This window comes from Deinococcus soli (ex Cha et al. 2016) (assembly GCF_001007995.1).
Taxonomy (GTDB): Bacteria; Deinococcota; Deinococci; order Deinococcales; family Deinococcaceae; genus Deinococcus; species Deinococcus soli.
Genome location: NZ_CP011389.1, coordinates 449,121 through 563,025 on the forward strand (window position 1 = coordinate 449,121; position 113,905 = coordinate 563,025).

Genomic DNA, 113,905 nt, shown 5'->3' on the forward strand with positions numbered 1-113,905 from the left:
GTGCTCAGCCTACCCGCTTGACCGCGAGGGCGAGGCCGTTCCCGCCGCCCATGCAGAGGGTGGCGACGCCGGTCTCCTTGTTCTGCTGCTTCAGGGCGTGCAGGAGGGTCACGAGGATGCGCGCGCCGCTGGCGCCGATGGGGTGGCCGAGCGCGACCGCGCCGCCGTTCACGTTCACGCGGGCGGGGTCCAGGCCGAGTTCGCGGGCGACGGCGAGGCTCTGGACGCTGAAGGCCTCGTTGAGTTCCCACAGGTCCACGTCGCCCGCCTGCCAGCCGAGTTTGCTCAGGAGTTTCTGCGTGGCGGGGACGGGCGTCATCATGACCCATTCGGGCGCGAGGCCGCCCGTGGCGTAGTCGATGATCTCCGCCAGGGGGGTGAGGCCGTGCGCCTGGGCGAAGTCGGCGCTGACAACCATCAGGCTGGCGGCGCCATCGTTCAGGCCGGGGGCGTTCCCGGCGGTGACGCTGCCGTCTTTCTTGAAGGCAGGCTTGAGTCGGCCCAGGGTCTCCTCGCTGGTGTCGGCGCGGGGGCCTTCGTCGGTGTCCACGATGGTGTCGCCCTTGCGGCCCCGGACGGTGACCGGGACGATCTCGTCGGTGAAGCGGCCGTCCTGCTGCGCGGCGATGGCGCGGCGGTGGCTCTGCGTGGCGTAGGCGTCCTGCTCCTCGCGCGTGATTGCGTACTTCTCGGCGACGCGTTCACCGGTCAGGCCCATGCCCTCGTCGTTGATGGAGCACCACAGGCCGTCGTGGGTGTTCGCGTCGAGGACCTGCGCGTGGCCCAGGCGGTAGCCCTTGCGCGCGCCGGGCAGCAGGTGCGGGGCGTTGCTCATGCTCTCCATGCCCCCGGCGAGGACGGCGTGCTGGTCCCCGGCGCGGATGCTCTGCGCGGCGAGGATCACGGCTTTCAGGCCGCTGCCGCACACCTTGTTGATGGTCAGCGCGCCGACCTCGTTGGTCAGTCCGGCTTTCAGGGCGGCCTGCCGGGCGGGGTTCTGCCCGCTGCCCGCCTGCACGACCTGACCCATGACAACTTCCTCGATCAGGGCGGCGTCCAGGCCGCTGCGGCGCAGGGTTTCGCGCAGGGTGGTGGCGCCCAGGTCGACGGCGCTGACGCTCTCGAGGCTGCCGAGGAATTTCCCGGTGGGCGTGCGGCTGGCCGCGACGATCACTGCTCTTTGCATGCGCGCAGCATAGCGCGCCCTGCCTAACGGGCGTTAGGTTGGCGTCCACCACACCCGGCCCGCGAAGCCGCCCCGCGCGTCCGCCTTCGCGCGGCGCAGCGCCTCCAGGTCCTCCGGGGTCAGGTCGTGCAGGGTGGCCAGGGCACGCAGGACCTCCAGCACGTCCGCCAGTTCCTCGGGCTCGCCGGAGTCGAGGTACTCCGCGACCTCCTCTTCCAGCTTGACGCGCAGCGCGGCGCGGTACTCCGCCTCCGACAGCGTGCGGGCCTGCCCGCCGAAGAGATCAGGGATGCGGTCACGCACGAGTTTGCCCATGCCACGCAGGGTAGCAGCGCCGCGTGCGCGTCACAGACGCCTGCGGAGCTGCGTGGTAGCGTGACAGCATGTTTGAGTCCCTGGGCAACAAGTTGCAGGACATCCTGGACCGGGTGGGTAAGGAACGCCAGCTGACCGAGGCGCAGGTCAAGGCCGCGATGCGCGAGATCCGCATGGCGCTGCTGGAAGCCGACGTGAACTTCGGCGTCGCGAAGGACTTCGTGGCGAAGGTCAGCGAGAAGGCCGTCGGGCAGTCCGTGGAGGGCAGCCTGACCGCCGGGCAGACAGTCGTGAAACTCGTGCATGACGAACTGATCGAGACGCTGGGCGGCAAGACCATCCAGCCGGAACTGAGGTCCGAGGGCAACGTCTGGTTCATGGTCGGCCTCCAGGGGGCCGGGAAGACGACCAGCACCGGCAAGCTCGCCGCGCACTACAAGAGCAAGGGCCGCCGCGTGCTGCTCGTCGCCGCCGACACGCAGCGCCCCGCCGCGCGCGACCAGCTCGAAGTCCTCGCCAAACAGGTGGGCGTGCCGGTCCTGAAGGTCGCGGACGGTGAGAGCCCCGCCGAGACGAAACGCCGCGTGGACGAGCACCTGAAAACTGACTTCCGCGACCTTGTGATCGTGGACACCGCCGGTCGCCTCCAGATCGACGAGGCGCTGATGGACCAGCTGGCCGACCTCCAGGCCACCATGCAGCCCACCGAGAGCCTGCTCGTCGTGGACGCCATGACCGGCCAGGAGGCGCTGAACGTCGCGCAGACCTTCGACCAGCGCGTGAACGTCACCGGCCTGATCATCACGAAGATGGACGGCGACGCGCGCGGCGGCGCGGCCCTCAGCGCGCGCAGCGTGACCGGCAAACCCATCTACTTCGCGGGCACCAGCGAGAAGATCGCCGGACTGGACGCCTTCCACCCCGACCGGGTCGCGGGGCGCATCCTCGGCATGGGCGACGTGCTCGGCCTGATCGAACGCGCCCAGCAGGCCGACCTGAAAGCCATGGAAGTCAAGAAACCCGGCGACTTCGACCTGGAGGACCTGCTGCTGCAACTGCGGCAGATCCGCAAGATGGGCCCCCTGGGCGACCTGCTCAAGCTCATCCCCGGCATGAGCCGCGCGCTGCCCGAAGGCTTCAACATCGACGAGGCGCAGCTGCAGCGCATCGACGCCATGATCAGCTCCATGACCGTCAAGGAACGCCGCAACCCGAAGATCATCGACGGGCGCCGCCGCAAACGCATCGCGGCGGGCAGCGGGCACAGCGTGCAGGACATCAACAAACTCCTGAAGATGCACGAGCAGATGAAGGACATGATGAAGATGCTCCAGCGCATGAGCGGCCCCGGCGGCAAGGGCATGAAACCACCCCGCATGCCCAACGTCCCCCCCAGCCTCAAACGCTGAATCCCCACCCGCCAGCACCCGCCCCCACGCATCCGCCGGGGCGGGTGTTGACACATCCGCACGCGCCCCATATACTCACTGCCGCTGAGAACGCGCTCACACGGCACGCAGCGAGACAAGCCCACCTGGGTCGTTAGCTCAATCGGTAGAGCAGCTGACTTTTAATCAGCGGGTTGTAGGTTCAAGTCCTACACGACCCACCAGGAAAACCCCCGTCCCAGACGGGGGTTCTTGCTTTGGTGTCAGCGCCTGCGCGCCATGAGGCGCATGATCGGGCACAGGATGTGAAGGGCGATACCGAGGCGCGAGAGCGTCACAGAGAGCCCTTCCACAGCAGACCGTCCACTTACAGCGGAACGACATCCGCAGCGAGGAACCCGCGTCAGGGCGTGGATCGGCGCGGTACCACAAGGGCGGCCAGCAGGAGTATGAAGCCGTCCGCGGCGAGCTGCGCGGGGAGGACGTGGCTGTACGTGATGAGAATATCGCTGCTCTGGGCGGTGCCGGGTGGTGGGGTCCTGGGGTCTCCCCTACAGTGTGGCGTCGGTGTTCAGGGCGGCCTGGAGTCGCCGGGTGTACTCGTCGGCGCCGATCTCGTAGACGCCGAGGGTCTGGAGGTGCGGGTTCTGGATCTGCGCGTCGAGGAGGGTGAACCCCCGGGCGTGCAGGTGCCCGGCGAGGCCGATGAGGGCGGCCTTGCTGCCGTTGGTGACGCGGTGGAATTTGCTCTCGGCGATGAACGCGCCGCCGAGGGCGAGGCCGAGGACGCCGCCCGCGAGTTCCCCGCCTTTGTAAGCCTCAAAGGAGTGCGCGAGGCCCGTGTCGTGCAGGTGGCCGTAGATGGCGGTGAGGTCGTCGCTGATCCACTCGCCGTCGCGGGGCGGGCTGCCGGGAAGCTGACCGCGGCACCCGGCGAGGACGGCGTCGAAGTTGGTATCCACGCGGTACGTGAAGTGCCGCAGGTCGCGCCGGAGGCGGCGGGCGACGTGCAGGCCGCCTTCCTCGGTCAGGGGCACGATGGCGCGCTCCTCGACGCTGTAGAACTGCACGCCGTCGCCGTTGTCCATCAGGAACGCGCCCTGGGCGTAGGCGCGGGCAACCTGCCGGGTCAGGGGGTCGGGGTGGGTCAGCCAGGGCTGGGCGGCGGGCACCTCAGCGGGGGTACAGCACGGCCTGCGTGCAGCGGAACAGGGCCATGAGTTTGCCGTCCGGCGCGCGGACCTCGGCGTCCCAGACCTGGGTGGTGCGTCCGGCGTGGACGCTCCGGGCCTCGCAGGTGACGGTGCCGTCGCGGGCGGTGCCGAGGTGGTTGCTCTTGAGTTCGATGGTGGTGAAGCCCTGTGCGCCGTCGGGGAGGAGCATGCGGGTGCCGTAGCCGCAGGTGGTATCAGCGAGTGCGACAACGCTCGCAGCGTGCAGGAAGCCGTTCGGGGCGAGCAGTTCGGGCCGAACGGTCAACTCGCTGCGCAGCAGGCCCCGCTCGGCGTGCGTGAAGCGGATACCGATGAGTCCGGGCAGGTGGCCCGCGCCGAAGGCGGTCAGGTCGTCCGGGCTGGGGACGGGATGGGCGGTGGTGGTCATGCGGCCCAGCGTACCCTGCCCGCCCGCGCGAATTGGGGGGAGGCTTCCGCGCGGTTTAGCCCGCGTCGCCTAGAATGGGAGGGTGCGTCTGGATTCGCTGTCCACCCTGAATTACCGGAATCTCGCCCCGTGTACCTTGCTGTTCCCGGCGGGCGTGACCGGGGTCTTCGGGGAGAACGGGGCGGGCAAGACGAACCTGCTGGAGGCGGCGTTCCTGGCGCTGACCGGCCTGACGGACGTGACGCGCCTGGAGCAGCTGGTGCAGCAGGGCGAGACGGAAGCGTACGTGCGGGCGGATCTGGAGAGCAGCGGCAGCCTGAGTGTGCAGGAGGTGGGCCTGGGGCGCGGGCGGCGGCAGCTGAAGGTGGACGGCGTGCGGGTGCGCACGGGGGACCTGCCGCGCGGGAGTGCGGTGTGGATCCGCCCGGAGGACAGCGAGCTGGTGTTCGGGTCGCCGTCGGGTCGGCGGGCGTTCCTGGATTCGCTGCTGTCGCGCCTGAGTGCGCGCTACGCGGAGGTGCTGTCGCGGTATGAGCGGACGGTGTCGCAGCGCAACGCGGCGCTACGCGGCGGTGAGGAGTGGGCGATGCACGTCTGGGACGAGTCGCTGGTGCGCCTGGGGACCGAGATCATGACCACGCGCCGCCGGGCCCTGGTGCGCCTGAACGAGCTGGCGGGCGAGGCGAACGCCGCGCTGGGCAGCCGAAAGCCCCTGACGCTGAGCCTCGCGGAGTCCACCACGCCCGAAGCGTACGCGCAGGATCTCGCGTCGCGCCGCGCGGAGGAACTCGCGCGGGGCAGCACCGCGACCGGCCCGCACCGCGACGATCTGGTGCTGACGCTGGGCGACTTCCCGGCCAGCGAGTACGCCAGCCGCGGCGAGGGCCGCACGGTGGCGCTGGCGCTGCGCCGCGCGGAACTGGAACTCCTGGCGGAGCGGTTCGGCGAGCGGCCCGTGCTGCTGATCGACGATTTCTCGGCGGAACTCGACCCGGGGCGGCGGGCGTTCCTGCTGGACCTGGCAGCCAGCGTCCCGCAGGCGATCGTGACCGGCACCGAGCGTGCGCCCGGCGCGGCGCTGACCCTGCGCGCGCACGGGGGCCGGTTCACGCCCGAGGTCACCGCTGAACCCCTGCCCGGGGAACCGCTGGCCGAGGAGGTGCGTGCGTGACGCGGCGGGGGCGGCGCATGAGCGGCCCGCTGCGGCTGGGGGACCTGATGGGCGCCACGCTGGGCAGCGCGAAACTCACGGGCGGCATCCAGCGGGCGCGGGCGATCCTGCTGTGGCCGCAGGCGGTCGGGCCGGAGATCGCGCGGATCACGCGGCCCCGCACGCAGCAGGGCGGCACGCTGTTCGTGGAGGTCCGCGACAGCGCCACCGCGCATCACCTCAGCATGCAGCGGCATCACTTCCTGAAGGCCCTGAATGCCCTGCTGCCCGACGCGCCCCTGACCGAACTGCGCTTCGGGGTGGGCACCGTGCGCGAACCGACCGCGCCGGTGGCGGTGGCCCCGCTGCCCGCCCCGGACCGCGCGCGGGCACGGGAACTCGTGCAGGACGTTCCGGACGACCTGAAGGGTGCTGCGCTGCGCGCCGCCGAGGCCATCACCCGCGCGCGCAAGTGGCGCGAGGAACAGGGCTTCCGGCCCTGCCCGGTCTGCGGCGAGGCCAGCCGCGAGCAGCCCTGCCGCGCCTGCACGCTGACGCTGGCGGACCCGAACGTGCGCCGCGCCGCCAGGGCACTCATGCGTCACCCCGAGCGGCTGGAGGGCCTGCGTGACACGCTGGGGAACAGCGGCGTGCAGGCCGCGCGGTTCCTGGCGCTGCGGCAGCTGGAAGAACAGCTCGAGCTGCTGGCGCTGGAGTGCGTCCGCAGTGGCGAGGGCGGCGGGTACCAGGGATTCCTGGCCGAGCAGGCGGCGCTGTACCTGACGCTGCTTCTCAGCCGTCCCCGTGCCGCCCTGAAACGCAGTGACCGCGCGTACCTGCCCGAGCGGGTGCGGCACGTCCTGAACGCCAGCGGCTGACCCGTCCCGCCCGGCGGAATGCTGGCACAGGTGCCTGTGCATCCTGCGCACAGCCCACTATCCTGAAGGGCATGACCGACGCCCCGGCCGGCACCCACAGCCCCTCCCCCGTTCAGCCCGGCGGTTCGGCCGGTTCCCACCGCGGGGCTGCGCCGCAGCAGGTGCGGGTGGCAATCCTGACCGTCAGTGACACCCGCACGCCCGAGACGGACACCAGCGGGCAGTTCCTGCGCGCCGAGATCGAGGCGCACGGGCACGAGGTGGTCGCGTACCGCGTCGTGAAGGACGACGCCGTGCAGATCCGCTCGGCCCTCGTGGCGTTCACGCGCGAGGCGACCGTCGTGCTCTCCAGCGGCGGCACCGGCATCACGGGCCGCGACGTGACCGTGCCGGTCGTGGAGAGCCTGATCACCAAACCCATCCCTGGCTTCGGCGAGCTGTTCCGGATGCTCAGCTACCAGCAGGTGGGCGGCGCAGCCATGCTGTCGCGCGCCGTGGCCGGACTGGTACGCGGCGCGGTGGTGTTCGCCATGCCGGGCAGCCTGAACGCCGTGCAGACCGCCTGGAACGGCATCCTAAAGGATGAACTGGGCCACCTCGCGTTCGAGGTGGAACGCCACGGGCAGCCGGGCGTCCTGGCGCCACCGCCCATCACCGGTCCGGACACCCCCGCCCCACCCCCGATGCCCGGTGCGGGGGGCGGCGTGGCCGCCGGACTGGGCCGCCACAAGAAAGGCGGGGGCCTGTGACCCCGGGGCGCACGTGGACAGCCTGAGCCTGCCGCTGGCCGTCACGCTGGCTGTCCTCGCGGCGTACTGGCTGGGCCGCGTCATCCGCGCCGCCCGGTCCCGCCTCGCGCCGCGCGTGACGTACTGGGCCGCGCCCGGCCTGGGCGCGCTGCTGCTGGCGCCGATGCTGGACGTCCCCGCCCTGTTCGGGGTGGGCGCGGGCCTGATGCTCCTCGCCGAGTACTGGCCGCTGGCGTTCGTACCGACCCGCACCCGCCCCGCGCCCGCGTGGCCGCTGGTCATCACCATCCTGGGCGCGGGCCTGGGCATGAACGTCCTGCAGGGCCGCACCGACCCCTGGATCACGGCGATCAGCGCCGCGCTGCTGCTGGCGGGCCTCGCGGGCCTGCTGGCCGCCGCCGCGTTCCGCCCCTGGCCGGTCACGCCGGCCCTGACCTTCGCCGCACGCTGGAAGACCGCCACCACGCCCGACTGGCCGGACCTGACCGTCACCCTCAGCGACCAGGGCGCGCACCTGCGCAACGTGTCCGGGCGCGCCCTGCGCATGGCCGGCTGGTCCCCCGCCGGACTGAACGCGTGGTACCCCGTCCGCACCCCCGCCGGAGAGGCCCTGCAGGAACTCGCCGCCGGGCAGGAGGCGCTGCTGCCCGTTCACGGACACGATCACGGCGTGCGCGTCTGGTACGCCCCCGCGCGCGGCGAGACCACGCACCTGTTCCGCGCCGACTGGACGCCCACCGCCCACGCCGAGGACCGCGTCCTGAACTGAAGGCGAAGCCAGGGGTCACGCTGCGCGCCGCCTGCGCTGCCCGCCAGGCGGCGTTCCAGCGGACCGGTCAGTCCCCTCGGACGCCCCGAATCGTCACCTCATGATTTGCCCTGCGGCCCCTCCGCGTGGCAGGATGACGGGTCACGCGCTCAGCGCGACCGGGCCAGGTCGGCCCACCGGGCACGCCCCGCCTCTCAAGCCTCACCTCAAGACACGGCCCCCGCCCCCACCTGTGCGGCGTGCAGGCCGACAGGATCACCCATGACCCAGCACACCCGCGCGCCCCGCCGCGCCAGCACCGCACCCTCCGCCGCCAGCACCGCCCCCGCCCCCACCGTGCGCGAGTGGCAGACCCTCCTGGGCGACCGCACGCCCACCCCCGTGCAGGCGCAGGCGATCCCCGCCCTGCTGGACGGCCGGGACGTCATCACGACCGCCCGCACCGGCAGCGGCAAGACCCTGGCGTTCCTGATCCCGGCCGCCGCGCGCGGCATCGGCATGCGCCAGACGCGCGGCATGCAGCCCGAGGCCCTGGTCATCACGCCCACCCGCGAACTCGCCGTGCAGATCCGCGACGTCGCCACGGAACTCGGCATGACCGCCGGGCGCATCACGGGCGGGATCACCCCCGGCCAGACGACCCGCGAGGCGACCGGCAAGGGCCTGATCACCGGCACGCCCGGCCGCCTGAAGGACCTGATCGGGCGCGGCGAACTGCGCCTGAACAACCTCCGCTACGTTGTGCTGGACGAAGCCGACGAACTGCTCTCGCTGGGTTTCCTGCGCGACGTGGGCGACATCCTGCGCCACGCCCGCGACCAGCAGCCCCAGGGCCGCAGCCTGCAGATCGCCATGGCTTCAGCGACGTTCCCCGCCGAGATCCGCGACGTCGCCCAGCGCTTCATGCACGACCCCGCCCGCATCGACGTGGCCCCCACCCCCGGCGCGGACGCCACCGGCGACATCCTGGGCGGCGTCAGCACCGCCACGCACCTGCTGCAGCACACCACCAAGGACGCCCTCCTGACCGACGCGGCCCGCCACACCCGCGCTGCCCTGACGGAACCCGGCGGGTGCGTCGTGCTGTTCAGCCGCACCAAACACCTCGTCAAGCGCCGCGCCCAGCACCTCGGCGACCTGCTGCCCGGCGAGCAGGTCAGCCCCCTCGAGGGCAACATGGACCAGAAGAAGCGGGAGCGCACCATGCAGGCCCTGCGCGACGGGCAGTCCCGCATCCTGGTCGCCACTGACATCGCCGGACGCGGCATTGACCTGCCGGAAGTGCGCCTCGTGATTCACCTGGACGTCGCCGCCACCGCCGAGGACCACGTCCACCGCTCGGGCCGCACGGCCCGCGCCGGACGCGACGGCACCAACCTGATCCTCCTCGCGCCCGAACAGCGCGCCCTGTGGCAGGGCATCCGCCGCAAACTCCCCGCCGCGCTGCAACCCCCCGCCACGCCCGAGGAACGCCAGATCGACCCCGAAGTGCAGGAAAAACGCGGCCAGGGACGCGGCCAGGGCCAGAACCAGGGCCGCGCCAGTCAGCCCGGACGCGGCGGCCAGCAGCCCCGCAGCGCCCAGGGCAGCAGCCAGGGGCAGCGTCAGGGCGCCCCCCGCCAGGGCCAGCAGACCAGCGGCCGCAGCGAAGGACGCACCCAGCGCACCGATACCCGCCCCCAGTCGCGCCAGGACACCCCCGGCACCGGCGCCGGCCGCGTCGGCCCCCAACGCCCCAAACGCCGCCGCTAAGCAGGTGACCCAGTACATCGCCCCAGTCCTCCCGGACTGGGGGGTTTTCTTTGCTGAGCAAGTGAAACAATCTCAGCAATCAGGTTCCCTCACATCGAAATGAGGATGAGGATCGGATGGCGCAGCGGATGACACTGGCGTTGCGGGACGTGATGTTGGCCTCAGGGTGGAACTCGCAACCGCCTTACGGCTGTGACATACGGATCTTCGAAGGAGATCGCCGATCATGTCCATTGGAGCGGTGTTCTTGATTGGCGTGACGGACCCCTGTTATCCGCAGCGGAATGGGATCGGCAGCGGGCCGCAACAGCACACGCCCTGCACCCGCCCTCCTGTTGCCTGCGCCCCGAGTAGATGACCGTACGCTTGCCGACAGGTCTGGAACCGCGCCGCTATCTCCGCACGGCCACCCACCAGCCCCTGCTCGCTGACCAGTCGCCGCACCGCAGCCGAACAGGACTCTCCACCAAACAACGCGGCGTGTGCGCAGTGAAAACCTTTGAGGGGCGACAGCCAACGCTGGTACACATCAATTGAGCCCAGAGCCAAGGTGTTCAGCGTGTTCATGCCTGAGGGTACGGTGGCCCCCTGACATTCACCCTTCAACTTCATGAAGCCATTGAAGACCAGTCTGAACGGCACCACCCGCCAAGTCTAGCTCCTTGAACTCGTTGGACGCTGCGTTATGGATTCGTCAGAATGACGTGTTGGGTCGGTGCAGGAACATGCACATCAGGAGTTCCAGATGCCCCTGTTTGCGGCTCCATTACAGATGCCGGCGGACCAGGTGCGCGACGCGCAGACGGATGGAACGCGACGTCGTGGTCCGCGCAGGGCGCATCTGGGCCTCCAGCAATCCAGCACGGGCACCGGTAAGGCGTTCGAGCAGTCACGGGTGGAGCCAGTCCGCACCCGGCTGTCATATCGGTGGAGTACCCTGTCCTGTGTCTGGACGCCACACCACCCAGGAAGCGCACCGCCTCCTCACCGAGTACGACGCTCAACTCCGCGAAGCGGCCGAACTGACCGGCGCCACCACCGTCACCCGCGACGGTCCCCTCTGGCGCGGCACGTACGGCGACCGCGGCTTCGTCACCTGCCGAGACCTCGGTCACCTCACCGGCCCCGCCCTTGACGAGCTCATCACGCGAACCATCACGTACTACGCCACCCAGCCGGCCATCGCGTCCTTCGAATGGAAGACGCGCGGTCACGACCTTCCCGCTGACCTCCCCGACCGCCTCGCCCAGCACGGCCTGCACGCCGAGGAGCCGGAGACCGTCATGCTGGGCGAAGCGAGCCTCCTCGCCGCGCCCGTGCCCCTGCCACAGGGGGTGAGCCTGCGGCGCATCGACTCCCAACCCGACCCGATGCCCGACCTGATCCGCGCGGCCGCCGCGCAGGAACGCGCGTTCGGCGTGCCCTTCTCCCCTGCTCACCTCGCGCGTCGCCTGCAGGCCAAGCGAGACCTCATGGAGATCTGGGTGGCTGAAGCGGAAGGCGAGATCATCTGCACCGGCCGCCTGGAGCTCATCCCTGGCACCGCATTCGCGGGCATCTGGGGGGGCGGGACTGTCCCCGAGTGGCGCGGACAGGGCATCTACCGGGCGCTGGTCGCGCAGCGGGCCCGGTCTGCCCTGGCGCGGGGCGCGCGGTACCTGCACAGCGACTCCACCGAGTTCTCCCGCCCGATCCTGCAACGTAGCGGCCTGCTGCCCATCACGACCACCACCCCGTACATCTGGACCCGCAGGTAGAGAGCCGGCACGCACCAGGTCTCTCATTGGTCTCCATCGTGTTCTCTGGGCTCACACATGGTATATGGCCCGTGTTTCACTGACTCTCTGTCACACCACATCCACGTCAATAGCCCCACGCGAGCAATTCCTCAGGCATCGGGGCGCGCTCGTCCATCAGCACCACCCGCCCCCCTTCCACCCGCGCGTGCACGCACAGCTCATTGCCCGGCTCGATGCCCCACAACTCGAACGTCAGGTCCGGCCACAGGGCCGCCACCGTGTCCAGCCATGGCACCGGCGCCGACCGGGCCGACGAGGACATCACCGTCAACACGCCCGGCTCAGCCACGTCCTCCGCGTCCCGACTGGACCACAGTGCATCGTCTGCCACGCCACCCTATCCAGCGGCACGCCCGGCACTGGCTTCACGCCGCAGTGACTACCCGGCTGTCTCGGTCCTCAACAGCCTCACTGTCTGGGTGCTCACCCCCGCCCAGAAACAGGCAGTCGTCGAAGTCGCCCGCGCCTATCTGCGTGGCTGCAACGTTCAGACCACCCCGGCGCGCCTCGCCCGGCTGGACACCCTCGACCGCGGGGAGGAGGGCGGCTGGGACGAGAAGACCCTGGGGCGTCACGGTCAGCGAGGCATCCTTCTTCCGGCACTCACCATGTTTCTGCTGAGCCGCATATGAAAGCGCATGGCCGACGTCGAAGACCGGCGAAGGGCAACAGGCACGAAGGTGTCGCGCGCGATGAATCGGTTGGGATTGGTTGCTGCTGTAGGGGTGGGGACTGGTAAATCCTGGGGAATTCGGGGGAACCCGGAATGTTCAACCTCATTTTCGCCGGTGTGGCGCTGGGGTTGTTCTTCGTGGGTGCCTTTCTACCCCCTCCCTACACGCGGCCCTCGCGGGTGCCGGACTTCCTGCTGTCGCCCTGCCGCGTGGCTGCTGATAGGTTTCACACGTATGGGCGCCGCCGTGCTCTGGCAGGCGTACCGGTTAAAACTCGGCACCCGAGGGACCACGTGAGGCGGTCTCACCGGGCGGAGGCGGTGTGCCAGATTGCAGCCATGATTGTCGCACCGCGGCGCTGATATTGCGTGCGCCTGAATGGACGGAGTGGCTGCAGATGGGGCTCATGGCGGCGCTGTGTTGGATATTGGCCGAGTCGACGCGCCCGAAACCCGCCGGGGGGGTAGGGCCTGCGACGCTTGATGACCTGGACGTGCTCTTCAAGGCGCAGAAAGGCGCGCACTCCTACGTGCGCGCCCTGAACCTTCCCCCCGCTTGATCGCGTGTGGGGGTGGATTGAAAATTACCCAGCCTGGCCGAACTGCATTCTGAACACGAACTTGGTGACGTCCGCTTTCAGGGTGTCGATCATGTCGTTGAACATGGTGGTGGCTTCGAATTTGTATTCGGTGAACGGGTCGCGCTGGCCGTAGCCGCGCAGGCCGATGCCCTGGCGCAGGACATCCATGCCGTGCAGGTGCTCTTTCCAGAGCTGGTCGACGACCTGCAGGACGACGTAGCGCGAGAGGCTGTTCATCATGGTGGGGCTGAGTTCTTCCTTGCGGGCGTCGAAGGCGTCGGCGACGGCGGCCAGGAGGGTGTCCTGCGCTTCGGCGGGGGACTTGCTACGCAGGCTCTCGAAGTCGAACTCTTCGAGCTGCGGGACGGCGTCGGTGATGGCGGCGCGCAGGCCGTCAATGTCCCAGCTCTCATGGTTCTGGTCGATGGGCAGGTGCGTGGCGAGCTGGTGGTCGACGAAGTCGGCGATCATGCCCTCGGTGCTTTCTTCAACGTCCGCGTCTGGCCCGAGGAGCACCTCGCGGCGCTGGGCGTAGACGGTATCGCGTTGTTTGCTCATGACGTTGTCGAATTCGAGGAGCTGCTTGCGGGTGCTGAAGTTGCGGTCCTCGACGCGCGCCTGGGCTTTTTCGATGGCGCCGGTGACCATCTTGGCTTCGATGGGCTGGGTGTCGTCCATGCCGAGGCGGTCCATCATGGCGACGACGCGGTCGTTGGCGAAGAGGCGCATCAGGTCGTCCTCGAAGGACACGTAGAAGCGGCTTGAGCCGGGGTCACCCTGGCGTCCGGCACGGCCGCGCAGCTGGTTGTCGATGCGGCGGCTCTCGTGGCGTTCGGTGCCGATGATGTGCAGCCCGCCGAGGTCCTTGACGCGCTGGCGGTCGGCGAGGGTGTCCGCCTGGAGTTGAATGGCCTGACCGATGAAGTCCTCGTTCATGCCGGGGATCTGCATGCCGATCTGCATGGCGTCAGGGTCCTGGCGGCTGATGGCCTTGATGAAGTTCTCGACTTCCGGCGTGTAGCGGCTGAGGCCGAGCTGCTGCTCGATGGCCTCACCGAGGATGAATTCGGCGTTCCCGCCGAGCATGATGTCGGTGCCGCGGCCGGCCATGTTGGTGGCGATGGTGACGGTGCCCGAGCGGCCGGCCTGCGCGACGATGCTGGCTTCCTGCGCCTCGAATTTGGCGTTCAGGACGCTGTGCTGGATACCGGCCTGCGTGAGGAGGTCGCTGAGCTGTTCGCTGGTGACGATGCTGGCGGTGCCGATGAGGACGGGGCGGCCGGTGGCGTGCATCTCCTTGACTTCCTGCACGACGGCGTTGTACTTGCCCATCTTGGTGCGGTACACGAGGTCCTCGGCGTCCTTGCGCTGCACGCCGCGGTTGGTGGGGATCACGAGGACGTCACTGCCGTAGATGTCGAGGAATTCCTTCTCCTCGGTCTTGGCGGTGCCGGTCATGCCCGCGAATTTGTTGTACAGGCGGAAGAAGTTCTGGTAGGTGATCGTGGCGAGCGTCTGGTTCTCGTTCTCGATCTTCACGCCTTCCTTGGCTTCGATGGCCTGGTGGAGGCCCTCGCCGTAGCGGCGGCCCGGCATGCTGCGCCCGGTGAACTCGTCGATGATGATGACCTCACCCTCGGCGTTGACGATGTAGTCCTTCTCGCGGTGGTACAGTTCGCGCGCGCGAATCGCCTGGGTGATCATGTGCGCCTTGTCCATGTTGTCCGGGCTGTACAGGTCGCTCAGGGACAGCAGGCGTTCGATCTTGCTGATGCCGCCCTCGGTGATGTGCACCTGTTTGCCCTTCTCGTCGATGGTGTAGTCGCCGGTGGGTTCGGCGCGCACGCCGGGCTCTGCGGGCTCGCCCTTCTGGAGGCGGCGGATGAGTTTGGCGTACACGTAGTAGAGGTCGGTGGCCTTCTCGGCGGCGCCGCTGATGATCAGGGGCGTGCGGGCCTCGTCAATGAGGATCGAGTCAACCTCGTCCACGATGGCGAAGTTCAGGGGGTGTTCGGCACGCAGGGCGAGGGCCTCGCGGCTCTGGGCCATGTTGTCACGCAGGTAGTCGAAGCCCAGTTCGCTGTTGGTGACGTAGGTGATGTCGCAGGCGTACGCGGCCTGCTTCTGGTGGGGTTGCATCTCGCGGCTGGCGAGGCCGACGGTCAGACCCAGCGTGCGGTACAGCAGGCTCATCTCCTCCATGCCGACCCGCGCGAGGTAGTCGTTCACGGTGACGAGGTGGCAGCCGCGGCCCTCGAGGGCGTTCAGCGCGAGGGCCAGGGTGGCGACGAGGGTTTTGCCCTCACCGGTGCGCATCTCGGCGATGCGGCCCTTGTGCAGGGCGTACCCGCCGATGAGCTGCACGTCGTAGTGGCGTTTGCCTATAGAGCGGCGGCCAGCCTCGCGGATCAGGGCGAAGGCGGGCACGACGACGTCGTCGAGGGTCTCGCCGCCTTCGGTGACGCGGCGGCGCAGTTCCATGAAGGCGGCGGCGAGGTCTTCGACCTTCTGGGTCTCTTCTTCCAGCGCGTTCACGGGCTGCACGATCGTCTTGATGATCTGCGCAACGTCGCGCTGGTTGTTATCGAACATTTTGTTCAGGACACGGAACATGACAAGCGAGTATAACGCGCGGGCCGGGCGCGGCGCGGCGTGATTTCAGTGAGGGGCGCATAAGCAACTTGAGCGGTTTTCGCTCAGGGAGCATGAACGTCCGCTCCACGCGCGGTGAAGGCCGCGCGGACGGCCCTCATCAGCGGCCCGTATCCTGCGCGCATGAACCTGAAAGTCCTGCCCGTCCTGCTCGCCCTGCCGCTGCTGGGTGCCTGCGCGCCTGTCGCCTCCCTGCTTGCCAACGCCGAGGCGGACGGGCCCGCCCCGCGCCGCGCCGGGCCGCTGGTGGTCGGGCAGACCTGGACGGTCAGCGGCCCGGTGGACGGCCGGACCGTGACCCAGTCCGTGAACATCACCGATCTGGTGGATGTCGCCGACGGCACGGCCAGCGTGAACGGCCGCGATCAGGCCGACGCGTTCGGCGCGGGCCGCGCGGGCTTCACGGTCGCCACGTACGACGGCAGCCGCCGCACCCTGCGCTTCGACTGGATCGCGGAGAACGGCGCGACGTACTCCTGCCGGATCGGCACCCTGCTGTCCCAGCCGTACCAGGGTGAACTGACCCTGAAGACCGGGGGGCGCACCGCGACCGGGACGTGCTCGGCCGTCAGCAACTGAGCGTCACAGGGAGAGGGGGCGACCGCGTACCCAGCCGGTCGCCCCATCCACTGTCGGGTCACCAGCAGTAGCGGTCGTCCCAGGCCTCCCCCCGGCGGATGAAGGGCGCGCGGGTGCCCAGCACGCGGTGCCCGCCCTTCACGGCGGCGCGCACGATCACACGCGGGTCCAGCCCCGGGTGAAGGCGCTGGGCGAAGGCGACGTCCTCGCGCACGTCGAGGCTCCCCCCGCTGGCGACGGAATCGGTGCCCAGCGCGACCTCCACCCCGGCGGCTGCGAAGGCCGCCCAGGGGAACACGCCGCAGTCCAGGTGGTGGTTGCTGCGCGGGCAGGTCACCACGGCACTCCCGGCGCGGGCGACCCGCGCGATGTCGTCCGGGGTGACGTTCACCATGTGGATCAGGGTGGGTTTCGCAGTCAAGACGCCCAGTTCGTCCAGGTAGCGCACGGGGGTCAGGTCCGCTTCCGGCGTGCGCCCGATGACCTCCGCGAAGGTGTCCGGGTAGAAGGGCGCCAGTCGGTTCTCCCAGATCGGTCCGCCGCCGCGCGTGTACAGGTCGTGCTCGGCGGGATGCTCGGCCACGTGGATCTGGAGGGGGATGCCCTCCCCGGCGGCGTAGTCGCACAGCAGCCGCATCAGGCGGTGGCTGACGGTGTGCGGTGTGTGCGGTGACAGCCCCACGCGCGGCCCGCCGGGACGCTCCACCGCCCGCCAGCCCTCGATCCGTTCGCGCACGGTCCGGAAGATCTCGTCGGCCTTCTCGGGGAAGGTACCCAGCACCTCGTAGTACAGGACGCCGCTCAGGTCCTCGCGGGGCAGCAGGGTGTCCATGACGTCCGGGGCATGCATGTACACGATGTCGCCCACGCCGCCCGCACCCAGCCCGGCCAGGGTGTCCGCGCCGTGCCGGGCGGCCTCGGCACTGCGTTTCTCGCGCTGGGGCACGACCACCTCGGGAATCCAGCGGAAGTATGGCAGGGCCGTGAACTCATACGTGCTCATATCCAGGTGCGTATGGGCGTTCACGGGCGGCGGCGCGATCACCGCCCCGGCGCGTTCCTCGCGCGCGTGGGGGTACGCGGCGCGCAGCGCGTCCGGGTGCCCGGTCGCCGCGACCGTCCCACCCACCACGACCACCCCGCCGGGACTCTGCGCGCCACCCATGCCGGTGTACAGCACGTCGCAGGTGAGCAGGCGGGGCGTGTGCGGGTCGCTGTGGGTCATGCGCGCCATGCTACGCCGCGCGTGCGGGACAGACGGACCGCGCCGCGCGTGCAGGACACGGCGGCGCGGCACGGGTTGACCCAGATTCAGTGGACGGCGATGTCCTGGCCCTGCTGGTCGCGGGCGAGTTTCGCCCAGTCGATGCGGCGGCGCCGCCATTCGAAGATCAGGACCTTCACGACTTCTTCCGCGCCGCGCGCGAGGAACACACCCCAGACGCCCAGCGGGGAGTAGAGGCCCAGCCCGATGGCGAGCGGCAGGCCGACCACGAACGCGCCGATGACGTCGCCGATGATCACGCCCTTACCGTCGGCCGCGCCGGGGAGGACGCCGCCGCCGATGATCATGTTCCGGACCTTGAAGATCTGGAAGAAGGCGCTGATCAGGATGCCGATCAGGGCGATGTGGTGCACGTCGCTGCCGACGCGGGGGAACAGCGCGGGGACGATGAGGGCACTGAGGGCGTACAGCGCGCCGAAGCCCAGGCCGGTGACGAGTCCGGCGCGGCTGATGCGCCCCAGCCACAGCTGCGCGGCGGCGGCGTCCCCGGCGCCCAGGGAACGGCCGATGAAGACGGTGGCGGCGCTCATCAGGCCGAACGAACCCACGATGAAGATGCCTTCGAGCGTCCCGACGATTTGGCTGGCGGCCAGCGCGGCGGTGCCGACGCGGGCGAACACGGCGGCGTACAGGAACCCGCCGAGGCTCCAGGCGAACTCGGTAAACGCGATGGGGGCGCTGATGGTCAGCAGCGGCGCGGCGATGGACCGCCAGGCGTCCCGGGCGGGCAGGGTGAGCGCGGCGAGGTGCCGCGGGCCGTAGATCTGGTACGCGAGCAGCGCGGTCTTCAGGATGTTCGCGAACACCAGCGCCCAGGCGGCGCCGACCACCCCGAGCTGCGGGAGGGGGCCGACGCCGAACACGAGGCCGTACGCGAGGAGGCTCTCGACGATCACGGTAATGACGGTGGCGACCAGGGGGGTGCGGGCGTGCCCGAGGGAGCGCAGGGCGCCGCTGAGGATCCAGGCGAGGCTGCCGGGGATCAGGGCGAGCATGCTGACCTGCATGTAGGGGGTGGCGGTGCGGGTGACGGCGTCCTCGCCACCCGCGAGGCTCAGGAGTGGTCCGGCGAGCAGCACGACCGGGATGGTCAGGAGGGCCGCGGCGAGCACGCTGGTGACGACGCTGACGGTCAGGGTCTGGTTCACGCCGGGCCGGTCGGCGGCGCCGTGGCGGCGGGCGACGAGGATGCTGGTGCCGCTGCCCAGGGCGCCCAGCGTGACGAAGAACAGGAAGCCCAGGCTGCCGCTCAGGCCCACGGCCGCGACGGCGACCGCGCCGAGCGTGCCGACGATGATCTGGTTGATGAAGGTCAGGACGAGCTGGATGACCATCTCCAGGCTGACGGGGACGGCGATGCCGGCGATCTCGCGCGCCGGACTCTTGATCGATTCAGTTGGGGGTGGGGTGGGGGCCGCGACGGCAGACATGCCCCCACCCTACACGGCGCGGGGCAGCGGAGCATCCGCCAGGTGGCGCAGTCCGGACAGCCCTGCCCCTTCTTTTCATTTGTGAACCAATCTGCGATTTTTCTTGACATTTATCAATCATGGCAGGCAGAATGCCGGTCAAGAGGCAGCACCCATGACCCAGGACCCCAGCGTGACCACCGACCACCCCGCCCCTCTGATCCCCGCGACCTCGTGGGCGATCATCGACTCCACCCTGCGGGAGGGCGAACAGTTCGCGCGCGGGAACTTCAAACAGGGAGACAAGATCGAGATCGCCCGGGCGCTGGACGCCTTCGGCGCAGAATTCATCGAGGTCACCACCCCGATGGTCAGCGCGCAGACGCATGCGGACATCCGCCGCCTGACCGGTCTGGGCCTGAAGGCCAAGTTCCTCACGCACGTGCGCTGCCACATGGACGACGTGCAGCGCGCCGTGGACACCGGCGTGGACGGTCTGGACCTGCTGTTCGGCACCAGTTCGTTCCTGCGGGAATTCAGCCACGGCAAGAACATCGGGCAGATCATCGACAGCGCCCAGCAGGTCATCAGCTGGATCAAGACCAACCACCCGGACCTCCAGATCCGCTTCAGCGCCGAGGACACCTTCCGCAGCGAGGAAGCCGACCTGATGGCCGTGTACAAGGCCGTATCCGACCTGGGCGTGCACCGCGTCGGACTGGCCGACACCGTCGGCGTCGCCACGCCCCGGCAGGTGTACACGCTGGTCCGCGAGGTGCGCAAGGTCATCCACGCGGAGTGCGGCATCGAATTCCACGGGCACAACGACACGGGCTGCGCCGTCAGCAACGCCTACGAGGCGGTCGAGGCGGGCGCCACCCACATCGACACGACCATCCTGGGCATCGGGGAACGCAACGGCATCACGCCGCTGGGGGGCTTCCTGGCCCGCATGTTCACCTTCGACCCGCAGGGCCTGATCGACAAGTACAACCTCGACCTGCTGCCCGAACTGGACCGCATGATCGCCCGCATGGTGGATCTGCCGATTCCCTGGAACAATTACCTGACCGGCGAATTCGCGTACAACCACAAGGCCGGGATGCACCTGAAGGCCATCTACCTGAACCCCGGCGCGTACGAGGCCATCCCCCCCGGCGTGTTCGGCGTGGGCCGCCGCATCCAGGCGGCGAGCAAGGTCACGGGCAAGCACGCCATCGCGTACAAGGCCCGCGAGATGGGCCTGCACTACGGCGAGGACGCCCTGCGGCGCGTCACGGATCACATCAAGGCGCTGGCCGAGCAGGACGAACTGGACGACGCCCACCTGGAACAGGTGCTGCGCGAGTGGGTCAGCGCGTAAGGAGGCCCTGAGCGGTCAGGTCATCTGCCCGCCCCGGCAGGGCGGCCTATCGTGACCGGTATGCCGCTGATCGTGCCGACCGTCCGGAACCTGGAGCGCCTGCGGGCGCGCTGGCAGACACGGGCGACGAACGCCGTGACGTCCGGCGACCTCATTCACGAGGTCGTGGAGGTCGGCCAGGGCGAGGGTGTCTTCCGGCGCGCGGCGGCGGCCCTGGGCCGCTGGGACACGCACCGGTCGTGGTGGCTGCGTGTGTATCCGGCAGATGAGCCGCCCACGCCGGGGCAGACGGTCGTGATTCAGGTGCAGGCGGGCCGCTTCAGTCCGCTGGCCCTGGCATTCTGCGACCGCGTGACGGACGTGATCGACGAGCCGCGCCGCCAGGGCTTCACGTACGCCACGCTGCCCGGCCACCCCGAGCGGGGCGCGGAGGCGTTCCTGATCGAGTGGGATGCCGACGACCGCGTGACGTTCACCGTGCGGGCGGTCAGCCAGCCGGGGTGGTCCCTGCTGCGGCTGGTGCGTCCGGCGCTGGCGTGGCTCCAGGGGCGGGCAACCCGTCAATACCTGCGGGCCATCGCGCGGGCGGCGGTCGCGCAGAATGCCTGAATGACCACGACCGACCCCCTGGCCGCTCCCCTCCTCTTCCGCGCCCTGTCCGATGGTGGGTCGGGCGGCAAGCGCGTGGCGGTCTTTACTAAAGCCGGTGACGAGCAGGCGCGAGCCGCCGCGTCTGGCGCGCCCCTGAGCGTGTTCGTGCAGACCGCCGACCCGACCGGGCTGAGGCTGCGGGTGTTCACGCCCACGCGCGAGAAGGGCAGCAGCGACAGCGCCGCCATCGCCGCGCTGAGTGCCCTGCACGCGCGGGCGGGCCTGCTGGACATCGTGGAGGTCACGCAGGGCGACCCCAATGCGGGGGGCGCTGACGCGGGTGGCGAGATCCAGAGCGCGCAGCTGTGCGGCGGCGAGTGGGTGCTGCGCCAGGGCCTCACCACGGCGCGGGAGGTGCAGGCGGACCTGTCCCCCATTGGTCTGGCGGGGCGGGGCGCGTGGGTGGGCAGCACGGGTCGCCCAAATCTGGTCGTGGAGGTGCCGACTCTGGCCACGCTGGAGGCCTTCATGCCGGACGACGCGGCGATCAGTGAAGTGAACCGCATGACCGACACGACCGGGCTGGTGCTGTATACCCCGGGCGGCCCCGGGCGGGTGGACGTGAGCTTCCGCGCCTTCGGGCCCCTGAAGGGCTTTTCCGAGGACGCCGCGAGCAGCAACATGCTCGCCTGCCTGATCGGCGTGCTGGGCCTGCGCGGGCAGCTGCCGGAGGGCGCGAACCTGCTGCGGGCCGCGCAGCGCCGCCCCGGGCAGCCCGCCCGCCTGACCGCGCAGTTCGCGCCGCTGCGGGATGGGGTGGAGGTCTGGGTGGGTGGCCTCGCCGCGCCGGACCCGGACGCCCCGAACTGATTCGGATTCCGTCTGTTTCGTCAACAGATCGGAACACCACCGATCTGCCCACTCCACGCCCGGAACCCATCCTTATCCGGCTCGCTCTGCTGCGCAGCTCTGCGAGTCCGCTCGGACTGAATGGTTCCGGCACACCATTCAGTCGGAGGCCGTACGCGCCCCGGCCCGCAGCAGCTCACGGAGCGGCAGGGGGCGGACCTTTAGACTGCTCCCATGGAGCTGTTACTCGACCTTCACCCCGACGCCTACCCCCTGGAGGGCTTCCGGCGCCGCCAGCTGCTCGACTGGGTCTACGGGCAGGGCGCCGGGACCTTCGACGCCATGACGAACCTCCCCGCCGCCACCCGGCAGGAGCTGGAGCACACGTATCTTCTCAACCCGTTCAGGCTGATCGAGACGGTGCGCAGCGCCGACGGCAGCGTGAAGTACCTGTTCACTCTGCAGGACGGCCGCCAGATGGAAGCGGTGTACATGCCGTACTTGGACCGCAAGACCATCTGCGTGTCCACCATGGTGGGCTGCCCGGCCCGCTGCGCGTTCTGCGCCACGGGCGCGATGGGCTTCGGCCGGAACCTGACGCCCGGCGAGATCGTCGGGCAGGTGCTGGCCGTCGCGGGCGGCGAGGACATCGCCCCGCGCGAGATCCGTAACCTGGTGTTCATGGGCATGGGCGAAGCCATGCTGAACTACGACAACACCATGCTCGCCGCGCGCATCCTGCTGCACCCCGACGCGCTGGGCATGAGCAAACGCCGCGTGACGCTGTCCACCGTCGGGATCGCCAAGGGCATCCGGCGACTGGCGGCCGAGGACGACCTGGGCATCAAACTGGCGATCAGCCTGCACGCCCCGGACGAGGAGACCCGCAAGCGCATCATCCCGACCGGGCAGGTGAACTCCATCGAGGAGATCATGAGTGCCGCCCGCGAGTACCAGGACGTCACGGGACGGCGCATCACCATGGAGTACACGATGCTGCGCGGCATCAACGACCACCTCTGGCAGGCCGAGCTGCTGGCCGAACTACTGCGCGGCCTGGTCAGCCACGTGAACCTGATCCCCATGAACCCCTGGCCCGGCTCGGACTTCGAGAGCAGCACCGAGGAGCAGATCCAGGCGTTCTACGACCTGCTGGAGGCGCGTGGCGTGGACGTCAGCGTGCGCCGCTCGCGCGGGCGGGACGCGGGCGCCGCGTGCGGTCAGCTGGCCCTGAAACGCCCAAATGCGCACAGCGGCGGCGCGGCCTGAACAGGTAGCATGCACGCAGTCAGATGAGTAAGGGTTAGGAGAGAGGTTAATGCTACGCTACAGGCGTTTCCGAACATTCAGGAGGCCCACAAGGTGACACATACACGTTCCGTTCTGCTGGCACTCACCCTGGCCCTCGCGAGTCAGGGCGCGGCGCAGACCATGCTCGAGACCGCCACCACCATCGGTGTGCAGAACACCCTGCAGTCCATCGGCACGCCCAGCCTCCCCAACGTGACCGTCCCGAAGACCAGCGCTGGCACCACCACGACCGCCCCGAGCGCCGCGCCCGCCCCGGTCGTCACGCCCCTGACGGCCGACCAGCAGGCCCTGCTGGCCCAGGGCCGCGCCGCATACCAGGCCGGGAATCTCGCTGAGGCCCGGCGCCTGTACGAGCAGCTCGTCACGCAGAACTACACCAACCCCGCCCCGCACTTCGGGCTGGCCCTGACCCTGTTCGCGCAGAACGACGACCGGGGCGCGGCGTTCGAACTCCAGCAGTTCATGGCGCTCGCCCCGGACCGTTTCGAGGGTCCCTATAACCTCGGGGTGATCGCCAGCCGCGCCGGACGCCGCGACGACGCCCTGAAACTGTACGAGCAGGCCGCCGCGCTCATGAAGGACCAGGCGGGGCCCGCCGCGCAGCGCCAGGTCCTTGAGGCCCTCGCCGCCGAGCAGACCCGCAAGGCGGACTTCACGGCCCTGAGCGCCACCCTGGCCGCCATTGCCGTGATCGACCCGCAGGATCAGGACGTCCAGTACCGCCTCGCGCAGGCCCGCACCCTCAGCGGGCAGGGCGCCGCGGCGCTGCCCGGCGTGTACGCGCTGCTGCAGGCGGCTCCCGAGCGCGTGGACGCCGCGCTGCTCCTGGCAGACATCTACGTCGCGCAGGGCCTCCCAGAACGCGCGCTGCGCGAACTCGACGCCGCCGCGCCCCGCGTGAAGACCGGCGCCGACCGCGCCGCGCTGCTGCTGCGCAAGGCCAGCGTCCTCACGCAGACCGGCGACACCCGCGCCGCTGTGTTCGCCGCGCAGGCCGCCACCCGCGAGGACCCGAAGAACGCCGCCGCGTTCGCCCGTGAAGGTGAATTGCGCGCCGCCCGTAACGATCGTCCCGGCGCACTCACCGCGTACCTGAACGCCGTGAAGCTCGACCCGCAGAGCGCCGCGTACCGCGCCGCGCTCGCCGGGGTGCGGCTCACCCTGAACCAGGACGCCCAGGCGCAGGCCGACGCCGCCCGCGCCCTGACCCTGCGCCCCGACGACACTACGCTCGCCCGAGCGCTGTTCGTGCAGGGCGTCGCCGCCTACCGCCAGGGCCAGTACGCGCAGGCCCGCGCGGCCCTGAGCTCCAGCCAGACCCGCGCGCCGAGCGCCGACACCGCCCTGTGGCTGGGCCTGAGCGCCTACGCCGCGAAGGACTACGCCGCCGCCGCGACTGCCCTGGCCGAGAGCGTCAAACTGGACCCCACCCCCACTGCCCGCCTGAACCTGGGCAGCGCCCTGCTCGCCACCGCCCGCTACGCAGAAGCGGAAGCGGTCCTGCGCGGCCTGGTCAGCGAGACCCCGAAGAACGCCGAAGCGTGGTATTTGCTGGGCCTCGCGCAGCGCGCACAGACCCGTGAAAGCGACGCCCGCACTTCCCTGAAGACGGCCGCCGCGCTGGGCAGCGCCCGCGCCCAGGAGGCCCTGAAGTGAGCCGCGCCGCCGGACCCCGCCGCTGGCCCGACCTGATGATCGGCGCGCTGGTCCTGCTGCTGCTGGGCGGCTTCGGCACGCTGCTCCTGCGTCCCCAGCCGGGCGCACAGGGCAGCGTCCCCGCCACGGAGACCAGCCCGGCCCCCACCACCGACAGTGCCATACCCGGCGCGCCCGGCAGCGACAGCGCGGGCAATGAAGGTGCGGTGGGCACCGAGTCCATCACCCCACCAGCCACGACCACCCCCGGCGCGCTGCCCACCACGGACAGCGCCGCCGGAAACACCCCCGACGACGCCAGCACCTCCGAGGCCACCACCGCTGAGACCAGCACGGTCGAGGCGCCGGTCATCGCCGCGGCCCCCATCGGCACCCCGGACCCCGCCCTGACCGGCGCGGCCCCGGCCCCGGCCACCAGCGCCGATCCGGACGCGGACCCCAGCACGGGTGAAGCCGCAGACGCGGCACCTACCGACGCTGCGCCTGCGGCGCGAACCGGCGGCGCCGTCCCCACCAGCGAGCAACGCACCCCGCTGCGCAGCGACTACCGCATCACCCTGGGCACCTTCAGCAGCGGCGCCGCCGCCCAGCAGGCCGCGCAGGGCGTCAGTGCCCTCGGGTACACCGTGTACCCCATCGACGTCGCCGCCGGGGTCGTCGCGCAGGTAGGTCCTTTCGCCGACGAGACCACCGCCCGCGAGGCTCTGGCCGACGTGCAGCGCGCCTACCCCGGCGCGGTCCTCTACCCCCCCAGAAACCGCAGCCTCAGTGCGCCCACGACCAGCGAGGCGCCCACCCCCACCACTGCACCGCCCGCTGAACCCACCCCCGCCCCCACCAGCGATGAGACGAGCAACACCGGCCCCACCTACCTGCAGGTCGGCGCGTTCGACCGTCTGGAAAGCGCACAGAACCTCGTGCAGCAACTGCGCGACCTGGGCTACAACCCCACCGTGAACGCCCCCAGCGGCAAGAAAGTCACCGTGCTCGTCGGCCCCTACACCGGCGATCCCCTCACACGCACCGAGACCCGCCTCAGAGAGAACGGCCTCGACAGCTTCCGGGTCCGCTGAACGTGGCCGAAATCCCCACCGCCGCCATCAGCCGACTCGTCACGTACCTGCGCATCCTCGAACAGCTCGAACTGCAGGACGTCAGCCGCACCAGCAGCACCGACCTCGCCGAACGCGCCGGCGTCACCGCCTTCCAGGTTCGCAAGGACCTCGCGTACTTCGGCCGCTTCGGCACGCGCGGCATGGGCTACACCGTCCCCATCCTCAAACGCGAACTGGTGCGCGTCCTGGGCCTGAACCGCACCTGGAACGTCGTGATCGTCGGCGTGGGCCGCCTCGGACAGGCCATCGCCAACTACCCCGGCGCCAGCGACTACCAGTTCCAGTACGTGGGTCTGTTCGACGTGAACCCCGACCTGATCGGGACCCAGGTCCGTGGCCTGCGCGTCCAGCACCTCGACACCCTGCGCGACTTCACCCAGACGCAGACCGTCGACATGGGCTTCCTGGCCGTCCCACCCGACCGCGCCCAGGACGCCGCACAATCGCTTGCAGACGCCAGCGTGAAAGGTATCCTGAACTTCGCCCCCACCGTCATTCAACCCCGCACCATCGAACGACCGGGCCACACCGACCTCAGCGACGAGTGGCGCGGCGTGATCGTGGAAAACGTCGACTTCCTCGCCGGCATGAAACGCCTCGCCTTCTACATCCTCAACCCCCACCTCAAAGACGCCCCCACCCCGGAGGACCCCGCATGAAGAGAACCACGCTGATCGCCCTGACCATCCTGCTCGCCTCCTGCGGGAAGCAGGGAATCAACGTAGGCCAGGGCTTCGAGATGACGCCCTCATTCGACGACGCTGCCGTCGCCGCGAACGTCGTGAACGTGTACGCCAAGAACGCCGACGGTACCCGCGGCGCCTACCTGTACAGCGACGTCAAGACCTACGCGGTCACCGAGGGCAAACTGAACGTTCTCGTGCGCGCAGGCAGCCTCGGCATGACCGTCAAGCAGATCAACGTGAAGTACACCGACTCCTCCGGCAATCCCTTCGGTGACGCGTCTGGCACCTTCAACATCTCGGCCGCGTTCGACATTCCGGGCGGGTACGTGTGCAAGAGCGGCGCGGAGGCCTGCGACTTCGTCGACAAAACACCGCAGAACGTCGCGTTCAGCAAAACCACGGACCAGTACAACCTCAGTGAACAGATCGCCGTGGCCGCAGCCGCAACCTGCGTCGACGACGAACCTGCCTGCAGCGAGGTCCGCATGAACATGACCCTGTCCGGCACGGACACGCTGGGCCAGGCCCGCAGCATCAACATTCCCCAGGCGCAGATCCGCGTGTACATCGCCAGCGTCACCGACGAGGTCCAGTAACCATGAAATCCACCACCCGTAACCCCCTGCTGCTGATCCTGACCGGCACGCTGGTCGCCTGCGGCGGCAACTCCAATCCCACGCCGGCCAACACGCCACCCACCGTCAGCGTGAAGTCCGACGGGCGCGCCATCACCACCAGCACCTACCTGCGCAGCGGCGGCACGGTTCAGGTGGCCGTATCCGACCCGGACGTGGGCGGCAGCATCACCAAAGTCACTTACACCATCGACGGGGGCGCCGCCACCACCCTGACCCCCGCGGCCAGCATCACCCTGCCCATCGGGAACCTCACTGGTGGACAGCACGAACTCGCCCTGAGCGCCACCGACAATCAGAACGCCACGACCAGCATCAAGGTGCCCTTCCTGATTGACGCGGCAGCGCCCATCATCACCCAGCTGAACCTGAACGGTCAGGCGGCGGCCGCGACCACCACCTACACCATCGGCGACGCCGTCCTGCTGGACGTCACCGCCCGCGACACCCGCGGCGACGCGGCCGGCACCACCGGGCCCATCACCGCGCTCCGCGTCTACGAGAACGGCACCCTGGTGAAATCCGGCAGTGGCGCCACCCTGAACGTGGACCTGAGCAAGGCCACCAGCGGCCAGGCGCGCGCCGCAGGCACCAGTGTCATCACGGTCGAGGCGGAAGACAGTGTCGGCTTCGTCACCACCCGCACCCTGACCCTGACGTTCAACGCCGCCACCGACAACGGCGGCGTCGTGGCCCCCACCTTCACTTGGCTGAGCCCCGCCAGCGACTTCGTCAAGGGCGGCGGCACCGTCGTCCTGCGCGCCACCGCCACCCGTAACGGCCAGGACCTGAGCAGCCAGATCGTCTACACCGCCACCTGCGGCAGCATTACCGGCGACACGTGGACCCTGGGCACCAACTGCGCCGACGGCAGCAAGCAGAGCGTCACCGCAACGGTCACCGACGGCGGCCGCAGCTTCAGCAGTCCCGCCAAGATCGTCACGGTGGACGCCAGCGACCCCACCGTTCAGATCACCAGCCCCCAGCAGGGCCAGACTTTCACGCAGAACCCCATCAAGATCAGCGTGACCGGCACCGACGCCGTCAGCGGACTGGACCGAATCCTGGTCGAGGCCAGCAAGGACGGCGTCACGTACACCCAGATCGGCGTCGTGACCGCCGCAAGCGGCGACGTCGTCTGGGCGCCCATGAACGGCACGTACACCATCCGGGCCACGGCGACCGACAAGACCGGCCGCACCAACAGCACCACCGTCAGCGGCGTCCGTGTCAACCTGACCAGCAGCGACACCACACCCCCCAGCGTCACCCTGGCGCCCATCCCCGCCACGCCGCAGCGCGCCACCATCACCGTCACCGCCACCGCCAGCGACAGCGACAGCGGCGTCGCCAAGGTCGACCTGTACGACGGCGGCACCCTCATCACCTCCAACGCCACCGGCATCAACGGGAAGTACACGTTCAGCGTCGATACCACCAAACTCAGCGACGGCGCACACACCCTCCGGGCCGTCGCCTTCGACAACGCCGGTCAGAGTGCAGAAACCACCGCCACCCTGACCGTCGACAACGCCGCGCCGGTCGTCAACTGGATCAGCCCCGCCGACGGCGCCGTCACCCGCGGCACCGTCACCCTGAACGCCACGAGCAACGAGGGGACCGTCACCTACACCGTGGACGGGACCACCATCACCGGCAACACCGTCACCTTCCAGACGGACGGCACGCACACCATCACCGCGACCGCTCAGGACGCTGCCGGCAACCGCACCTCCAGCACCATCAAGGTCACCAGCGACGCCACCGCACCCACCGCACAGATCACCAGCCCCACCAGCGGCAGCACCCTGACCAGCAACCCTGTCACGATCAGCGCAGCAGGCAATGACAGCGGCAGCGGCGTGAGCAGCCTGGAAGTCTTCGCGAACGGCACCAGCATCGGCACGATCAGCGGCGCCAGCGGAACGGTCACCTGGACGCCCACCAGCGGCACCTACGACCTGACCGTCATCGCCACCGACAAGGCCGGGAACAAGGGCGTCGCGAGTGCCCCCGTGAACGTCACGGTCAAACTCGCCACCGCGGATACCACCGCCCCGGCCTTCGTGGGCACCGCCACCGTGCAGCCCGCCCCCACCGCCACCTTCTCGCGCGGCGTGATCACCCTCGACGGCTTCGTGAAAGACCCGGAGAGCGGCATCAGCCAAGTGGCGCTGTTCAACGGTGGCGTCCGCCTGAACGCGACGCCCAGCCTGAGCCTTCAGCCGGACGGCAGCACCCGCTACGCCCTCACGCTGGACAGCAAGACGCTCGCGGACGGCACCTACACCCTGACCATCCAGGCCACCAACGGCGTCGGTCTCGTCAGCAACCAGGACGTCAGCGTCAAGATCGACAACACGGCGCCCACCCTGAACTGGAACGCCCCCACCACCGTCGGCAGCGCCGGGACCATCACCCTGAACGCCACCACGGAAACCGGCGCGACCATCACCTACGCTGCCAGCTGCGGCACCGTCACCGGCACCACCTGGACGTACGGCGACTGCCAGGACGGCACCGCGGCCACCCTGACCGCCACCGCCACCGACGCTGCCGGGAACACCACCAGCCAGACCCGCACCATCACCGTTGACCGCACCGCCCCGACCGTGCAGATCACCAGCCCCACCCAGGGCCAGAAAGTCACGCAGAACCCCATCACGATCACGGTCAGTGGCACCGACAACATCGCGGTCGAACGCATTGACGTCCTCAGCGGCACCACCCGCATCGGCACCGTCACCGGCGCGCAGGGCAGCGTCACCTGGGCGGCACCCAACGGCAACCAGACCCTCACCGCCCGCGCATACGACCGCGCCGGAAACGTCACCGAAACCCAGATCAGCTTCACGGTCGCTCTGACCACCAGCGACACCACCGCGCCCACTGGCGCAGTGACGACGCCCACCGGCGACCTCCGCGGGCAGACCACCGTCAGCGTCACCGCCAGCGACACAGACAGCGGCGTCGCCACGGTCAGCATGTACGTCGACGGCCTGCTCAGCAGCACCCAGACGACTGGCATCGCCGGAACGTACACCTTCCCGGTCGACACCACCAAGCTCAGCGAAGGCCAGCACGCCATCACGGCCGTCATTACCGACAACGCCGGGAATACCTTCGCTACCCCCAGCGTCACCGCCCGCGTGAACAACGCCGCGCCGACCGTCACCATCACCAACCCGCAGAACGCTGCCCTTCTGGGCGGCGCCAGCGACGCCGCAGTGAAAGCCATCGCGAGCGACCCCACGCCGGGCGACACCATCACCCTGGAATACAGCGTCGACAGCGGCGCCTTCAGCACGAGCGTGCCCACCCTCCCCAAACAGGACGGCACCCACACCGTCACCGTGCGCGCCGTGGACGCAGCTGGCAACAGCAGCACCGCCACCACCACCTACACGTACGACGGCACCGCCCCGACCGTGCAGATCACCAGCCCCACCCAGGGTCAGCTGTTCACCAGCGCCCCGGTCACCATCAGCGTCATCGGTCAGGACAGCGGTACCGGCGTCGCCAGCATCAAGGTCTACGCGAACGACGGCAGTGGCGAAGAACTGATCGGCACGCTCGGCGGGAACGGCAGCGTCACGTGGTACCCCCGCAAAACGGACGGCACCCCCTACACCATCAGAGCGGTGGCCAATGACCGGGCGGGGAATCCCAGCACCGACACGACCAGCCCCGGCGCAACCGTCACCGGCGTCAAAGTCAAGACGGCCAGCACCATCACCGTCACGGGCGGACCCACGTTCACGCTCCCGAGCGCTGACCCCAAGGGCAGCCTGCACACCGCCAACGGCCGCACTTACGTCCGCGGTCCCCTGGTCGTCAATGCCACCGCCACCACGGACGCCACCATGACCCAGGCCGACATCCAGGCCGACGGGCAGACCCTGCAGACGACCACGACCAGCCCCGCCAACCCCACCTTTAACTTCGACTTCGACACTCTGAACGAAGGTCTGCGCGACGTCGCCGTGCGCTTCACCGACTCCCTGGGCACGGTCGCCGCCACGAAAACCACCGTGTTCGTCGACAAGACCGCTCCCATCATCACGTGGAACACCCCGCTGAACGGCAGCCTCACGAACACACCCGTCACGCTGAACGCCACAGCGACCGACAGCGCATCCGGCACGAACGGCACCGTGACCTTCACAGAAAACGGCCAACCGGTCACGAACCCCGTCTCGGCAGACGGACAGCACACCGTCACCGCCACCGCCGTCGACAACGTCGGCAATGTCGGCACCCGCACCGTGACCTTTACGATTGACGCCACAGGCCCGGATGTCGTTCCGGCCCTCCCAGACAGCCCCACGAATCCTCAGGAATTCACGACGGCGCCCGTGACGCTGACTGCTACAGCCACGGACGCCCTCAGCGGCGTGACCAGCATCGAGGTGCTCGTCGCCCCGCAGGGTCAGCCTCTGACCACCCTGGGACGCCAGAGCGGAAGCAACTACAGTGCGGTCTACACGCCTGCGCAGGCGGGTCTGTACGACGTGAAATACATCGCGCGTGACGCTGCGGGGAACTCGGTGACGACCAACCGTCTGTTCAGGTACTCCGTGTCCACACCACCGGTCGAGAAGGCCCCTGCTCCCGTGCTGGAAGTCGTGGGGAGCGGTCCATACTCCGGGAATATGAGCGTGAACGTCTCCGGGAACTTCGACACGGCCAGCCAGGTCGATCGCATGATCCTGCAGGTCACGGATTCCAAGGGCGTGATCGACAACAGCACGTATGTCACCTCGCAGGCGCGAGCCACCTTCAGCGTCGACACCACCCGTTTCGCCAATGGGCCACTGACCCTTCAGGTGATTGCCTACACGAAGTCCGGCCTGCCAGGCAAGAGTGCCGAGACCACCGTTCAGGTGCAGAACCTGACCAGCCCTGACTTCAAGGTGTCGTCCCCCAGCGATGGTGCGGTCGTCACCACGCCCAGCGTGCCGGTGCAGATCACACTGACCAAACGCAGCGCGGATTACACGATCACGCAGCCCATTCAGGTGGACCTGCTGGACTACCGCGGTGTGCGTGTTGCCGGCGCCACCCTGAACCCCAGCGATCCAGCCACCTGCTCAGGTAACACGGAGTCGCTGACCTGCAACACCTCCTTCGACGTGGCGGCACTCCCAGCCGATACCTACCTGATCCGCGCGCGCACCACCGTGCAGGTTGACCCTGCTGGCGCGAACATCACGCGCCCGCTGGAGACCAGCAGTCGGTTCACGCACAACACCACAAGCGTGCTGCCACCGGCTTCCACCATCCGCTTCCCCGCCATCACAGATCTGCAGAAACCTGGACAGCTTGACAGCTCCTCTGGGCTGCTGGTCAGCGTGAGCGACAACACAGGTGTCGCCGTCGTCGAGGCGCGGGTGGTGGGACCGTTCGATGCCACGAGACCCCTCACCCTCAACGGAACGACGCAGTGCGACGCCAGCGTGCTCGTACCTGGCCGCTCGCCAGTCGACGTTCTCATGCTGAACTACGGGTACAATCCCGCAATCGTGAGTGGTGACGTCGTGCTCAACAACCTTGACATTGACGGTTCTGCTTACGTGCCCGACAACAACGTCAATGAGCGGTATGACCTCCGCGTGACCGTTCAGGACACGGAAGGTAACCGAAACATTCAGTGTATTCCCGTCACGATCAACCGAGCAGCGATCCGTGCGGCCCGCCCTGCCTATGCCACCGCGACGGTAACCACACCGACTCCCCCCAGCACCGTGACTGGTGAACTGAACTACACCACTGGAACCTGGTCTCTGTCGGGGATGACCAACCGGAGTCGCGCCGCTGCTGTGCTGTACATGAATGGTGTTCAGAAGAGTGTCAGCTTTACCAACGACGTGACCGGCAGTGTTTCTTCCACGGTTTCCTTCGGCGAACCCGGTACCTATCAGGTGGTCTGGCTGGTCGAGGACATGACGACAGGAGTCGTGACCTCCGTGGCAGGCAGCACTGTTTCGGTAGTTCGCAACCCTTAAGAGTTAAACGTTGCGGCGCCCTCCAGATGGAGGGCGCCGCTCTGTGCAGTCACCAGCCGTTGGGGTCGTGGTCGGGTTCTTCTGCGAGGAGCCAGAGGCTGCGGTTCTGTTCGCTGGCGTTCTGCTGGGCGTCGAGGAGAACCTGTTCGAGCTCGCGGGCGAGGTGGGGGTGGCGTTTTTTGAAGTGGGTGTAGTCGCAGAGGATGAGGGCGTGGCGGGGGCTGAGTTGTTCGGGGTCGGTGAGGATATCGTAGAGGGCGTCCCAGTTGCGGCCGAAGGTGTCGCGCAGGGCGAGGCCTTTGAGGAAGGCGAGCATGAGGGTGTCCTTGTCGTGGACGGTACCGAAGTCGATTTCACGGACGGCGATCTGGTAGCCGGCGGCGATGATGCGCGGTTCGTGTGGGGCGGTCTGGAGGCCGCTGGGGGGGGCGTTGAAGACCTGGATCATTGGATACTCCTGAAGGTGCGGTAGTGGTCGTGGGTGTAGTAGCAGTCGTCGGTGCGGGTGTCGGGTTGGCCGCCGCAGACGATGCGGCGGGCGCCGCGGTCGGTCTCCCCGGGGGTGGGGACGGTGTATTCGCGGTAGTAGCCGCTGGGGCGCGTGGGGAGGCGGCGTTCGCGGTTGCCGAAGGTGGTGCCGTCCTTGGCGTAGCGGAAGGGGCCGCCCTGAGCGATCTGCCGCATGACCTGTTGCCCTTCGCGGGGCAGGCCGCTGATGGGGATGGCGCGGCCTGTGATCTGTGGCTGGGTCGTGGTGGTCTGGCGCTGGGTGGCCGTACCGCTACTCGTGGTGGCGCGGGTGGTGACCTGGGTGCGGTCGTCCCGGGCGACACCACCGTCACTCGGGGCGGTGCAGGCGGCGAGGATCAGGGGGATGAGCAGGAGCAGGGCGGGGCGGGCGGGCTTCACCCAGTCAGTGTAGGCTGCGCTGCCTGAGCCACCCCAGCAGGTCTCCTTGCAGGTGGGTTAATCCCTTGTACGTGATCTGTTCGGGTGTCATGGATTCGATGGCGGCGGCGAGGGCCCGGGCGTGGGTGGGGGTCTGCACGGCTTCCCGCAGGGGGTGGATGAGGGGGCGGATGGTGAACAGTGCGCCGTGCGCGCCGGGGAAGCCGGTGAGGGTCTGGCGTTCCACGCGCAGGACGGCGCGGTCCGGGTCGAAGCGGGTGTGCGCGGCGCGGTCCTCGTCGGGTGGCGCGGCGGGGTGGTGGTCTAGGCGTCCTGTCATGCTGAGGCCCCACGCGAAGCGGATGAACGGCCCGCGTGTCACGGCGGCCTCCACGAGACGCGGTGCAGTGGCGTTCATGGGTGCGCTGCCCGCGACGGGCTGGTGGACGGCGTGGAAGTCGCGGCCCAGCTTGTCGCGCGGGTCCCAGTGCTGCGGCAGCAGGACGTGCGTGGCCGCCAGCCAGTCCGCGCCGGTGCGGGGGTCGCGGGCGATCAGCGCGAGGTCTTCCTGTGCGTTCAGGCCTAGGAAGTCCAGGGCGTGCAGGGGCTGCACCCCGGCGATCAGCGTGGCGTGTGGGGCAGGGAAGTGCCTGAGGTCGCGCACGCCGTTCCAGCGGGGGTCGAGGGTGGCCTGCCAGCCCAGCAGGTCGTTGCGCAGGGTCGCGCCGTCCCAGGTGATCGCCCCGCCACTGTCGCGGGCGAGGGTCGCGGCGATGTGCGTCAGGGCCACCTCGCGCAGGTCCGGGGTCAGGGCGGCCTCGCCCATGTACTCGTGCGGGGCGCGGGCGTGCGCGGCGACCTTGCCCGCGACGAACGCGGGGTACGCGTCGTCCAGCGTGAAGGTGTGCTCCTCGGGGCGGGGGTCGTCCAGCCAGGGAACGGGCTGCTGGCCCATGCGGTACAGACCGGCAGAGACGGTGTACGTCCCGTTCAGGAACGGGCGGTAGAGGGTGGGTGGGGCCACGCCCCGCATTCTGGCAGGACAGCAGTGGGGGCGGCCGGTCACGTGGATCAGGCCGCCCCCGGTGTCAGAGTGTCAGGCGAGGTTGCCGTTGGTCATGACACCCGTGGCGAGCAGCACGAGGATCAGCACGCCGACAATGACGCGGTAGATCGCGAAGGGTTTGAAGTTGTTGGTGGACACGAACTTCAGCAGCCACCCGATGGCGAGGTACGCGGTGACGAAACTGACGCCCGCGCCGATCAGGACGTTCAGCAGGCCGATCTCCCCGAAGATCAGTTCGCGTTCCTGGATGAGGTTCAGCAGGGCTGCGCCGCCCAGCGTGGGCACGCCCAGGTAGAAGCTGAATTTCGTGGCGGTGGCGCGGTCCAGACCCAGGATCATGCCGCCCAGGATGGAACTCGCGGAGCGGGAGAAGCCGGGCCACAGCAGCGCGAGACACTGCAGGGCGCCGATCATCAGGGAGCGGCGCACGCCGATCTTCTCGATGGCGTCCACGTTCGGCGTGACGCGGCGGCTCTCGATCAGCCACATCAGGATGCCGCCCACGATCAGCGCCCAGGCGACCACGCTGGGCCGGAACAGGGTGGCCTTGATCGCGTCGCCGAACAGCAGGCCCAAGATGACGGCGGGGACGCACGCGACAAGCACGCCCAGCCACAGCGTCCGCTGCTGCGGGTCGGTGTTCACGTGCCGGATCTTCAGGAAGTCCCGCCAGTAGTACACGAGCACACTCAGGATCGCGCCGCCCTGGATGACGACCTCGAACGCGTCCTTGACTTCCTTGGTCCAGGGCACGCCCATCAGGTTGCCGGTGAGGATCAGGTGCCCGGTGGAGCTGATCGGCAGGAACTCTGTGATCCCCTCGACGATCCCGTAAACGATGGCGTAGAACCAGTCCATAAGGGCCAAGTGTAAGCCCTGTCACGGGGGATCGTGCGTCCTCCATTCGGTGCAGACTGGGCTCATGGGTCTGGACGGGTACGTGATGCGGTGGAATCTGACACCGGACGGCGCGGCGATCCACACGCGTAGCAGCGACCTGATGCCTGTGCGCTGGCAGGGCCGGGCGGCGATGCTGAAGGTGGCCCGCAGCGCGGAGGAGGTGCGGGGCCACGACCTGATGGTGTGGCTGCACGGGCAGGGCGCAGCCCGTGTGTTCAAACGTGAGGGGGCGGCGCTGCTGCTGGAACGCCTGGAGCCGACGCCGGCTCTGGCGGACTGGGCGCTGGCTGGGCAGGATGACGGGGCGACGCGGGTGCTCTGCGGCGCGGCGGCGGGTGTGCATGTGGCGCGCGGGCGGCCCTGGCCGGGGCTGCCGGGTCTCCCCCGCTGGTTCCGGTCGCTGGAGGCCACGCAGGGTCAGGGGGAAGGGTTCACACTGGCCTGGGCCACCGCGCAGCGCCTGCTGAGCGAGCCGCGGGACGTGCGCCCGCTGCACGGGGACCTGCATCACGGGAACGTCCTGCACAGCCCGGAGCGGGGCTGGCTGGTCATTGACCCGAAGGGGTTGATCGGGGAGCGGACCTTCGATTTCGCGAACATGCTGTGCAACCCGGCGCCGGACCACGCGCTGAGGCCGGGGCGGCTCGAACGCCAGTCCGCCCTGATTGCGCGGGAGGCGGGGCTGGACCGCACGCGGCTGCTGGCGTGGGTGGGGGCGTACGCGGGCCTCTCGGCGGCGTGGCATCTGGAGGACGGTCAGGAGGAACAGGCGTGGCAGTCGCTGGCGATCTCGGCGCTGGCCCACAGCCTCCTCTGAGCGGGCTGCCCGCCCCGTTCCTCTGACCTCCGCTCTCCCCTTCCCGTACGCGCCCCCGATCGCGTATAATTTTCGTTTGGGTGCCCCCGTGATCCTGCCCTGCGCGCTCGAGCGTCGCGCTGCGGCCTGGCCCCACCACATGCGGAAGGAAGTTCTTCCTGACGCGGGGCTGGCACGAGGACGGCAAACTTTTCCCGAACACAACGCTCAGGAGTCACCATGTCGTACATCAGCATGAAGCAGCTGCTGGAAGCCGGAGTTCACTTCGGTCACGAAACCAAGCGCTGGAACCCCCGCTTCAAGCGCTTCATCTTCGCCGAGCGCAACGGCATCTTCATCATCGACCTGCAGAAGACCCTCAAGCAGGTCGACCGCAGCTTCGACTTCATCAAGGAACTCTCCGAGCGCGGCGGCGTCATCCTGTTCGTCGGCACGAAGAAGCAGGCCCAGGAGATCGTGGAGCTCGAGGCGCGCCGCACCGGCATGCCCTTCGTCACCAGCCGCTGGCTGGGCGGCATGCTCACGAACTTCAAGACCATGCGCACCCGCATTGACCGCCTGAACGAACTCGACGACCTGTTCGAGTCCGAGCGCGTCAACGACCGCACCAAGGCCGAGCGCATCAAGCTGGCCGCCGAGCGCGAGCGCCTCCAGCGCTTCGTGGGTGGCATCCGCAAGATGACCCGCCTGCCCGACGCGATCTTCGTGGTGGACCCCACCAAGGAAGTCATCGCCGTGCAGGAAGCGAACAAGCTCGGGATTCCCGTGATCGCCCTGGCCGACACCGACAGTGACCCCGATGTCATCGACTACATCGTGCCCGGCAACGACGACGCGATCCGCAGCATCCAGCTGATCACCCACCGCATCGGTGACCTGCTGGTCGAGGCGCGCGGCGGCGGCGAGGACGTCGGCGCGGCCGAAGCCGAGCAGACCGAAGCCACCGAACAGGCCGAAGCCTAAGCACGGGACACGGGGGGGACGCGTCCCGGCGCAGGCCGATCAAGGGCGCGCCCCCCTTTTCCCGCGCAGCGCAGCTCCGAACCCGACTCCGAAGCCCGAGATGCGGGCTTCACGCCCACAGGAGGCAACACCATGCTGGAATCGATCAAGAAACTCCGCGAACTGACCGGCGCGGGCATGATGGACGTCAAGAAGGCTCTCGCCGACGCCGACAACAACGAAGAGAAGGCCATCGCCCTGCTGCGCGAGCGCGGCATCGCCAAGGCCGTCAAGAAGGGCGACCGCGAAGCCAAGGAAGGCATCGTGCGCTTCGCCGTGGACGGCAACCGCGCCGCCATCGTCGAAGTGAACAGCGAGACCGACTTCGTCGCCCGCAACAGCGACTTCCAGGCCGTCGTCGAGAAGCTCGCGCAGGCCGCGCTGGCCGCCAAGACCAGCGACCTCGACACCTTCAAGGCGTACACTGTGGACGGCGAGACCGTCGCCGACCTGGTCGCCGCGACCGCCGGCAAGATCGGTGAGAACATCGTCCTGAACAAGGTCGCGTACCTCGAGGGCAGCACCGTCGCCGGGTACGTGCACAGCAACGGCAAGATCGGCGTGCTCGTGGACGTCGAGGGTGGCAGCGAAGCCCAGGCCAAGGACGTGGCCCTGCACGTCGCCGCCGAGCGCCCCCAGTTCCTCACCCGTGACGAAGTGGACTCCAGCGACATCGAAAAAGAGCGCGAGATCCTCACGAACAAGGCGCTGAACGAAGGCAAGCCCCAGCAGATCGTCGAGAAGATCGTCGAAGGCCAGATCGGCAAGTTCTACTCCGAGAAGGTCCTGCCCGAGCAGGCGTTCGTGAAGGACAACAGCCTGACCGTGGCCAAGTACCTGGGCGGCGCGACCGTGAAGCGCTTCGTCCGCTTCGAGATCGGCGCTTAACGTTCCTCACAGGCCCCCCGCTGCGGGGGCCTTCGCGCGGCGGCCCCCGCGTCACAGCTGGCCGTACCCGTCAGGGGCACCCGGCAGCCGCCCCGCGCGGTTGCCGGTTTCTCCTGCCCCTTCCCGCCCCCCCATTCGTAGAGGTGAAACATGTTCAAGCGTGTCCTGTTGAAATTATCTGGTGAGTTCCTGGCTGGCGAGTCGGGCTTCGGGATCAGCCCCGAAACGACGGCCGCGCTGGCCCGGCGCATCACGGACGCGCTGGACGGCACCGACATCGAACTGTCGATCGTGATCGGCGGCGGGAACCTGTGGCGTGGGGCGCGCAACGGGCAGGGCATGGACCCGGCCACCGCCGACTACATCGGCATGCTGGGCACCGTGATGAACGCCATGGCCCTCCAGGACGCCATGGAGAGCGCCGGGCGGCCCACCCGCGTCATGAGCGCCATCCAGATGGCGGCCGTGGCCGAGCCGTACATCCGCCGCCGCGCGATCCGCCACCTGGAAAAGGGCCGCGTCGTGATCTTCGGCGGCGGAAACGGCGCGCCGTTCTTCACGACCGACACGACAAGCACCCTGCGCGCCCTGGAAGTCGGGGCGGACGTCGTGCTGATGGCGAAGAACAAGGTGGACGGCGTGTACGACAGCGACCCCCGCAAAAACCCGGACGCGAAGTTCATCGCGCAGGCCACGCACCTCCAGGTCGTCGAGCAGCGCCTGGAGGTCATGGACGCCACCGCCCTGACGCTGTGCATGGACAAGGGCCTGCCCATCGTGGTGTTCGACCTGTTCCAGGAGGGCAACCTGCCGCGCCTGTTCCGGGGCGAGCGGGTAGGCACGCTCATCCAGAGCTGAGACTGACTTCGATGGAACGGCTGATTTCAGCTGTTCCATCCGAGCGGATGCGAGCAGAAGCAAAACGGGTTCCGGGCGTGGAGTTGGCCACCCGGTGCAGTTCCGGGTGGCCAAAGGAACAGACGGAATCCGTACGACCCCTGACGAGCGCACCGGCGTCCTGATCGCTTAGACTGGCGACACTTTCCTGCAAGGAGACTCACCCATGGCTGACATGAAAACCATCCAGGCCGACACCCGCGAGAAGATGGGCAAGGCCATCGAATCGCTGGAAAATAACCTCTCGGTGCTGCGCACGGGCCGCGCCAACCCCGGCATCCTGAAGAAGATCGTCGTGGACTACTACGGGAGCACCATGCCGATCGATCAGGTGGCGAGCATCACCACGCCCGACGCCCGCACGCTGGTCATCACCCCCTGGGACCGGGGCGCGCTGAACCCGATCGAGAAGGCCATCCGCGACAGCGACCTGGGCCTGAACCCGAACAACAAGGGCGACACGATCTTCATCAGCCTGCCCATGCTGACCGAGGAGCGGCGCAAGGACCTCGTGAAGAACGCCAAGAGCTACTCGGAGGACGCCCGCATCGCCGTGCGCAACATCCGCAAGCACGCGCTGGACGAGGTCAAGAAGGTCGAGGGCATCGGCGACGACGAGATCAAGCGCGGCGAGGCCGACGTGCAGAAGATCACCGACGAGTTCATCGCCAAGGTGGATCAGACCTTCCAGAAGAAGGAGCAGGAAATCCTCGGGTGAGGCCCCCCGCCTCCCCTGCCCGTGACCGCCGGTCTCCCCGGCGGCATTTTCCTATGGCCCGTTCCCTGGAGGCCGCGTGGAGTCGCTGAGCAGCCGCGTCCTGACGAGCGTGGTGGGCTTCGCGCTCCTGAGCGTGATCGTGTGGATCGGCTGGTGGGCCATGCTGCCCGCGCTGATCGTCGTGGCGATCATGGGGCTGTACGAGTACATCCGCATGCTGGACCGCAACGACATCGACGTGCGCCGCGTGAGCCTCGCGGTGTTCGCGGCGGCGCTGATGATCGCCAGCCTGCCGCTGTGGCCGCAGGCGCCGTGGCCGGGTGGATCGTGGCGCGAGGCGGTCCTGACGGTCGCGCTGGGGTACCTGCTGGTCGTGGAGGTCATCCGGCCCGGCGAGCGGCCCCTGGAGCGCATCGTGTACTCGATGTTCGGGCTGCTGTACATCCCGTGGCTGCTGGGGTACTTCCTGATGCTGCGCTACAGCCCGGACGCCGGGGACGGCCTGCTGTACTTCGCGTTGCCGCTGATGGCGACGTTCGCGGCGGACATCGGCGGGTACTTCGTGGGGTACTTCTTCGGGAAGCGCAAGCTGGCCCCGGAGGTCAGTCCCGGCAAGACCGTCGAGGGGGCCGTGGGCGGCCTGGCGTTCAGTTTCCTGATGGTGCTGGCGCTGACGACGTTCACGCATGTGTGGACGCCGTTCGAGGCGCTGCTGTACTCGATCCTGGTCGCCAGTGCCAGTCAGCTGGGCGACCTGTCCGAGAGCCTGATCAAACGGGCCCTGAAGACGAAGGACAGCGGCAGCAGCCTGCCGGGGCACGGCGGGTTCCTGGACCGCATGGACAGCCTGCTGTTCGCGGTGCCCGCCACGTACCTGTTCCTGCACATCAGCGTGTTCACCCGCTGAGCGGACGCTGGGATGCAGGACGCGGGGCGCGGTGGATCTGCGTTGTCCACCCTCCGCTTCCTGCCTGAACCGCGCCAATCGTGCGCGGTCCCGCCCCTTCCGTCCCCCGCGTCCACTAGCATGCGGGGGATGAGTCTTTCCGAGGGTGCAGGGCGCGGGATCGCGGTGCTGGGCAGTACCGGCAGCATCGGCACGCAGACGCTGGACGTGGCGCGGGAGCGCGGCTGGCGGGTGACGGCGCTGGCGGCCGGGCGCAACGTGGAGTTGCTGGCCGCGCAGGTGCGGGAGTTCCGGCCTGAACTGGTCAGCGTGGACGCGGGCGTGCTGGCACAGGCGCGCGGGGCGCTGCCGGGCGTGCGCGTGATCGCCGACCCGGCCGAGGTGGCCGCCACGCCGACCGGGGTGGTCGTGAACGCCATGAGCGGCCTGATTGGCCTGTCCCCCACCCGCGCGGCGCTGGAGGCCGGGCAGGCCGTGGCGCTGGCGACCAAGGAGGCGATGGTCACGGCCGCGCACCTGATGTGGGAGGCGGCCTCGCTGGGCGGCGGGCGCGTGGTGCCGGTGGATTCCGAGCACACTGGGGTGTTCCAGTGCCTGACGGGCGAGGACATGGCCGACGTGGCCGAGGTGATCCTCACCGCGTCCGGCGGCCCGTTCCGCGAAGGCCCGGCTGACCTGAGCGGCGTGACGCCCGCGGAGGCCCTGCGGCACCCGTCGTGGAGCATGGGCCCGAAGGTCACGATCGACAGCGCCACGCTGATGAACAAGGGGCTGGAGGTCATGGAGTGCGCCAGCCTGTACGGCCTGCCGCTGTCGCAGGTGGGCGTGGTGGTGCACCCGCAGAGCCTGATCCACGCGGCGGTGCGTTTCCGCGACGGGAGCCTGAAGGCGCAGTTCGGCCCGACCGACATGCGCCTGCCCATCGCGTACGCCGTGGACGCCGCCCCGACCGGCATGACGCGCCCCGGGGACGTGCGCGGCGCGCGGCGCGGGCGCGAGGTGGGCACGCACCTGGGCTGGCCGATGCGCGGCACCTGGGAGTTCCGCGAGCCGGACCTGGACCGCTTCCCGTGCCTGGGCCTGGCGTACCGTGCCGGGGAGGCCGGGGGCCTGCTGTCGGTCGCGCTGAACGCCGCCGACGAGGTGGCGGTGGACGCCTTCCTGGCCGGGCAGATCGGTTTCACGGACATCCCACGCCTGCTGGAACGGGTGCTGGACGATACGCCCGCCGGGACCCTGACCTGGGACACGCTGGCCGAGACGGACGCCTGGGCCCGCACCCGCGCGCAGGAACTCGCCGCCAATGGGGGAAGGGCATGAATGTCGTGCAGGGCATCGCGGCGGCCCTGACACCCCTGGGCCTGCTGTGGACAGTGCTGATCATCGGCGTGGCGACGTTCCTGCACGAACTGGCGCACTACGCGCTGGCGCGGCGGCAGGGCGTGGCCGTGCACTCGTTCAGCGTCGGCATGGGCCCGGTGCTGCTGCGGCGGCAGTGGCGCGGCACCGAGTGGCGCCTGAGCCTGCTGCCCATCGGCGGGTACGTGGAGATCGACGGCATGGCCCCCGAGGAGGACGGGCAGGGCAGCTACCGCCAGCCCACGCGCGGCTTCGCGGCGCTGCCGGTGTGGGGCAAGGTGGCGATCCTGCTGGCCGGGCCGCTCACGAACCTGCTGCTGGCGATCGGCCTGATGACCGTGTCGTTCAGTTCGCAGGGGGTGGCGGTGCCGGACCGCGCCCGCATCGAGGAGGTCGTGCCGGGCAGCCGCGCGCAGACGCTGGACCTGCGCGTGGGGGACGTCATCACCGCCATCGACGGGCAGGACATCCCGGAGACGGCGCAGGTCGGTGGCCGGACGGTGGCCGGGTGGGAAGGCGTGCGCGACGTCCTCACGAAGGCCGGGCCGCACACCTTCACTGTTCAGCGCGATGGGCAGTCCCGCGACGTGCGCTTTGACTGGTCACCTACCGTCGGCGGCCAGAAACAGCTGCTCGGTATCCGCTACGCGCCGGACGTGCAGCCCGTCAGTGTCGGCGCGGCGTTCGTGCGCGCGTGGCAGGTGACCGGTGAGGCCGTCCCGCAGGTCATCAGGTCCTTCGCCGGGCTGTTCCAGCGGTTCTTCACCCTGGACCTCAGCCGCGACGAGAACGTCAGTGGGCCCATCGGCACCGCCGAGATCGTCTCCCGCGCCGCCGCCGTCAGCCCCTGGGCCCTGGTGCAGGTCGCGATCCTGCTGAACCTCTCGCTGGCGTTCTTCAACCTGATTCCCATTCCCGGCCTGGACGGCGGGCGCATCGTGCTGGCGCTGGTGGGCGCGCTGCGCGGCCGCCCCCTGACCTTCCAGCAGGAACAGGCGATCAACTTCGCGGGCTTCGCGTTCGTGATGCTCCTGATGGCCTTCGTGGTCGTCCGGGACGTCAGCCGCTTCTTCTGAGTCAGCCGACAGAGGGGCCACCGGGATGTCCTCCGGTCGCCCCTTTTCCGCAGTTCTCGGGTGAGGGCAGTCTTCAGGGGGCGACACGCCGCTCGATGCGGTCGCCGAGGCCGGTCAGGACCTCGTATTCGATGGTGTCTCCCCAGGCGGCAACGTCGGTGACGGTCAGATCGTGGTCGTTCCAGATGGTGACGGGGTCGCCCACCTGCACGGGTAGACCGGTCACGTCCACCATGAGCTGATCCATGCAGATGCGGCCCAGGACGGGGCGGCGCTGGCCCGCGATGAGAACCTGGGCGCGGCCGGTGGCGTTTCTGGGGTACCCGTCGGCGTAGCCGATGCCGACGGTCGCGATCCTGGTGTCCTGCTGGGCGCGCCACAGGCCGTTGTAGCTGACGGTTTCGCCCGCGTGGGCGGTGTGCAGATGCGTCACCTGCGCGGTGAGGGTCATGACCGGGCGCAGGGGGAGCACGTCGCGCAGGTGCGTGGGGGCGAAGCCGTAGGAGGCGAGGCCGGGCCGGGCGAGGCGCATGCCGGGCAGCGCCCCGAAGGACAGGATGCCGCCGCCGTTGGCCGCGTGGGCCAGTAGGGGCTGCGGCGTGGCGGGCAGGGCGTTCAGCACGGTCTGGAAGAGGCGCAGCTGTTCGTGCGCGAAGCTCAGGTCGGGTTCGTCGGCGGTGGCGAAGTGGGTGTACGCGCCTTCCAGCTGGCCGCGTTCCGCGAGGCGGGTACCGACCCGGACGGCCTCCTCGGGGCGGGCGCCCAGGCGGTTCATGCCGGTGTCCACCTTCAGGTGCGCGCGGGCGTGGGCGGGCAGGGCGTCGGCCTCGGCGAGTGAGGCGACGGGCAACCGGACGCCCAGGTCGGCCAGGAGGGGCACCTCCGTGGGGGTGGGTGGGGTGAGGAGCAGCACGGGCCGCCCGGTGTCCAGCGCGGCGACCTGCGCGGCGACCTGCGCGGCCTCGCGGGGCGTGGCGACCGCGAGGCCCCACACATCCGGGTGGCGGGCGGCCAGGGTGACCACCTCGCGCAGCCCGTGCCCGTAGGCGTTGGCTTTCACGGGCAGCAGCAGCGGCACGCCGGCGCGGCGGGACAGGTGCGTGAGGTTGCCGTGCAGGGCAGATTCCGAGAGGTGGGCGTGGGCGCGGGCGGCGAGGGTCATCGCCCGCGATGCTACCCCCGGGGGGCGTCCGGTGGGGCTCAGGTGTCCAGCCGGGACGGGCCTGTATCCTCTTTCTCAGCGATGCTCAGCTTACCGATGACTGTCCGTGCCGTTCCCATCCGCCTCGCTGTCCTGAGTGGCCTGCTGCTGCTTGCCGCGCCCGCTGCCGCGCAGACCGGTGGCACCCTGCCGCTCGTGTCGGTGGGGGACAAGTGGCCGCAGGCGCAGGAAACCTACGTGATCCGCGTGTCCGCGCAGGACGCCGGGAAACCCCTGGGACTGGAGGTCTACTCCCCCACCTTCAACCTTGCGGACTACGTGGATGGCCGCCGCGCGGAGGGCTACTTCGGGGATGAGCTGTACGCGAAGAACGAGCCGTTCGAGACGACCTTCACCCTGACCGGCCCGGGCGGGACGGTGCTGGAGCGGCGCTTCAGCCTGAACCGTGAGCACACCTGGGACAGCCTGTTCAGCGGCGGCCTGGGCGCCGGGACGTACACCCTGAAGGTGACCAGCAAGGGCAACGGGAAGAATTCGTTCGCGCTGCGCGTGGCCGATCCCTTCCGGCTGGAGACGAGCGATTTCAGCGTGAACGCCCGCTCAACCGATTCGGAGGCGCTGCTGGCCGCGCGAGTGAACGTCACCGCCGACTGGGTGGGCAGGACCCTGGGCCTGCTGAACTACGACGTGGACGGCCCGCAGGAGGCCGAGATCTGGGCGGTGCAGCCCGGCGGGGCGCGCGTGAACCTCACGCCCAGCGAGAACGGCCGCACGGCCACCGACGCGTTCCGCATCACGCCCGAACTGGTGGGCGAGTGGCAGCTGTACATCCGGGTGCTGAAGACCACCAAGCAGTACAGCAACGCGATCCGCTTCTCATTCCGCCTGAACGATCAGCCCATCACGGGCAGCGTGGGGGGCTTCGTGGTGCCGGGCGGCGCCAAGATCGCCAACCAGCTGCTGGTGGACGTCGTGGATCCGCAGGGCCGCCCGATTCCCGGCGCGTCGTACGCGCTGGTCGGGGACGCGGTGGTGCGGCCGGTGCTGCCCGGCGGGTACGTGCCGGTCAGCAGCACCCTGATCCAGGGCACGGGCAACATCGTCTCCCCCACCGAGGTCCGCTACCAGCCGGGCTTCACGAAGATCCGCTTCGTGGCCCGCCCGCCACAGGGGCAACTTCAGGTGGAGGCCGTGGCGCTGTACGCCGGGCAGCGCCTCCCCCTGACGGGCGTGCCGTTCCAGGTGGGCGGGCAGACGCTGAGCGCGCCCGTGACGGTGCCGCTCGCACCGGGCGACTACCCGGTCACGCCGACCAGCCTGCCGGGCAGCACGGTCACGCCGCCCCCCGCGGGCCGCGTGACGGACAGCGGTACCGAGCGCGTGACCATCGAGTACCGCGTGCTGACGGACGTGGCGCTCGTGACCTCGCCGGACATCCTGAACGTCTGCGACGTGACGCAACTGACCGCCCTGGCCCGCACGGACTTCCCGTACCGCCTGCCCGGGAAGCTCAGCCTGAACCTGCCGACCGGCTGGACGACCGACTACCCGCTGAACGTCAGTGGGGACTTCAGCCAGGGGCAGCCGCTGCGGCTGAAGGTGCCGGTGCGGGTGTGCCGCAGCGACACCGCCGAGGCGGTGCTGGACCCGGTGGACCTGCGCACGACCGGGCTGGCGCGGGTACGCAACCCGGGCGGCGCGAACGTGACCCGCAACGTGCAGGGCGGCGCGCGCGCCAGCCTGAACAAGAGCGTGGAGGCCGCCCCGCAGGGCCAGGGGTACGTGGTGACGCTGGTGTTCACGGTGGACAGCACGCTGGAGAACGTGCGGCTGATCGATCCCCTCCCGGCGGCCGGATCGCAGCCAGCCGTGCGCGGCCCGCTGCAGGTGCAGGGGCCCAGCCTCGCGAACCTGAATCCCCGTCTGGAGGGCGACGCGATCGTGCTCACGCGGGTGATTCCCGGCACGTATACGCTGTCGTACACGCTCCTCACGGATCAGCCTGCCGACCGCGTGGTGACGGCCCCGGACCTGAGCTGGTAAGCGCCCGTAGCGCGGCGGGGTGAACGGCCCGTGAGTCAGGTGTTCACCCTTCCCGGGGGCTTCTCAGGTACACTCCTCTCATGAAGCGTTTCGCGCTGTGCCTGCCGCTGCTGCTGGCGGCCTGTGGGTTCTCACCGGCGGTGCCGCCGTCGGTGGGGGACCTGCTGAGTGCGCCCACGGCCCTGAACGTGGGCGGGCAGGTCGTGACGCTGGAGTCCGCTTCGGCCAGCGGCGCCGGCGGGTTCGGGGTGAAGGTGCGCCTGAATTCCCGCGACGCGCTGCCCGCGCTGCGGCTGGACGGGGTGTTCGTGGTGAGCGGCACCGACCTGTGGAAGTCCCCGCTGCGCGCGGCGGGCGCACAGGGCAGCGCGTTCGGCCGGTCCGGCGCGGGCGTGCAGCCCGGCGAGACGGTGCAGATCGTGGTGCGCCTGCGGGACGCGCAGGGCCGCCCCTTGTGGCTGCGTGACGGCGAGACCCGCGTGGGCACGGCCCCCTGATCAGGACAGAGAAGCGCGGCCCGGTCATCACGTCCGGGCCGCGCTTCCTTGTGTGATCAGCCGGGCGTGACCACCCCGTCACGCACGCTGAGGTGATGGTCGGCCTGCGCGGCGATGTCGCGGTCGTGGGTGATCAGCACGACCGTGCGGCCCGCGTCGGCCGCGCCGCGCAGCAGCGCCAGGATGCGCTCGCCGGTGCGGGTGTCGAGGTTCCCGGTGGGTTCGTCGGCCAGCAACACGCCCGGATTCCCGGCCAGCGCGCGGGCGATGGCGACGCGCTGCGCTTCCCCACCGGACAGCTGGCTGGGCAGGTGGTCGGCGCGGCGCTCCAGGCCCACCAGGGCCAACAGCTCGCGGGCGCGCGCCTGCCGGTCGCGGGGGGACAGGCCCGCCAGCGTCAGGGGGAACTCGACGTTCTCCTGCGCGCTGAGGATGCTCACGAGGTTGTGGTTCTGGAACACGAAGCCGTAGTGCCGCAGCCGCAGGTCGGCGCGGCTGGTTTCACTCAGGGCGGTGAGGTCGGTGTCGCCGACCTGCACGTGGCCGGTGGTGGGCGTATCGAAGCCCGCCAGGAGGTTCAGCAGGGTGCTCTTGCCGCTGCCCGAGGGGCCGACGACGGCGGTCAGGCCGGGCGGGAAGGCGTGCGTGAAGGGCGCGAGGGCCTGCACCTGCCCGTCCCCGCTGGGGTACACGCGCGACAGGTTGTGAACGCTCAGGGTGGGCGTGGTGGCGCCTGTGGTCGCAGAGGCGGGCTGTGTGGCGGTCATGTCAGACCCTCCCGAGGGCGTCGGTGATGCTCAGGCGACTGGCGTTGCGGGCAGGAAGCAGGCCCGAGAGCAGCCCCAGCAGGAAGCTGATGCCCAGCGCGAGCAGCGTCAGGCGGGGCGTGAGGGCCGCCGCGTCGATCCCGGCGAGCTGCTGCGTGTACAGGTTCACGACCACGATGCCCACGAGGCCCAGCAGGACGCCGCCCACGCCGCCCACCAGCGACAGCAGCAGGGACTCGGTCAGGACGAGCGCGCGCACGAACGCGGGCCGCGCCCCGATAGCGCGCAGCGTGGCGAACTCGCGGGTGCGTTCGAAGACGCCCATCATGACGGTATTCGCGACCGCCAGTCCACCCACGATGAGCGCGATCAGGGAGATCCCGAAGCGCACGGCGTCGCTGATGCGCAGCGCCCGCTCGATGAACCCCAGGAAGTCCGACTGCGTGGCGGCCTCCAGGTTCAGGCGGTCACTGATGCTCGTGGCGACCGCGCGGGCCTGCCGGGGGTCGTTCAGTTTCACGGCGACCAGCGACACGCGGCCCTCGGCGCCCTCGCTGCGCTGCAGGGGCGTCAGCGGCATGAAGATGAAGTTGTCCACCAGCCCGGACTGCGGGGCCAGCACGCCGACGACCTTCACGCTGGCGCGCCGGTTGAGGTTCAGGGTGCTGCCCAGGCCCAGCCGCAGGTTCTGCGCGGCCTTGGCGCCCACGACGGCCGCGCCGGTCTGTTCGTCGGCGGGCAGCAGCAGGCGGCCCTGGGCGAGTGCCGTGTTCGGGAAGACCGCGCCGATCCCGCCGCTGGCGGGCAGGCCGTACAGCACGACGCTCTGGGTGGGGTCCAGGCCGCCCCGCACGGCCATCACGACCGGCGTGACCGTCTGGAGACCCAGTTCCGGCGCGAGCGCCTGGAGCTGCCCCACGGTGTCCTGCGGGAGGTTCGGGTGCAGCGCCAGTCCCTGCGACAGCGGCGTGAGGCTCAACTGGATGTCCGGGCCGATGCCGCCCAGTTCGCTGGTGAACACCTTGCGGATGCCCTCGCCCAGGGACAGGAAGATCACCATGCTGGCGACCGCCACCGTGATGCCCAGCGCGGTCAGGAAGGTGCGCACCCGGCGGCGGGTCAGGCCGCGCCACGCGAGTCGCCACAGGTCACTGGCTTTCATGAGGTTCAGGCTACCCGCCTGTACCCGGGACAGGTGGCATGCCCGCGTACAGAGCCCGCGCTGAACTCCATGAAACACCCAGCGGGTCCTCACGGGTGGCCGCTAGGGTCGGGGCACGATGCGCCGCACCTCTTTCCTTCTGAAAGCCTGTCTGCCCCTCATGCTGCTCGGCGCGGCGGACGCGCAGACGCTGCTGCCCCTGGATTCCCGCCCCGCCACGCGGGTGCTGCCCGCCCTGATCGGGGGCCTGCGGGGAGACGCGCTGCGCGTGCCGGAGGCGGCGCTGCTGGGCACGGCGACGCGCGGCGCGGACGCGGCGGCGCTGGGGGCGTGGCTGGACGCACAGCCGCGCACGGGGCCGCTGATTGTGTCCCTTGACGCGCTGGCGTACGGGGGGCTGGTGCAGTCCCGCACGAGCCCGCTGAGCGCGCCGGAGGCCCTGGCGCGGCTGGAGCCGCTGCGCACCTGGACCGAACGGACGGGCCAGCCGGTCTACGCGTTCGTCACGCTGCCGCGCGAGCCGGACGCCACCGACCGCGCGCGGAACCTGGAGGTGGTGCGCGCCGTGATCGGCTGGGCGCGCGAGGGCCGCCTGAAGGAACTGGACGTCACCTGGGACGACGCGCTGCCCGGCAGTCCCGCCCCGCAGGAGGGCGCCGCGCTGGCGCAGGGCGCCCCGGCGAACGTGCGCGTGTACCCGGGCGCGGACGAGGTGCTGTCCATGCTGACCGCCCGCGCCCTGGCCCCTGAGGCGGCGACGGTCCGGGTGGAGTACAGCGATCCCGCCGCGGCGCAGCAGGTCATGAAGTACGAGGGGATTCCGCTGACGCAGAGTGCCGCCAATCACGCCCAGGGCAGCGGGTTTCAGGTCGTGGACGGGAAGGCGGACCTGACGCTGTTCGTGTTCAACGGCGGTGACCCGCGCCGCGCGGCGCTGCGGGTCAGTACGCTGCTGCGCGCCGGGCGGGTCGCGGTGGCGGACGTGGCGCAGGTGAACCTCGGCAACCCACGCTTCTGGGCGGACCTGCGCACCCTGCGCCAGCACGCGAACCTTCAGGCGCTGGCGGCGTGGGGCACGCCGGGGAACAACCTCGGGACGGCGTTGGCGCACGCGAAACTGGCGCGCGGTGCCGATCCGGTCCGGCAGGACGCGCTCCTGGCCCGCGAGTTCGCGAACGACGTGATCTACAGCAGCGAGGTCCGCGCCCAGCTGCGCAAACTGATCCCGGAGGCGCAATTGAACAGCCCGCAGGCCCAGGCGACCCTGATGCGGCTGGCCGGGGAGTTCTTCCCGCTGCGGGTGGGCGACACCTACACCCTGGGGGAGGCGGCGCTGCCGTGGGGCCGCTCGTTCGAGTGGGACTTCACACTCGATCAGCAGCCCTGATCATTCCGCTGATCTGATCATTCGGCTGGCGGGTGGCGTTCGGTATCGCTGGGGCCGACGCTCAGAAGCAGGGCCGCGCCGATCACCAGGGCCGCGCCCAGGAGGGCCAGCACCGAGAGCCGCTCACCGAACAGCAGGGCGGCCAGGGTGGCGGCCACGACGGGTTCCAGGCTGGCGATCACGCTGGCGCGCGTGGCGGGCAGGTGGCGCAGGCCCCAGGAGTACGCGAGGTACGCGAGGTAGGTGCTGAATACGGCGATGGCGCCCAGGCTGCCCCACGCGCCGGGTGTCTTCTCCGTGAAGGTCACGAAGGGCAGCAGGACCACCGCCCCGACCGGCAGGGCCACGGCGAGCAGCGCGGGCGGCGCGTAGTGGGTGAAGAACGCCTTGCCGTACAGGTAGTACAGGCTGTACGTGAATCCGGCAGTCAGGCCCCAGGCGAGCGCGGCGGGCGTGACGGTCACGCCCTGCCCGCCGCCCAGGCTGATCAGGGCGATGCCGCCCAGCGTGCCGGCCACCGCCAGCAGTTCCCGGCGGCCCAGGCGTTCACGCAGGAAGGCCCAGCCCATCACGGCCACGAACGCGGGCGCGGTGTACAGCAGCACGCTGGCGAGGCTGGCGCCGCCCGCGCGGACGGCCAGCTGATACGACCCGTAGAAGATGCTCACGCCCGCCACGCCGAACGCGGCGGTGATCAGCAGGTCCCGTCCGCGCGGCAGGCGGGCGCGGGTGACGGCGGCGTGCGCGGCGTACAGTCCCCCGGCCAGGGCGGCGCGCCAGAAGGCGACCTCCAGCGGGTCCAGCCCGGCGGCCTGCGCCTGCTTGCCCAGGATGCCCAGCAGGCCCCACAGGACGGCGGCGGCCAGGATCATCAGGGGCGCGGGGATCGGCAGGGGGGCAGGCAGCGCCGGGCGGGGCGTCACGGCCGCACGTGGGGATTCAGGCGCCGCCACACGAACACGGTGGCGATCACGGTGATCAGCAGGCCCACGCCCCCCAGCGCGAGCAGGCCGATCCCCACGAGGTCCCGGGTCTCGCCGACCGGGGCGAGCGTGCCGCGCGTGTACGCCTGGGTGTCGCCGGGGGCAGCCATGACGTCCACCGGGACGGGCGCGTCGGCGCGGCCCGCCTGGAGGGCTGCCGGGTTCTGTGCGGTGGTGGGGCGCAGCACGCCGTCGCGCGTCAGGGGGGAGTACACGCTGTTCGTCACCCAGTAACCGTAGCGGCCCTCGGGCACGGCGGTCTGCACGATCAGGTTCGTGCCGGACACCTGCACGGTCGGCGCGGCCAGCGGGCGCTCGTTGCCCTGGGCGTCCACCTCGGTCAGGGTGCTGCCGCCCGGCGACACGCGCAGGTGGTACTGCCAGCCGCCGCCGCTGGTGCGCAGGCCACTGTCCCCCAGTGTCGCCTGTCCGCCCAGCGCGCCCTTCACGAAGATGTCGGTCACGCCCGCACTGAAACCCGCCGGGCTGTTCCAGGGGTTGCCCAGCTGGCCGTACGTGACGGTGAACTGCATGCCCTGCGGGGTGCCGCGGGTGTCCAGGGCGCGCAGGTCCAGCATGTCCTGGGTGAAGGCGGGGCGGGTGGGGAGCACGTACCCGCCGTCGCCACGGGCGTCCGCGGCGGGGTCGGTGAGTCGGGTCTGAGGGGCGAGCAGGGCCAGCACGCCCGGCAGTATAGAGGCGGCCATACGGCACAGAGGCGGGCCTACAGCCGCACGAGGTCGTCGCGGTGCACCGCTTCCGGACCGTACGTGTAGCCCAGCAGACCCTCGGTCGCGCTGGAGTGCTGCCCGGCGAGTTTGAGCAGGTCCGCCGAGGCGTAGCGGGTCAGGCCGCGCGCGAGTTCCGTGCCGTCCGGCGCCAGGATGCGGATGGTATGGCCGCGGCCGAAGCGGCCCTGCACGCCCGTGATCCCGGCGGGCAGCAGGCTCGCGCCGCGTTCGGACACGGCGCGGGCCGCCCCGGCGTCCAGGGTGACGCTCCCGGCGGCGATCTCCGCGAGAATCCAGCGTTTCCTGGCTTCCAGGCGCGACCCGGCAGCCAGGAAGCGCGTGCCGATGCTCTCGCCGGCCAGCAGGCGGGTCAGGACGTCGCGGGCGTCCCCGGGGGCGATCACGACCGGGGTGCCCGCGCGGGTGGCGATCTCGGCCGCCTGGATCTTGGTGTGCATGCCGCCGGTGCCCCGGTGTGACCCGGCCCCACCGGCGCGTGCCCAGACCTCGGGCGTGACGCGCTCCACGACGGGGATCAGGGTCGCGGTGGGGTCGCGTCTCGGGTCGGCGGTGTACAGGCCGGGCGCGTCGGTCAGGATGACCAGCAGGTCCGCCTCCACGAGGTTCGCCACGAACGCCGACAGGGTGTCGTTGTCCCCGACCTTCAGCTGTTCCAGCGCGACGGCGTCGTTCTCGTTGATGACCGGCATCACGCCGCGCGCCAGGCAGGTGTCCAGGGTGGTGCGGGCGTTCAGGTACCGCGTCCGGTCCCGGAAGTCGTCGGCGGTCAGGAGCACCTGCGCGACCGGCAGGCCGTACAGGTCGGCCAGCTGCGCGTAGGTGTGCATCAGGCGGCCCTGCCCGACGGCGGCCAGCAGCTGCTTTTCCGCCAGGGTCCGGTCGCGGGGCGGGAACCCCAGGGCCTCCCACCCGGCCAGCACGGCGCCGCTGGTGACGAGCACGACCTCGTGCCCGGCTTCGCGGGCGGCGGCCAGGGTGCGGATCAGGTCCACCATGCGGGGGCGGTGCAGGCGATCCGTGCCTGCCGTGAGGACGCTGGTACCGAGTTTCAGGACGACGCGCACGCGTCCCAGGATACGGGCGCGTTCCGTGTGACCGGGGCGGGCTGTGCAGTCCGGACCGGGTCACCCCCGGCGGGGAGGTGCGCGGGATGCGGCACACTGGGCGGGTGCCACGCGCCGCTCTTTCCTTCCTCCTGCTGACTCTGGCGGGTTTCGCGTCCGCCCAGACCTCGCCCGATCCGCTGGGGCCGCTGCGGGGCGTGCAGCTATTCCTGGCCGCCTTTCAGCCGCCCGCCACCGAGGGGTCGCTGCTGGCCACGGCGCGCCGCGAGGCGCTGGACTGGACCGCCACGCAGAACCTGTTCGCGGCGCAGGTCACGGACGGACCGAACCGGTTCCTGGACTGGCGGGGCAGCGCGGTCACGGGCGGCGGGCTGGTCTTCACGACGCTGCGCGCCGCGACGTACCCGCAGGGCAGCCGGGCGCTGCTGGTCCTGAACCGCGAGTGGTGCCGGGCGGGGACGTGCCAGCAGCGCACCACGTTCGGCTGGCTGGACGCCCGGGGCCTGAAGGCCGCGGCCGAGGCGGACGTGATCCAGGTGATCCGCGACGCGGACTTCCTGACCGGCGCCGTCCCTGCGTGCCTGCGCGGCGTGATGCTGGGCGTGCAGTACGTCCCGTCGCGTCGGGGGCCGACCCTGGCGATCCTGCCGGTCGTGCCGGACGCGGCCCGGCGCGCGTGCGAGGCAGCGGGCGTGAATCTCACGGCGACGCTGCGGACGCTGCGCATGGCGTGGGTGGCGGGCGCCGGGAAGTTCCGCTGGTGACCCCAGGGGCCGCGGCCGTCTCGGCGCCCGGCAGGGCAGGCACCCCCGGCTGCCACAGCGCCGGGGGTGCCTTCTGAATGGATTCAGCTGCGGTCAGCCCGAACGGGGTCCGGTCAGACGGCGTTCGCGCGGGCGTCCTGCGCGGCCAGCTGCTCGACCACGCCGCGCAGGGCGAGTTCGAACTCGGCGCGGTACTCGCCGGGCAGTTCCTCGCGGGGCTGGCCGGTCTGGGCGTCCAGGCCGGGCAGGGACTCCTTGAACTGCTGCCAGCCGATCGCCAGGGCGTACAGGTGGCGCAGCAGCCGCAGGGTGACGGGCGGGCTGTAGGGCATGTGCTGCACGAGGCGGCGCAGCTGCGCGTCCAGTTCACGGCGGAACTCCAGGCCCAGTTCTGGGCGGACGTTGCGCTCGAGGACCGTGCCGAGCAGCACGAGCAGGCGGCGCAGGGGCGTGAGGCTGTCGGCCGAGTCGAGCAGCACGTCGGTCACCTGCTGCGGCGTGCGGGGCTGCCGTTCGATCAGCAGGTCGCTGGTGCGGGCGATCCACTGCCCGAGGTGCTCGCTGAGCAGCGCCAGGAACAGTTCTTCTTTCGTGTCGAAGTACAGGTACAGCGTGCCCTTGGCGAGTTTGGCCTCGCGGGCGACCTGGTTCATGCTGAGTTCGGCGTAGGTGGTGGTGGTCCACAGGCGCTCGGCGGCACGCAGGATGTCGTCGCGGCGCTGGTTCTTTTCCTCGGCGCTGCGTGCGCGGGCGGGTCGGATGGTCTCGGAGGGCATCAGGCTAGACCATAGCTTTGTGAGTTTTCTGACGCTGTGAAGCACTTCACGGTATCCTCCCCCAGGGGGTCAAGGACACCCCCAGATGCCCCCATCACGTCAGGGAACGCTATGCTGGGCGGGATGCCCTCCCATACGGGAAGCGGCCCGCTTCGCGACCCCGCCCCCACTCAAGGACCCCTGTCCGCTGGACCCGACGATGACTGATCCCCTCCCCCACCCCCTGGCGCTGCCGGGGAAACCCCGCGCGGACCAGGTGACCCGGCAGGTCCGCGCCGATCTGAGCAGCTGGGATTTCCAGCCTCACCTCGTGAGTGTCCTGGCGTCCGGCGACCCGGCCAGCCGCGTGTACGTGGACAGCAAGGCCCGGCAGGCCAAACGTCTGGGCGTGCGTTTCACCGTGCGCGACCTGGGCGCGCAGACCACCCAGGAAAAGCTGCACGCGACGCTTCACGCGCTGTCCAGCGATCCGGACGTGCACGGCATCATGCTGGAGTTGCCGCTGGCCACGCCACTGGACGCGGACGCCGCGCTGCTGCACCTGACCGCCCGCAAGGACATCGAGGGCCTGAGCCCCGCGAACCTCGCCCTGATCGCCGCCGGGCGCGAGAGCGAGGCGCTGCTGCCACCCACGCCCCGCTCGATCCGCTTCCTGCTGCGCGAGGCGCTGGGCGACGACCTGCGCGGCGCGCGGGTGGCCGTGATCGGGCCGGGCCGCACGGTGGGCCGCCCGCTGACGTTCATGCTGAACAACCGCGGCGTGACCGTCACGCTGTGCAACGAACACACCCGCGACCTGGGCGGCGTGCTGGCCGCGCAGGACGCCGTGGTGATCGCCGTGGGCCGCGCGGGGCTGCTGCGCGCACAGCACGTCCAGCCGCGTCATGTGGTGATTGATGCCGGGATCAACGTGCCAGCGGACGGCAGCGGCGTGGTGGGCGACGCGCAGGCGAACCTGCCGGTGCGCGCCCAGACGCCCGTGCCCGGGGGCGTGGGCCCGCTGACGAGCGCGCTGATGTACCAGAACCTCGTGCGCGCCGTGAAGTTGCAGCGCGGCGAACCGGTCGAGTAACTGCTGAACGCCGGTGGGACACCCGGGCGGCCAGCCCACGGGTGCCCACCGGCGTTCACTCCTGCGGGCGCCTCTCCAGAGCGATCTGGACCTCGGTCGGCGTGAAACCCACGCTCTGATACAGGCGCTGCGCGTGGTAGTCCGGGTCGGCCACGATGACCAGCGTGCGGGTGCCCAGGTGCTCGCGCGCCCACTCGCCCGCGTGGTGAACCAGGGTGCCCGCCAGGCCGCGCGAGCGGGCGTCCGGGTGAGTCTCGACGCTCTGGTAGCGGGCCACGCCGTCCCCCGCGTCGAAGATGCCCAGGCCCGAGAGCATCTGCCCGTGGTCGTCGAAGGCACCCAGGACCGCGCCGTGCCCGGCGGCCTGCGCGGCTCGGTACGCGGCCAGCTTGCGCCGGGCGAACACGCGGTACCCGTCCGGCTCGTGCCCGTGCGGGTCGGCGGCGTTCACCGCCTCGCGCAGGGCCAGGGCGCGGTCCCAGTCGGGGCCTTGCAGCACCCGCAGTTGCGCGTCGCGGTTGAGGCGGCAGGGCGCCTGCGTGCGCGCGGCAGTCAGGACCGTGTCGGCCCGCACGTCGTACCCGGCGGCGCGCCACTCGTCGGCCACCGGGCCGCTCAGGGCTGTACCGGGCACGTCCACGCCGAACACGCGGTGCGCGGCCTGCGGATGCTCACGCCTGAAGGCCGCCTCCCACACCGGGAGGTCACCGGGCGCGGGCGGCGCGGGCATCAGCAGGAAGTTCCCCCACCAGAACGTGGGGTTCGCGGGCGACCGGACGACCGTGCTGTCCGGGAGGACCTGTACGAGGCTGCCCTCCTGGCGACGCAGCGCGACGTCCGTGAAGTAACCGAGGGACCGGGTCATGCCGCCCAGGCTAGCGGGCCGGGTGGCGGGCACGCCTGCGCCATCTGGCGCACCACCGTCCGGGTCAGGGCGTGTCGGCTGTCTGGCTGGCGCGGTACTCGGCCAGCGCGCGTTCCTCGGCGGGAATGCGGATGCCGAGCAGCAACGCGGCGTTCAGGAGCGTGTACGCGAGCGCGGTGCGCCACGCGCCCACCGCCAGTGGGGCCGTGGCGATTTCCAGCGCGACCACGGCGTAGTTCGGGTGCCGCAGGTACCGGAAGGGGCCGCCCGTGACGCGCTGCCCGCCGGGCACGATCAGGATGCGGGTGTTCCAGTAGCGTCCCAGCGTGCGGATCACCCAGTAGCGCAGCGGCTGCGCCAGGATGAACAGCGCCAGCGCCCACGGGTTCACGCGGCCCCGCCCGGCGCGGCCCTCCAGCAGGGTCAGGAGCATCCAGGTGGGGTGCAGCACGAAGAACAGCGGGTAGTGCGACTGGCCGTACTCCCGCGCGCCGTGCTCGCGCGCCCAGCGTTCGTTCGAGCGGGCGACGCGCAGTTCCAGCAGGCGCTGCACGACCAGGAACGCGAACAGCCAGCCTGCCGTGGTGCGGGCCTTCACAGGTCCCCCCGCAGCAGCGTGTCGGCGGCGTCGTCGGCGTCCAGGTCGCCCCGAGCGACGCGGGCGTACAGGTCGCGGCCCAGCTCACGCGCGCGCCTCAGCAGGCGCTCCTGCACCAGGGTACGGACCTCCAGCGCCGCTCTCGCCTCGCGGCGGCGTTGCAGGCCCTCATCGCCCAGGTGCGCGCGGTGCGCCTCGACGGCCGCCACGACCGCCTTGGTGCCCTCGCCCTTCGCGGCGACAGTGCGGCGGATCGGGGCGAACCAGGTGTGCTCGTCGTGCGCGCCGAGGCCCTGCGCGGCCATCAGTTCACGGACAGTGCGGTCCGCGCCGGGCAGGTCGGCCTTGTTCACGGCGATCACGTCCGCGATCTCCATGATCCCGGCCTTGAAGGCCTGCACGCCGTCCCCCCCGGCAGGCGTGAGCACAAGCAGGGTGTGGTCGCAGGCGGCCGCGACGTCCACCTCGGACTGCCCGACGCCCACCGTCTCGAGGATCACCCAGTCGAAGCCCGCGCCTTCCATCAGCGCGAGGACACCCAGGGTGCGTTCGGACAGGCCGCCCAGCGCCCCCCGGCTGGCCAGGGACCGCACGAAGACCCCCTCGTCGGCGTGGTGCCGCAGCATGCGGATGCGGTCCCCGAGGATCGCGCCGCCGCTGTAGGGGCTGCTGGGGTCCACGGCGAGCACCGCGACCCGCTGCCCCCGCTGGCGCAGGAACGCGATCAGGGCGTCGGTCAGGGTGCTCTTGCCGCTGCCGGGGCTGCCGGTCACGCCCAGCACGACCGCGCGCGCGCCGCGTTCCCGGGCGGCGCGCAGCAGGGGGCGCGCCGCGGGCAGGCCAGCCTCGGCCAGGGTCACGGCGCGGGCCAGGGCGCGCAGATCCCCGGCGCGGTAGCGGTCCAGCAGCGGACCCGGTGGGGGCGCGAAGGGAGCGCTCACGGACTCCCCCGGTCAGGTGTGGGCAGGTGAGGGTGCATGTCCCTTCACCCTAGCGCACCCGCCCCGCCCCTTCCGGGAGGGGGCTACCGGGCATTCAGCCGTGCAGGACGCGCAGCACGTCCGCCGCGCCGTAGCCGGGCGTCCAGTCGCTCAGGGCGCCCAGTGCGTCGCCGCTGGTCAGCAGGCCGGGTTCGGTGAGCCCGCCGCGCTGCACCTGGGCGTACCCGGCGTCGGCCATCAGGGCGTTGCACAGGCACTTGCGGCCCTGCGCGGCGGCAGCGTCCCCACCCTTCGACACGAACGCGGCGACAGGTTCGGCCGGGCAGCGCCAGCCCACCCGGCCGGATTCGGTCTGGTAGGCCTCGCGCAGGTACCCCAGGTCGCACACGCGCTCGCGGGCGGCGTACACATCGGGCTGCGAGAGGGTGCCGGGCAGCGTGACCACCTTGAACGGGAAGCCCGTGGGCGACGCGAGGGGATCGGTGAACACGTCCAGCGCCCCGGACTGCGCGCGGGTCAGGACGTCGGCTTTCAGGTCGGCCCACAGCCCGGATTCCTGCGCGAAGGCGAACAGGGTGCCCACCTGAATCCCGGCCGCGCCCGCCGCCAGCGCGTCCCGCAGCGCCCCGGGGGTGCCGCAGCCGCCCGCCAGCCAGAACGGCAGGCCCAGGGCGCGCATCGCGGGCAGGTCCACCTCGTCCCGCTCGCCGTACACGGGCTGCCCCCGGTCATCCAGCGTCAGCGGGCCGCGCGGGGGCGCGTTGTGCCCACCCGCCGCAGGCCCCTCCACGATGAAGCCCTGCACCGGCCCGCTCGCCTTGCGCGCCAGCACCCCGGCCAGGACGTGCGAGGACACGATCGGGTAGAAGTCCGGGCGGGCCAGCAGGTCGGGCCGCAGGCCGAAGTCGGCCGGGTCGAAGGTCAGGGTCAGCCCTTCGCCGCCCCTCACGTCCACCCGCAGACTGGCGGGCCGCCCCGCCGCGAACGCGTCGAGGATGCCGGGGATATCGCGGGGAATCCCGGCGCCCATGATCACGGTCCCCACCCCGGCCAGCATCGCCCCGTACAGTGCCGGGAGCGTGTGCAGCTGCAACTTCGTCAGGAGGTTCAGGCCCACCGGGCGGTCGTGGCCCTCGCGGGCCAGCGTGACCTCGACGTACGCGCCCAGCAGCGTCATCACCCAGGCGTCACGGTGCCGCCCGGCGGTGGGCAGGGGCAGCCGGGCGTACGCCTCGCCGGGCGCGCGGCCCTCCGGGCGGAAGTACCGCTCCAGGCACGCCTGCACCAGCGCCGGTTTCGGGAAGGCCGCCAGTGCGCGGCGCACCTCGCCCCCCGGGTCGCCGTCCTGCAGGCGGCGCAGCAGCACCGTGTCGATCCCGGTGCCGGACACCACGCCCAGCCCACCGTTCAGGCAGACCGTGCGGGCCAGCCGCCAGTCGGACACGGCGATGCCCATGCCCCCCTGAATGACACGTGGCAGGTGAGGCTCAGGGGCATGAACGTCAGGCTGGGCGGTGATCACCTTCGTGGTGATCGGCTGGATGGTGGTCGGCTGGTCGGTCATGCGCGGTCTCCCCGCCGCAGCGGCCCCGTGGGCCAGTCCGTCCGGCCCCTCCCCCGCTGCGGCACTCACGCCCCCAGCCTGCGCCCGCCCGGCGTGCCCCCCGGCGACCCTGGAACGCCGTGCAGGTTTGCACCGTGTCCCGACCTGCCGGGCATACCAGCGGCCGGCACGTTCACAGGGCAGAGGGCCCAGGCTTTGACCCCTGGACCCTCTGACCCCTGGACGTTCCGACCCGTTACGGCGCCTGTCCCAGCACGTCGTCGGCCTCGGTGGCCTCCAGCAGGTTTTCGAGGTGCGCGTCGTCGTTGAAGCCCAGCAGCATGCCACTGCCCTCGCCCAGCAGGACGCGGGTGATGCTGGTATTGGCGACGCTCAGGCGCGCCCAGGCGTTGGCGGGCACGCCGCCCAGCGCGAGGCCCACGGCGACGCGCACGACGCCGCCGTGCGTGAACACCAGCACGCGCTGCCCCGGGTGGCGTTCGCGCAGGGCGCCGAAGGCCGCGCCGCTGCGGGCGTACAGGTCCTCCATGCTCTCCCCGCCGGGGCGGCGGGTGCTCCAGGGTTCGGTGCTCAGGGCGCCCAGGTAGTCGGGGTAGCGTTCGCGGATCTCGCTGATGACCAGCCCGGACAGTTCGCCGACGTCGATCTCACGCAGACCCGGGTCGCGCTGCGCGGGCGGCGCGCCGGTGAGGCGTTCGGCGACGATCTCGGCGGTGCGGGCGGCGCGCGCGAGGTCGCTGGTGTACACCGCGTCGAAGTGCTGCCCGGTCAGGCGTTCGGCGAGGCTGGCCGCCTGAAGAATGCCGATGTGGCTGAGGGGCACGTCGGCCTGGCCCTGGTAGCGGCCGTCGGCGTTCCAGGTGCTCTCGCCGTGCCGCACCACCCAGAATTCGGTGGCGGTGGCGCGGTCCGGCGCGGCGAATCCGGTGGGGGCGAGTCGCTTCGTCAAACGGCTCCCGTGAACGTGACGCCCTGGCCTTCCACCATCTGCCCGATCACCCAGGGCTGCTCCCCGGCCGCCTTCAGGGTGTCCAGCGCGGCCTGCTCCTGCGCGGCGGGGAGGATGAACAGGAATCCGACGCCCATGTTCAGCGCGCGGAACGCCTCCTGGCGGGCGACCTGGCCGCGCTGCACGATCAGTTCGAAGACGGGCGGAACGGTCCAGCTGGCGGTATCGATCTGCATGCCGATGCCCTGCGGGAACACGCGGGGCGGGTTGTCGATCAGGCCGCCGCCGGTGATGTGCGCCATGCCGCGCACGTCGATCCCGGCGCGTTCCAGGGCGTCGAAGGCGTGCAGGTACGCGCGGTGCGGCACCGGCAGGACCTGCGCGAGGGTCTGACCGTTCAGGTCGTCACGCGCCTCCTGCCAGTCGAGGTCGTCCAGGGCCATGCGGGCCAGCGAGAAGCCGTTGGTGTGCAGGCCACTGCTGGGCAGCGCGAGGACGGTGTCCCCGGCCTGGATGCGGCTCCCGTTGATCAGTCTGGGCCGGTCGACGACGCCCACGATGGTCCCCACGATGTCCAGTTCGCCATCCACGTACACGCCGGGCATCTCGGCGGTCTCGCCGCCCAGCAGGGCGACACCCAGCGCCTCGCAGGCCTGCGCGGCCCCGGTGACGACCTCGGCGACGCGCTCGGGGAGCAGTTTGCCCATGGCAACGTAATCCAGGAAGAACAGCGGGCGGGCGCCCTGTACCAGGATGTCGTTCACGCAGTGGTTGACGATGTCGCCGCCCAGCCCCGTGAAGGTGCCGCTGCGCACCGCGACCTTCGTCTTGGTGCCCACGCCGTCGGTGCTGGCGACGAGCACGGGATCGTCCATGTGCCCGAACGCGGCGCGGAACAATCCGCCGAAACCGCCCAGGCCGCCCAGGACGTTGGGGGTGTGGGTGCGCGCCACGGCGCCTTTCATGAGTTCCACCGCGCGGTGTCCCGCGTCGATGCTGACGCCCGCCCGTTCGTATGCCGACGCCTGGGCGCCCTGGTCTTGCTTGGTCATGAGCCTCCTGCATCCACCGTGCGGTGGACTTCGGGCGTTCAGTTTACCCGAGTCCGCGCGCCGCGCGTCTGCGCCGGATCAGGGCGCGTCCAGCCGCGACGCCTGCCACGACCGCCGAGAGGATCACCATGCCCCACAGCAGCCGCTCACCGCTCTCGGAGAGCCACACCACGAGCGCCGTGACCGGCAGCGCCCCGGCGGCGGTGGCCAGCATGAACGGCCGGAACTTCATCCGGGCCGCGCCCGCCACGAGGTTCATCACGTCGGCGGACAGGATCGGCATCAGGCGGATCATCAGGACGCCCTGCGTGCCGTGCCGTTCGGTGAACTCGTGGACTTTCAGCCGGGTGCGTTCCCCGACCAGCGTGCGGATCAGCGCGTTGCCGAGCGCGCGGCCCAGCCAGTACCCAGCGGCGGCACCCAGCAGGGTCCCCAGGTACACGATCAGGAAGCCCTCGTAGGGGCCGTAGGCGCGGGCGGTCACGGCGGTCAGCACGAGCGCGGGCAGCACCGGCAGCACCGCCTGCAGGACGAACCCGGCGATGAGGGCCAGCGGACCCGCCCAGCCCAGCCCGTCCACGAACGCGCGGGTGACGGCCGGGTCGCGGCTGGTCAGCGCGGCGAAGGCCGTGACCAGGAACGCCCGCACGTCCGGCAGCAGGCCCACCCCGATCACCAGGGCCAGGGCGGCGCCCAGGATCAGCCAGCGCAGGGAACGGGAGGGTTGGCGGGCGGCGGTCATCGGGCCACAGTGTAGGGGCGGCGGGAGTGAGTTTCGCCCCGCGAAAGTTGGAGTGCGTTCACACTCGCGTGGGGCCCGCGAGGGGCACCTGCAGTCCGTCGTACGCGAACGCCCAGCCCGGCGGCAGAAGGTGGGTGCGGCGGACATCCACCCCGTGCGACAGGTGCGTGAGGATCACCTGCCGCGCCGAGCGCGCCCAGGGGAGGGCCAGCGCCTCGCGGACGTCGTACACGCTGCGGCCGCTGTGTGGGGCGTCGCCCTCATTCTCGAAGGAGGTGCCCAGCGCCAGGAGGTCCAGCCCCGTCAGCCACGCCTGCGCGGTGTCCGTGGGCACATCGATGGCGTCGGTGATCACGGCGGCCCGCCAGTCCGGGGCGTCCAGCCGGATGGCGTGGCTCTCGCCATTCGCGCCGTGCGGCACCCGGAAGAGGCGCAGGGTCACGTCGCCGACCTTCACGCCCGCGTCCGGGATGGGCTGCACCGGGGACCCGCCCAGGAAGGCATACGGGAAGCGGTCGGCCAGGGCCGGGACGACCTCCGGCGGGGCATAGATGCGGAGTTTCCCGCCCGCGTAGCGCACGTAGTCGAGCAGGTCGCCCAGGCCCAGGATGTGGTCGTTGTGCGCGTGCGTGATGAGCACCACGTCCGGCACCAGCGGCCCGGGCAGGCGGGCCAGCGCGGCGTGGGTGTCCGGGCCGGCGTCGAGCAGCGCAGTGCCCTCGCCGCCGGGCAGCGGCACGCGCAGCAGCGTGGCGGTGCGGCCCCGGCGGTTCACGCCGCCCGCGCGGGCCTCCTGGCACACGGGGCAGGCGCACCAGAAGCGCGGCACGCCCTTGCTGTCGCCGGTGCCCAGGAACGTCAGGGAGGCGTGGGGGGTACCGGGATTCACGCGCGCATCAGGTCGCGGGCGGCGCGGGTCAGGTCGCCGCTGCCCGCCAGACTGCTGCCGACGAGCACGGCGTCGGCCAGCTCCCGCACGCTGGCGAGGTCCTGCGGGGTGCGGTAGCCGCTCTCGGCGACGAGCACGCCCGTGAACCCCGCGTCGCGGGCGCGGCGGATCAGGCGCGGACTGACCTCCAGGTCGATGTGCAGGGTGGTCAGGTCGCGGTTATTCACGCCGATGATGGGCGCGCCCGCCGCGAGCGCGATATCCAGTTCACGCTCGTCGTGCACCTCCACCAGGGCGTCCAGGCCCAGGTGATGCGCCATACGCAGATACTCGGCGGTGGCCTCGTGCAGCACGCTGACCATCAGCAGGGCCGCCGACGCGCCCCACTCGGCCGCCTCGCGCAGCATGGCGGGGTGCACCACGAAATCCTTGCGCAGCGCGGGAACCGTGACGCCGCCCACCACGTCACGCAGCGCCTGCGCGGTGCCGTCGAAGTGACGCGGTTCGGTCAGGACGCTGATCGCCCGCGCGCCGCCCGCCTCGTAGGCCCGCGCGGCCTCCAGCGGCTCCAGCGGCGCGATGGCACCCTGGCTGGGGCTGGCGCGCTTGACCTCCGCGATCAGGGACAGACCCGGCTGGCGCAGGGCCGTCTCGAAGCGGTGGGTGCGGGCGCGGGCCCCACCCAGGGCCGGGTCGGCGGCCGCGTAGTCGGCGGCGCGTTCGTGCACGATGCGGCCCAGCACGCCGGGCACACGGTCGAGGTGAAGCGTCACGGGGGCGGTGTCGTCACGGGCTGACATCCGCGTGAGCATAGCGCGGGGTTGGTGAAGTGGGGCGCGGGCGTGTTAGCCTGCGGGTCTATGAGTCTCGCCCCCGGCAACGGCCCCGTTCAGATCACCGAGCAGCAGGTTCAGGCCCGCATTCAGGAAATCGCGGCGAAGATCCGCGAGGACTACCGGGGGACCGAACCTCACCTGATCTGCGTCCTGAACGGCGCGTTCATGTTCCACACCGACCTCGTGCGCGCGCTGGATATGCCCTGCACCATCGACTTCTTGCAGGCCAGCTCCTACGGGAACGCCAAGCAGAGCAGCGGCGAGGTCCGCATCGTCAAGGACCTGCAGTTCCCCATCAGCGACCGGCACGTGATCCTCGTGGAGGACATCGTGGACACCGGCATCACCATGAACTACCTGCTGCACTACCTCGAAGGCCGCGGGCCGAAGACGCTGAAGATCGCGGCGCTGCTCAGCAAGCCCAGCCGCCGCAAGGTCGAGATTCCCGTGGAGTACCTGGGCTTCACGATTCCCGACGCGTTCGTGTACGGCTACGGCCTGGACCGCGCGCAGTTCGACCGCAACCTGCCGTTCATCACCAGCCAGGAGTGATGCAGGTCTGAGTGGGGGCGGGGCTCGCGGGTGCCCGCCCCCGCCGCGTGTCACGCACGAACACGAAAAAGAGGCACCCCGCTTCCGGAGTGCCTGCCTACTGGAGAGGAGTGCTTACCAGCGGTCGTTGCGACGGGCGCCGGCGCCGCCGCCGTAATCGCTGACCGGAGCGGCCTTCGTCACGACGATGTTCTTGGCCTGGGGGCCCTTGCCGCGCTGGCCTTCTTCGATTTCGAATTCGACTTCGTCGCCTTCGTTCAGCTTCTTGAAGCCGCTGGCCTGGATCGCGCTGAAGTGCGCGAACACGTCAGGGCTGCCTTCGGTCTGAATGAAGCCGTAGCCTTTTTCCGCGTTGAACCATTTCACTTTGCCTACTGCCATAATGCACTCCTTAGTTTCCAGATGTAGGCGTGGGCGCACGGTGAAGACCCTGTGCGCCCACCCTCGTCAAGTCGTTGTGCGAACTCGGGAAACTATGGCCGCAGTGTAGAATCCGCCTCAGGCGCCAAACGTGCCTCATGCCACATTCTAGATCAGCTGGCCTAGGCCGGACCGGACCGCTGCACCCCGCCGGTCCCGCGCACGTGAAGAAACGTCGTTTGTGCGTGCCCGGCGCTCCTCCGTAGGGTCAGGGCATGGAGTGGATCGACCCCCTGGCGCAGCTGCGCCTGCTGACCGGACTGGGTGTCGCCGCCCTGCTGACCGGACTGATCGGCTGGGAGCGGGAAGCGCACCGCGCCGGGGCTGGCCTGCGCACCCACATGCTGGTGGGCATCAGCTCGGCGCTGTTCGTGGTGCTCGCCGAGCAGCTCATCCGGCAGTTCGGCAGCGACAACCCGGCCGTGCGCTTTGATCTGGTGGGCGTGTTGGCCGCCGTCGTCAGTGGCGTGAGCTTCCTGGGAGCGGGCACCATCTTCTCGTCCCGCAGCGGAAACGAGACGCGCGGCCTGACCACCGCCGCGAGCCTGCTCGCCAGCGCAGGCGTCGGCGTGGGCTGCGGCCTGCACCTGTACGTCTTCTCGCTGGGCGCCACCCTGCTGTTCCTGTTCATCCTGGGACCGCTGCACCGCCTGGAAACAGGGCACCGCGACGGGGAAACCTGAGCGGAGGAAACACCGTAAACCGGCGCAATGCGACGCCTTTCACACCCGGATTCAGGCTGGGCCGAATGCCCCCGCTGCCGTCACCGCCTGCTGCGCTGGCGGGCCTACCGCCCGTCTCAGGAAAGGCCCTGGCTCGACTGGGACGAGGACCGCTGGCTGGTGCCGGTCCCGCTGGTGGGCCTGGGGCTGACACTGCGGCTCGTGACGCAGGTGCCGCTGCTGCTGACCGTGCTGGGCGGGAGCCGTGGGCGGCTGCTGGGGCTGACCGTGGGTGGCCTGGGGTTCCTGTGGGCCGTGGGCATCGCAGCCGCGCGGCACCGGTGGAGGCTGAATCGGCGGCGAGTGTTGACCGAGAACCTGAGACCTGACGACTGGGTGTGCCCGTCGTGCCTGCACAGCGTGGCTGTGTGACGTGCGCGCCGCCTGCCTGAACAGGTTTGGACGACAGCTGACCGGGGGGACTGGTTAGATTGCCAGGATTGTATACAATATCCACAATGACCTCCTTCGAGCGCCCCACCCTGGTCCGAGACGGCGTGTACGACCACCTACGCCGCGCCGTGCTGGACGGCGACCTCGCCCCCGGCGAGCGCCTGGGCGAGGTGGAACTCGGCGTGCAGCTCGGCGTGTCCCGCACGCCCATCCGCGAGGCCCTGATGCGCCTCACACAGGACGGCCTGCTCGTCGCCGAGGCGAACAAGGGCGTGCGCGTCCGCACGCTGAGTGCCGCCGAGGCCCGCGACACCTACGTCATCCGCGAGGAACTCGACGGACTGGCCGCCGCCCTCGCCGCGCAGCACCACACGCCCGCCGACGCCGCCGCCCTGCGCGCCGCCCTGGACGAACTGCACGCCGCGCCCGGCAGCGACTACCGCGCCCAGACCCGCCTGGACCTCGCATTCCACCGCGCCATCACGCACGCCGCGCACAACGCCGCCCTGAGCGACCTGAACCGCGACCTGGAACAGCGCGTCGCCCTCATCAAACACCAGACCCGCACATACAACGCCCACCCGCAGACCGACGCCCAGCACGCCGCGCTCCTCGAGGCCATCCTCGCCCGTGACCACGACGCGGCGCGGGAGGCTGCCCGCACGCACGTCCGCACCTTCGCCGCCCTCGTCCTGAACGACCTTCAACCCAGGAGCACCCCATGATCGACCAGATGTACCGCAAAGCCGTCCTGACCGTCGCCGGGCAGAAAGCCATCGAGAACGCCGTCCGCGCCCGCGGCTGGGGCATGGCCCAGCGTTTCGTCGCCGGCGAAACCCCCCAGACCGCCATCCAGGCCGTCCACGACCTGAAGAAAGACGGCATCATGGCGAACCTCGACCTGCTGGGCGAATTCATCGAGAGCCCCGCACAGTGCACGCAGTTCGCCGACAACGTCATTACCATGCAAGGCGCCGCGCACGCCGCCGGGATCACGCCCTACGTGAGCATCAAGCTGTCCAGCGTCGGCCAGGGCAAGACCGTGGACGGTGAAGACCTGGGCCTCACGAACGCCCGCCGCATCATCCGCCGCGCCAGGGAGTACGGCGGCTTCGTGTGCCTCGACATGGAAGACCACCCCCGCGTGGACCAGACCCTCGCGCAGTTCCGCACCCTGCACGGTGAGTTCGGCGGGCAGCACGTCGGCACCGTCCTCCAGAGCTACCTCTACCGCACCGAGAAGGACCGCGCCAGCCTGGACGACCTGAGCCCCAACCTCCGCATCGTGAAGGGCGCGTACCTGGAACCCGAAACGGTCGCATACCCGCAGAAAGCCGACGTGGACGCCGCCTACCGCCGCCTCGTGTACGCCCACATGCAGGCCGGGAACTACGTGAATGTCGCCACGCACGACGAGAGCATCATCCACGACGTGCAGATGTACGCCCTGGCGCACGGCATCAGCAAGGACGCCTTCGAATTCCAGATGCTGTACGGCATCCGCCGCGACCTGCAACGCAACCTCGCCGCCGCCGGGTACCGCGTCCGCGCGTACATCCCCTACGGCCGCGACTGGTACCCCTACTTCAGCCGCCGCATCGCCGAGACGCCCCGCAACGCCATGTTCGTGCTGCGCGGCATGCTCAAGGGCTGAACCTTCCAGTCACCTCCACCTGTCCGCCCTTCACCGCAGCCCAGAGCAGACACCACGAATCAGGAGACCCCATGATCAAAGTTCAGGAATACCGCCCGCAGAGCTTCATCGACTTCACGAAGGAAGAGAACGTCAAGGCCTATCAGGACGCGCTGAAGAAAGTCCGCGCCGAGCTGGTTGGGAAGCACTACCCGATGGTCATTGACGGTGAGCGGGTGGATACGGCTGAGAAGCTGACCAGCCTGAACCCCTGCGACACGACTGAAGTGGTGGGGACGACGGCGAAGGCGACCATCGAGGATGCCGAGCGGGCCCTGCAGGGCGCATGGACGGCGTTCGAGAGCTGGAAGAAGTGGGACATGGACGCCCGCGCGCGCGTGCTGCTGAAAGCGGCCGCGATCCTGAAGCGCCGCCGCCTGGAGGCGTGCGCGCTCATGAGCATCGAGGTCGGGAAGAACTACGCCGAGGCCGACGTGGAAGTGGCGGAAGCGATCGATTTCCTGGAGTACTACGCGCGCAGCGCCATGCGGTACTCGGGCTTCGGGAGCAGCGAGACGACGTGGTTCGAGGGCGAGGAGAACGGCCTGATGAGCATCCCGCTGGGGGTGGGCGTGAGCATCAGCCCGTGGAACTTCCCGTGCGCGATCTTCATCGGGATGGCCGCCGCGCCGATCGTGGTGGGGAACTGCGTGATCGTGAAGCCCGCCGAGGACGCGGGCCTGATCGCGGGGTTCATGGTGGACATCATGCTGGAGGCCGGGCTGCCCGCCGGGGTGCTGCAGTTCCTGCCGGGCGTGGGCAAGGAGATCGGCGAGTACCTGACGACGCACGCGAAGACCCGCTTCATCACGTTCACAGGAAGCCGCGCGGTGGGCCTGCACATCAACGAGGTGGCGGCGAAGGTGCAGCCCGGCCAGAAGTGGATCAAGCGCGTGATCATGGAACTGGGTGGCAAGGACGGCATGATCGTGGACGAGACCGCCGATCTGGACGTGGCGGTGACGGCGGCGGTGCAGGGCGCGTTCGGGTTCAACGGGCAGAAGTGCAGCGCCATGAGCCGCCTGATCGTGGTGGACAGCGTGTACGACGACGTGGTCAGCGCCTTCGTGGAGCGCGCGGGTGCCCTGAAGGTCGGGACGGGTGAGGAGAACGCGAACGTCACGGCAGTCGTGAACCAGATGAGCTTCGACAAGATCAAGAGCTACCTGGAGATCGCGCCCGATGAAGGCAAGGTGCTGCTGGGCGGCGCGGCGACCGGCGAGGCGAACGGCAAGCAGGGGTACTACGTGCAGCCGACCATCGTGGGCGAAGTGAAGCGCGAGTCGCGTCTGGCGCAGGAGGAGATCTTCGGGCCGGTCGTGTCGGTCATCCGCGCGCGGGACTGGCAGGACGCGCTGGATATCGCCAACAGCACCGAGTACGGCCTGACGGGCGGCGTGTGCAGCGCCAGCCGTGAGCGTCTGGAGCAGGCCCGCGCAGAGTTCGAGGTCGGGAACCTGTACTTCAACCGCAAGATCACGGGCGCGATCGTGGGCGTGCAGCCCTTCGGCGGCTACAACATGAGCGGCACGGACAGCAAGGCGGGCGGCCCGGATTACCTGGCGAACTTCATGCAGCTCAAGACCGTCACCGAACGCTGGTAAGCACAGCGCTTCAGCTGGGGGGGCATCCTGCGCGCTGCGGGGTGCCCCCCTTCTCGCACTGGCCGCGGCTCTAGAGTTGATCCGGAAAATCAGGGATAGTGTGCCGCTCTCTGAGGCGCCACACTCTGCTCATGCGGCTGACTGATGCACAATGGACCGTTTTGGCACCCCTATTCCCTCAACCGTTCAAACGCACCAATCGTGGACGACCGCGGCGACCGGACCGTGAGGTTCTGGACGGCATCCTCTGGATCCTCCGCACTGGAGCGCAATGGTATGCCCTCCCGAAAGACGAGTACCCTTCCAAGACCACTTGCCATGACCGCTTCCAGGAATGGAACGAGCAGAACGTCTTCCCGAAGATCCTTGCTGCGCTGTATGAGTTAGGCGAGGAGGATCAGGTTCTGGACCTACGGGAAGCCTTTATCGACGGAACGTTCAGCCCTGCAAAAAAAGGGGCGCGGGTATCGGCCCAACCAAGAAAGGCAAGGGCACCAAAATCATGGTCATCGTGGATGCAAGCGGCGTACCGCTTGCCATTCACACCACCAGCGCCAGTCCTGCAGAGGTCAGACTCGTGCACGACACCCTTGACGCCTCGTTTGGGTTGGATTTTCCGAAACGGTTGATTGGAGACAAGGCTTACGACAGTGACGGTCTGGATGCTGAGTTGGCGGCGGTTGGCGTCGAGATGATTGCTCCCAACCGTCGAAATCGTCGGAAGACACAGGATGGCCGACCACTGCGCCGTTACAAGCGGCGCTGGAAAGTTGAACGGACGATCGCGTGGCTGCAGAGCTTTCGACGGATCAGGACACGGGATGAAGTCAAAGCGCAGAATTTCTTGGGGTTCGTTCAACTGGGATGCATTGTCATCCTTCTACGTATGGTTCGCTGCTTACCGGTACAGTGAGGCAGAAATCTCATCCCGGAGGACCCATCGGAATGACAACTCGCTATGACGACATTGCTACCTGGTATGCAGACCACATCGCGAGCGTGTCACCGGCTGAAGCCCTCGTGGTCCCTGAGATCCTCAGACTCACGGGTGACGTGAAGGAGCGCAGGGTGTGTGACCTGGCGTGTGGTGAAGGTCACCTGGCCCGCCTTCTTCAGCAACAAGGGGCACAAGTGACCGGTGTCGACCTGTCTGCCGCTCTGATTGACCTGGCACGGCAGAAAGAACAACGGCGTCCTTTGGGTGTGCAGTATCGAGTGGATGATGCTCAGCATCTCAGTACGATGGCCGCTCAAAGTGTCGATGCGTGTGTGTCTAACCTGGCGTTGATGGATATTCCTGACCTGGTCGCTGTGGTCGAGGCCGTCAAGCGTGTGCTCATCCCTGGTGGGTCATTCACCTTCTCAGTGACCCACCCCTGTTTTCAGGCGCCTGGGGCATTTTGGAACAGGAGTGAAGATCAGGAGATGACGCGTGTGATTCTCAAATATTTCGACGAGGGGGAGTGGAGATCCACGAACCCTGCAGGTGTGCGGGGGCGCGTTGGGGCACATCACCGCACCTTGACGACCTATGTGAACACCCTTGTCCGGGCAGGATTTGCCTTGGACCAGATGAGTGAACCGCGAGCCAGAGGTCCACTGGCACAAGTGAAACCCGAGTATGCCGTGGTGCCCCCATTTCTGGTCATGCGCTGGTTGAACGAAATCAGCGTCTGAGTGACATGCCCCGCCCTTTAAACTTTTGGGTCAGAGATCTCAGAATTTACTTCTGGATTTTCCGGATGGCTTGTAGTGCTTCCATATCCGTCCGGGCGGCCCGGCGGCCCCCTCGCCCTTCTGCTGATGCTCTCTCCCTGTCCCAGAAAGCAAGCTGAGAGGGAGGGGGTTTCATTTCTTATCAGATACGCTACAGAACGGACGGGTCATGTGCGGACGCCACACAGCCGCTTGATATGAACCGCACACGCCAGTTGCTGATGATGAACTGACTGTCAGTTGAGGAAGAAAGATCGTACCTGATGAGAGGCGGGGCCTCCAGCAGATCTGACCACCCGATGGGGGTGGCAATGGGAATTGTCACTTCCAGGCAGTGATTTTCGGTTTGTTCTGCACCCACTCCAGAGCAACCTAGACATGCGGGCCATTGTGACTGTGGCGCGCACTAACATCCCCCTCAACTTCATCACACCGAGCGACGCTCACTGTCCGCACTGGCCCGGCCCCGCGCCGCGCCAGCACCTTCACCCACATCGTTTCGGCACCGTGCCGGAAGACTGCCTTCCGTCACACCTGGAGACCTCATGAAGCACACCCGTTCCATCCTGGCCGCCACCCTCGCCCTGAGCCTCGCCGCCTGCAGCCAGCAGACGGCCACCCCCGTCGCCACTCCCGAGGCCAGCGCTCCCGCTGACGCCATCGCCGGCGCTTATCTGGTGGGCTTCAAGCAGGGCAACCTCAGCAGCCAGAGCGTGACGGAACAGGCCGCCGTGCAGGCCCAGGCCATCGCCGCCGCGGGCGGGATCATGACCAGCCAGTGGGTGGACATCAGCGCCGCCGCCGTGAAACTCGACGCCGCCGCGCTCGCCAAACTGCGCGCCAACCCCAGCGTCGAGTACGTCGAACCCGACTACGTACGCACCGCGCAGGGCTTCAAGGCCGGCGTCACCGACAGTAAAATCAGCACGGGCCTGAGCGCTCAGACCCTGACCGCCCAGGCGCTGTACGCCCCCAGCGGTGAGTTCACCTGGGGCGACAATGCCCTGCGCGTCCAGAACCTCCGCGCCAGTGGCTACACCGGCACCGGCGTCGCCGTGTGCGTCGGTGACACCGGCATCGACGGCAACCACCCCGAATTCGGGCGGAAACTCAAGGGCTTCAAGAACTTCGTCACCACCGAAGCCAACCGCAACGACCCCTACGCCCTGAACGACGTGTCCCACCACGGCACGCACGTCTCCGGCACGATCTTCGCGCAACTCGGCGCGGGCACCGGTGCCAGCGGCACCCTGAGCGGCATGGACGCCAACGGCGTCGTGGGCGTGGCAACGGGCGTGAACCTGTACATGGCCCGCGTGCTGGGCAACACCGGCTCGGGCAGCAGCAGCGGCATCATCAACGGCGTGAACTGGTGCGCCGCGCAGCTCAAGAGCCAGGGCGGCACCGAGAACAAGGTCGTCATCAGCCTCTCCCTGGGCGGCGGCAGCAAGAGCCAGACCGAACAGCGCGCCTACACCAGCGTCTGGCAGAAGGGCGCCCTGACCATCGCCGCGACCGGCAACGACGGCGCCGCCGTCTCCTACCCCGCCGCGTACACCGAAGTGGTCGCCATCGGCGCCGTGGACAGCAACCTCGCCAAGGCGGACTTCAGCAACTTCGGCACGCAGGTCGACCTGGTCGGCCCCGGCGTGGACGTGATCAGCACCGTGCCCCTGGGTCAGGGCAGCCAGGCACTCGCGTCCGGCGGCGGCGTGAGCTTCACAGAGGTGAAGGCCGCCGACCTGACCGGCAAGGGCAGCTTCACCGGGAACATCGTCGCGGCGGGCGGCACGAACAACGAGTTCTGCGGCACCACGACCCGCAACGCCGCCCTGGCGGGGAACATTGCCCTCATCGCCCGCGGCACCTGCTCCTTCGAGGAGAAGACCGCCAACGCCGTCGCCAGCGGCGCCAAGGCCGTCATGATCTACAACAACGCCGCGGGCGCCCTGGGCATGACCCTCACCAACAGCTACACCGTGCCGGTTGTCGGCATCCTCCAGGCGGACGGTCAGGCCCTACTGGGCAAGCTGCCCACCACCGGCACCGCCGCCGTGACCAGCGCCGACTACGAGTCCTACAACGGCACCAGCATGGCCACCCCCCACGTCAGCGCCGCCGCCGCGGTCGTCTGGGCCGCCAAGCCCACCCTGACGAACACCCAGTTGCTCAGCCTGCTGACCAGCACCGCCAAGGACCTCGGCACCGCCGGGAAGGACAACAACTTCGGGTACGGTCTGGTCGACCCCCTGAAGGCCATCACCGGCCAGTAAACCCCCGCTCACCCGGCACCCCTTCCACACGGAGGGGGTGCTGTTCGTTAGCCTGAGCACATGCGCCGAGCAGCCCTCCTGTTCCCCCTACTGCTGTCCGGCGCGCCTTCCCACGCGCCCGTACAGCTGTTCCTGCCGGGCGCCCTGACCGCCACGCAACCCCGCGTCACCCTGCGCGTGAAAGGACTGGAAACGCCGGGCCGCTCGCTCACGACCGGGCTGTGTCAGGTCAGGTACACCGTCTTCGACCGGCAGGGCCGCGCCCTCATCGGGTATCCGAACCGCTCGACCCTCTGCGCCGAGGTGGGCCTGGGCATGAACACCGTACGCGGCACGTGGGGGGCGTTCACGCTTGACCTCTCCCCCGTCCGCGCCGCGAAGCTGCCCGCCGGGACGTACCTCATGACGGCGCACATTCAGGCGCAGGACTGGGGCAACCGGCTGACCCTCGTGTCGAACACCGCGGCGCTACGGGTCCCCTGACTCCTACCAGCCTGCCTCCCGGAGCAGTCGGTCGACGATCTGCACGCCGCCCAGGAGGGCGGGGATGCCGCCGCCGGGGTGGACGCCAGTGCCGACCTGCCACAGTCCGCCCGTCAGGCGGTACGGCTGGGGGTGCAGCGGCCCGCCGCGCCACGCGGGGAGGCCGGGGCCGTACAGGGCGCCGCCGGGGTGCCCGCCCTGTGCGTAGTGGTCGGGGGCGAGTGTGGTGGTAGCAAGCGCGTCCCGCAGCAGCCCGGGGGCGTGCAGGGTCGCCTCGACCCGACGCAGTTGCGCCTGCACCCAGGGGTGACCCAGGGTGAGGGCCTCGCCGGTGGCGGGCGTGGCGAGCAGGACGCTCAGCTGCCGCCCGTGCGCGTGGACCAGGGTGAGGGTGTCCGGCGGGAGCGCGCCGCGCCGGACGTGCACGTGGAACGCCGCGAAGTCGGTGGGCGGCAGGACGCTGGTGGCTGGCAGTGGGGCGGGGCGGGGCAGGACGGCGTACACGCCGACGCCACTGACGGTGCGCCGCGCGACGGGTGAGGTGACGAGGCGGCCCCGCAGCGCGGCCAGCCGGTGCGGATCGAGGGCACTGACGATCAGGTCGTGCCGCGCCGTCCCACCATCCGCAAGGGTGAGGGTCTGCCCGTCCAGTCGCGTGACCGGGGCATGCTCGCGCACCTGTACGCCGCGCGCCTGCCCGAAGGTCAGCAGGGCGTCCAGCAATGCCCCCATGCCGTCCGCCGGGCGGGAGACGTCCGCGCCGACCAGGGCCGGGATCAGCGCGTACAACGGCGGCGCGACCCCGGGGAGCAGTCCGGCGTTCAGGGCGTGCGTGGCCAGAGCGTGGGTCAGGGCGGGCGGCAGCCTCTGCGCGGCCAGCCACCCCTGCGCGGTCAGGTGCGGCCCCTGCACGCGCAGCAGCGCGGCGGCCGCCTGCCGGAACAGCGGGTCGCGCAGGCGCGGCGGGGTGGTCAGCAGCACACCCAGGAACGGCGCGAGTGGCGCGGCGGCCCGCAGGTACCGCTGCCAGTGCGGGTGCAGCGGGTGGCCGGGCGGCACCGGGAGCGGCACCGGGCCGTGGGGGGTGTGGTGCACGCCCAGCCCGCCGGGCAGCGGACGCAGGTGCAGGGGGTCGGGTTCGTTCAGGCCGCGCAGGTACGCGCGCCACACCTGCGGGAACGTGAACAGGCTGGGGCCGGTGTCCACCGACTCACCGGCCAGGGTGAGGCGGCGCAGCTTTCCGCCCGCCTGATCCCGGTCGTACACGGTCACCGCGTGCCCCCGGTGCGCGAGGCGGGCCGCGAGGGCCAGTCCGGCGATCCCGCCTCCCAGGATGCCGACGGGGCGGGTCACGTCAGAACCCGGTCCACTGGCCGCGCGCCAGCAGGTACACGAGTTGCACGCCGGCGACCGCGCCGACAATCCAGGGGGTGATGATGCTCAGGGGGTACAGCCGCGCGGCCTGTTCGGGGGTGGGGCGCAGCAGGAGGCGCAGGGCCATGCCGCCGCAGGTGAGGAGCAGCGCCAGCGCGGTGAGTGTCGAGACGGGGAGCAGCAGCGCCGAGGCGAGAATGAACCACGTCAGGGCGTAGGCGGCCGTGCCGCGCGCGCCGAGGGTGGTGGCGACCGTGCGGGTTCCGGCGGCGCGGTCGGCGGGGATGTCCTGCGCGGCGTCGAAGGCGTGCTTGCCGACCGAGTAGCTCATGAGGGCCAGCAGCGGCCACCACGGAAGCGGGCTGCCGAGGGCCAGCGCGGGCAGCGCCAGCGGGAGGGCGTACGCGACGTTGCTCAGGCCGTCCAGGAACGGGCGGGCTTTCAGGCGCAGCGGGGGGAGGCTGTACGCGGCGAACAGCAGCGCGGACGCCAGCAGCAGCAGCGTGGCGGCGGGTGGCAGCAGGACGCTCAGTCCGGCCAGCGCGGGCAGGTTCCACCACAGCGTGGCGCGCAGCAGCGGCGCGGCCTCCTGCACCTGCAACCGCGCGCCCTGCCAGCCGCCCTTGCGGGAGGACCGGGCGTCCTCCTCCTGATCCCACAGGTCGTTCAGGCCGTAGATCAGGAGGTTGAACGGCAGGGTCAGGTACGCCAGCAGCGCCAGCACCCCGGCGTCCAGGGTGTACAGACGGCCTGTGAGCCACACCCCGGTCACCAGGGTGCCCACGGTGTTCACCCACAGGGCCGGGCGGGACACGACCAGCGCGCGCCGCAGCGGGAAGCGGGCGGGGGTCAGGGTGGGGGCGGCGCGGTCGGTCGGCATGACGGCAACCTCCGCAGCATAGCGGCTGGGGGTGGTGGGCAGATGCCCCGACGTTTGGCCGGAATCGTTACGTTCCTGCGGTCGCGTGGCGCTCAGAATAGGGTTTGATGAACCTTCCCGCCGGGCGGTCACAGACTGCCATGTTCACCGCCTCCGAGGTCGAGGCGCAGACCGGTGTGCCCGCCACGACCCTGCGGCAGTGGGAGCGCCGCTACGGCTTCCCGCGCCCCGAACGCAGCGCGAACGGGTACCGGCTGTACTCCCCGCACGACGTCGCCGCCATCCAGCGCATGCAGGCGCACCTGAACGCCGGGGTGCCAGCCAGCCGCGCCGCAGAACTCACGCAGCGTGACCTCGACGCCGTGCCCGACGAGCCCGAGGCCCGGGACGCCGCCGAGTGGTCCCGGCAGCTCACGCAGGCCCTGATCGGGTCGGACATGGATCAGGCGGGCGCCGTGCTGGGGCAGGTGCATGCGCAGCTGCCCGTCGAGGACGTCCTGACGCACGTGATCTCCCCCACCCTGGCCGACATCGGGGCGCGCTGGGAGCGGGGCGAGATCACGGTCGCGCACGAGCATCAGGCCAGCGCGTTCCTGCGGGCGCGCCTGTCGCACCTGATGGACGTGGCGGGCGTGCAGGAAGGCTTCGGGCCGCTCGTGGTGGCCGCCTGCGCGCCCGGCGAGGAACACGAGCTGGGCCTGATGATGCTGACCCTGGCCCTGCGGCGCCGCGGCGTGCGGGTCGCGTACCTGGGCGCGAATGTGCCGCTGGGCGACCTGGCGGTGTTCACGCGGCAGCAGGGCGCGCGGGCAGTGCTGCTGGCCCTGAACGGCGACTGGGCGCTCGGGCCGACCCGCGAGCACCTGCGCGACCTGGACGGCCTGGGCGTGCCGCTGTTCGTGGGCGGCGCGCTGCTGAACGCGCGGCCCGACCTGGCCGCCGAGCTGGGCGGCACGTACGCCGGGCCGGACGCGCCGCGCGCCGCGCAGCTGATCGCGGCGCACCTGCACCGCAACGAGGGGGGTTCAACATGAGGATTCTGGTGACCGGAGCCAGCGGCTTCGTCGGAAAGGCAGTGGTCAGGCAGCTCGTTCAGGACGGCCATGAGGTCTGGGCGGGCAGCCGCCGGGGCGAGTCGGTGGGCGGCGCGCGCGGCGTGACGCTGGACGTGACCGACCCGGGCAGCGCCCAGCGCGCCGCCGGGCAGGCCGACCCGCAGGCGGTCGTGCATCTGGTGGGCATCATTGCGGAAGCCGGGGACCAGACCTTCGAGCGGGTGCATGTGGAAGGCACCCGCAACGTGCTGGCCGCCACGCCGCGCGGCGCGCGGTACGTGCACATGAGCGCCCTGGGGGCCCGGGAGGACAGCGGCAGCCGGTACTCCAGCAGCAAGGCCCGCGCCGAGGCCCTGGTGCGGGCCAGCGGGCTGGACTGGACGGTCTTCCAGCCCAGCCTGATCTTCGGGGTGGGGGACGACTTCTTCGGGCGGGTGCTGCGGGAACTCGTGTCCACGGCGCCGGTCGTGCCGCAGATCGGGGACGGGTCGTTCCCGTTCCGGCCGGTCAGCGTGCAGGACGTCGCGCAGGCCTTCGCGCGCGCCGCCGGCGGCCGGACCGGGCTGCGCGGCACGTTCGCCCTGACCGGCCCGGAGGAATTCTCGTTCCGGCAGCTGCTGGAGCTGGAACTCGGGGCGCTCGGGAAACGCAAACCCATCGTGCCCGTGCCGCTCCCGCTGATGAACCTCGCTGTGCCCCTGATGCAGGTGCTGCCCAGTCCCCCCATCACCCGCGACCAGTACGCGATGCTCAAGGAAGGCAACACCGCGCCGAACGAACCGGCCCGCAGCACTTTCGACCTGCCGATGCTGCGGCTGCAGGACCACCTGCCGCAGATCGTGCAGGCCGCCTTGAAGAAGTAGTCCGCGCCGAACCTTGCGCCCCGCCGCTCAGCCCGGTGGGGCGCGCCCTTTACCCCTGCGTCATACGGGACTACAGTGACTCGCCTTCAACGTGGTCGCGTTCCGTTGTCCCCTCTCCACCTGTGGGACTCGAAGAGCTGCGGAGCAGAGAGAGAGGGACTCGCAGAGCTGCGCAGCAGTGGAGCGACAGAGCGGAAGGGTGAGGGGGCCACCGGGCGACTCCGACTGACGTTGAATCACTTGAATCCCGTATCAGCTCAGGGTGCGGGGCAGGTCCTGCAGGGCGATGACGTCCAGGGTGGGCGTGCCCTGCCGGAACGCGGCGAGGTACCCGCTGACGGTGCCGCCCGCCCGCTCGACCAGCCGGGCGAGGGCCTGGGCGGTGCCGCCACTGGCGACGACGTCCTGCACGATGGTCACGCGCTTGCCGTTCAGGCGCTCGGCGTGCGGGCCGTCCAGCCAGAGGGTCTCGGCGACGCCCAGGGTCATGCTGGGCACGTCCTGAATCAGGGGCTGCTGCATGTACGTGCGGCGTTTCTTGCGCGCACACACGTACGGCAGGCCCGAGCGGTCACTCAGTTCGTGCGTCAGCGGCAGGGCGTTCGTGACGACGGTCAGGAGCACCTCGGTCCCTGCCGGGATCAGGGCGACCATCTCCTGCGCGACGGCCTTGGTGAACTCGCTGTCCCCGATGAATTCCACCAGGGGCACGCGGCCCATGCCGCCCGCGCGGACGGTGGGGAGGGTGCGGCTTACGTCGCCGATGGTGACGGTCAGTTCCTGCGGGGCTGTGGTCATGGCTCAGGCTAACGCACGTTGGTCAGCCGAGGTCGGCAGGACCGGACGACACGGCAGGACCCCCTCCGCATGGGAGGGGGCCATGAGGGGAGCGTTTACTTGAACAGGGGCAGGTGGCCCAGCGCGGTCACTTCGGGGCGTTCCTGCCCTTCGGTGAACACGGCGACGACCGCCGCGACTTCCCCGCCGACTTCCTCGATGATCTGGCGGATGGAGTGCAGGGTGCCGCCGCTGGAGACCACGTCGTCCACGATGGCGACCTTGCGCCCTTTGATCTTCTGCACGTCGAAGCCGTCGAGGACCAGCAGCTGCGGTTTGCCGGTGGTGATGCTGACGACCTCGCGGGCGACGGGGTCGACCATGTAGGGCTTCTGGGTCTTGCGGATGACGATGTACGGCTTGCCGCTTTCCCGGCTGATGACGTGCGCGAGGCTCAGCGCCTTGACTTCGGGCGTGACGAGCACGTCGATGTCGGCGGGGAGTTTCTGCGCAAGTTCGCGTCCGGCTTCCTCGGTGACGTCGGTGTCGCCGAGCATGTTGAACAGGGCGACCTTGATGTCCGGGGAGACCGGCACGATGGGCAGGTCGCGGGTCACGCGACCGATCTGAACCTTGAACGTGTCCACTTGACGCAGTGTAACGCGCGGCGGCGTGGGCGGGGTGACCCGGCCGCTGTCCGTACAGTAGGGGGGTGAAGGCGTGGTGGCGGGGCGGGGTGGCGGCAGGGGCACTGGCGGCGGCACTGCTGGGTGCGGGCGGCGCGGGCGCAGCATCGACCGGGCCGTTCGGGATCGAGGTGCGGTTCCTGGGCGCGCCGCTGGGGGCCGCGCCGCGCTCGGCGGTGAACGAGGCGGCGCGGCGGGTGTCGGCGCTGATCGCGTCGCCGTTCGAGCCCGTGCGGGTGGACGTCCCGGCGGGCGAGTGCGACCGGGGGCTGCCCGCGCTGCGGGGCCGCCTGACGCGGCTGGTGGTGTTCGTACGCGTGAAGCGGCTGGATGACGACCTGTACGCGACCGGGATGCCCTGTGACCTGCATGACGGGTCGTTCCTGCCGATCTACGGCGTGGTGGACCTGAACAGCTCGGGGCTGTCGGATCTGCCGCGCACGGACGTGCTGGACACGATGATTCACGAGTTCCTGCATGTGCTGGGCGTGGGGACGCTGTGGGAGCGGGACGCGCGGGTGTCGCTGAGTGGCGAGCAGGATGAGCGGGTGTTCCTGAGGCGGCAGGGAAAGATCACGCTGTACGTGGCGCCCCGCGCAGTGGCGGCCTTCCGGGCGCTGGGCGGCCAGGGCGCGGGCATTCCCCTGGATCCGGACCTGGGGCACTGGGCGGGGGGGTCGTGTGTTCGGAGGTGCTGTCCGGTTCGTCCGGGGAGTACACGGGGCGGCTCAATCCGGTGAGTCCGCTGACGCTGGGCGCGCTGGAGGACCTGGGGTACCGGGTGCAGGCGGGCAGGGCCGCGCCGTTCCGGCTGCCGGTGGGGGCCTGCCCGGTGCAGGCGGACTCGCCGGCCGTGCCTGCCGGGGGCTTTGCGAGCTGCGCGGCGGCGCGGGCGGCGGGGGCGGCGCTGCCGCTGCGGTGGGGGCAGCCGGGCTACCGGCCGGGCCTGGACGGGGACGGGGATGGACTGGCCTGCGAACGCTGACGGGCCGGGGGCGGGGCTGTCCGGACAGGTGCGGGTGAATGTCTAATTGTTGACTTGTTTTGTCGCCCATAAAGGTTTACCTTTTTTGTCAATGATTGCCTCCGCCCCCACCCGTCAGCCCACGCGCACGGACCTGAGCGCGCTGAAGTTCAATCAGGTCACGGTGGTGTTCGTGACGCTGCTGGCCGTGATCCTGACCGTCCCGGCCCTGACGCTGGTGCTAGGCGCGGCCATGCTGGTCGGGGCCGTCATACCCGACCTCTCCCCCATGCGCGCCGCGTACCGCCTGCTGGGGCCCGCGCTGGGCCTCAAGCCCGAGGTCGTCGAGGAAGACCCCCGCGCGCACCACTTCGCGCAGGGCGTGGGCGGCAGCTTCCTGCTGGCCTCCGCGAGCTTTACACTGGCGGGTCGCCCCGTCGTCGGGGCGGTGCTGGGCGTGATCGTGATCGCCCTGGCCGTTCTGAACCTCTCCCAGAAGATCTGCGTGGGGTGCGTGATGTACTTCCAGTACCGCCGCCTCCGTTACCAGCTGCTCAAACGCTAAGGACCCATCATGAGTGACATCGAAGCCCTGAAGAAAGCCGTACCGCCCTTCCAGATTTTCGACCTGATCCCCCAGTACGCCGAGCAGGGATTCATCGACCCCGAGCGGATCGACCTGCTCAAGTGGGCCGGGGTGTACCCGCAGCGCCCGCAGGAGGACGGCTTCCTGATGATGCGCGTGCGCGTCCCCGCCGCCGAGTTCTCCAGCGCGACCATGCGCGAGGTGGCGAACATCGCCGAGGAGTACGGTCGGGGCTTCCTGGACGTCACGGACCGGCAGGCGTTCCAGTTCCACTGGCTGACCATTCAGGATATTCCGCGCATCTTCGAGCGGCTGGAACCGCTGGGCCTGCACCCCAAGGGCGCGTGCGGCGACACCGTGCGCGCCGTGATCGCCAGCCCCCTGGCCGGCCTGGACGCCCGCGAGATCATCGACGTGCGCCCCCTGGCCCACGCCATGGAAGGCACCCTGACCGGCAACCCCGACTTCCAGGACCTGCCGCGCAAGTTCAAGATGAGCATCACGGCGGTGCCGGAACTGGAAGGCATCCACATGATCAACGACATCGGCTTCCTCGCGCACCGCGTGAACGGTGAGGTCGGCTTCGACGTGTGGGTGGGCGGCGGCCTGGGCGCCGTGGCGCACCTGTCCAAGCGCCTGGGCGTGTTCATCCGCCCCGAGGAGGTCGTGGAGGTCGGGCAGGCCATCACCGCCGCGTACCGCGACCACGGCTACCGTCAGAACCGCAAGAAGAGCCGCCTGAAGTTCCTGATCAAGGACCTGGGCGTCGAGAAGTTCCGTGAGATCGTCGAGAACGACTACCTGGGCCGCAGGTTGCATGACGGTCCCGCCGCGCCTGTCGCGCGCTTCGGCGGGAACGACGTGCTGGGCGTGAACCCGCAGGCGGACGGCCTGAACTACGTGGTCGTGGCGACCACCGTGGGCCGCATCGACCCCACCAAGGCCCGCGTCCTGGCCGATCTGGCCGACCGCTACGGCAAGGGCGTGCTGCGCACCACCGCGTTCCAGAACATGGTGATCCCCCACGTCGCCACGGACGACGTCGAGGCCCTGAGCGCCGAGCTGGCCGCGATCAACCTCGCGCCGAAGGCGACCATCCGGGGCACGACCATCGCCTGCACCGGAAACCAGTTCTGCCGCCTCGCGCTGACCGAGACGAAGGCCCGCACCGCCGCGCTGGTCGATCACCTCGAACCGCTGACGCTGGCGATGGACGTGCCGTTCACGATCAACCTGACCGGGTGCAGCAACGCCTGCACGCGTTATCAGGTGGCCGACCTGGGCTTCATGGGCGCCAACAAGACCGACAAGGACGGCACCGTGCACGAGGTGTACAACGTGCACCTGGCCGGGAGCATCGGGCAGGCGCAGCGCACCGGCACCAAGCTGAAGGGCGCGGTGCCCGCCGAGCAGCTGAACGCGTACGCGGAAGCGGTCCTGACGGACTTCCAGGCGAACAAGCACGCGGGGGAGAGCTTCGTGGAGTACGCCGACCGCGTGGGCGCCGACCAGTTCACGCCGGACGCCGTGCTGGGCGGGCGTGAGGCGGTGACGGCGTGACCGCCGTGGCCGAGCAGGCCGTGGGGACGGGCCGCGTGGTGTGGCTGACCGGCCTCAGCGGCGCCGGGAAAAGCACCCTGGCGAGTGCCCTGCACGAGGAACTCCTGGCCCGCGGCGTGGCCGTCGAGCTGCTGGACGGCGACGCGGTGCGCGAGAACCTCAGCAAGGGCCTGGGCTTCTCGAAGGCCGACCGGGACACGAACGTGCGCCGCATCGGCTTCGTGGCGGGCCTGCTCGCCAAACACGGCGTGACGGTCCTGGTCAGCGCGATCAGCCCCTACGCCGACACGCGCCGCGAGGTGCTGGCCGGCCTGCCGGACGCGCTGGAGGTCTTCGTGGACGCCCCGCTGGACGTCGTGACGGCGCGGGACGTGAAGGGCCTGTACCTGAAGGCGATCGCCGGGGAGATCCCGCACTTCACCGGGGTCAGCGATCCCTACGAGGCGCCCGAGAGCCCGGACCTGCACCTGCGCACCGACCGCATCAGCGTCGAGGACGGTGTGCGGCAGCTGCTGGAGAAACTGGGCGTATGACCGCCACCTCGCCCCGACCCGACTTCACGCCGGACAGCGACCCGCTGGACGTGATCCGCTGGACGCTTGAAACGCACCCGGACGTCCTGATGCCCAGCGCGTTCAACCTGAACGGCGTGGTGCTGCTCGATCTGGCCGTGAAGGCCGGGTACCGGGGCGAGGTGGTGTTCGTGGACACCGGCTACCACTTCCCCGAGACGCTGGCGACCCGTGACCGGCTGGCCGCCCGCTACCCGGAACTGACGTTCGTGACCCTGCACGACGGCGCGAGTCCCGAGGACGGACAGACCGACCCGGCGCTGTACGCCAGCGATCCGGACGCCTGCTGCGCAGTGCGGAAGGTCACGCCCCTCCAGGCGTACCTGCGCAGCAAGGCCCCGTCGGCGCTGCTGAACGCCCGCAGCCGCGATCAGGCGAGCACCCGCGCGGACATCCCGTTCATCGAGGACGGCGCGCGCGTGAAGGTGAACCCGCTGGCCCACTGGACGCGCGAGATGCTGGAAACCTACGCGCGGGAGCAGGACCTGCCGGTAAACCCGCTGTACTGGGACGGCTTCCTGAGCGTCGGCTGCTGGACCTGCACGCGCGCTGTGCGCCCCGGCGAGGACGCCCGCGCGGGCCGCTGGGCCGGGAAGGGCAAGACCGAGTGCGGCCTGTGGGCCGGGGAGAACAGGCTGTGACGCGCCGCTGTTGACCTCCGCGCCCTGTACCGCCGCCTGAACCCTGAGCGGCCTCTCCTGCCCCGAATAGTTGAGTCTTTTCATCAAGAGGTCCGACCCATGACGATCCTGCTGCCCACCACCTCCACCCTCCCCAGCCCCCTCGGCGGCACCCTCGTGAATGGCGTGCGCCGCGCCGGCCACGACTTCGATCCGGCGGAACTCGCCGCGCTGCCGCGCCTGAACATCGGCGAGCGCACCCTGGCCGACCTGGAGATGCTCGCCACCGGCGCGTACTCCCCCCTGACCGGCTTCGTGAATGAGGCGGACTACCTCTCGGTCATCGAGCGGCTGCGCCTCGCGGACGGCACGCCCTGGAGCATCCCGATCACGCTGCCCGTGAGCGCCGAGCACGCCGGGCTGCGCGGGCGCGTGGTCCTGAGCTTCGAGGGTCAGGACGTGGGCTGGGTGGACGTGCAGGAGGCCTATACGGCCCGTAAGGCCTGGGAGGCGCGCGAGGTGTACCGCACCGAGGACGGGACGCACCCCGGCGTGGCGGCGCTGTACGCGCAGGGTGACTTCAACCTGGCCGGGCCGGTCGCGCTGTTCGAGGTGCCCAGGGGCCACTTCCCCCGCCACCACCGCACGCCCGCCGAGGTGCGCGAGGTGATCGAGGCGCGCGGCTGGCGCTCTGCGGTGGCGTTCCAGACCCGCAACCCCATCCACCGCGCGCACGAGTACCTGCAGAAGGTGGCGCTGGAACTCGTGGACGGGCTGCTGCTGCACCCGCTGGTCGGCACGACCAAGGGCGACGACGTGCCCGCCGCCACCCGCGTGCAGGCGTACGAGGTGCTGCTGGAGGGCTACTACCCGCAGGCCCGCACGCTGCTCAGCGTGTACCCGGCGGCCATGCGCTACGCCGGGCCGCGCGAGGCGATCCTGCACGCCCTGTCGCGGCGGAACTACGGCGTGACGCACTTCATCGTGGGCCGCGATCACGCGGGCGTCGGCAGCTACTACGGCACGTACGACGCGCAGGAGATCTTCAGCGCGTACACGCCGGAGGAACTGGGCGTGCAGATCCTGAAGTTCGAGCACACCTTCTACTGCAACTCCTGCGGGCAGCTCGTCAGCCCCCGCACCTGCCCGCACGACAGCTCCCACCACCTCGTGCTGAGCGGCACGAAGGTCCGCGAGAAGCTGCGCGCCGGGGAGAACCTGCCCGCCGAGTTCACCCGGCCCGAGGTGGCCGAGGTGCTCCGCGCCGCGTACGCCGACAAGGCGTAAGCCCCGAGCTGAAGGAAACCTGAAGAGACGGTGGGCACCGTCACACGCGCGCGCCCGCCGTCCCGCTTGAAATGCAGCATCCCACCCCGGAGGGCCCCATGACCCGACTCACCCTACCCACCCTGCTGACGCTGAGCCTGCTGACCACCGCCGCCGCCCAGGACGCCCAGACCGTGCGCCTGGGCTTCTTCCCCAACCTCACGCACGCGCCCGCGCTGGTGGGACTGGAACGCGGCACCTTCCAGAAAGCCCTGGGCAAGGTGAAGCTGGACGCCAAGGAATTCGTGTCCGGCACCACCCTGACCGAGGCCTTCGCCGCCGGGCAGATCGACATCGCGTACGTGGGCCCGGGCCCGGCCATCAACGCCGCCGGGCGCGGCATGCCCGTGCAGTTCCTGGCGGGGGCCAGCGAAGCGGGCGCGGTGCTGGTCGTGCGCAAGGACAGCGGCATCAAGTCGTACAGGGATCTGGCCGGGAAGCTCGTCGCCGTGCCCAGCCTGGGGAACACACAGGACATCAGCCTGCGGCACATCCTGAACGAGAACGGCCTGAAGTCCAAGACGGACGGCGGGAACGTCACCATCACGCCCGTCGCACCAGTTGACGTGCTGGCCGCCTTCGCCGCCAAGCGCGTGGAGGCCACGCTGGTCCCCGAACCCTGGGGCGCGGCCCTCGAAGCCCAGGGCCACAAGGTCATCGGAACCGAGAAGACCGTCTGGCGCGACGGGAAATACCCCACGACCGTCGTGATCGTGAACGCGAAGTTCGCGCAGGCCAACCCGCAGCTCGTCGCGGCGTTCCTGAAAGCGCACACCGAGGCGGTGGCGTTCATCAACAAGAGCCCTGTGGGTGCACAGACGGCCGTGAACGCACAGCTGCTCAAACTCACGGGGGCGAAACTCGACCCGCGCGTGCTCCAGCGGGCCTTCTCCAGAACGCGTTTCACGACCAGCCTCGACCTGGCCGCACTGACCGAGTACGCCAAGTTGAACGTGGAAGCCGGGTACGCCCGCAGCGCGCCGGACCTCGCGCCGTTCATCCGCAAGTGACCTCGGGGAGGAACCGATATGACCGCCCTCTCCCCTGACCTCCAACCCACCCGCGCCGCCCAGGGCCAGAACCGCTGGCAGACCCTGGTCACCCAGCTGGCAGGCCTGCTGGTCATCCTGGGCGCGTGGTGGCTGGTCACCGACGTGTTCAAGCTGTACCCGCCGTACGTGTTCCCCGGCCCGAAAGCCGTGTGGACCGAGATCAGCTACGGCCTGTGGGGCACCGGCCCGCAGGACGGCAAGCTGCTGTCCGCCATCGGCGGAAGCCTGCGCCGCGTCCTGACCGGGTACGTGATCGCCGTGCTGCTGGGCGTCGTGGTGGGCCTGATGATGGGCGCGTGGCGACCGCTGCGCACCACGCTGGGCGCGTACCTGACCGGCATCCAGAGCGTCCCCAGCATCGCGTTCGTGCCGTTCGCGATCCTGTTCCTGGGTCTGAACGAACGCGCGGTGCTGTTCGTGGTCATCCTGGAAGGTTTCATTCCAGTGGCGTTGGCGGTGTCCGGCGCGCTGCTGAACGTGCCCCCGGCGCTGCGCGTGGCGGGCCGCACCCTGGGGGCCAGTTCGCTGGGCCTGATCGTGCGCGTGCTGCTGCCCGCCAGCGTGCCCAGCATCCTGACCGGACTGCGCACCGCCTGGAGCTTCGCGTGGCGCGCCCTGGTCGGCGGAGAGCTGCTGATCGCCGGGGCCGCCAGCCTGGGCGAGCAGCTGGAGATCGGCCGCAACACCGCGAATGTGGCGCTGGTGCTGGCGACGATCATCATCATCGGCGTGATCGGCGGGCTGTTCGACTCGCTGTTGCGCGCCGCCGAGGGCCGCGTCCGGCGCGACTACGGCCTGGAGGTGCCACAATGACCACCACCATGAACCGCGCTGCTGCCGCCCCCCGCACCGCCGAACGTGGCGGCGCGCCCCTGAGTCTGGACGGCGTGACGTACCACTACCAGGGCCGCCGCGCGGCAGGCGCGGGTGTCGGCCCCCTGAACCTGGACGTGCCGGGCGGTGAGTTCCTGTGCGTCGTCGGGCCGTCCGGCAGCGGCAAGAGCACCCTGCTGAGCCTCCTGGCGGGCTTCCTGAAACCCCAGCGCGGCCAGATCACCCTGGGGGGCGAGGTCGTGCGCGGTCCGCACCCCCGCCTGACGCTGGTGCAGCAGGAGGCCGCGCTGTTCCCCTGGCTGACCGTCTCTGGGAACGTCGCCTTCGGCCTGCGCGGCGTGCCCCGCGCTGAACGCGACGCGCGCGTGCAGGACGCGCTGCGTCAGGTGGGCCTGGACGGGTACGGCCCGCGCCGCCCGCACGAACTCAGCGGCGGGCAGCGCCAGCGCGTCGCCCTGGCCCGCGCCCTGGTCACCCACCCGGGCCTGCTGCTGCTCGACGAGCCGTTCAGCGCCCTGGACCACGCCACCCGCACCGCCCTGGCTGACGAACTGCTGACCCTCTGGCGGCAGTCCGGCGTGACCGTCGTGTTCGTCACGCACCAGCTGGAGGAAGCCCTGCACCTCGGGCAGCGGGTCGTGGCCCTGCGCGGCGGTCAGGTGGCGCTGGACGCCCCCGCCGCGCAGACGAGCGTGGATGACCTCAAACGCCTGCTGGGCGAGTAGCCCAACCCGCAGACCCGAGGCGGCGCCCTCTGCTCCCGGCAGAGGGCGCCGCTTCCGTCTGGTACGGGGTTCCCATGACTGGGATCACGGGTGCTCACGCTCCGTTCTTCCCAATGTGGGATTCGCAGAGGTGCGGAGCGACGCGACGAATGAGGGGACCTCGGGCCTGCCCTGACCGGCGTGACATCAACAGAGTCCCGGGTCAGTGGCAGTCGCGGCCGGTCAGGCCGCACTCGGCGCGGGGTGTGAAGGGGGCGGCCAGTGCGGCCTGACCGATGCTCCAGGCGGCGCTGGCGGCGTCCTGCACGAGGGTCGTGCTCAGGGTGGTGTCCTGCGGGGTGTGGTAGTGCCCGTCCAGGCCGCGGTGCAGGAACGCGGCGGGAATGCGGACCTCCTTGAACGTGGCGTGGTCGCTCAGGCCGGTGGTGCCCAGGCTGCGGCCGAAGGTCTCGCGGGTGGACTGCGCCTCGTCCTCGAATTCACGCAGGCCGGGGCGGGCGGCGCGGATCAGGGGCAGCAGGTCCTCGGTGGCGGCGACGCCCAGCGGCTGGGCGCTGACGCCGACCATGTCGAGGTTGATCATGGCGCGGGTCTGTTCCATGGGGTACGCGTACGCCCGGACGAACTGGCGGCTGCCGATCAGGCCGAGTTCCTCGGCGTCGAACAGCGCGAACCACGCCCGCTCGGCCTCCGGGGTGCCTGCCGCGCGCCGCGCGAGGTCCAGGACGGCCAGCACGCCGCTGGCGTTGTCGTTCGCGCCGTCTGAACCGGGCACGCTGTCCAGGTGCGCGCCGTAGATGACCTGCGGCTGCCCCTCGACCCGCCGGGCGACGAGGTTCGCGGCCTGCACGGTCTGCTGCCCGGTGCGGGTGGTGAAGGTGACAGTCTGCCCCAGGTGCGCTTCCAGCGCCGACCCGGCTTCCCGGTCCAGCACGAGCATGGGCAGGGGCGTGGCGGGCGCGCGGGACAGGGCGGGCGTGGCCGGGCAGTCGTCGATGATCGCCACGCCGAACGCGCCTTGGTCGATCAGAGCCGCGGCGAACCGCCCCCAGGGGCGCGCGGGGCAGTGCGTGACGGCCAATTGCATCTGCAGGTCCAGGGTTTCGAGTTGCGCGTCGCTGGCGTCGCCGGGCACCTCCACGAGGCGACCCTTCTGGTCGAAGCCCTGCGAGCCGTACAGGGCGCGCCCCGTGACGTTCAGCCCGCCGGGTCCGGTGACGCTCGCGCCGCCGTCCGTCCAGACGTCCAGCGGGAAGGTGTCGCGGGTGACGTGGTAGCCCAGCGCGGTCAGCTTCGCCTGCGCCCAGTCCAGAGTGCGGCCGTGTCCGGGCGTGCCGGGCGTGCGCGGCCCGAAGGTCTTCAGGGTCGCCCAGTCGCCCACGACGCTGCCCTGGCGCGCGGCGGGGTCCAGCGGTGGGTTCACGGGCCGGGTGGCCCAGCTGTACGCCCACCAGCCCAGTGCGGCGGCGCCGAGGACGGGCAGGATGATCTTCCACGCGGGAATGGCGGGTCGGGTGGGCAGGGCGCGGGTGCGGGGGTACATGCTGACTCCTTGATACGCCGCCCGGGCGGGCCGGGTTGCCGCAGGTGCCGCGCCACGGTGGACGGGTCACGGGGCGCGGGTCACTGCATGCGTTCGGCGCGCCACGCTAGACTGCGGATTGTGAACGTCAGGAACTTCTCGATCATCGCCCATGTGGACCACGGGAAATCCACCCTCGCGGACCGCATTCTGGAGCGGCTGGGGGCCATGTCCGAACGGGACAAGCGCGACCAGACCCTCGACACGCTGGAACTCGAACGCGAGCGCGGCATCACCATCAAGAGCACCCCGGTGCGCCTCACGTACAAGCGTGAGGACGGCGAGGAGTACACCTTCAACCTGATCGACACGCCCGGCCACGTGGACTTCAACTACGAGGTCTCGCGGTCCCTGGCGGCGTGCGAGGGCGTGCTGCTGCTCGTGGACGCCTCGCAGGGCGTCGAGGCGCAGACCATCGTGAACGCGTACCTCGCCATCGACAGCAACCTGGAGATCGTGCCGGTCATCAACAAGATCGACCTGCCCGCCGCCGACCCGGAAGGCGCCGCGCAGGAACTGGAGGAAGTCATCGGGATTCCCGCGTCGGACGCCGTGTTCGCGTCCGGCAAGGCCGGAATCGGCATTCCCGAGATCCTGGAAGCCATCGTGGAGCGCATCCCCGCGCCCAGCGGTGACCCCGAGGCGCCCCTGAAGGCGCTGATCTTCGACTCGTTCTTCGACGCTTACCAGGGCGTGATCCTGTTCGTGCGGGTGCTGGAAGGCACGCTGAACCCGAAGGATCAGATCCGCCTGATGAACGCCGGGAAGAACTTCGAGGTGGACAAGGTCGGCACGTTCAGCCCCGGGCTGGTCGTGGGGCAGTCCCTCCCGGCGGGCGCGGTCGGCTGGGTCGCGGCGGGGATCAAGGACATCCAGGACGCGCAGGTGGGCGACACCCTGACCGGGCGCGAGCGGCAGACGGCCGAGCCGTTCCCCGGCTTCAAGCCCGCTCAGCCCGTGGTGTTCTCGGGCCTGTACCCGACCGACACCGAGGACTACCGCAAGCTGCGCGACGCGCTGGAGAAACTGAAGCTGAACGACGCGGCGTTCTCCTTCGAGCCGGAAACCAGTGAGGCGCTGGGCTTCGGGTTCCGCTGCGGCTTCCTGGGCCTGCTGCACGCCGAGATCATCCAAGAGCGCCTGGAACGCGAGTACGACCTGGACCTGATCGCCACGGCGCCTGCCGTGGTGTACCGCGTGACCCTCACGAACGGCGAGGTGTTCGAGACGCAGAACCCGGCCGAGTTCCCCACCCGGGACCGCATCACGACCGTGGAGGAACCGTACATCAAGCTGAGCATCATGCTCCCCGAGGATTACGTGGGGCCGGTCATGCAGTTGCTGCAGGAGCGGCGCGGCTCGATGATCACCATGAACTACGTCGGCAAGCGCGTGGAGCTGCTGTACGAGGTGCCGTTCGCGGAGATCCTGTACGACTTCCACGACCGCCTCAAGAGCATCAGTCGCGGGTACGCCAGCATGGACTACGAGCAGCTCGGGTACCGCGAGGGCGACCTGCGCAAGGTCGACATCATGGTGAACAACGAGATCATCGACGCGCTGGCCGTGATCGTGCACGAGACCAAGACGTACGGGCTGGGCCGCAAGATCGTGGACAAGATGGCCGACGTGATTCCCCGGCAGATGTTCCCCGTGCCGGTGCAGGCCGTGATCGGCGGGAAGATCATCGCGCGCGCCACCGTGAAGGCGTTCCGCAAGGACGTGCTCGCCAAGTGCTACGGCGGGGACATTTCCCGCAAGAAGAAGCTGCTGGAAAAGCAGAAGAAGGGCCGCGCCCGCATGAAGCAGTTCGGGACGGTCGAGGTGCCGCAGGAGGCCTTCCTGGCGGTCCTCAGCACCGAGGAATGAGCCGGGCCTGACGCGCGGGGAGCCTGACCGGGCTCCCCGCGCGTCTCCTTCCGTCCCCCGCTCGTTCCGGGACTCGCTGGGCGGCGCAGCCACGGCGGCCGGGACCCTGTCCGGCGGCAGTGCTCTGGGCGCGTCACGGGGGACTACCCCCCCAGGTGGGGGTGGGCGGAGTTCCCCCATGCAGCGGGGGTGGGGGATTGACAGGTGCGTGAGGGTTCTGTCAGACGCGGACGCGTACCCTGAGGTTCATGAGCGCCGGGTCCAGCCTGTCCAGCCCTGCCCGCCCACGCGGGTTGCGGGTGCGCACGACCCTGCGGGCGCAGTTCACGCTGGTGATCTTCCTGCTGGCGTTCCTGCCGAATCTCGTGATGACCCTCATGGCGCAGCCCGCGCTGCCCAGCGGCGCGATCATCGCCTGGATGGTGCTCGTGGGCGCCACGTGCGCCCTGGTGGGCTTCGTGCTCAGCGGCGCGCTGCTCACGTCGGTCAGCCGACTGCGCGCCGAGGTCATGCGTGGACAGTTCGGCGAGCCGCACCACGACGACCCGCTGGAGATCCTGTCGCTGCGTCAGGCCTTCACGGACCTGCTGGGCCGCCTGAGTACCGAGCAGGCGCGCCGCAACGCGTTCATGGCGACCCTGGTGCACGACCTGAAGACCCCGCTGATCGCCACGGGGCACCTCACGAAGATCATCACGACCATGCCCGTCCCGGACGCCGAACGCCGCATGATGGGCGAGCAGATCCAGGCCGAGACGGCGCGGCTGCTGGCGCTTGTGCAGCAGATGGCCGACGCGCACCGCTTCGAGCAGGAGCAGGTGCAGGTGCGCCTCGCCCCGGCGGACCTGCGCGCCCTGCTCGAAGAGGTCGCCGCGCGGGTCGCCACGCAGGCGCAGGAGCAGGGTGTGCAGATCCGCGTGTCCGGGCATGGCGTGGCCGCCGCCGACGCGCCCGTCCTGGAACGGGCCGTCACGAACCTCACCGTGAACGCACTGCGGTACGCCCGGACGCACGTCACGCTGGAGGTCACCCCGTCGGGCCTCACCGTGACCGACGACGGCCCCGGCCTGCCCGCCCCGCTGGACGAACTCGCGCAGCCGTTCAACGCGCAGCCCACCACCATCGCCGGGCAGCAGTACACGTCCGGCACGGCGGGCCTGGGCCTGTTCATCGTGCGCCGCATCGCGCAGGCGCATGGCGGCGACCTGCACTACGACCGCGTGCCCGCCACGCTCCCCGAACACCCACCGGCGCCTCCACCTGACGATCAGCCCGCGCCCGACCCCGCTGCCCTGACCCGCTTCACCCTGTCTCTCCCGGAGGTTCAATCATGAGATTAGTCATCGCCGACGACCACCCCCTCTTCCGCATGGGTCTGAAGTACGCCCTGATTCACCAGGGGTTCGACGTGGTCGCCGAGGCCAGCGACGGCCTGGCCGCGCTGGAAGCCTGCCGGGCCCTGCAGCCCGACGCGGCGCTGCTGGACGTGAAGATGCCCGGCATGACCGGCATCGAGGTCTGCGAGCGGCTGCGTCAGAGCAACCCCCGGCTGGTCAGCGTGCTGATCACCACCTTCGCGGAGCCCGCCATCGTGCAGGCGGCGCGCGCGGCCGGGGCGCGCGGGTACGTCAGCAAGGAGACGGACCCGGAGAGCCTCGCGCGGCAGCTGCGGGACATCGTGGCGAACCCCGACATTGACCGCCTGCCGCACGTGGACGTGCCGCGCCTGACGCCGCGCGAGTCCGAGGTGCTGCCCCTGCTGGCCCAGGGCTACAGCAACAAGGAGATCGCGAAGAACCTCGGCGTGAGCCCCGACACAGTCAAGGACCACCTGGCGCGCCTGTACGCGAAACTGGACGCCGGGGACCGCACCGAGGCGGTCAGCCGCGCCCGCAGCATCGGCCTGCTGCACTGAAGCGGACTTTATCGCGCCGCCCCTCCCCGCCGGGGGTACGGGGCGGCGCGCGTCATGTGCCGCACGGAACGGGCCGGGCCGACCCTACACTCGCGGGATGAAGACTGCCGCCCTGATCACTGGTGCCGCCCTCCTCCTGAGCGGGTCTGCCGCCGCGCAGACTGCCCCGACCGGCGTGCAGGTCTGGGGTGGGCTGGGTACTGACGCGTACATCCTGCCGACCCTCAGCCTGGGCCTGAGCGCGGACGTGGTGCGCCAGCCGCAGATGACCGTCGCAGTGCGTGGCGGCGCCAGTCTGACCCTTCTGCCGCTGCCGGACGCGACCGGTCCGGTGCCCGTGTACAGCGCAGAGGTGCTGCTGCGCGGAAACGAGCCCGGCATGAACCTGTACGGCGGACCGAGTATCGGGAATATCGCAGGCCTCGCGTGGGTGCTGGGCGGCGTCGCGGGCGTTCAGGGTCCCCTGGGTCAGGGGAACTGGGGGTACTTCGGGGAATTCAAGGCCCGGTACCTGCTGGGCGTGGGCGAGGTCGTGCTGCTCCCCGGCGTGAACCTGGGCGTGACCTACCGCTTCTGACTTGTCCGCCGCGCAGGCGAGGTATCCTGGCGATCTCTCGGCTGCCACCCTGCGCACAGAATGAGGAATCTTAAGCTTTCTTCACGTGTGGTCGCGCTGGCCGCCTTGCTGTTCGCCACGCCGTCCCAGGCCCAGTCAGCCGGGCGGGCGCCCCTGCTGTGGACGCACAGCGGCCTTGAATTCATGGTGTTCCCCACGGCGGGCGTCGGGGCCAGCCTGCCGCTGGGGCGCGTGGACCTGCGCGCGCAGTTCGGGGCGGTCTACACCCGCTGGATGCCGGGCACGGACGGCACAACGCCCCTCCAGGTGAACCTGAACGCGCTCTACACCTGGCCGCGGGGGAACGTCGTGTGGTACGCCGGTCCGGGCGCCGGACTCTTCGGAGACCCGATTCTCGTGGGCAACGTAACCGGTGGCGTGCGGGGCGAGTACGGCAGCGGCCCGCTCGGTTGGTTCATTGAGGGGCAACTGCGGGGCCGGATCAAGCAACCGCACCTGGAAGTGTTGCCCACCCTGCACCTGGGCCTCACGTACCGGTTCTGACCGCAGTTTCCAGTTGCGTTGGAAGGCCAGCGGCGCGCCCTTCAACTCCGCCTCCCCCGGGGAGTCGCGCTGCCCGGTTCAGGAAGCCTGACAGCAGAATTCAGGAGTCTCTAAGGGAGCCTTCACTACTCCTGAACGAGCAGCGCGAGCATATGAAAAAGACAGCGGTTGGAAGTGGAAATGGAGGGCGTGGTTTTAGCGCTTTAATGGAACTGGAAACCGCTGTCAGATCGACCCCATGCACCGCGCAGAGACCCTGGGCGTCCGATAAGGCACGCCGCAGGGGGTAGGGTTGATAGCCTGCACCCAGCATGAGAATCCTCAATATGTCTTCACGCGCCGCAGCCCTGGCCGATCTGTTGCTGACCCGGTGGGCAGGGTCGGCACGCTGACGGCTGTGCCGCGCCTGGGTGTGGACGGCCTGCTGCTCGTGGGACCGGTCGTATCGGCCGACCTTCTGTTCAGCGGCGCGGACGTGGGCGTCTACGGCGGACCGTCCGCTAGACTGTTCCTGGCGGGTCAGGGAGGCTGGCGGGCCGGGGTGGTTGGCGGGTACCGCAGCCGCACGCGCCCGGATCTGGGCTTCTTCGTGGAGGGCGGCATGCGGTACACGGTGGTGCGGGACGCCTTCACCGGTTTCGTGGCGCCCCCGCCGGGGCAGGCGCCCACGCCGCCCCGTGATCTGACGCTGGTGTCGCCCAGTCTGCGCCTGGGCGTGACGTACCGCTTCTAAACCTCTCGCTGCCGACTGTGTGGGCCGCCTGTACCCTGCGGGGTATGAGTGGCCCCTTTCAGCTGTCCGAGCGTGCCCTGAGCCTGAAGCCTTCCTCGACGGTGGCGGTGACGAGCCGCGCGCTGGAGTTGCGGCGGCAGGGCGTGGACGTGATCAGCATGAGCGTCGGCGAGCCGGATTTCGACACGCCGGACCACGTCAAGGCCGCGGCCATCGCGGCCATTGAATCAGGGAAGACGAAGTACACGGCCGTGAACGGCATCCCGGAGTTGCGCGAGGCGATCAGCGCGAAGTTCGCCCGGGAGAACGGCCTGAGCTACGCGCCGGACGCGGTGACGGTCACGAGCGGGGGGAAGCAGGCCCTGTTCAACGCGTTCTTCGCGCTGCTGAACCCCGGGGATGAGGTGCTGATCCCGGCGCCGTACTGGGTGAGCTACCCGGAGATGGTGGCGCTGACGGGCGCGGTGCCGGTGGCAGTGCCGACCACGCCGGAGTCGGGCTTCCTGCTCAATCCGGAGGAACTGGAGGCCCGCGTGACGCCCCGGACGCGGATGATCGTGCTGAACAGCCCGGGGAACCCGACCGGGGCGGTGTTCCCGCCGGAGGTGTTGCGCGCGGTGGCGGCGATGGCGCAGAAACACAACCTGGTGATCGTGACGGACGAGATGTACGAGCATCTGGTGTATGACGCCGAGCAGGTCAGTATCGGCACATTTGCACCGGAGCACACGCTGACGATCAACGGGGCCAGCAAGGCGTACGCGATGACGGGGTGGCGCATCGGGTACGCAGGCGGCCCGAAGGGCGTGATCGCCGCAATGAACGCCCTGCAATCGCAGAGCACGAGCAACGCGAGCAGCGTGTCTCAGTACGCGACGCTGGCGGCCCTGTCGGACCACGCGCACACGGCGGCGTTCGTGGAGATGGCCCGCGTGGCGTACCGTGAGCGGCGGGACCGGATCGTGGCGGGCCTGAACGCGCTGGGGCTGCGCACACCCACGCCGCAGGGGGCGTTCTACGTGATGGCCGACACGACGCCCCTGCACGCCGACGAGCTGGAGGCCGCGCGGCGCATCCTGGATGACGCGCGGGTGGCGGTCGTGCCAGGCACGGATTTTGCGGCGCCGGGGCAGGTGCGCCTGAGCTATGCCACGAGCATGGCGAATATTGAGGAGGTGCTGCGCCGCATTGGCGGGCTGTTGAACGGCTGAGCGGAGGTCAGGGGGTTCCCCTTCGATAAATCTTCCATGAAGCTCTCCCGTGGGGGATCTTCACATGTTGCTCAGAGACGCTGGGGGTCTAAGGAGGAACACCCATGACCGACCGGGCTTTTATCGAGGTGCGCGGCGCGCGCGAACACAACCTGCGGAACGTCTCACTGGACATCCCCAAGCGGCAGCTGACCGTCTTCACGGGCGTATCGGGGTCCGGGAAGTCCTCGCTGGTGTTCGACACGCTGGCCGCCGAGGCGCAGCGGCAGCTGAACGAGACCTTCACCGCGTTCGTGCAGGGCTTCCTGCCCCACTACGGCCAGCCGGACGTGGACCGCGTGGCGAACCTGAACGCCCCGGTGGTCATCAACCAGAAGCGGGTGGGGGGCGGGGCGCGCTCGACGGTGGGCACGTACACGGACATCGCCGCGCCGCTGCGGGTGCTGTTCTCCCGCGCGGGGCTGCCGTCGGCGGGCCCGGCGTTCGCGTACTCGTTCAACACGCCGCAGGGCATGTGCCCCGAGTGCGAGGGGATCGGTCGCACCACGCAGCTCGACCTGAACCGCCTGCTGGACCGCAGCCTCTCGCTGAACGGCGGGGCCATCCAGCACCCGGATTTCAAACCCGGCAAGTGGCTGTGGAAGACGTACGCCCTGAGTGGCCTGTTCGACCTCGACCGGCCCGTGCAGGACTACTCCGAGCACGACCTGCACCTGCTGCTGCACGGGCGGGACCTGAAGGTGTCGCTGGGCGAGATCAACATGACGTACGAGGGGCTGGTGGACCGCTTTGAGCGGATGTACCTGAAAAAGGACGCGGCGGCCATGTCCGACCGGAGCCGCGCGGTGTTCGAGCAGTTCGTCACGGGCGGCACCTGCCCGGTCTGCGGCGGGGCCCGCCTGAACGCGGCGGCGCTCGCCTCGCGCATCGAGGGCTGTAATATTGCGGAACTCGCGGACCTGGAGGCCACCGAGCTGCTGGCCTTCCTGCGCGGTCTGAGTGACCCGGCGGCGGCGCGCGTGGCGGGGCACCTCGCGCAGCGGCTGTCGCACCTCGTGGAGATTGGTCTGGGGTACCTGAGCCTGAGCCGCGAGACGGCCACGCTGTCCGGCGGTGAGGGGCAGCGCCTGAAGCTGGTAAGGCACCTGGGCAACAGCCTGACCGACATGCTGTACATCCTGGACGAGCCCAGCGTGGGCCTGCACGCGCGGGACGTGTCGCGCCTGACCGGGCTGCTGGGCGCGCTGCGCGACAAGGGGAACACGGTGCTGGTCGTGGAGCACGACCCGGACGTGATCCTGGCGGCCGATCACGTGGTGGATCTCGGCCCGGGGGCGGGCGCGCGGGGCGGCGAGGTGGTGTTTCAGGGTCCGGTCGCGGCGCTGCTGGAGGCCGGGACCCTGACCGGGCGGCATCTGGGGCAGCCGCTGCCGCTGAAGGCGCAGGTGCGCGCCCCGACCGGGTGGCTGCACGTGGCGGGCGCGCGCCTGCACAACCTCAAGGACGTGACCGTGGACATCCCTACCGGCGTCCTGACGGTCGTGACCGGCGTGGCCGGGTCGGGCAAGAGTACCCTCATTCACGACGTGTTCCTGCCGCTTCACCCGGACGCCGTGGTCGTGGATCAGTCGCGCGTGACCACGAACAGCCGCTCGGCGCCCGCCACGTACACGGGCATCATGGACCCGATCCGCAAGGCGTTCGCGAAGGCCAGCGGGCAGAGTCCGTCGCTGTTCAGCTTCAACTCGGAGGGCAGCTGCCCGAACTGCGCGGGGCTGGGCGTCGTGTACACGGACCTGGCGTTCATGGAGGGCATCTCGACCGTGTGCGAGGTCTGCGAGGGCCAGCGGTTCCGCCCGGACGTGCTGCGCCATCAGCTGCGCGGGCAGTCCATCAGTGACGTGCTGAACATGACCGCCGGGGACGCCCTGGCTTTCTTCACCGAGAAGCCCGTGCGGGCGGTGCTGCAGGCCATGACGGATGTGGGCCTGGGCTACCTGACGCTGGGGCAGCCGCTGAGCACCGTGTCGGGCGGCGAGGCGCAGCGCCTGAAACTCGCGACTGAACTGCACAAGAAAGGCAGCGTGTACGTCATGGATGAACCCACCACGGGCCTGCACCTGAGCGATATCGGGCTGCTGCTGGGCATCATTGACCGGCTGGTAGACGGCGGGAACACCGTGATCCTGATCGAGCACCAGCTGGACGTGATCCGGCAGGCGGACTGGCTGATCGACCTCGGCCCGGAGGGCGGACGCGCGGGCGGCGAGGTGCTGTACAGCGGCCCCCCGGCGGGGCTGCGCAGCGTGGAGCGCTCGGTCACGGCACGGTATCTCTGATCCAGACGCTAGCCACCGGGAACCCGGGTGCGTGGGGCGTCGTACTGTGGCTTCGTATGACGAATATGCACCCGGGCAGTGACGGCACCTACAGCCTCCGTGACTTCATCGCGCAGACCGCCGAGCGGGACAATCCCGGCGAGGTCTTTGAGCTGGAGAGCAGCAAGATGCTGGAGGTGAAGGTCAACGGCCGCATCTGGAGCAAGCTGGGCGCGATGGTCGCCTACAAGGGCAACCTCTCGTTCACGCGCGAAGGCATGCTGGAGGGCGGCCTGATGAAGGCCCTGAAGCGCGCCGTGTCGCAGGAGATGAGCCCCCTGGCCAAGATCGAGGGGCGCGGCGTGGCGTACCTGGCCGATCAGGGCAAGGAGGTGCAGATCCTGCGCCTTCAGGGCGACGCGCTGAACGTGAACGGCAACGACCTGCTGGCCTTCGAGGACACCGTGCAGTACGACATCACCATGCAGCGCCGCATCGCGGGCATGGCGGCCGGCGGGCTGTTCAGCGTGCGCGTGCAGGGGCACGGCATGGTCGCGATCCTCAGTCACGGCAAGCCGCTGACGCTGCGCGTGACGCCGCAGGAGCCGATCTTCACCGATCCGAACGCCACGATCGCCTGGAGCGGGAACCTGCAGCCGCAGCTGCGGATGGATTCCAGCATGCGCAGCATGTTCGGCCGGGGCGGCGGCGAGACGTACCAGATGGTCTTCCAGGGCGACGGGTTCGTGGTCGTGCAGCCGTACGAGGAGTTCGAGGCCGGGATGCTCGGCGGCGACAGCCACGGCGGCAGCGTGGGCAAGAGCCTGGGCGACCTGTTCGACTGAGCGGGGGACGTAGTGGGGAGTGGGTCGGCCCGATGACCCGCCCCATGTCCTGGGGGGAGGCAACGTAGCGTGGGCGTCTCCCCTTCCTGCGGTTGTCCCATGACCGCTCCCGACTGAGCGGCGCGGTTTCCACTTCCCACTCACCACCTCCCACTTCCTCCCGCCCACCCCCCACCACCCTGACGGGCTAGACTCGCCCGCGATGAGTCTGGTTGTGATGGCGACGGGGGGCACGGGGGGGCACATCTATCCGGCGGTGGCGACAGCGCGGGAGCTGTCGCGGCGCGGGCATGAGGTGCTGCTGCTGGGACAGCGGGGCGGCATGGAGGAACGTGTGTCGCGCGAGCAGGGCCTGCCGTTCGAGGGCGTGGACGCCGGGAAGCTGGCGCGCAGCGGGCAGGGCCGCCCGGACCCGCGTGAGTTGCTGCGGGCCGGGCAGGGCGTGTTGCAGGCGCGCTCGGTCCTGAACCGCCTGAAGCCCGGCGTGGTGGTCGGGTACGGGGGGTTCGCGAGCCTGCCGGGGGTGCTGGCCGCGCAGAGTCTGGGCGTACCGACCGTACTGCACGAGCAGAACGCGCGGCTGGGTCTGACGCAGCGGCTGGCGGTGCGCAAGGCCCGGGCGGTGGGCACGGCGTACGAGCGCGTGATCGGGTTGGAGGCGCAGTTAGCGACCATGGTGGGCATGCCGGTGCGCGAGGAACGCCTGCCCCGCGCGGAGGCGCTGGCGCGGCTGGGGCTCCAGGAGGGACCGCTGACGATCTTCGTGATGGGCGGATCACAGGGGTCGCTGTTCCTGAACCAGACGGTGCCCGACGTGCTGCGGCACGTGTTCGGCCCCGAGGGCCTGCTGCCGCCGCCCGCGCCGGGCGTGGTGGATCTGGACTTCACCGGCGCGGGCCGGGGTGGGGTGCAGGTGCTGCACTCGACCGGGCCGCGCTGGATCGCGGAGGTCGCGCCGGGTGTGCGGGACCTGGAGTGGTTCGAGGCGGCCGGGTACGTGGACGCGGTGGCGGCCTGGTCTGTGGCGGATCTGGCGATCACACGTGCGGGGACGAGCACGCTGGCGGAGGCGGCGTTCCACGGGGTGCCGCTGGTCATGGTGCCGCTGCCCGAGTCCGCGGAGAACCATCAGTTCCACAACGCTCAGGCGGTGCAGGCGGCGGGTGCGGGTGTGGTGGTGGAGCAGCGACGCGCGTCAGAAGCGCTGGGGCGGGCGGTGTTAGAGTGTGCGGCAGCGGGGACGCGCGCCTCGATGAGAGAGGCGGCGCTCGGGCGGGCCCAGACGGGTGCGGCGGGGCGGTTCGCGGACCTGATCGAACGGCACCTGCGTTAGTGGGCCGCACTCTTCCCATGACTGACTTTCCTGAAGCTGTTTTCCCGCCCGGCGTGGCCGCGGCGTCCCCAATCGATTCTTCCCGTCCCGAAGCCCTCCATTATCACCTGATGGGGGCCGGTGGGATCGGCATGAGTGCCTTCGCGCGGCTGCTGTCCGCGCAGGGCCACCGCGTGAGCGGCTGTGACGAGCACGTCACCGACCTCACGGCGCGCCTGTCACAGGAGGGCATTCCGGTCGCGCCGGAGCATTCGGCGTCGCACGTGACCGACGAGCCTTTCGGCCGGATCGATGTCCTCGTGGCATCGGAAGCGGTTCCGAAGGATCACCCGGAACTCGTGGCGGCGCGCGCGGCGGGCGTGGAGATCCGGCCGCGCATGGCCCTGCTGGACGCGCTGCTGCGTGGCGGAACCAGCATCGGGGTGATCGGCACGCACGGCAAGACCACCACGACGAGCATGATCGCCGTGGCGCTGGCCGGGGCGAACCTTGACCCGTCGGCGTTCGTGGGCGGCATCGTCCCGGAGTTCGGCAGCAACGCCCGCACGGGCAGCGGTCCCTTCGTGGCCGAGGTGGACGAGAGCGACAAGGGCTTCGCGGCGCTGGGGGCGGGCACGGCGGTGTTCACGAACGCCGAGGACGACCACGTGGGCGGCAATCAGGCCACCTACTGGGAGACCGTGGAGGAACAGCACGCGGCCTTCGCGCGCTTCGTGACGCAGTCGGATCGGGTGTTGCTGTGCGCCGACTGGCCGGGCCTGGACGCCCTGTGCGGGGGCGCCCGTGAGCGCCTGACCTACGGGCAGGCCGAGGGGGCCGACTACCGCGCCGCGAACCTGCGCCCGGACGCGGACGGCACGACCTTCACGGTGCTGCGCCGGGGCGAGCCGCTGGCCGAGGCGCGCGTGGCGCTGCCGGGCCTGCACAACGTCCTGAACGCGCTGGCGGCGCTGGCGGTCGTGGACCTGCACGGCGGGGACGTGCCGCGCGCGGCGGCGGCCCTGGCGGAGTTCCGGGGACCGGGGCGGCGCTGGCAGCGCATCGGGGAACTCAACGGTGCGCTCGTCATCGACGATTACGCGCACAACGCCACGAAGGTCGCGGCGGCGGTGCAGGCGGCCCGGCAGACGGGGCGGCGCGTGAGGGTGGTGTTCCAGCCGCACCGGTACCTGCGCACGCAGCAGTCCTGGCCGCGACTCGCGGACGCACTGATGGACGCGGACGAGGTGCTGCTGCTGGACATCGCGGCGGCAAGTGAAACCCCCATTCCCGGCATTCACGCCACGCTGATCAGTGACCGCATGAGCGCCGGGGGCCACGCGGGCGTGCACTACCTGCCCGACCGCACCGAGGTGCTGCGCGTGCTGCGCGAGACCGCCGGACCCGGCGACCTGATCGTCACGATGGGCGCGGGCGACGTGTGGAAACTGTCGCGCGAACTGGTGGGGACGCTGTGACCGCCCTGCTCAGCCGCACGGGCGCGCGCGTGGAGCGGCTGCCCCTGTCGCGCTTCACGACCCTGGGCGTGGGCGGCGAGGCCGAGGTGTGGTTCGTCGAGACGCACGAGCAGCTGCGCGAGGCCATGGAGCAGCCCTACCGCATCCTGGGGGGTGGCAGCAACCTCGTGATCGCCGATGAGGGCGTGCCGGAGCGCGTGATCCGCCTGAGCGGCGCACTCGCCGAGCGTGACCTGACCCCCGATCCGCACCTGAGCGAAGACCCCTGGGTGGTGACCGGCTGGGTGGGCGGCGGCGTGCCCCTGCCCGGCCTGATCCGGCAGTTGCAGAAGCTGGGCCTGAGCGGCCTGGAGGGCACCGTCGGCATTCCCGCGCAGGTGGGCGGCGCGGTGTGGATGAACGCCGGGACCCGCTACGGCGAGATGTTCGACGGGCTGCACACCCTGGAGATCGTCACGCCCGAGGGCACGCGGCAGGTCACGCCGGACGACCTGAACTGGGGCTACCGCGACAGCGGCATTCCGCGCAACCACATCGTGACCCGCGTGCGCCTGAAACTGCGCCGCGCCGCGCCCGAAGAGGTCCTGGCTAAGATGGACTTCGCGGATCAGGCCCGTAAGGGCCAGCCGAAGATGAAGACGCCGGGCTGCGCGTTCAAGAACCCGGGCGGCGTGAGCGCCGGGAAGCTGATCGACGAGGCGGGCCTCAAGGGTTCCCGCGTGGGGAACGCGCTGATCGCGCCGGAGCACGCGAACTTCATCGTGAACCTGGGCGGCGCGACCGCCGCGGACGTGCACGCGCTGCTGGGCCTGATCCGCGAGCGCGTCCCGGTGCCGATGGAACTGGAGTACGAACTGTGGCCCGCGCCGGGGAACGCGTGAGCGGGCCGCAGCGCCCCCTGAACCGCCGCGTGCCGCCCGCCTCCTCGCCGACCGGTTCCCGGACCGGCCCTGCTGTTCCGGGTCACGATCCTGCTCCGGGTACCGTGCCGGACCCTGCGCCGTCCGGAGCTGACGCTGCTGAATCTCTTGCTGCATCTGCCCCGCGCCGCCGCTCGCGCCGTCCCCTGTGGGCGGCCCTGGCGGCGGCGCTCGTGGTGGGGGCCGGGGTGGGCGCGTGGTTCGCGCTGCCGGTGAAGACCGTGTCGGTCAGCGGCAACGTCCGCCTGAGCGAGGCGCGCGTGCGGGAACTGGCGGGCCTGGAGGGCTCCCCCTTCGGCTGGCTGTACTACGGCGCGTGGCGCGCGCGGGGCCTGCTGGACAGTCCGTGGGTGCAGTCGGCGGTGGTGACGCGCACCTTCCCGGACCGCGTGGCCATCGCGGTCACCGAGCGGGTCCCGCGTGCCCGCTGGCAGCGGCGCACCGGGGAGGTGGTGGCCGTGGCGCGCGACGGGACAGTCCTGCCGGCCGCGACCGGCACGGGGGGGCTGCCGCTGATCAGCGGCTGGGGGCCTGACCGCGTCCCGGAGGTTCTGGGGCTGCTGGACACCCTGGGCCGCTACACTGTGCGGACGGTCACGTACACGCCGTCGGGCGTGCGCGTGAAACTCAAGACCGGCTCGGTCTGGAGTGGCGACCTGAACGCCCTCGTGAAGTATGCTGGGAGCATCAGCATGTATCCAGACCGTGACATTTACATCTACCCCTGGGGGGTGAGCGTCCAGGAATGAAAGAGAACAGCATCATCGTCGGCCTGGACATCGGGACGACCAAAATCACCACCGTGATCGGCGAGGTCGGTCCGAACGGCAGCGTCGACATCATCGGTGAAGGCACCGTGCCCAGCGAGGGCATGAAGCGCGGCTCGGTCGTGAACCTCGAGCGGGCCACGCACGCCATCAAGCAGTCCGTCCAGAGCGCCGAGCGGGTCAGCGGCGTGAAGGTCGAGTCCGTGTACGTCACGGTCGCGGGCAACCACGCCAAGGCCATCACCAGCCACGGGCTGGCCGCGATCCGCCGCAACCAGGAAATCGGTCAGGGCGACGTGGACCGCGCCATCGAGAACGCCCGCGCGGTGCCGCTCGATCCCAACCTGGAGATCATCCACACCCTCCCGCAGGAGTACGTCGTGGATGGTCAGGAGGGCATCAAGAACCCGGTCGGCATGCACGGCGTGCGCCTGGAAGTGGACGTGCACATCGTGGCCGGGACGGCGGGACCGCTGCTGAATCTGCGCCGCTGCGTGCAGGAGGCCGGGCTGCGCGTGGAGGGCTTCGCGCTGCATGCGCTGGCCAGCGGGCTGGCGACCCTGGAGGCCGCCGAGCAGGCGCAGACGGTCATCGTGGTGGACATGGGCGGCGGCACGACCGACGTGGCCGTGTTTAAACGCGGGAACCTCGCGCACTCGGCGTGCATCCCGATCGGTGGGGATCACGTCACGGCGGACCTCTCGCAGATCCTGAAGATCCCGGCCGAGGAGGCCGAGAACGTCAAGCGCCGCTACGGCGCGGCCCTGCCGGAACTGGCCGACCAGGACCTGACGCTGGAGATCACGACGTCGTCCGGCAGCACGCACGCCATCACGGCGTTCGAGCTGTCGCGGATCATCAAGCCGCGCCTCGCGGAGATCTTCGGCATGATCCGCGACGAGATCGACCAGACCCTCGGGCCCGTCGAACTCGTGGCGAACGGCGTGATCCTCACGGGCGGCGCGGCGCTGCTGCGCGGCACGCCGGAACTCGCCCGGGACCGCTTCCGCCTGCCGGTGCGGGTGGGCCGCCCGCGCGGCATCGGCGGCCTGACCGACATCGTCAGCGGACCCGGGCACGCCGGGAGCGTCGGACTGGTGCTGTACGGCATGGCCGAGGACGGCCGCCTGCCGCACCTCGTGTACGGCGACATGGCCCCGGCCGCGACCCCGGTCGCGCCGCAGGTGACGGCGCCCGCGCCGACCACCCCCGAGGTGCCCGAGGTGCGGGCGGCACCCGCCCCGCGCGAACAGAACCGCGAGAAGGACAAGCAGGGCCCCAGCCTGACCGAGCGGATGCGCAACTGGTTCAAGGACTGGATGTAACCCGCCCATTGCGGCGGTCACGGGAGCGGACTCTGCACGCCGGGGTCCGCTCCCGGTTTCTGGTGGGGTCACATGCTGGGCGTGCGGGCCTGATATCGTGCGCTAAACTGCAACGCAGTCAACGACACCGGCCTGCTGTTCGGGTCGGGTCGTGGTAAGGAGAGATGATGCAAGCGGCCAGAATTCGCGTGATCGGCTTGGGCGGGGCGGGCAACAATGCCGTCAACCGCATGATTGAATCGGGACTTGAGGGCGTGGAGTTCATCGCCGGGAACACGGACGCGCAGGTGCTCGCCAAGAGTCACGCGGAGATCCGCATTCAGCTCGGGGACCGCCTGACACGCGGCCTGGGCGCCGGCGCGGACCCCGAGGTGGGCGAGAAGGCCGCCCTGGAGGACCGCGAGCGCATCAAGGAGTACCTCGAGGGCACCGACATGCTGTTCATCACCGCCGGGATGGGCGGCGGGACCGGCACCGGCAGCGCGCCGGTCGTCGCGGAGATCGCCCGCGAGATGGGCATCCTGACGGTCGCCATCGTGACGCGGCCCTTCAAGTTCGAGGGCCCCAAGCGCCTGCGCGTCGCCGAGGAAGGCATCAGCAAGCTCGCCGACCGCGTGGACGGCATGATCGTCGTGAACAACGAGAAGCTGCTGACCGCCGTGGACAAGAAGGTCTCGTTCCGCGAGGCGTTCCTGATCGCCGACCGCGTGCTGTACTACGGCGTGAAGGGCATCAGCGACGTGATCAACGTCGAGGGCATGATCAACTTGGACTTCGCGGACGTGCGCAACCTGCTCGCCAACAGCGGCACGGTCCTGATGGGCATCGGCGCGGGGCGCGGCGAGAAGGTCGCCGAGGAGGCCGCCATGAGCGCCATCCACAGCCCGCTGCTCGAACGCGGCATCGAGGGCGCGCGGCGCATCCTGGTGAACGTGACCGGCAGCTACGACCTGAGCATGACCGACGCGAACGAGATCGTCGAGAAGATCCGCGAGGCGACCGGTTTCGAGGAACCCGACATCCTGTTCGGCATCACGCCCGACGAGGACGCCGGGGACGAGGTGCGCGTCACCGTGATCGCCACCGGCTTCAACGACATGCCGGTGACCGTGGCGGGCGGCCTGCGCTCCAGCGTGATCGACACGATCGTCAAGCCCGTGCGCGGCGGCAGCAGCTACGACCCGAAGGATTACGACATCCCGGCGTTCCTGCGCAACGTGGACCGCGACTGACCGTCATATTGCCTCTCCCCCACCCGCGCGGTGGGGGTTTTTCCTTGTGTGGGCCGTCTGTGCGGCGAACCGGGCCAGTGAAGCTGTGTAGACACACCGGCCTTCACGCCCCGGCATTTGTCCGGACATCCGTCCGCCCGCGCGGCTGGGGCGCCTATCTTGAACGGCCAGTACCGGCGGCGCACCGGCGCGTCCCGCGTTTCCTGTCCTCACACCCCCGAACCTGCCCACGCGGCGGGTGTCGTCAAGGAGTTCCCCCATGCAGCGAGTTCCCGCACACCGCATCCTGACCCTGTCCCTGTTGGCCCCCCTGACCCTGCTGACCCTGGGGACCGGCGCCCACGCCCAGACCGCCGCGAAGCTGACCCCGGTGAAACTCGCGACGATCAGCCCGCTGTCCGGTTCGATCAGCAACCTGGGCGCGCAGGTGCGCAACGGCGCGCAGCTCGCCGTGAACGAGTACAGGGCGCAGTTCAGGACACTGGGCTTCGACCTGAGCCTCGTGGCGTTCGACGACCAGGCCGACCCGGCGACCGGCACGGCCGCGGCGCGCAAGATCGCCGCCGACCGGCAGGTGCTGGCCGTGGTGGGCGCACTGAACAGCGGCGTGACCATTCCCGCCAGCGCCGCGCTGAGTGCCAGTCACGTGGCGGTCGTGAACTCGGGCAGCACCGCCAATCAGGTGACCGACCGCGGCCTGAAGAACGTGAGCCGCATCGTGCCGCGCGACGACGCGCAGGGCCCGGCCGGGGCGACGTTCCTGACCGGCACCCTGAAGGCCAAGCGGGTGTACGTCCTGAACGACAAGACGGCGTACGGCGAGGGCCTGGCCGGTGAGGTCGAGAACACCCTGAAGGCGCGCGGCGTGAAGGTGCTGGCGAACGAGGGCACCGAGGAGAAGAGCGACTTCTCGGGCGTGATCGCCAAGATCAGGTTGCAGCGGCCGGACGCGATCTATTTCGGCGGGGTGTACAACCAGGTGGGTGTGTTCCTCTCGCAGCTGCGCGGCGCGGGCGTCACGGTTCCCGTGGTCGGCGGCGACGGCCTGGACAGCCCGGCCCTGGCCCGCGTGGCCGGAACGGGCGCCACGAACGTGTACTACACGACCGTGTCCGCGCCACTGAGTGCGCTGCCTGCCGCCAGGGCGTTCGCCGGGTCGTACCGCAAGGCCTTCGGGAGTGACCCGCAGGGCTTCGCGGCGTTCGCGTACGACGCGGCGCGCGTGGCGCTACAGGGCGTCCTGAATGCTGCCAAGGTCAACGGCGGGAAGGTGCCCAGCCGCACGCAGGTGGAGTCGGCGGTGCGGACCGGGACGTACTCTGGTCTACTGTCCGGCAGCGTGAAGTTCAACGCGGTGGGGGACCGCCAGAGCGCAAAACTGTACGTCATGAAGCTAACGGGCGGGAAATTGAGCCTGAGCACCAGCGTGAACGTGCAGCCTGCACGCCGCTGAGCACGGCGTCGGCCCTGACCTCCCCCTTTGCCTGCTGCCCAGTGAAGCCGCCCGGTGTGATCCGTCTGACAGGCGGGGCCGGGCGGCTTGAGCGGGACTGGAGCGGCGGTTCGGTCAACGTTCAGATTGTGGGGCGGGGCACGCCCGGCCCCGGCGGCTGCGGGCACACTGCCCCTCACAGTTCACACCGGACCGCGCCGCATCCGTCCGCCTGACTCTCCCCCGCCCCGGCGTCACCCTGCACGCCGGGGTGACGTTGTCTCTGGGCCTGTGCTTCGACCGGAGACCTGTCATGCCACGACCTGCCCGTCCCGCCCGTACCCGTACCGCCCGCACCGTCACCGCCGCGACCCTGACCCTGCTCCTGGCCGCCTGCGCCCCTGGCGGCACCCCCACCCCGGATCCCACGCCGCCCGATACCCGCCCCGAGGGAACGTTCACGGACCGCTGGACGCTGCAGGAGGCGCTGCAGATGCCAGCTGACGCCGAGAAGACCGCGCAGACGACCATGCCGCTGATCACCAGCTGGCCGCAGGGCTCGCAGAAGACCCTGCCGGACCAGTGGGTGTGGGACACGTGGCCGCTGAAGACCGAGGACATGCAGATCGCCACGGTCCGCGCCGCGGACGGCACGCCGTACTACGTGCTCATTCACCTGAGCGTGGACGACAGCGTGCTGCCGGGCGCGCGGCACGACCTCGCCACGCTGCGCTACTCGTATTCCACCGATGGGCGAAGCTGGCAGCCGGGCGGGTACCTGTTCCCGGAAGGTGTGGTGCTCGGCTCGCGCAACTGGGCCGGTTCGGCGCTGCTGAAGGCCGATGGCGGCGTGGAGGTGTACTACACCGCGACCGGTGAGCGGAACGAGGGCCCGGTGCAGGGGCCGTCGTCGGTGCTGGAACGTCAGCAGGTCGGCGACGTGCAGGGCGCACTGACGGCCGATGGGCAGCTGGTCCCGCAGAGCGGCAGCGGCTTCCCGAACGAGGGCGGGATCGGGTTCGAGCAGCGGATCGTGCTGGCCGACGGCGTGAAGGCCGAGGTCGTGAACGGCCGCGTGGTCTTCAGCGGCACCTGGAAGCACCGCGTGATCCTGCGCGCGGACGGCACGCTGTACCAGACGGTCGCGCAGTCCGATGCGGGGCCGCTGTACGGCTTCCGTGACCCCTGGGCGTTCCGGGACCCGGCCGACGGGAAACGGTACGTGCTGTTCACCGGGAACATGGGCGGCCTGAAGTCCCAGCAGACCTGCCAGCCCGAGGATCTGGGCGACGCGGCCTTCCGCGCTGGCCTGGGCGCGCTGAACGCCGAGATGCCGCTGCACAACGGCGCGGTCGGTCTGGCGGTGGAGACTGCGCCCGGCGCGTGGAAACTGCTGAACCCGTTGCTGACGGCCCGCTGCGTGAACCAGGAACTGGAACGGCCTCACCTCGTGATGAAAGGCGGCAAGGTGTATCTGTTCTTCAGCAGCCACATCGGGAAGTTCGCGCCGTACGGCGACCTGCGCGACCGGGGCGAGGAAGGCCTGTACGGCTTCGTGGGCGACTCGCTGCGCGGCGACTACACGCCGCTGAACCGCGGCGGACTGGTGCTGAACACCCCGCTGACCCAGCGCTACCAGAGTTACTCGTACGACGTGCTGCCGGGCGGCCTGACCACCCTGTTCGTGGACGTGCCGGGCATCGGCAACCAGGACATCAGCGTGGTGTCCACCCTGCCCCCCGAGCAGCAACGGGCCGTGTTCGGCGGGACGCTGGGCAAGACGCTGAAGATCGACATCAGCGGCAGTTCCACGACCCTCGTGTCGGAACTGAACTACGGGCAGATCATCCCCTGATACGGACTCCGGTTGAAAGGTTGGCAAAAGCCTTCAACCCGAGCAGAACGAACAGACGCAACCCGTACGACCCATGGGAGCGGTGGGCAGAAGCGATCCGGCCTCTGCCCACCGCTCCCGCGACTCAACCGGCCAGGGTCAGGACGCTCTGGTTGCCGCGCAGGACGTAGACCAGAATGCCGGATTCGGCCAGCACGGCGGCGCGGCGTTCCAGGTCCCGCACGGCGTCCGGCAGGCCCGCCCACTGCCGCCGGGCCTGCTCGCCGGGCTCGAGGTAGAAGCCCTCGGGCAGCGCGACGATGCTGACGCGGCTGGCGGTGGCGCGGGCGTGCAGCGCCTGGGTGGTCAGGTCGGCGCTGGGCCGGGCGGTCAGGATGATCAGGTTCCCCCCGGCGCGCGTGACCGGCAGCCGGGGCGGTGCCGGGTCGGGTTCCAGCCGGGCCAGCAGGTGCAGCGCGGCGTGCAGGGCGTCCGCGGCGCGCCCGGCGGGCGTGACCTGCCCCGCGGCGGCGGCCGCGACCGGGAGGCCCAGCGTCTGGCCCTCGCGCAGGAGGCTGGCGGCCAGGCGGGCGGCGCTGTCCACGAAGGTGCTGCCCCCGGCGCTGGCGTCCACGAAGACCGTGAGGCTGCTGGCGGCGGTGCGTTCGGGTTCCCGCACGACCAGTTCGCCCCGGCGGGCACTGAGGCGCCAGTGGATGCGGCCCGGCGCGTCCCCGGTGACGTACTCGCGGGCGCTGCGCAGGCTGAGCGGATCGTCCAGGCCCAGCTGGCGCGACAGGGTCCCCTCCGAGAGCAGTGGGCGCAGCAGGTCCGGCAGGAGCAGGCCGTGCGTGCCGGGGTACACGGTGACGGCCGTGGTGGCGGGCAGGGTGGTCTGCTGCCAGAACAGCCCCAGCGGGTCCGCCCAGGCGAGGTCCAGGCCCGGCCACCCGAAGTGGCCCCGGCGGTTCAGGCGCAGGGTGGTCGTGAAGGTCTGGGTGGTCTGCCCGAGGTGCAGCGCGGCGGCGGTCAGTTCATGGCCGGGCACCACGCCGCGCGGGGTGGGGTCGCTGAGCGTGACGCGCAGGGGGCGGCGCGACCGGACCGTGACGGTGACGGTCAGGGGCAGCCCGCCGCCCTCGAAGCCGCTGCCCGGGACCTCCCGCGTGACGGTCACGTGCGGCGGGCGGCGCGACAGGACCCACAGGCCGCCCGTCACCGCGGCGATCAGGGCCAGCCACAGCAGCGCCGCCGTCATGCGTGTGCGGCGTCCTCGACCGGCACCGGCTGGGCGCGCAGGACCTCGCCGACGATGCCTTCGGCACTCTGACCCTGGAGGCGCGCCTCGATGCGCAGGCTCAGGCGGTGGGCCAGCACGCCCGGTGCGGCGCGCTGCACGTCGTCCGGCGTGACGAACGAGCGTCCCGCGAGCCACGCGAGCGCCTGCGCCGTGCCCTGCAGGCCCAGGCTGGCGCGCGGCCCGCCGCCCAGCGTGACCAGGGGGTGCGTCCGCGTGGCGGCGCTCAGGCCCGCGACGTACGCCCGCACGGGCTCCGACACGAACACGCGCCGCACGGCCTCCTGCGCGTCCAGCAGCGCCGCCGGGGTCGTCACGGCCCGCAGCGCGCCGATGGGATGTTCGCCCTGCAGGCGGCCCAGCATCCGCACCTCCTCCTCCGGCGTGGGGTACCCCACCGAGAGTTTCAGCAGGAAGCGGTCCAGCTGCGCTTCGGGCAGGCGGTAGGTGCCCTCGTGCTCGACGGGGTTCTGCGTGGCGATCACCACGAACGGCGCGGGCAGCGGGTGGGTCACGCCGGACTCCGTGACCTGCCCCTCGGCCATGGCCTCCAGCAGCGCGGACTGCGTCTTGGGCGTGGCGCGGTTGATCTCGTCGGCCAGGAGTACCCCGGTGAAGATCGGGCCCGGCACGAAGCGGAACTCGTGGGTGTCCGGGCGGTACACGCTCACGCCGGTCACGTCGCCCGGCAGCAGGTCCGGCGTGAACTGCACGCGCCGGAAGTCCAGCCCCAGGCTGACGGCCAGCGCGCGCGCCAGCATGGTCTTCCCGGTGCCCGGGGCGTCCTCCAGCAGGACGTGCCCGCCGGCCAGGACGCCCGCCAGCGCGAGCCGCGTGACGTCCTCCTTGCCGACCAGGACCTGGGCGACGTTGTCGAGAATCGAGCGGGCGAAGGCCGGCGTGGGTGCAGTGTGGGTCATGACAGGTCCTTGTGATCGGCGGAATCTAGGGGTGGGAGGGTCGGGATGATCTGGAGGACGGCGTGGGAGGCCTGCTCGGCCTGCCCGGCCTGCTCGTCGGTCAGCTGGCCGCCGTAGCGGACGGGTTCGTACAGGGCGGTCAGGGTCCCCAGCGGGTCCGCCAGCGGTGGGTGGTGCGCGCCGAGTCGCGCGGCGTACCCGGCGGGCGTCTCGTGCGCGGCGCGGCCCAGACCGGCCTCCGACAGGGCCGCCAGCGCCCCCCGGTACGCGGCGCGCACCCGGTGCAGCGGGGCAGGCGGGACAGAGGTGGTGGGCCGGTCGTCACGGGCCGGGGTGACCGTCACGGGCGCAGCGGTGCGGCGGCGGTTCGCCAGCAACACGGCGGCCACGATCAGCAGGGCCGCCAGTGCCAGGAGCTGCGCCAGCGGACCAAGCCAGGTCACGCTGATGACCTGCGAGGCCGGTCCGGCGGTGGCCTCGGCCATGCGGGCCGCCTCGTCCGGGGGTGGCGCCGCGCCCGAATCGGCCGGACTGGGGGCTCGCCCCCCCAGGTTCAGCAGGATGGCCGACACGACCCACAGCAGGCCCGTCAGGACCAGCCCGGCCACCATGAGGACCTCGGACGGGTGAGGCGGGCGGCCCGCGCGGCGGCGCAGCTGGGGCACACCTGCCGCCGCCAGCAGGCCCATCAGGCCCGCGCCCAGCGCCAGCTCCGGCGGAAGCAGCGGCACGCCCACATCGAGCTGCACGCCGAGCCAGCTGGTCCCGGTACCGAAACTGGAGGGCGCAGAGGGGACCGCTGGTGCGGGCGTCTGCTGCGCGGTGTCCGGCCGGACGGCGGACGTGAGCGGCGGCGTAAACGCCCCAGCGATGTCCGGGCGGGGCATGGGCAGCAGGGTGCCGAGCAACGCGGCGACCACGGCGCCGCCCGCCACCCAGGTCCACCAGCCGGGAGCGGTCTGGGCTGCGTGGCGGGCGTCCCGCGCGGGCCGGGCCAGGGCGCCCCCGGCCAGCGCCAGGATCAGCCCCGGCTGCGGCGCGAGCAGGCCCGGCAGCAGCGCCAGCAGGCCCCGGCGCCGCCCGTCCTCCAGGGCGTGCGCCCCGGCACCCAGGGCGAACCCGGACAGGCTGAGCAGCAGGTACGTCCCGGCCAGGACCAGCAACTGCCGGGGCTGCGCGAGCGCGGCGGGCACCTGCGCCGCCACGCTCAGCCCGATGATCAGCTGCGTGCCGAGCACGCGGGCCTGCGCCCACACGGGAAAGCGGACGCCCAGCGCGAACAGGCCGCACAGGAGTGCCACGCCCCACAGCGGCAGCAGACCCGCGAGGCCCAGGGGCAGCAGCGCCAGGCCGTACGCGGTCAGAGGTGGGCCGGTGCGGGGCGCGGCGAGGTCGTCCGGCACCGGGGAGGTCAGGTCGGTCATGGTTGCCGGAGAATACGCGCGCGGCGGCGCCGAAGTTGCCTCACGTCACCGCGGGCCGACAGGGGCGCCGCCCCGATCCGGTGTGGATGCGGGGCGGCGCAGGGGACGGACTTCAGTCGAGGAAGTCGCGGAGTTTGCGCGTGCGGCTCTCGTGGTACTTGAGTTTGCGCAGCGCCTTGTTCTCGATCTGGCGGATGCGTTCACGGGTGACGCTGAAGCGTTGCCCGACCTCCTCCAGGGTGTGCTCGCGGCCGTCCACGAGGCCCTTACGGAACTTCAG

General features: G+C 70.2%; 109 protein-coding genes and 1 tRNA gene (1 of these 110 running past the window's edge). 71 read left to right on the top strand and 39 right to left on the bottom strand.

Annotation, left to right across the window (positions count from 1 at the left end):
• Positions 1-4 precede the first annotated feature (4 nt).
• Together SY84_RS02260 and SY84_RS02265 are read right to left on the bottom strand one after the other, a co-directional pair.
• Positions 5-1,186, bottom strand: coding sequence for a thiolase family protein (locus SY84_RS02260; protein ID WP_046842635.1), 1,182 nt, complete (start codon positions 1,184-1,186; stop codon positions 5-7).
• Between the two features lie 33 nt (positions 1,187-1,219).
• Positions 1,220-1,501 (bottom strand): nucleoside triphosphate pyrophosphohydrolase, encoded by a 282-nt coding sequence (locus tag SY84_RS02265; protein ID WP_046842636.1) that lies wholly within the window; start codon positions 1,499-1,501, stop codon positions 1,220-1,222.
• 68 nt (positions 1,502-1,569) lie between these two features.
• On the opposite strand from SY84_RS02265, the gene ffh reads away from it, so the two are divergent.
• Positions 1,570-2,910, top strand: a complete 1,341-nt coding sequence (gene ffh / locus SY84_RS02270) for a signal recognition particle protein (RefSeq protein ID WP_046842637.1) — start codon at positions 1,570-1,572, stop codon at positions 2,908-2,910.
• A gap of 127 nt (positions 2,911-3,037) precedes the next feature.
• Positions 3,038-3,113 (top strand) — tRNA-Lys (locus SY84_RS02275).
• Positions 3,114-3,440: 327 nt separating this feature from the next.
• Here SY84_RS02275 and aat read toward each other — a convergent pair.
• Both aat and SY84_RS02285 read right to left on the bottom strand, forming a co-directional pair.
• Positions 3,441-4,061, bottom strand: coding sequence for a leucyl/phenylalanyl-tRNA--protein transferase (gene aat, locus SY84_RS02280; RefSeq protein WP_046842638.1), 621 nt, complete (start codon positions 4,059-4,061; stop codon positions 3,441-3,443).
• A gap of 1 nt (position 4,062) precedes the next feature.
• The gene (locus SY84_RS02285) at positions 4,063-4,491 is read right to left on the bottom strand and encodes a PaaI family thioesterase (protein ID WP_046842639.1); all 429 of its coding nucleotides are present in this window, start codon (positions 4,489-4,491) and stop codon (positions 4,063-4,065) included.
• A gap of 82 nt (positions 4,492-4,573) precedes the next feature.
• Here SY84_RS02285 and recF point away from each other — a divergent pair, with 82 nt between their 5' ends.
• The 5 genes from recF (at position 4,574) to SY84_RS02310 (ending at position 9,789) form a co-directional block, all read left to right on the top strand.
• Complete coding sequence (gene recF, locus SY84_RS02290) at positions 4,574-5,662, top strand: DNA replication/repair protein RecF (RefSeq protein ID WP_046842640.1); 1,089 nt, start codon at positions 4,574-4,576, stop codon at positions 5,660-5,662.
• 17 nt (positions 5,663-5,679) lie between these two features.
• Positions 5,680-6,519: a DUF721 domain-containing protein gene (locus SY84_RS02295; protein WP_245621382.1), complete on the top strand. Its 840-nt coding sequence runs from the start codon at positions 5,680-5,682 to the stop codon at positions 6,517-6,519.
• A 71-nt stretch (positions 6,520-6,590) separates the two neighbouring features.
• Positions 6,591-7,268 carry a MogA/MoaB family molybdenum cofactor biosynthesis protein gene (locus SY84_RS02300; protein WP_046842641.1) on the top strand — a complete coding sequence of 226 codons (678 nt, stop codon included), beginning with the start codon at positions 6,591-6,593 and terminating at the stop codon, positions 7,266-7,268.
• 13 nt (positions 7,269-7,281) lie between these two features.
• Positions 7,282-8,037, top strand: a complete 756-nt coding sequence (locus SY84_RS02305) for a hypothetical protein (RefSeq protein WP_046842642.1) — start codon at positions 7,282-7,284, stop codon at positions 8,035-8,037.
• Between the two features lie 261 nt (positions 8,038-8,298).
• Positions 8,299-9,789 carry a DEAD/DEAH box helicase gene (locus tag SY84_RS02310; protein WP_046842643.1) on the top strand — a complete coding sequence of 497 codons (1,491 nt, stop codon included), beginning with the start codon at positions 8,299-8,301 and terminating at the stop codon, positions 9,787-9,789.
• A gap of 270 nt (positions 9,790-10,059) precedes the next feature.
• Here the strand turns inward: SY84_RS02310 and yidD are convergent, their stop codons facing one another.
• Positions 10,060-10,401, bottom strand: coding sequence for a membrane protein insertion efficiency factor YidD (yidD, locus tag SY84_RS16135; RefSeq protein WP_328512064.1), 342 nt, complete (start codon positions 10,399-10,401; stop codon positions 10,060-10,062).
• A gap of 332 nt (positions 10,402-10,733) precedes the next feature.
• On the opposite strand from yidD, the gene SY84_RS02315 reads away from it, so the two are divergent.
• Positions 10,734-11,546 (top strand): GNAT family N-acetyltransferase, encoded by an 813-nt coding sequence (locus SY84_RS02315; RefSeq protein WP_046842644.1) that lies wholly within the window; start codon positions 10,734-10,736, stop codon positions 11,544-11,546.
• Positions 11,547-11,652: 106 nt separating this feature from the next.
• Here the strand turns inward: SY84_RS02315 and SY84_RS02320 are convergent, their stop codons facing one another.
• The gene (locus SY84_RS02320; protein ID WP_046842645.1) at positions 11,653-11,919 is read right to left on the bottom strand and encodes a hypothetical protein; all 267 of its coding nucleotides are present in this window, start codon (positions 11,917-11,919) and stop codon (positions 11,653-11,655) included.
• An 88-nt stretch (positions 11,920-12,007) separates the two neighbouring features.
• Between SY84_RS02320 and SY84_RS02325 the strand changes: the two genes are divergently transcribed.
• Positions 12,008-12,220 (top strand): hypothetical protein, encoded by a 213-nt coding sequence (locus SY84_RS02325; RefSeq protein ID WP_046842646.1) that lies wholly within the window; start codon positions 12,008-12,010, stop codon positions 12,218-12,220.
• A gap of 625 nt (positions 12,221-12,845) precedes the next feature.
• Here SY84_RS02325 and secA read toward each other — a convergent pair.
• On the bottom strand, positions 12,846-15,455 hold the full coding sequence (gene secA / locus SY84_RS02330) for a preprotein translocase subunit SecA (RefSeq protein ID WP_046842647.1): 2,610 nt from the start codon (positions 15,453-15,455) through the stop codon (positions 12,846-12,848).
• A 162-nt stretch (positions 15,456-15,617) separates the two neighbouring features.
• Here secA and SY84_RS02335 point away from each other — a divergent pair, with 162 nt between their 5' ends.
• Positions 15,618-16,073: a hypothetical protein gene (locus SY84_RS02335; protein ID WP_046842648.1), complete on the top strand. Its 456-nt coding sequence runs from the start codon at positions 15,618-15,620 to the stop codon at positions 16,071-16,073.
• Between the two features lie 58 nt (positions 16,074-16,131).
• Here SY84_RS02335 and SY84_RS02340 read toward each other — a convergent pair whose 3' ends face one another.
• The gene (locus tag SY84_RS02340) at positions 16,132-17,298 is read right to left on the bottom strand and encodes an amidohydrolase family protein (RefSeq protein ID WP_162200793.1); all 1,167 of its coding nucleotides are present in this window, start codon (positions 17,296-17,298) and stop codon (positions 16,132-16,134) included.
• Positions 17,299-17,384: 86 nt separating this feature from the next.
• On the bottom strand, positions 17,385-18,788 hold the full coding sequence (locus tag SY84_RS02345) for an MATE family efflux transporter (protein WP_046842650.1): 1,404 nt from the start codon (positions 18,786-18,788) through the stop codon (positions 17,385-17,387).
• A 154-nt stretch (positions 18,789-18,942) separates the two neighbouring features.
• On the opposite strand from SY84_RS02345, the gene lysS reads away from it, so the two are divergent.
• The 9 genes from lysS (at position 18,943) to SY84_RS16970 (ending at position 32,978) form a co-directional block, all read left to right on the top strand.
• Entirely contained in the window at positions 18,943-20,130 is a 1,188-nt protein-coding gene (lysS, locus tag SY84_RS02350) for a homocitrate synthase (RefSeq protein ID WP_046842651.1), read from the top strand.
• Positions 20,131-20,190: 60 nt separating this feature from the next.
• Entirely contained in the window at positions 20,191-20,739 is a 549-nt protein-coding gene (locus tag SY84_RS02355) for a DUF1990 family protein (protein ID WP_052751013.1), read from the top strand.
• Positions 20,740-21,591, top strand: a complete 852-nt coding sequence (locus SY84_RS02360; protein WP_046842652.1) for a PhzF family phenazine biosynthesis protein — start codon at positions 20,740-20,742, stop codon at positions 21,589-21,591.
• A gap of 213 nt (positions 21,592-21,804) precedes the next feature.
• On the top strand, positions 21,805-22,839 hold the full coding sequence (gene rlmN, locus SY84_RS02365) for a 23S rRNA (adenine(2503)-C(2))-methyltransferase RlmN (RefSeq protein ID WP_046842653.1): 1,035 nt from the start codon (positions 21,805-21,807) through the stop codon (positions 22,837-22,839).
• A 93-nt stretch (positions 22,840-22,932) separates the two neighbouring features.
• Complete coding sequence (locus SY84_RS02370) at positions 22,933-24,537, top strand: tetratricopeptide repeat protein (protein WP_046842654.1); 1,605 nt, start codon at positions 22,933-22,935, stop codon at positions 24,535-24,537.
• Positions 24,534-25,610: an SPOR domain-containing protein gene (locus tag SY84_RS02375; protein ID WP_046842655.1), complete on the top strand. Its 1,077-nt coding sequence runs from the start codon at positions 24,534-24,536 to the stop codon at positions 25,608-25,610. The genes SY84_RS02370 and SY84_RS02375 overlap by 4 nt, the downstream gene beginning before the upstream one ends.
• Before the next feature lie 2 nt (positions 25,611-25,612).
• Positions 25,613-26,311 carry a redox-sensing transcriptional repressor Rex gene (locus SY84_RS02380; RefSeq protein WP_046842656.1) on the top strand — a complete coding sequence of 233 codons (699 nt, stop codon included), beginning with the start codon at positions 25,613-25,615 and terminating at the stop codon, positions 26,309-26,311.
• On the top strand, positions 26,308-26,934 hold the full coding sequence (locus SY84_RS02385) for a hypothetical protein (RefSeq protein ID WP_046842657.1): 627 nt from the start codon (positions 26,308-26,310) through the stop codon (positions 26,932-26,934). Before SY84_RS02380 ends, SY84_RS02385 begins: the two co-directional genes overlap by 4 nt.
• A gap of 2 nt (positions 26,935-26,936) precedes the next feature.
• A complete protein-coding gene (locus SY84_RS16970; protein ID WP_046842658.1) occupies positions 26,937-32,978 on the top strand; it encodes a beta strand repeat-containing protein in 6,042 nt (2,013 codons plus the stop codon).
• A gap of 49 nt (positions 32,979-33,027) precedes the next feature.
• On the opposite strand, the gene SY84_RS02395 is transcribed toward SY84_RS16970, so the two are convergent.
• From SY84_RS02395 to SY84_RS02410, 4 genes are all read right to left on the bottom strand, one after another.
• Positions 33,028-33,426: a barstar family protein gene (locus SY84_RS02395; protein WP_046842659.1), complete on the bottom strand. Its 399-nt coding sequence runs from the start codon at positions 33,424-33,426 to the stop codon at positions 33,028-33,030.
• Positions 33,423-33,887, bottom strand: coding sequence for a ribonuclease domain-containing protein (locus tag SY84_RS02400; RefSeq protein ID WP_046842660.1), 465 nt, complete (start codon positions 33,885-33,887; stop codon positions 33,423-33,425). Before SY84_RS02400 ends, SY84_RS02395 begins: the two co-directional genes overlap by 4 nt.
• A 4-nt stretch (positions 33,888-33,891) precedes the next feature.
• Positions 33,892-34,890 (bottom strand): heme-dependent oxidative N-demethylase subunit alpha family protein, encoded by a 999-nt coding sequence (locus tag SY84_RS02405; RefSeq protein WP_245621383.1) that lies wholly within the window; start codon positions 34,888-34,890, stop codon positions 33,892-33,894.
• A gap of 72 nt (positions 34,891-34,962) precedes the next feature.
• Positions 34,963-35,790 carry an undecaprenyl-diphosphate phosphatase gene (locus SY84_RS02410; protein ID WP_046842662.1) on the bottom strand — a complete coding sequence of 276 codons (828 nt, stop codon included), beginning with the start codon at positions 35,788-35,790 and terminating at the stop codon, positions 34,963-34,965.
• A 64-nt stretch (positions 35,791-35,854) separates the two neighbouring features.
• Here SY84_RS02410 and SY84_RS02415 point away from each other — a divergent pair, with 64 nt between their 5' ends.
• The 8 genes from SY84_RS02415 (at position 35,855) to SY84_RS02450 (ending at position 43,496) form a co-directional block, all read left to right on the top strand.
• A complete protein-coding gene (locus SY84_RS02415) occupies positions 35,855-36,649 on the top strand; it encodes an aminoglycoside phosphotransferase family protein (RefSeq protein WP_046842663.1) in 795 nt (264 codons plus the stop codon).
• Between the two features lie 219 nt (positions 36,650-36,868).
• On the top strand, positions 36,869-37,612 hold the full coding sequence (gene rpsB / locus SY84_RS02420; RefSeq protein WP_046842664.1) for a 30S ribosomal protein S2: 744 nt from the start codon (positions 36,869-36,871) through the stop codon (positions 37,610-37,612).
• A 132-nt stretch (positions 37,613-37,744) separates the two neighbouring features.
• Positions 37,745-38,539 (top strand): translation elongation factor Ts, encoded by a 795-nt coding sequence (gene tsf, locus SY84_RS02425; protein ID WP_046842665.1) that lies wholly within the window; start codon positions 37,745-37,747, stop codon positions 38,537-38,539.
• Positions 38,540-38,689: 150 nt separating this feature from the next.
• The gene (gene pyrH, locus SY84_RS02430; protein WP_046842666.1) at positions 38,690-39,397 is read left to right on the top strand and encodes a UMP kinase; all 708 of its coding nucleotides are present in this window, start codon (positions 38,690-38,692) and stop codon (positions 39,395-39,397) included.
• 205 nt (positions 39,398-39,602) lie between these two features.
• A complete protein-coding gene (gene frr / locus SY84_RS02435) occupies positions 39,603-40,154 on the top strand; it encodes a ribosome recycling factor (RefSeq protein ID WP_046842667.1) in 552 nt (183 codons plus the stop codon).
• A gap of 76 nt (positions 40,155-40,230) precedes the next feature.
• Positions 40,231-41,061 (top strand): phosphatidate cytidylyltransferase, encoded by an 831-nt coding sequence (locus tag SY84_RS02440; protein ID WP_046842668.1) that lies wholly within the window; start codon positions 40,231-40,233, stop codon positions 41,059-41,061.
• 129 nt (positions 41,062-41,190) lie between these two features.
• On the top strand, positions 41,191-42,381 hold the full coding sequence (gene dxr / locus SY84_RS02445) for a 1-deoxy-D-xylulose-5-phosphate reductoisomerase (protein ID WP_052751014.1): 1,191 nt from the start codon (positions 41,191-41,193) through the stop codon (positions 42,379-42,381).
• Positions 42,378-43,496: a M50 family metallopeptidase gene (locus SY84_RS02450; protein WP_046842670.1), complete on the top strand. Its 1,119-nt coding sequence runs from the start codon at positions 42,378-42,380 to the stop codon at positions 43,494-43,496. The genes dxr and SY84_RS02450 overlap by 4 nt, the downstream gene beginning before the upstream one ends.
• 73 nt (positions 43,497-43,569) lie before the next feature.
• Here the strand turns inward: SY84_RS02450 and alr are convergent, their stop codons facing one another.
• On the bottom strand, positions 43,570-44,658 hold the full coding sequence (alr, locus tag SY84_RS02455; RefSeq protein ID WP_046842671.1) for an alanine racemase: 1,089 nt from the start codon (positions 44,656-44,658) through the stop codon (positions 43,570-43,572).
• 96 nt (positions 44,659-44,754) lie between these two features.
• Here alr and SY84_RS02460 point away from each other — a divergent pair, with 96 nt between their 5' ends.
• On the top strand, positions 44,755-46,701 hold the full coding sequence (locus SY84_RS02460) for a hypothetical protein (protein ID WP_229755956.1): 1,947 nt from the start codon (positions 44,755-44,757) through the stop codon (positions 46,699-46,701).
• A gap of 80 nt (positions 46,702-46,781) precedes the next feature.
• Positions 46,782-47,198, top strand: coding sequence for a hypothetical protein (locus tag SY84_RS02465; protein WP_046842673.1), 417 nt, complete (start codon positions 46,782-46,784; stop codon positions 47,196-47,198).
• 56 nt (positions 47,199-47,254) lie between these two features.
• On the opposite strand, the gene SY84_RS02470 is transcribed toward SY84_RS02465, so the two are convergent.
• Both SY84_RS02470 and SY84_RS02475 read right to left on the bottom strand, forming a co-directional pair.
• Positions 47,255-47,965 carry an ABC transporter ATP-binding protein gene (locus tag SY84_RS02470; protein ID WP_046842674.1) on the bottom strand — a complete coding sequence of 237 codons (711 nt, stop codon included), beginning with the start codon at positions 47,963-47,965 and terminating at the stop codon, positions 47,255-47,257.
• A gap of 1 nt (position 47,966) precedes the next feature.
• Positions 47,967-49,127: an ABC transporter permease gene (locus tag SY84_RS02475; protein ID WP_046842675.1), complete on the bottom strand. Its 1,161-nt coding sequence runs from the start codon at positions 49,125-49,127 to the stop codon at positions 47,967-47,969.
• Between the two features lie 118 nt (positions 49,128-49,245).
• Here SY84_RS02475 and SY84_RS02480 point away from each other — a divergent pair, with 118 nt between their 5' ends.
• Positions 49,246-50,514 carry a DUF4127 family protein gene (locus tag SY84_RS02480; RefSeq protein ID WP_046842676.1) on the top strand — a complete coding sequence of 423 codons (1,269 nt, stop codon included), beginning with the start codon at positions 49,246-49,248 and terminating at the stop codon, positions 50,512-50,514.
• A 17-nt stretch (positions 50,515-50,531) separates the two neighbouring features.
• Here the strand turns inward: SY84_RS02480 and SY84_RS02485 are convergent, their stop codons facing one another.
• Genes SY84_RS02485 through proB form a run of 3 tightly spaced genes read right to left on the bottom strand, consistent with a single transcriptional unit; the run spans position 50,532 to position 53,313 of the window.
• Positions 50,532-51,386, bottom strand: a complete 855-nt coding sequence (locus tag SY84_RS02485; RefSeq protein ID WP_046844875.1) for a DMT family transporter — start codon at positions 51,384-51,386, stop codon at positions 50,532-50,534.
• Between the two features lie 47 nt (positions 51,387-51,433).
• Positions 51,434-52,180, bottom strand: a complete 747-nt coding sequence (locus SY84_RS02490) for a glucodextranase DOMON-like domain-containing protein (protein ID WP_245621384.1) — start codon at positions 52,178-52,180, stop codon at positions 51,434-51,436.
• Between the two features lie 41 nt (positions 52,181-52,221).
• Positions 52,222-53,313, bottom strand: a complete 1,092-nt coding sequence (proB, locus tag SY84_RS02495) for a glutamate 5-kinase (RefSeq protein ID WP_046842678.1) — start codon at positions 53,311-53,313, stop codon at positions 52,222-52,224.
• 104 nt (positions 53,314-53,417) lie between these two features.
• Here proB and SY84_RS02500 point away from each other — a divergent pair, with 104 nt between their 5' ends.
• Positions 53,418-54,077: a hypothetical protein gene (locus SY84_RS02500; RefSeq protein WP_046842679.1), complete on the top strand. Its 660-nt coding sequence runs from the start codon at positions 53,418-53,420 to the stop codon at positions 54,075-54,077.
• Between the two features lie 113 nt (positions 54,078-54,190).
• Here SY84_RS02500 and SY84_RS02505 read toward each other — a convergent pair whose 3' ends face one another.
• Entirely contained in the window at positions 54,191-54,853 is a 663-nt protein-coding gene (locus SY84_RS02505) for a TetR/AcrR family transcriptional regulator (RefSeq protein ID WP_046842680.1), read from the bottom strand.
• A gap of 199 nt (positions 54,854-55,052) precedes the next feature.
• Here SY84_RS02505 and SY84_RS02510 point away from each other — a divergent pair, with 199 nt between their 5' ends.
• Complete coding sequence (locus SY84_RS02510) at positions 55,053-55,925, top strand: bifunctional 5,10-methylenetetrahydrofolate dehydrogenase/5,10-methenyltetrahydrofolate cyclohydrolase (protein WP_046842681.1); 873 nt, start codon at positions 55,053-55,055, stop codon at positions 55,923-55,925.
• Positions 55,926-55,980: 55 nt separating this feature from the next.
• Here the strand turns inward: SY84_RS02510 and SY84_RS02515 are convergent, their stop codons facing one another.
• From SY84_RS02515 to trpC, 9 genes are all read right to left on the bottom strand, one after another.
• Positions 55,981-56,790 carry a GNAT family N-acetyltransferase gene (locus SY84_RS02515; protein WP_046842682.1) on the bottom strand — a complete coding sequence of 270 codons (810 nt, stop codon included), beginning with the start codon at positions 56,788-56,790 and terminating at the stop codon, positions 55,981-55,983.
• Positions 56,791-56,854: 64 nt separating this feature from the next.
• Positions 56,855-57,388, bottom strand: a complete 534-nt coding sequence (locus tag SY84_RS02520; RefSeq protein WP_046842683.1) for an isoprenylcysteine carboxyl methyltransferase family protein — start codon at positions 57,386-57,388, stop codon at positions 56,855-56,857.
• On the bottom strand, positions 57,385-58,329 hold the full coding sequence (gene meaB, locus SY84_RS02525) for a methylmalonyl Co-A mutase-associated GTPase MeaB (protein ID WP_245621385.1): 945 nt from the start codon (positions 58,327-58,329) through the stop codon (positions 57,385-57,387). The genes SY84_RS02520 and meaB overlap by 4 nt, the downstream gene beginning before the upstream one ends.
• 94 nt (positions 58,330-58,423) lie before the next feature.
• On the bottom strand, positions 58,424-59,893 hold the full coding sequence (locus SY84_RS16975) for a nitronate monooxygenase (protein WP_281174740.1): 1,470 nt from the start codon (positions 59,891-59,893) through the stop codon (positions 58,424-58,426).
• A 235-nt stretch (positions 59,894-60,128) separates the two neighbouring features.
• The gene (locus tag SY84_RS02535) at positions 60,129-60,842 is read right to left on the bottom strand and encodes a histidine phosphatase family protein (protein ID WP_046842684.1); all 714 of its coding nucleotides are present in this window, start codon (positions 60,840-60,842) and stop codon (positions 60,129-60,131) included.
• On the bottom strand, positions 60,839-61,894 hold the full coding sequence (purM, locus tag SY84_RS02540) for a phosphoribosylformylglycinamidine cyclo-ligase (RefSeq protein ID WP_046842685.1): 1,056 nt from the start codon (positions 61,892-61,894) through the stop codon (positions 60,839-60,841). Before purM ends, SY84_RS02535 begins: the two co-directional genes overlap by 4 nt.
• A gap of 43 nt (positions 61,895-61,937) precedes the next feature.
• Positions 61,938-62,636 (bottom strand): TVP38/TMEM64 family protein, encoded by a 699-nt coding sequence (locus SY84_RS02545; RefSeq protein ID WP_046842686.1) that lies wholly within the window; start codon positions 62,634-62,636, stop codon positions 61,938-61,940.
• A gap of 58 nt (positions 62,637-62,694) precedes the next feature.
• A complete protein-coding gene (locus SY84_RS02550; protein WP_046842687.1) occupies positions 62,695-63,525 on the bottom strand; it encodes an MBL fold metallo-hydrolase in 831 nt (276 codons plus the stop codon).
• Entirely contained in the window at positions 63,522-64,325 is an 804-nt protein-coding gene (gene trpC, locus SY84_RS02555) for an indole-3-glycerol phosphate synthase TrpC (RefSeq protein ID WP_046842688.1), read from the bottom strand. Before trpC ends, SY84_RS02550 begins: the two co-directional genes overlap by 4 nt.
• Before the next feature lie 60 nt (positions 64,326-64,385).
• On the opposite strand from trpC, the gene hpt reads away from it, so the two are divergent.
• Positions 64,386-64,913, top strand: a complete 528-nt coding sequence (gene hpt / locus SY84_RS02560) for a hypoxanthine phosphoribosyltransferase (RefSeq protein WP_046842689.1) — start codon at positions 64,386-64,388, stop codon at positions 64,911-64,913.
• Positions 64,914-65,027: 114 nt separating this feature from the next.
• Here hpt and SY84_RS02565 read toward each other — a convergent pair whose 3' ends face one another.
• Entirely contained in the window at positions 65,028-65,294 is a 267-nt protein-coding gene (locus SY84_RS02565) for a cold-shock protein (RefSeq protein WP_046842690.1), read from the bottom strand.
• 254 nt (positions 65,295-65,548) lie between these two features.
• Here SY84_RS02565 and SY84_RS02570 point away from each other — a divergent pair, with 254 nt between their 5' ends.
• From SY84_RS02570 to SY84_RS02605, 9 genes are all read left to right on the top strand, one after another.
• Complete coding sequence (locus SY84_RS02570) at positions 65,549-66,016, top strand: MgtC/SapB family protein (RefSeq protein ID WP_046842691.1); 468 nt, start codon at positions 65,549-65,551, stop codon at positions 66,014-66,016.
• A gap of 27 nt (positions 66,017-66,043) precedes the next feature.
• Positions 66,044-66,427 carry a hypothetical protein gene (locus SY84_RS02575; protein ID WP_157882867.1) on the top strand — a complete coding sequence of 128 codons (384 nt, stop codon included), beginning with the start codon at positions 66,044-66,046 and terminating at the stop codon, positions 66,425-66,427.
• 86 nt (positions 66,428-66,513) lie between these two features.
• Positions 66,514-67,173 carry a GntR family transcriptional regulator gene (locus SY84_RS02580; RefSeq protein ID WP_046842693.1) on the top strand — a complete coding sequence of 220 codons (660 nt, stop codon included), beginning with the start codon at positions 66,514-66,516 and terminating at the stop codon, positions 67,171-67,173.
• Positions 67,170-68,102: a proline dehydrogenase family protein gene (locus SY84_RS02585; RefSeq protein WP_046842694.1), complete on the top strand. Its 933-nt coding sequence runs from the start codon at positions 67,170-67,172 to the stop codon at positions 68,100-68,102. Before SY84_RS02580 ends, SY84_RS02585 begins: the two co-directional genes overlap by 4 nt.
• Positions 68,103-68,173: 71 nt before the next feature.
• Positions 68,174-69,745, top strand: a complete 1,572-nt coding sequence (gene pruA / locus SY84_RS02590; protein ID WP_046842695.1) for an L-glutamate gamma-semialdehyde dehydrogenase — start codon at positions 68,174-68,176, stop codon at positions 69,743-69,745.
• Positions 69,746-69,876: 131 nt separating this feature from the next.
• A protein-coding gene (locus tag SY84_RS16140) for an IS5 family transposase (protein ID WP_157882868.1) occupies positions 69,877-70,658 on the top strand; the annotation gives its coding sequence in 2 pieces (ribosomal slippage) (positions 69,877-70,222 and positions 70,222-70,658; 783 coding nt in all).
• Positions 70,659-70,690: 32 nt separating this feature from the next.
• Entirely contained in the window at positions 70,691-71,422 is a 732-nt protein-coding gene (locus tag SY84_RS16145) for a class I SAM-dependent methyltransferase (protein ID WP_245621386.1), read from the top strand.
• A gap of 584 nt (positions 71,423-72,006) precedes the next feature.
• A complete protein-coding gene (locus tag SY84_RS02600; RefSeq protein WP_046842697.1) occupies positions 72,007-73,734 on the top strand; it encodes a S8 family serine peptidase in 1,728 nt (575 codons plus the stop codon).
• 60 nt (positions 73,735-73,794) lie between these two features.
• Positions 73,795-74,217 carry a hypothetical protein gene (locus tag SY84_RS02605; protein WP_046842698.1) on the top strand — a complete coding sequence of 141 codons (423 nt, stop codon included), beginning with the start codon at positions 73,795-73,797 and terminating at the stop codon, positions 74,215-74,217.
• Between the two features lie 3 nt (positions 74,218-74,220).
• On the opposite strand, the gene SY84_RS02610 is transcribed toward SY84_RS02605, so the two are convergent.
• Both SY84_RS02610 and SY84_RS02615 read right to left on the bottom strand, forming a co-directional pair.
• The gene (locus SY84_RS02610) at positions 74,221-75,570 is read right to left on the bottom strand and encodes a phytoene desaturase family protein (RefSeq protein WP_046842699.1); all 1,350 of its coding nucleotides are present in this window, start codon (positions 75,568-75,570) and stop codon (positions 74,221-74,223) included.
• Between the two features lies 1 nt (position 75,571).
• The gene (locus SY84_RS02615; protein ID WP_046842700.1) at positions 75,572-76,471 is read right to left on the bottom strand and encodes a UbiA family prenyltransferase; all 900 of its coding nucleotides are present in this window, start codon (positions 76,469-76,471) and stop codon (positions 75,572-75,574) included.
• 107 nt (positions 76,472-76,578) lie between these two features.
• Here SY84_RS02615 and SY84_RS02620 point away from each other — a divergent pair, with 107 nt between their 5' ends.
• A complete protein-coding gene (locus SY84_RS02620; protein WP_046842701.1) occupies positions 76,579-77,505 on the top strand; it encodes a MerR family transcriptional regulator in 927 nt (308 codons plus the stop codon).
• Positions 77,502-78,389, top strand: a complete 888-nt coding sequence (locus SY84_RS02625; RefSeq protein ID WP_046842702.1) for a complex I NDUFA9 subunit family protein — start codon at positions 77,502-77,504, stop codon at positions 78,387-78,389. The genes SY84_RS02620 and SY84_RS02625 overlap by 4 nt, the downstream gene beginning before the upstream one ends.
• Before the next feature lie 252 nt (positions 78,390-78,641).
• Here SY84_RS02625 and SY84_RS02630 read toward each other — a convergent pair whose 3' ends face one another.
• Together SY84_RS02630 and SY84_RS02635 are read right to left on the bottom strand one after the other, a co-directional pair.
• Positions 78,642-79,187 (bottom strand): phosphoribosyltransferase family protein, encoded by a 546-nt coding sequence (locus tag SY84_RS02630; protein WP_046842703.1) that lies wholly within the window; start codon positions 79,185-79,187, stop codon positions 78,642-78,644.
• A 95-nt stretch (positions 79,188-79,282) separates the two neighbouring features.
• Positions 79,283-79,813, bottom strand: coding sequence for a phosphoribosyltransferase family protein (locus SY84_RS02635; RefSeq protein ID WP_046842704.1), 531 nt, complete (start codon positions 79,811-79,813; stop codon positions 79,283-79,285).
• Between the two features lie 65 nt (positions 79,814-79,878).
• On the opposite strand from SY84_RS02635, the gene SY84_RS02640 reads away from it, so the two are divergent.
• The 10 genes from SY84_RS02640 to SY84_RS02685 all read left to right on the top strand — a co-directional run bounded on the left by SY84_RS02640 (position 79,879) and on the right by SY84_RS02685 (position 88,091).
• Complete coding sequence (locus SY84_RS02640) at positions 79,879-80,592, top strand: hypothetical protein (protein WP_046842705.1); 714 nt, start codon at positions 79,879-79,881, stop codon at positions 80,590-80,592.
• Positions 80,589-80,837 (top strand): excalibur calcium-binding domain-containing protein, encoded by a 249-nt coding sequence (locus tag SY84_RS16770; protein ID WP_046842706.1) that lies wholly within the window; start codon positions 80,589-80,591, stop codon positions 80,835-80,837. Before SY84_RS02640 ends, SY84_RS16770 begins: the two co-directional genes overlap by 4 nt.
• 91 nt (positions 80,838-80,928) lie before the next feature.
• Positions 80,929-81,381, top strand: coding sequence for a DUF4395 domain-containing protein (locus SY84_RS02650; RefSeq protein WP_046842707.1), 453 nt, complete (start codon positions 80,929-80,931; stop codon positions 81,379-81,381).
• Positions 81,382-81,390: 9 nt separating this feature from the next.
• Complete coding sequence (locus SY84_RS02655) at positions 81,391-82,962, top strand: nitrite/sulfite reductase (protein ID WP_046842708.1); 1,572 nt, start codon at positions 81,391-81,393, stop codon at positions 82,960-82,962.
• The gene (gene cysC / locus SY84_RS02660) at positions 82,959-83,495 is read left to right on the top strand and encodes an adenylyl-sulfate kinase (RefSeq protein WP_046842709.1); all 537 of its coding nucleotides are present in this window, start codon (positions 82,959-82,961) and stop codon (positions 83,493-83,495) included. The genes SY84_RS02655 and cysC overlap by 4 nt, the downstream gene beginning before the upstream one ends.
• Complete coding sequence (locus SY84_RS02665) at positions 83,492-84,175, top strand: phosphoadenylyl-sulfate reductase (RefSeq protein WP_046842710.1); 684 nt, start codon at positions 83,492-83,494, stop codon at positions 84,173-84,175. Before cysC ends, SY84_RS02665 begins: the two co-directional genes overlap by 4 nt.
• 99 nt (positions 84,176-84,274) lie before the next feature.
• Positions 84,275-85,441: a sulfate adenylyltransferase gene (gene sat / locus SY84_RS02670; RefSeq protein WP_046842711.1), complete on the top strand. Its 1,167-nt coding sequence runs from the start codon at positions 84,275-84,277 to the stop codon at positions 85,439-85,441.
• A 98-nt stretch (positions 85,442-85,539) separates the two neighbouring features.
• A complete protein-coding gene (locus tag SY84_RS02675) occupies positions 85,540-86,490 on the top strand; it encodes an ABC transporter substrate-binding protein (protein ID WP_046844878.1) in 951 nt (316 codons plus the stop codon).
• Between the two features lie 18 nt (positions 86,491-86,508).
• Complete coding sequence (locus tag SY84_RS02680) at positions 86,509-87,345, top strand: ABC transporter permease (protein WP_046842712.1); 837 nt, start codon at positions 86,509-86,511, stop codon at positions 87,343-87,345.
• Positions 87,342-88,091: an ABC transporter ATP-binding protein gene (locus SY84_RS02685; protein WP_046842713.1), complete on the top strand. Its 750-nt coding sequence runs from the start codon at positions 87,342-87,344 to the stop codon at positions 88,089-88,091. The genes SY84_RS02680 and SY84_RS02685 overlap by 4 nt, the downstream gene beginning before the upstream one ends.
• A 202-nt stretch (positions 88,092-88,293) precedes the next feature.
• Here SY84_RS02685 and SY84_RS15730 read toward each other — a convergent pair whose 3' ends face one another.
• Positions 88,294-89,634 carry a M28 family peptidase gene (locus SY84_RS15730; protein ID WP_052751016.1) on the bottom strand — a complete coding sequence of 447 codons (1,341 nt, stop codon included), beginning with the start codon at positions 89,632-89,634 and terminating at the stop codon, positions 88,294-88,296.
• A gap of 87 nt (positions 89,635-89,721) precedes the next feature.
• Here SY84_RS15730 and lepA point away from each other — a divergent pair, with 87 nt between their 5' ends.
• From lepA to SY84_RS15735, 17 genes are all read left to right on the top strand, one after another.
• Positions 89,722-91,542: a translation elongation factor 4 gene (gene lepA, locus SY84_RS02695; protein WP_046842714.1), complete on the top strand. Its 1,821-nt coding sequence runs from the start codon at positions 89,722-89,724 to the stop codon at positions 91,540-91,542.
• Between the two features lie 248 nt (positions 91,543-91,790).
• On the top strand, positions 91,791-92,876 hold the full coding sequence (locus SY84_RS02700; protein ID WP_046842715.1) for a sensor histidine kinase: 1,086 nt from the start codon (positions 91,791-91,793) through the stop codon (positions 92,874-92,876).
• The gene (locus SY84_RS02705; RefSeq protein WP_046842716.1) at positions 92,873-93,457 is read left to right on the top strand and encodes a response regulator; all 585 of its coding nucleotides are present in this window, start codon (positions 92,873-92,875) and stop codon (positions 93,455-93,457) included. Before SY84_RS02700 ends, SY84_RS02705 begins: the two co-directional genes overlap by 4 nt.
• Before the next feature lie 97 nt (positions 93,458-93,554).
• Positions 93,555-94,034, top strand: coding sequence for a hypothetical protein (locus SY84_RS02710; protein ID WP_046842717.1), 480 nt, complete (start codon positions 93,555-93,557; stop codon positions 94,032-94,034).
• A gap of 87 nt (positions 94,035-94,121) precedes the next feature.
• The gene (locus SY84_RS02715) at positions 94,122-94,577 is read left to right on the top strand and encodes a hypothetical protein (protein ID WP_046842718.1); all 456 of its coding nucleotides are present in this window, start codon (positions 94,122-94,124) and stop codon (positions 94,575-94,577) included.
• Between the two features lie 397 nt (positions 94,578-94,974).
• Positions 94,975-95,310, top strand: a complete 336-nt coding sequence (locus SY84_RS02720) for a hypothetical protein (RefSeq protein WP_046842719.1) — start codon at positions 94,975-94,977, stop codon at positions 95,308-95,310.
• 44 nt (positions 95,311-95,354) lie between these two features.
• Entirely contained in the window at positions 95,355-96,521 is a 1,167-nt protein-coding gene (locus SY84_RS02725) for a pyridoxal phosphate-dependent aminotransferase (protein WP_046842720.1), read from the top strand.
• Positions 96,522-96,625: 104 nt separating this feature from the next.
• Positions 96,626-98,860 carry an ATP-binding cassette domain-containing protein gene (locus SY84_RS02730; RefSeq protein WP_046842721.1) on the top strand — a complete coding sequence of 745 codons (2,235 nt, stop codon included), beginning with the start codon at positions 96,626-96,628 and terminating at the stop codon, positions 98,858-98,860.
• A 56-nt stretch (positions 98,861-98,916) separates the two neighbouring features.
• Positions 98,917-99,684, top strand: coding sequence for an AIM24 family protein (locus SY84_RS02735; RefSeq protein WP_046842722.1), 768 nt, complete (start codon positions 98,917-98,919; stop codon positions 99,682-99,684).
• A 202-nt stretch (positions 99,685-99,886) separates the two neighbouring features.
• Positions 99,887-101,017: an undecaprenyldiphospho-muramoylpentapeptide beta-N-acetylglucosaminyltransferase gene (murG, locus tag SY84_RS02740; protein ID WP_046842723.1), complete on the top strand. Its 1,131-nt coding sequence runs from the start codon at positions 99,887-99,889 to the stop codon at positions 101,015-101,017.
• A gap of 110 nt (positions 101,018-101,127) precedes the next feature.
• Complete coding sequence (gene murC, locus SY84_RS02745) at positions 101,128-102,474, top strand: UDP-N-acetylmuramate--L-alanine ligase (RefSeq protein ID WP_162200794.1); 1,347 nt, start codon at positions 101,128-101,130, stop codon at positions 102,472-102,474.
• On the top strand, positions 102,471-103,355 hold the full coding sequence (locus SY84_RS02750) for a UDP-N-acetylmuramate dehydrogenase (RefSeq protein ID WP_046842725.1): 885 nt from the start codon (positions 102,471-102,473) through the stop codon (positions 103,353-103,355). The genes murC and SY84_RS02750 overlap by 4 nt, the downstream gene beginning before the upstream one ends.
• A 104-nt stretch (positions 103,356-103,459) precedes the next feature.
• Entirely contained in the window at positions 103,460-104,143 is a 684-nt protein-coding gene (locus tag SY84_RS02755) for a cell division protein FtsQ/DivIB (protein WP_229755946.1), read from the top strand.
• Positions 104,140-105,486 carry a cell division protein FtsA gene (gene ftsA, locus SY84_RS02760; RefSeq protein WP_046842726.1) on the top strand — a complete coding sequence of 449 codons (1,347 nt, stop codon included), beginning with the start codon at positions 104,140-104,142 and terminating at the stop codon, positions 105,484-105,486. The genes SY84_RS02755 and ftsA overlap by 4 nt, the downstream gene beginning before the upstream one ends.
• A gap of 167 nt (positions 105,487-105,653) precedes the next feature.
• Entirely contained in the window at positions 105,654-106,718 is a 1,065-nt protein-coding gene (gene ftsZ, locus SY84_RS02765) for a cell division protein FtsZ (RefSeq protein ID WP_046844881.1), read from the top strand.
• A gap of 259 nt (positions 106,719-106,977) precedes the next feature.
• Complete coding sequence (locus SY84_RS02770; protein ID WP_046842727.1) at positions 106,978-108,171, top strand: branched-chain amino acid ABC transporter substrate-binding protein; 1,194 nt, start codon at positions 106,978-106,980, stop codon at positions 108,169-108,171.
• 292 nt (positions 108,172-108,463) lie between these two features.
• Positions 108,464-110,005 carry a glycoside hydrolase family 68 protein gene (locus SY84_RS15735; RefSeq protein ID WP_052751017.1) on the top strand — a complete coding sequence of 514 codons (1,542 nt, stop codon included), beginning with the start codon at positions 108,464-108,466 and terminating at the stop codon, positions 110,003-110,005.
• A gap of 124 nt (positions 110,006-110,129) precedes the next feature.
• On the opposite strand, the gene SY84_RS02780 is transcribed toward SY84_RS15735, so the two are convergent.
• The 4 genes from SY84_RS02780 to rpoD all read right to left on the bottom strand — a co-directional run.
• A complete protein-coding gene (locus SY84_RS02780) occupies positions 110,130-111,242 on the bottom strand; it encodes a DUF58 domain-containing protein (RefSeq protein WP_046842728.1) in 1,113 nt (370 codons plus the stop codon).
• Positions 111,239-112,201, bottom strand: coding sequence for an AAA family ATPase (locus SY84_RS02785; protein ID WP_046842729.1), 963 nt, complete (start codon positions 112,199-112,201; stop codon positions 111,239-111,241). Before SY84_RS02785 ends, SY84_RS02780 begins: the two co-directional genes overlap by 4 nt.
• Complete coding sequence (locus SY84_RS02790) at positions 112,198-113,625, bottom strand: DUF4129 domain-containing protein (RefSeq protein WP_046842730.1); 1,428 nt, start codon at positions 113,623-113,625, stop codon at positions 112,198-112,200. The genes SY84_RS02785 and SY84_RS02790 overlap by 4 nt, the downstream gene beginning before the upstream one ends.
• 112 nt (positions 113,626-113,737) lie before the next feature.
• Positions 113,738-113,905 carry the final stretch of an RNA polymerase sigma factor RpoD gene (gene rpoD, locus SY84_RS02795; protein WP_046842731.1) on the bottom strand. The gene runs 1,503 nt beyond the window's last position, so 168 of the gene's 1,671 nt are visible here — the last part of the coding sequence; its start codon lies beyond the right edge, outside the window; its stop codon occupies positions 113,738-113,740.

Bases quoted from the DNA above. Each gene is read 5' to 3' on its own strand.
- SY84_RS02335 (WP_046842648.1), top strand. From the start codon at position 15,618: ATGAACCTGAAAGTCCTGCCCGTCCTGCTCGCCCTGCCGCTGCTGGGT.
- SY84_RS02570 (WP_046842691.1), top strand. From the start codon at position 65,549: ATGGAGTGGATCGACCCCCTGGCGCAGCTGCGCCTGCTGACCGGACTG.
- yidD (WP_328512064.1), bottom strand. From the start codon at position 10,401: ATGAAGTTGAAGGGTGAATGTCAGGGGGCCACCGTACCCTCAGGCATG.
- SY84_RS02340 (WP_162200793.1), bottom strand. From the start codon at position 17,298: ATGACCCACAGCGACCCGCACACGCCCCGCCTGCTCACCTGCGACGTG.
- SY84_RS02300 (WP_046842641.1), top strand. From the start codon at position 6,591: ATGACCGACGCCCCGGCCGGCACCCACAGCCCCTCCCCCGTTCAGCCC.
- SY84_RS02355 (WP_052751013.1), top strand. From the start codon at position 20,191: ATGCCGCTGATCGTGCCGACCGTCCGGAACCTGGAGCGCCTGCGGGCG.
- SY84_RS02685 (WP_046842713.1), top strand. From the start codon at position 87,342: ATGACCACCACCATGAACCGCGCTGCTGCCGCCCCCCGCACCGCCGAA.
- SY84_RS02665 (WP_046842710.1), top strand. From the start codon at position 83,492: ATGACCGCCACCTCGCCCCGACCCGACTTCACGCCGGACAGCGACCCG.
- SY84_RS02580 (WP_046842693.1), top strand. From the start codon at position 66,514: ATGACCTCCTTCGAGCGCCCCACCCTGGTCCGAGACGGCGTGTACGAC.
- SY84_RS02725 (WP_046842720.1), top strand. From the start codon at position 95,355: ATGAGTGGCCCCTTTCAGCTGTCCGAGCGTGCCCTGAGCCTGAAGCCT.
- SY84_RS16975 (WP_281174740.1), bottom strand. From the start codon at position 59,893: ATGACCGACCAGCCGACCACCATCCAGCCGATCACCACGAAGGTGATC.
- SY84_RS02625 (WP_046842702.1), top strand. From the start codon at position 77,502: ATGAGGATTCTGGTGACCGGAGCCAGCGGCTTCGTCGGAAAGGCAGTG.
- SY84_RS02785 (WP_046842729.1), bottom strand. From the start codon at position 112,201: ATGACCCACACTGCACCCACGCCGGCCTTCGCCCGCTCGATTCTCGAC.
- murC (WP_162200794.1), top strand. From the start codon at position 101,128: ATGGGGGCCGGTGGGATCGGCATGAGTGCCTTCGCGCGGCTGCTGTCC.
- dxr (WP_052751014.1), top strand. From the start codon at position 41,191: ATGAGTCTTTCCGAGGGTGCAGGGCGCGGGATCGCGGTGCTGGGCAGT.
- SY84_RS02310 (WP_046842643.1), top strand. From the start codon at position 8,299: ATGACCCAGCACACCCGCGCGCCCCGCCGCGCCAGCACCGCACCCTCC.
- SY84_RS02790 (WP_046842730.1), bottom strand. From the start codon at position 113,625: ATGACCGACCTGACCTCCCCGGTGCCGGACGACCTCGCCGCGCCCCGC.
- SY84_RS02410 (WP_046842662.1), bottom strand. From the start codon at position 35,790: ATGGACTGGTTCTACGCCATCGTTTACGGGATCGTCGAGGGGATCACA.
- hpt (WP_046842689.1), top strand. From the start codon at position 64,386: ATGAGTCTCGCCCCCGGCAACGGCCCCGTTCAGATCACCGAGCAGCAG.
- SY84_RS02285 (WP_046842639.1), bottom strand. From the start codon at position 4,491: ATGACCACCACCGCCCATCCCGTCCCCAGCCCGGACGACCTGACCGCC.
- SY84_RS02655 (WP_046842708.1), top strand. From the start codon at position 81,391: ATGAGTGACATCGAAGCCCTGAAGAAAGCCGTACCGCCCTTCCAGATT.
- SY84_RS02600 (WP_046842697.1), top strand. From the start codon at position 72,007: ATGAAGCACACCCGTTCCATCCTGGCCGCCACCCTCGCCCTGAGCCTC.
- SY84_RS16970 (WP_046842658.1), top strand. From the start codon at position 26,937: ATGAAATCCACCACCCGTAACCCCCTGCTGCTGATCCTGACCGGCACG.
- SY84_RS02385 (WP_046842657.1), top strand. From the start codon at position 26,308: ATGAAGAGAACCACGCTGATCGCCCTGACCATCCTGCTCGCCTCCTGC.
- SY84_RS02460 (WP_229755956.1), top strand. From the start codon at position 44,755: ATGACTGTCCGTGCCGTTCCCATCCGCCTCGCTGTCCTGAGTGGCCTG.
- SY84_RS02260 (WP_046842635.1), bottom strand. From the start codon at position 1,186: ATGCAAAGAGCAGTGATCGTCGCGGCCAGCCGCACGCCCACCGGGAAA.
- ffh (WP_046842637.1), top strand. From the start codon at position 1,570: ATGTTTGAGTCCCTGGGCAACAAGTTGCAGGACATCCTGGACCGGGTG.
- SY84_RS02730 (WP_046842721.1), top strand. From the start codon at position 96,626: ATGACCGACCGGGCTTTTATCGAGGTGCGCGGCGCGCGCGAACACAAC.
- lepA (WP_046842714.1), top strand. From the start codon at position 89,722: ATGCGTTCGGCGCGCCACGCTAGACTGCGGATTGTGAACGTCAGGAAC.
- alr (WP_046842671.1), bottom strand. From the start codon at position 44,658: ATGACCCTCGCCGCCCGCGCCCACGCCCACCTCTCGGAATCTGCCCTG.
- SY84_RS02485 (WP_046844875.1), bottom strand. From the start codon at position 51,386: ATGATCCTGGCCGCCGCCGTCCTGTGGGGCCTGCTGGGCATCCTGGGC.
- ftsZ (WP_046844881.1), top strand. From the start codon at position 105,654: ATGCAAGCGGCCAGAATTCGCGTGATCGGCTTGGGCGGGGCGGGCAAC.
- SY84_RS02505 (WP_046842680.1), bottom strand. From the start codon at position 54,853: ATGCCCTCCGAGACCATCCGACCCGCCCGCGCACGCAGCGCCGAGGAA.
- lysS (WP_046842651.1), top strand. From the start codon at position 18,943: ATGACCCAGGACCCCAGCGTGACCACCGACCACCCCGCCCCTCTGATC.
- SY84_RS02360 (WP_046842652.1), top strand. From the start codon at position 20,740: ATGACCACGACCGACCCCCTGGCCGCTCCCCTCCTCTTCCGCGCCCTG.
- SY84_RS02680 (WP_046842712.1), top strand. From the start codon at position 86,509: ATGACCGCCCTCTCCCCTGACCTCCAACCCACCCGCGCCGCCCAGGGC.
- SY84_RS02450 (WP_046842670.1), top strand. From the start codon at position 42,378: ATGAATGTCGTGCAGGGCATCGCGGCGGCCCTGACACCCCTGGGCCTG.
- murG (WP_046842723.1), top strand. From the start codon at position 99,887: ATGAGTCTGGTTGTGATGGCGACGGGGGGCACGGGGGGGCACATCTAT.
- SY84_RS02650 (WP_046842707.1), top strand. From the start codon at position 80,929: ATGATTGCCTCCGCCCCCACCCGTCAGCCCACGCGCACGGACCTGAGC.
- SY84_RS02265 (WP_046842636.1), bottom strand. From the start codon at position 1,501: ATGGGCAAACTCGTGCGTGACCGCATCCCTGATCTCTTCGGCGGGCAG.
- SY84_RS02630 (WP_046842703.1), bottom strand. From the start codon at position 79,187: ATGACCACAGCCCCGCAGGAACTGACCGTCACCATCGGCGACGTAAGC.
- pruA (WP_046842695.1), top strand. From the start codon at position 68,174: ATGATCAAAGTTCAGGAATACCGCCCGCAGAGCTTCATCGACTTCACG.
- SY84_RS02615 (WP_046842700.1), bottom strand. From the start codon at position 76,471: ATGCCGACCGACCGCGCCGCCCCCACCCTGACCCCCGCCCGCTTCCCG.
- SY84_RS02545 (WP_046842686.1), bottom strand. From the start codon at position 62,636: ATGACCGCCGCCCGCCAACCCTCCCGTTCCCTGCGCTGGCTGATCCTG.
- SY84_RS02770 (WP_046842727.1), top strand. From the start codon at position 106,978: ATGCAGCGAGTTCCCGCACACCGCATCCTGACCCTGTCCCTGTTGGCC.
- SY84_RS02395 (WP_046842659.1), bottom strand. From the start codon at position 33,426: ATGATCCAGGTCTTCAACGCCCCCCCCAGCGGCCTCCAGACCGCCCCA.
- SY84_RS02710 (WP_046842717.1), top strand. From the start codon at position 93,555: ATGAAGACTGCCGCCCTGATCACTGGTGCCGCCCTCCTCCTGAGCGGG.
- SY84_RS02705 (WP_046842716.1), top strand. From the start codon at position 92,873: ATGAGATTAGTCATCGCCGACGACCACCCCCTCTTCCGCATGGGTCTG.
- purM (WP_046842685.1), bottom strand. From the start codon at position 61,894: ATGACCAAGCAAGACCAGGGCGCCCAGGCGTCGGCATACGAACGGGCG.
- SY84_RS02675 (WP_046844878.1), top strand. From the start codon at position 85,540: ATGACCCGACTCACCCTACCCACCCTGCTGACGCTGAGCCTGCTGACC.
- SY84_RS02575 (WP_157882867.1), top strand. From the start codon at position 66,044: ATGCGACGCCTTTCACACCCGGATTCAGGCTGGGCCGAATGCCCCCGC.
- secA (WP_046842647.1), bottom strand. From the start codon at position 15,455: ATGTTCCGTGTCCTGAACAAAATGTTCGATAACAACCAGCGCGACGTT.
- rlmN (WP_046842653.1), top strand. From the start codon at position 21,805: ATGGAGCTGTTACTCGACCTTCACCCCGACGCCTACCCCCTGGAGGGC.
- SY84_RS15730 (WP_052751016.1), bottom strand. From the start codon at position 89,634: ATGTACCCCCGCACCCGCGCCCTGCCCACCCGACCCGCCATTCCCGCG.
- SY84_RS02605 (WP_046842698.1), top strand. From the start codon at position 73,795: ATGCGCCGAGCAGCCCTCCTGTTCCCCCTACTGCTGTCCGGCGCGCCT.
- SY84_RS15735 (WP_052751017.1), top strand. From the start codon at position 108,464: ATGCCACGACCTGCCCGTCCCGCCCGTACCCGTACCGCCCGCACCGTC.
- SY84_RS02735 (WP_046842722.1), top strand. From the start codon at position 98,917: ATGACGAATATGCACCCGGGCAGTGACGGCACCTACAGCCTCCGTGAC.
- pyrH (WP_046842666.1), top strand. From the start codon at position 38,690: ATGTTCAAGCGTGTCCTGTTGAAATTATCTGGTGAGTTCCTGGCTGGC.
- tsf (WP_046842665.1), top strand. From the start codon at position 37,745: ATGCTGGAATCGATCAAGAAACTCCGCGAACTGACCGGCGCGGGCATG.
- ftsA (WP_046842726.1), top strand. From the start codon at position 104,140: ATGAAAGAGAACAGCATCATCGTCGGCCTGGACATCGGGACGACCAAA.
- SY84_RS02480 (WP_046842676.1), top strand. From the start codon at position 49,246: ATGCGCCGCACCTCTTTCCTTCTGAAAGCCTGTCTGCCCCTCATGCTG.
- SY84_RS02510 (WP_046842681.1), top strand. From the start codon at position 55,053: ATGACTGATCCCCTCCCCCACCCCCTGGCGCTGCCGGGGAAACCCCGC.
- SY84_RS02515 (WP_046842682.1), bottom strand. From the start codon at position 56,790: ATGACCCGGTCCCTCGGTTACTTCACGGACGTCGCGCTGCGTCGCCAG.
- rpsB (WP_046842664.1), top strand. From the start codon at position 36,869: ATGTCGTACATCAGCATGAAGCAGCTGCTGGAAGCCGGAGTTCACTTC.
- SY84_RS02585 (WP_046842694.1), top strand. From the start codon at position 67,170: ATGATCGACCAGATGTACCGCAAAGCCGTCCTGACCGTCGCCGGGCAG.
- SY84_RS02295 (WP_245621382.1), top strand. From the start codon at position 5,680: ATGAGCGGCCCGCTGCGGCTGGGGGACCTGATGGGCGCCACGCTGGGC.
- frr (WP_046842667.1), top strand. From the start codon at position 39,603: ATGGCTGACATGAAAACCATCCAGGCCGACACCCGCGAGAAGATGGGC.
- SY84_RS16145 (WP_245621386.1), top strand. From the start codon at position 70,691: ATGACAACTCGCTATGACGACATTGCTACCTGGTATGCAGACCACATC.
- SY84_RS02700 (WP_046842715.1), top strand. From the start codon at position 91,791: ATGAGCGCCGGGTCCAGCCTGTCCAGCCCTGCCCGCCCACGCGGGTTG.
- SY84_RS02470 (WP_046842674.1), bottom strand. From the start codon at position 47,965: ATGACCGCCACACAGCCCGCCTCTGCGACCACAGGCGCCACCACGCCC.
- SY84_RS02415 (WP_046842663.1), top strand. From the start codon at position 35,855: ATGGGTCTGGACGGGTACGTGATGCGGTGGAATCTGACACCGGACGGC.
- sat (WP_046842711.1), top strand. From the start codon at position 84,275: ATGACGATCCTGCTGCCCACCACCTCCACCCTCCCCAGCCCCCTCGGC.
- SY84_RS02465 (WP_046842673.1), top strand. From the start codon at position 46,782: ATGAAGCGTTTCGCGCTGTGCCTGCCGCTGCTGCTGGCGGCCTGTGGG.
- SY84_RS02620 (WP_046842701.1), top strand. From the start codon at position 76,579: ATGAACCTTCCCGCCGGGCGGTCACAGACTGCCATGTTCACCGCCTCC.
- SY84_RS02345 (WP_046842650.1), bottom strand. From the start codon at position 18,788: ATGTCTGCCGTCGCGGCCCCCACCCCACCCCCAACTGAATCGATCAAG.
- SY84_RS02565 (WP_046842690.1), bottom strand. From the start codon at position 65,294: ATGGCAGTAGGCAAAGTGAAATGGTTCAACGCGGAAAAAGGCTACGGC.
- SY84_RS02475 (WP_046842675.1), bottom strand. From the start codon at position 49,127: ATGAAAGCCAGTGACCTGTGGCGACTCGCGTGGCGCGGCCTGACCCGC.
- trpC (WP_046842688.1), bottom strand. From the start codon at position 64,325: ATGTCAGCCCGTGACGACACCGCCCCCGTGACGCTTCACCTCGACCGT.
- SY84_RS02780 (WP_046842728.1), bottom strand. From the start codon at position 111,242: ATGACGGCGGCGCTGCTGTGGCTGGCCCTGATCGCCGCGGTGACGGGC.